The organism is Achromobacter sp. 01N37, from assembly GCF_056399725.1.
In genome coordinates, this window is sequence record NZ_JBFTRX010000017.1 from 1 (window position 1) to 110,342 (window position 110,342).

Below are 110,342 nucleotides of genomic sequence, written 5' to 3' on the forward strand. Positions count from 1 at the left end.
TCTGGTCGTAGCCCTTGGCTTCGCCACCGAACTTGTTCGACAGAACGGTCGTGATAGCTGCCGTCAACGTCGTTTTGCCGTGGTCAACGTGACCAATCGTACCCACGTTCACGTGCGGCTTGGTACGTTCAAACTTGCCTTTTGCCATGGCTGACTCCTGACCTGGATTGCGCTTCAGACTGAAGAAAAGAACTTGGAAATTTGTGGTGCCCATGGCGCGGATCGAACGCGCGACCTCTCCCTTACCAAGGGAGTGCTCTACCACTGAGCCACATGGGCATTTAAAAATCTTGGAGCGGGTGAAGGGAATCGAACCCTCGTCGTAAGCTTGGAAGGCTTCTGCTCTACCATTGAGCTACACCCGCGGCATACCCATCACCTTCTCGCATCCCAGACTCTTCAAAATCAAGGCCTGGGGAACCTTACAGCCTTTTTTTGCAAAGGCCGCCCAGTTCCCTAGGCCTAATTTTAAAATCCAGGCAGACATCGCCTGGATATAGAGTTGGGTCTCTGGTGGAGGAGATTGGATTCGAACCAATGTAGGCGCAAGGCCAACAGATTTACAGTCTGCCCCCTTTAACCACTCGGGCACCCCTCCAGCGGAGAACTTGAGATTATGAACACTTTCGAATCCGGTGTCAAACCCTTCGGATGAAAATATTCAAAACTTTTGTTCAACCACTCGCGTTTCCGCGCAGAGGGGCCGAATCTTACAGGTTTCCGCGAATTGATGCACGCAAAAGCTGCGAATAGTCGTCGGCCGTGAAAATAATGGGGTTGGTTCCGCCTGACGGATCTTCACTCGCCATGCGCCCTACCCGCTCGGCCTGGCCCTCGTCGATGCCGATCTCGGCAAGGGTATGAGGGATGCCCACCGTCTCGCGCAAGCGCAGCACCCAATCCAGCACGGCGCCCGGCCCCGTGGCAGGCAGATCCAGGTAACGCGCCAGCGCTTCCAGTCGCGGCGCGACCGCATGCTGGTTGGCTTTCAACACATAGGGCATGAGGATCGCGTTCAACATGCCGTGATGCGCGTCGTACAGCGCGCCCAGCGGATGCGCCAGCGCGTGCATGGCGCCCAAGCCGCGTTGAAATGCCGTGGCGCCCATGCAGGACGCAACCAGCATCTGCTGCCTGGCCTGCAAATCCGCGCCATCAGCCACCGCTTGCGGCAGGTATTCCTTGATCATCCGCATGGCTTCAATGGCGATGCCGGCCGCCATCGGATGAAAGAACGGCGAACAGTACGCCTCCAGATTGTGGGACAGCGCATCCATGCCGGTTGCCGCGGTGATCTTGGGCGGCAGGCCCACCGTGAGTTCCGGATCAAGGATCACAATTGCGGGCAGCATGCGCGCGTGGAAAATGATGCGCTTGACCTCGGCGGCCTCGTCCGTGATGACCGACGCGCGCCCCACTTCCGACCCCGTACCCGCCGTGGTCGGCACCGCCACGACCGGCGCCATGCCGGCCACATTCACGCGCTGATAGTTGTCGCCAATGTCTTCGAAGTCCCATAAGGGACGCTTTTGTCCCACCATCAATGCAATCGCCTTGGCCGCATCCAGCGCCGACCCGCCCCCAAATGCAATGACGCCATCGTGCCGACCCTGTTGATAAGCCGCCACACCGTCCTCCACGTTGCGTCCGGTGGGGTTGCCCTTGACCTCATGGAACAGCCCGCATTCCAGCCCGGATTGGCGGCAAGCGCGCACGGTGTCGCCCACCATCGGCAAAGCGGCCAAGCCTGGGTCCGTGACAAGCAGCGGCCGCTGCATGCCTAGCTCGCGGCACCAATCAGGCAGTTCTTTAACGCGGCCGGGGCCGGCCTTGATGGCAGTGGGATAGTTCCAATTGACGCTGGGCACAGTCATGATTCGGTTCCTGAATGCGTCGTGTCAGACGCTGCGCAGATGGAAGGATTTCGCTTGCGTAAGTTGCTCGTAGCCGACGACGGACAGAGACACGCCCCGCCCCGTGTTCTTCACGCCAGTCCAGGCCAGCGCCGGGTCCAGGTAATCGCAGCGGTTCATGAAGAAGGTGCCGGTCTGCACTTGGCGGCCTAGCGCCAGCGCGGCGCTTTCGTCCTGCGTGAACACCGCCGCCGTCAAACCATAGGGGCTGTCGTTCATTAACGCCACGGCTTCATCATCGGTCTCTACCGGCATGATGCCAACCACCGGACCAAAGCACTCATCACTCATGATGCGCATGCGATGGTTTACTCGCGTAAGCAAAGCGGGTGCAACGTAAGGCGAGCTTTCACTCGCATTCTTGAAATGTGAGGGATCAATCAGGTTTTGCGCGCCGGCCGAAACGGCTTCGGCAATAACCTCGCGAATCTCAGCCGCCGCGCGGGCGCGAACCACCGGCCCCAAGGTCGTATCGGCATGCAGCGGATTGCCCAGCACGTAATCGTTCGTCAACGCCACGGCGCGTTCAATAAACTCGTCAAACACCGGCCGCGCGACGTAAATGCGCTGAATACCGCAGCAAGACTGGCCCGAGTTGAAAAATGCGCCATCCACCAAGGTCTCGACGGCGTGTTCCAGTTTGGCGTCCGCCCGCACATACGCCGGATCGTTGCCGCCCAGCTCGAGCCCCACGCCGATAAATCGCCCCGCCGCGCTTTCTTCGATGATGCGGCCGCCGCGCACGGAACCCGTGAAGGACACGTAGCCGATCTCGGGCGCGCGGATCAGGCGCTGCACCGTGTCGTGATTCGCATGCAGGTACTGGAACACGCCCTTGGGCGCACCAGCGTCTCGAAACGCCCGTTCGATCAGCTCGGCGCATAACGGCGTCTGATCAGAGTGCTTCAGGATTACGGTGTTGCCGGCCATCAGAGCCGGCACGATGCTGTTCACCGCCGTCAGCAAGGGATAGTTCCACGGCGCGATCGTCAGCGCCACGCCGATCGGTTCGCGGCTGATGAAACGGGTAAAGCCGGCTTGTTCAGGCACACGAATGGGGGCCAGGGCCTCCTCGGCAATCGCGATCATGTGGCGCGCGCGCGATTCGAAGCCGCTGACCTCGCCCGGCGTATAGCGCAACGGCCGGCCCATCTGGATGGTGATGGCCCGCGCAATGTCATCGCGTGCGGCCACAAAGCGGTCGACCGCCGCCGACACGATGCGCCCCCGTTCCGCAATGCCCAACGCCTGCCACGCGGGCTGCGCAGCCTTAGCCTGCGCCAGCGCCTGCGCAATCTGCGCTTCACTGGCATAGGCGCGCCGCACAACCTCGCGCCCGTCGATGGGACTGATGGTGATGAGTTCCTGGGTCATATCGGCCCTATGCAAACAGGTGGACGGGGATCAGATGATTTCGAAATAGCGCGCCAGCTCCCAGTCGGTCACGTGGCGGCGGAACTGGCGTTCTTCCCATTCACGGGTCGCAACATAGTGCTCGACGAACGGCGCGCCAAACAGATGATTTGCGGCTTCGGACTCGCGCAAGCGCTGCGCAGCCTCCCACAACGTCGTGGGCAAACGCAGATGGGCGGGAAACTGCTGTGTGTACGCGTTGCCTTGCACCATGGGTTCGGGTTTCAGGCCTTGTTCGATGCCATACAGTCCCGAGGCCAACGCGGCGGACAGCGCCAAATAGGGGTTGGCGTCCGCCGAGCCGATGCGCACTTCGACGCGCTGGGATTTGTCGCTGCCTGGAATCAGCCGCAACGCAGTGGTGCGGTTCTCCATGCCCCAGGTCGCGTCCAGCGGCGCCCAGTAGCCAGGCACCAGGCGCGAATAGCTGTTGATCGTCTGCGCATACAGCGCCATGAACTCCGGCAGATAGCGCTGCACGCCCGCCATGAACGAGACCTGCGCCGCGCTCATCCCATGCGGTTGGGATTCGTCATAGAACGCCGAGCGTCCGCTCTTCTTGTCACGCAGCGAAAGATGGATGTGGCCGCTTTGCCCGGGATGGTCGTGCGACCACTTGGCCATGAACGTCGCCATCAAGCCGTTTTGCTGCGCCAGTGCTTTGGTAAAGGTCTTGAACAGAAAGGCCTTGTCGGCAGCATCCGCCGCCTGATCCACGGCGAGGGCCGCTTCCAGCACGCCCGGGCCGGTCTCGGTGTGCAGCCCTTCGATGGGCATGTCCATGCGTTCGCACATATCCAGCAGCTTGCGGTAGAAGTCCCCTTCGACCGTGCTGCGCAACATGGAATAGCCGAAATTGCCGGGCGTCCAGTTTTCCATGTTGCGGTAGTGCTTGGCGCGCACCGAGTGGGGCGTTTCGCGGAACATGAAGAACTCGTATTCCAGCGCAGCGTAGACGTCAAAACCCATACCTGCCGCGCGATCCAGCGTGCGATGCAGCAGCCGGCGGGGGCAGATGTTGCCCGCATCGCCTTCGAACTCGGCCAGGAACAGCAGCATGTCTTCGCCGCCGGGGCCTTGCTCAAGCGGCAACCGGCGTGCGCTTTGCGGCACGATGCGCAGCTTCGCATCGGGATAGGCGGTGTGCCATCCGGTGTATTTGGTGTTGTCGTAGAGCTGGTCATCGAGATCCCAGCCAAACACCACATCGCAGAACGCCAGGCCAGAACGCAACGCGCCCAGGAACTTGTCGCGCCGCAAATACTTGCCCAGCATGACGCCGTCGACGTCGGACAGGCCCACCTTGATATGCGAGAGCGGGCTGGTTTGCACCAGCCGCTCCGCGTCTTCCACCGTTGCTACCCCAAGTGCATGCATGCTTGTTCACCTTGTGGCTGAAGCGTTGCGTTGAACTGCGGGCGGGCGGCGCGGCGTTCAGGTCATGGCCGCCCCCAGCACCCGCATCGCCTGGCGATGCAGCTGCGGCGTGGCGGCCGCGACGACGCGGCCCTGCGATTCGAGGCTGAGCGGCTGCCCCGACCAATCGGTAATGACGCCGCCCGCGCCTTCAATCACGGGCATCAGCGCCAGATAGTCATACGGTTGCAAGCCGGCTTCGACCACCAGGTCGACATGGCCGCTGGCCAGCAAACCATAGCTGTAGCAGTCGCCCCCGTAGCGGCGCATGCGCGCGGCGCCGGTCAGGGCGTCAAACGCCGCCAGTTCGGCGCCTTCGAAGATATCGGGCGAGGTGGCGTACAGGATGGCGTTGCGCAATTCGGTGCAGCCACTGACCTGACAGGTCTCGCCGTTCAGACGGGCGGGCGAATCGGACGCGCCGATCCAGCGTTCTTCCAGCATCGGGATGTCGATCAGGCCCAACACCGGGCGGCCGCGATGCAGCAGCGCCAGCAGCGTGCCCCACAAGGGGTTGCCCGAGATGAAGGCACGGGTGCCGTCGATGGGGTCGAGCGACCACACAAAATCGGCTTCGGCATGCTCGGCGCCGAACTCTTCACCGAAGATGCCATGTTGGGGATAGTGCTGCGCGATGGCCTCGCGCAAGGCGGACTCGACTTCGCGGTCAGCTTGCGTGACCGGGCTTTCGTCAGCTTTGGTGTCGATGGACAGCGGGTGGCGGAACCACTTGCGGGACAACGGCCGAACCTGATCCGCGAGGGTTTGCGCGAACGAGGAATATTCGGCCAATTGCTGCGCCGACAGGGCGGCGGACGTTTGCATCAGTGAGCTCCCAGGGGGTTTTTCCAGTCTAGACACGTTGCCCCAAATTTGCAAATATACCTAAAACTGCAACTTCACCGTTGTCATATGAAGTCGCCGTACGCATTCGTAGCTCGCCACCGTTGCCGTGTATTCCCTACCGGAGTTCCATCATGCAATGTATGAAGAAGCTTAGCGTTGTGGTTGCAGTAATTTCCCTAAGTTGTGCACAGGCGGTCCATGCCGGCGCCATCACCGTCTACACCGCGCTGGAAGAAGACGAGATTGCCGCCTACCTGAAGGCGGCCAACGCGGCCATGCCGGACGTGAAGGTCAACGTGCTGCGCCTGTCCACCGGCGACCTGGGCGCGCGCCTCATCGCCGAGGCGGCCAACCCCCAGCAGGATCTGATCTGGGGCTTTGCCGTCAGCAACATGCTGGACCCGCGCTTGCAGAATCTGCTGGAGCCCTACGCGGCCAAGGGCATCGACGCCCTGCCCGCCCAGTACAAAGGCGCAGACAACAAGTGGTTCGCCGCGACCGGCTACGTCGCCGCATTCTGTGTGAACACTGATCGGCTGAAATCCAAGAACCTGCCGATGCCGACGTCTTGGGAGGATCTGGCCAAGCCGGTCTACAAGGGCGAAATCGTTATCCCCAGCCCCGCGGCGTCCGGCACGGGCTACTTGCAGATCGTCGCCCTGTTGCAAGGACTGGGCCAGGAGAAAGGCTGGGCATTGTTGAAGGACCTGGACAAGAACGTGGCGCAATACACGCCATCCGGGTCCCGCCCCTGCAAGATGGCGCGCGCCGGTGAATATGCCATCGGCGTGTCGTTCGCCTTCCCCGCCATGCAATCCATCGATGAGGGCTACCCCGTCAAGATGGTGATTCCCAAACAGTGGGTCGGATACGAGCTTGAGGCATCCGGGCTGATGAAGGCGGCGAAGAATCCCGCCGACGCCAAGCGCTTCCTGGACTGGACGTTATCGCCGCAAGCGGGCGCCCTGTACAGCCAGTACAAGGAGCTCGTCACCCTGCCCGGCGCCGCCCCCAACAAAGCGGCCGAGGCCGCGGGCTTGCCGAAAGATCTGACGACGGTGCTGTATCCGGTGAACTTCCAGACGTCTGCCGCCGAGCGCGACGCCACCATCAAGACCTGGCAAAACACCATCAAGCGCTGACGCCTTAGCGGCGGGCGCCGCCCGCCGCCATCCGTCCGGGAGACCCCATGTATCTGGAATTGCGCGGGATACGGAAAACCTTCGACGCGTCCGTGGCGCTGGAAGATATCGACCTGTCCGTTGGCGAGCACGAATTCGTCTGCCTGCTGGGGCCCAGCGGTTGCGGCAAGACGACCTTGCTGCGCATCGTGGCCGGGCTGCTTCCCTTTGACAGCGGCGCCATCACGCTGGGCGGACGCGACCTGAGCGGGCTGCCTGCCCGCAAGCGCGGCTTTGGCATCGTGTTCCAGTCGTACTCGCTATTTCCCAACATGACGGTGGCCGAAAACGTGGGCTACGGGCTGCGCATCCGAGGCGAGCCGCGCGACCGCATCGCGGCGCGTGTGGACGAATTGCTGACGCTCATCAAGCTGCCCGACTATGCGGCGCGTTATCCACACCAGTTGTCGGGCGGCCAGCAGCAGCGTGTGGCACTGGCGCGCGCGCTGGCAGTGGACCCGGCGCTGATCTTGTTGGACGAACCGCTGTCGGCGCTGGACGCCCGCGTGCGTACGGACATGCGCGCGGAAATACACGAGGTGCAACGCCGCCTGAAAATTCCCACAATCATGGTGACGCATGACCAGGAGGAAGCCCTGACGCTTGCCGACAAGATTGTCTGCATGAACGATGGGCGCATCGAGCAGGTGGGGTCGCCGTCCGATCTGTATCTGCGGCCCCGCACCCGTTTCGTGGCCAACTTCGTGGGGCTGAGCAATCTGCTGCCCACCGACTGGGTGCGCGACGCCATGCCGCAACTGCTGGCAACGCGGCCCGACGGCGCCAGCGAACGCTACGAGGCCTGCCTGCGGCCCGAGAACCTGCGCATCGCCGCCGATGCGCACGGCCCCGGACGCGTGCAGGACATGACGTTCATGGGCAATCTGACCCGCTTGCGCGTCGCCTGGCTGGGACGTGAGCTGGTGGTGGAACAACATGGTGCGGCCGGCCTGTCGCGCGGCGCAGCGGTGCGGCTGGACATGGAGCCCGGCCACTGCGCCTGGGTGGCGGTATGACCGCGCCAAGCGGAATGTCCGCATGAGCACGCTACAAGCCGGCGCCGCCATCGCCACGCCCGCCGGACGCGCGCCCTGGTCCGCCGACCGGCTGTTGCTATGGACCTGCGTCGCCATTCCGCTAGCCGGGCTGGCGCTCTTCTTCCTGTATCCGCTGGCCACCGTCGCGTGGCGCAGCCTGGTCGAAAAAGACGGCTCAATCGGCCTGGGCAACTACGCCGAGGTCTTCGCCACCCGCGGCATCCTGACCGCCACGGTAAACAGCCTTGTGATGAGCGCGGCGACGACGCTTATCAGCATCACCGCGGGCTTCGCCATCGCGTATGGGCTGGACCGCAGCTGCATGCGCGGCAAGGGCATCGTGCGGCTTGCGCTCGTATTGCCGTTACTGGCGCCGTCGCTCGTGCAAGGGCTGGGCCTGATCTTCATCCTGGGACGCAACGGGCTGGTACACCGGTGGACCGGCTGGGAAATCGATATCTACGGGTTCTGGGGCCTGCTGATATCGAACGTGTTCTATGCCCTGCCCCAGGCCGTGCTGATCCTGCAGGCGGCGCTGCGCAACATGGACGCCCGCTACTACGATGCGGCCGAAGTCATGGGCGCATCCAGCACGCGCCAGTTCTTCGACATCACCTTGCCCAACTGCAAGTTCGGCTTGCTGAGCGCAGGCTTCGTGGTGTTCGTCATCACCATCACCGACTTCGGGAACGCCGCGGTGATCGGCGGCAACTACCGGGTTCTTGCCACCGAGATCTACAGCCAGGTATCGGGGCAAATGAATTTCGGCATGGGCTCGGTAGTGGGCATCTTGCTGTTGCTGCCTTCGCTGATTTCAGTGCAGATCGAACGCGTGGCGTCGCAGCGCCAATTCGGCTCGGCGTCGCCCAGCGGCATACGGGTGGCGCCGCAACCGGCACGCGCGCGAGACCTGGCGTTTGGCATCGGCGTGCTGCTGGCTTGCAGCACGATCATCCTGACAGTGGCCACCGTTGTCTTCGCCAGCTTCATGCGGCTATGGCCGTACCGGATGGAGTGGACGCTCAAGCACTACGACATCACCGTCAGCGGCGGCTATGCGCCGTTGTGGACGTCGCTGTATCTCTCGCTGGCGGCCGCAGGCGGCGGGGTGCTGCTGTTGTTCTTCTTGAGCTTCGGCGTCTGCCGCATTGGCCGCGGCTGGGCGAAGGTGATCTATCTGCTGTCGGTGTTGCCGGTGGGGGTGCCGGGCCTGGTGCTGGGGCTGTCGTACATCTTCGCGTTCAACGCGCCTGGCACGCCGCTGTATGCGCTGTATGGCAGCGCGGCGCTGATTGCGCTATGCAACTTCTACCACTATCACACGCAAGGATTCCTGACGATGATGACGGGCATGCGCGCCGTGCCGCAAGCCCTGGAGGAAGCGGTCAGCTGCCTGGGGGGCGGCACCATGCAAGTGCTGCGCGACGCCGTGCTGCCGCTTATCGCCCCCACGGTATTGGGCGTGTTCTTCTTCCTGTTCATGCGGTCGATGGTGACGCTGTCGGCGGTGATTTTCCTGGTGACCCCATCGGTCAGCGTGGCGCCCGTATCGGTGCTGCGGCTGGACGAAGCTGGATTCGTTTCGCAGGCGGCGGCGTATTCCACGCTTATCATGCTGGTCGTTGGAGGTTCTCTGCTGGCCATGCGCGCGTTGATCGCCGGCGCGGCGCGGCGGCGGAGATAGATTAGGAAGCATCGGATATGTGGCAAGAAGAGCGGTATCAAAGAATCCGCGCCCTGCTGTCTTCATTGCAGCAGGTGTCGACGGACCGCATCGTCGGCGAGCTTGGCGTGTCGCGCGAAACCGTCAGGCGTGATCTGCTCGAATTGGAAGCCATGGGCGAATTGCGCCGCGTGCATGGCGGCGCGGTGCCGGTGCACAGCGAGCCGCCCATCGCAGAACGCGTACACACGCGCGTCAAATACAAGCGCGCCATTGCCCGCGCGGCGGCGGGGCTGGTGGCAAGCGGCCAGACCTTGTTCCTGGATGCGGGCAGCACAACCAGCGTGCTGGCCGACGAATTGGCGAAGTTGTCGGGGCTCACCATCATCACCAATTCGTTCGATGTGGCGTTGAAGGTGGGCGCGGCGGGCAACGGCGCGAATCAGCTGTTGATGCTGGGCGGGTCGGTCGGCGGGCCGGTATGCGCCACCGCGGGCGACATCACCATTGCCGAAATCCACCGCTACCGCGCTGACTTCGCGTTGCTGTCGCCCGTGGGCGTGGATGCTGAATGCGGCGCCACCAACTATGACTTGCGCGAAGCCGAGGTGGCGCGCGCGATGACGGCCAACGCCAAGCAACTGGTCCTGCTGGCTGACTTCAGCAAGATCGGCCTGTGCAGCCGCGTGTCATTCTGCGGCGCTGACCGCATTGATCATCTGGTGACGAACACCAGTGCACAGAAATCGGCGGCCTACACGGCGCTGGAGTCAGCGGTGGGCAACGTGCTGGCGGTGTAAGCCCGTTGCCCTGCGCCCGATTAGACCTTGGCCTTGGCCTTGGCCTTGACCGTGAGCTTGGCCTTGGCCTTCTCGGTCGCCTTCGCATTAGTCCAGCGATACCCCTGCCGTCTTCACCATGTCGGCCCAGTACACCGTGTCTTCCTGCAAGCGCGTCTTGAACGCATCCGGCTGGCTGCCCACCGGCCAGCTGCCGCCGCTGTTGATCTTGGCGATCACGTTGGGCGACTTCATGGCTTGCCCGACCGCTTGCGCCAGGTAGGCGACGCGCTCGGGCGGCGTGCCGGCAGGGGCAAACAGGCCATACCAATCATCGGCGGTGATGCCGTCCAGACCGCTTTGCTTCAACGTCGGCGCCCCCTTGAAAATGCCGATGCTGTTCTCGTGGCTCAAGGCCAGGATGCGCAGCTTGCCTGCGGCCACCATGGGTTCGGCCGACGCGGGTGACGTGATCAGCATATCGACGGTACCGCCCATCAAATCGGTGATGGCGGGCGCCGCGCCACGATACGGCACGTGCACCAGATTCACACCCGCTTTTTTCGAGACCAGCGCGCCCATCAGATGGCTCATCGTGCCGTTGCCGGGCGTCGCATACGTGATGATGCCCGGCTGCTTGCGCGCGGCGTCCAGATAGTCGGCCAAGGTCTTGTACGGGCTTTCGGTGCGCGCCACCAACACCAGCGGCGCAGACGTGATCTGCGAGATCGGCGTGAAGTCCTTCACCGGATCAAAGCCCACGTTCTTGTACAAACGCGGGTTGACGGCCATGACGCTCGTCTGCGACATCACCAGCGTGTAGCCATCGGGCTTGGCGCGCGACACTTGCGCCGTGCCGACGTTGCCGCCCGCGCCAGAACGGTTTTCCACCACGACGCTCTGGCCCGTAATGGCGCCCAGCTCCTGCGCAATCAGCCGCGCCACGTTGTCATTGCCGCCCCCGGGCGGGAATGGCGAGACGACGGTGATGGCCTGCTTGGGATAGTCGGCGGGCGCTTTGAGCGAAGGCTTTTGCGCTTGGACGCCTGCCCCCCACGTCAAGCCGGCAATGGCCAACGCGGCCGCGCCGCAAGTGTGCAATGCATGGTGCTTCATCTGGATTTCCCCTTGTGTCTGCGGCCGGATACTCGGCCGTCCCTGCATTCCGGTTCGCCATGAACCGTCCGCACCCCGCCGGCACCTGCCGCCGGGGCGTATTGATTGCGTTGATGCATTGGGTATGCCGCGCGGCCTCTGCGGGCCGTTGCGGCATGCGCCCTATCGGACGCGGCGTGAATGGGCGGCGTCAGCGCGCCGGAAAGCGATAGCCCGCCAATTCACGTTCATCGATCTGCTTGACCAGGTTGGTCTCCCACGCCAGATACTGGCGCGCCGCGGCTTTGTTGCCATCGTGGCGGTCGTGCACGAAGAACAGATAGTCGATGCATTCGTCGTCGGCCGGCACGGCGGGCGTGGCCGCTTGCGCAATGCCCGCTGCCTGCCAGCTGGCCGGCGTGCCGGTGTTCACCTTGATGTCTTGCACGCCCAACGCGCGCAAATCTTCGGCGGCCCACGCCGCCACCGCAACGTCCTCGGCCAGCAGCACGACAGCGCGCGCAGAGTCCAGCGCCAGCCGATCCAGACGCGGCCGAATCGACCACTGCGCACCCGCGATATGGCCCGCGCGATAACGCATTCCCGGGCGAACATCGACGGCTTGCGCGCCTTGCGCCAAGGCGCTGGCCAGGCCGGAATCGGACAGCATGGAAACCACGGGTGTTTGCACCTCGGGCGTCTGATGCGTCAAGGCGGCGTTGATGCCTTCTTGCAGCACGCAGGCGTCCCAGCCCATCTGCCGCAACCAGCTGGCCACGACCGGCGCGCGCACGCCTTCGGCGTCGAACACCACGATGCGCGCACCGCGCACGGCCAAGTACTGATCGGTGGCCTGCACCAGCTGCCCACCCGGCGTATGCTGCGCCCCCGGCAACGAGCCTTCTGCAAATTCTTCCGCGCTGCGCACATCGCACAGGAAGGTGCTGCGCGTTGAATCGTGCAGCCATTCCTGCACCGTAGCGGCGCTGACGAATGGCACGCCATGGCGTTCGGCCAGCTGCGCCGAGCGGCCGGCCAACGCGGGCAGGTCTTCGGCCGCGACGCCATCGTCATAACGGCGGCGCGCACCATGTTCCAGTTGCAGGTCTTCCAGATACCAGCCCTGTGTGCCGTTCTCCAGCGCGTAGACGGGGTTGGGCACACCCAGATTGATCAGCGTCTGAGCACCGATGATGCTGCGCGTGCGGCCGGCGCAGTTGATCACGATGGTGGTCTCGGGGCGCTTGGCCAGCGTATGCGCGCGCAGCGCGAGTTCGCCATTCGGGCAGCAGATGCCGCCGGGAATGCTCATCTTCTGGTATTCAGAGTAAGGCCGGCCATCCAGCACGATCAGGTCATCACCGCGTTGCTGGCGTTCGGCCAATTCACGCGCACCAATACGGGGGGTGTGGAAAACTTCTTCGGCCAATTCGCCGAAGGTTTTGCTGGGCACATTCACGCCAGCGAAGGCGGCGTAGCCATCTTGCTGCCATTGCGCGATGCCGCCTGCCAGGCGATGCACCTGTCCATAGCCCAGCTTGACCAGCGCCCGGGCGGCACGAGCCGCGGTGTCGTCATCGCCGCCGTTGTCGTACACCACCACGCGCACGTCGCGCCGCGGAGCCAATCGCACGATGTCGATTTCAAGCCGGCTGTACGGCACGGGCGCGGCGTAGAACAGATGCGATTCGCCGTACTGGCCGTGTTCGCGCACATCCAGCAAGGCGATCTCGTGGCCGTCGTGCAACCACTGCTTCAGCGTGTGGGCGTCGATGTCTGCAAAGGAAGAAGCGGAGGTCGGGTGCATCATGAGATTCGAAGGGAACGAGAGGATTGGGTCATGGCGGACAGGCCTTGTTCAAGGTCGCCGATCAGGTCTTCGGGCGCTTCCAGGCCGATATGCAGGCGCAGCATGGCGCCGCGAGGGGTCGCGTCAGGCAACGCGCGCGAGGCCAGTTGCACGGGGATCACCAGGCTTTCAAAGCCGCCCCACGAGGCGCCGATACCAAACAAGCGCAGGCTGTCGATCAGCCGCTCGGCGTCTGTCGCGGTGAAGCCGTCGTTCAGTTCGACGGTCAGCAGGCCATTGGCGCCGGAGCAATCGCGCTGCCAGATGGCGTGCGACGGATCGCCGGGCAAGGCGGGGCACAGCACGCGGGCCACTTCAGAGCGTTCCAACAGGAACTGCGCGACCTGCATTGCGTTCTTGGCGTGTTGCGCCATGCGCAGCGGCAACGAACGCATGCCGCGCAGCACCAGAAACGCATCGTCGGCGCCGACGGTCTGGCCGAAGTCGATGCTGGCGCGTTCCAGCGGACGCCAGGCGCGTGCGTTGACCACCACGGCGCCCATCATCACATCGGCATGTCCGCCCAGATATTTGGTGGCCGCCAAGATGGAAATATCGGCACCCAGCGTGAGCGGTTTGTATATCAAACCCGACGCCCACGTGTTATCCACAGCTAGCCAGCAACCGTGTTTTTTGGCAGCTGTGGATAAGTCGCACAGGTCCGGAAATTCGTACGTCAGCGAGCCCGGGGCTTCGGCGTAGATCATCTTGGTGTTCGGCCGGATCAGCGCCTCGATGCCCACGCCATCCGGCCGGTAGAACGTGTGCTCAATGCCCAGACGCGTCAGATGCTCGGCGCAGAAGCGGCGCACCGGCTCATACACGGCGTCGGTGATCAGCACGTGATCGCCCGCGCGCAGATAGGCCAGCAACACGGTGGCGATCGCCGCCTGCCCCGTGGGATACAGCGCCGCACGAAAGCCCTGCTCCAGCTCCACCAGCGCGTCTTCCAGCGCATGCGTGCTGTCAGTGCCGCGCGCGCCATAGGACGGCAGGCGCTCTTCTTCGCGGCGTGCGCGCGTATCGCGCCAGGCTTCGACGCTATCGAAGACGTAGGTGCTGGCGCGCGTCACCGGCGTGTTGACCCATCCTTGATGGGGACGCCCGGCGCGCAGCAATCGCGTAGTGGACTGGTAGGGCTTGCTCATGATCAACGGCGCGTCTTCACGCCGATCGGCATGACTTTGCAGGTGCCGGCGTCCAGGTCGAAGCCCAGGCGTTCGTTCAGCGTTTCCAGGGCGCGGCCGTACATATGCAGGTGGCGGATGACGCTGTCGCCCTGGATTTCAACGGCGTGGATGTCGTCGGGCATCAAGGCGATGCCGGCGCCCGGGCCCACGACGACGGTGCCCGTCTTTGCAAGCTTGCCCACGCCCGGCACCGAGCCATCATCCAGGCGGTCGTACACGTAGTTGTATTCCACGCCTTCCACGGCAGCGATACAGGCCCAGGTGGTGTGGTTGTGCGGCACGATCTTGTTGCCGGGGCGCATGACGTTCAGGTACAGCGCGTAGCTCTTGTCGGGGTCTTCCGCGATCAGGTAGCGCGCCTGGCGCTCACCGTCTTCCGGCGGGGCGTAGCGGTCTCCCGTCCACCAGTCCGTGTGCGCGGCCAAGCCCACCAGCTCTTGCAGAACGTCGTTCAGGCTGTCGCGGTTCAACCCCTTATTTCCTACAGTTTTTTTAATATTTCCGATGGCGCTATCGATGCCGGCCTGATGAGGATGTGCAGTGCTCACTTTGGTTTTCCCTCTTGTCTCATGAGTTATTGCACTTAATGTATCGCTCGGACCCTGCGCCAACAATTTAAATTGCCTTAACATCCCATTAGCATTGCTAATACTTTTAGGGCATGACATGCGCAATCTGGATCTAGACCTGCTTCGCACGCTAACGGCCATCGCCCAGCACGAGACGTTCTCGGAAGCCGCCAATCGGCTGCATAAAACGCAGTCGGCGATTACGCAGCAGATGCAGCGGCTGGAATCCACCATCGGCCTGCCACTGTTCGAAAAGCAGGGGCGCAACAAAGTGCTGTCATCGCATGGACGCCGGCTGGTGGAATATGCGCGCCACATGCTCGCCATCAACGATGAAGCGTTGCGCGCCTTGCAGGACGGTCCGCTGGAAGGGGATTTGCGGCTGGGCGCGCCGCTGGACGTGGCGGACACCATCCTGCCCACGTTGCTGACGCACATCGCTCGGTCAGCGCCACGTGTGAAGCTCGAGATTCGCGTGGATCGCAGCCCCTTCCTGATGGATGCCCTGCGTGCGGGCGAAATCGACCTCACCATCTCCACGCGTTTTGATCAGGACTTCGAAGGCGTGGCGCTACGCACGTCACCCACGGTGTGGTTGGCGTCTGCCGACTATGTGCATGACGTGCACGCGCCCGTGCCGCTGGTGCTGGCCGATGAGCCCAGCATCTTTCGCCGGCTGGCCTTGAATGCGCTGGAGCAGGCGCGGGTGCGCTGGCACACCAACTATGTGGCGCCGAACCTGGTGGGGATCAAAGCGGCGTTGCGCGCCGGTCTGGGCGTGACGGCCCGCAGCGTGGAACTACTGGGGCCCGAGATGCGCGTGCTGGGAGAAAAGGAAGGGCTGCCGCCCTTGCCGGACGTCACCTACTTCCTGTGGATAAGACGTGATCTGATCAATCCGCTGACGCGGCAGGTCTATGACATGCTGCGGACCAACCTGGGGCTGGCGCAACAAGGCGACGCTCAGTAGCGGTCGAACACCGCTTGCATGGCGGCCGCGTCGCGCGTGACGGACAGGGCCAGCATCAGCAGTATGCGCGCCTTTTGCGGATTCAGGTCACGCGCCGCGATAAAGCCCAGGCTGCCGTCGTCCAGCTCAACATCGCGCGCCACGAAACCGCTGCCGGTGCGGCTGGACCGCACCACGGCCACGCCGCGATCTGCCGCACGGCTCAATGCGTCAATGGCCAGATCGGTGGCGTTGCCATCGCCCACGCCGGCCAGCACGATGCCATCCACGCTATCGGTCAGGAATTCGATCAAATCGGCTTGCAGGTTGGCATGGGCGTAGACGATGTCTACGCGCGGCCAGCCCGCCCTTTCCAGCAATGCGAGTGAAAACTCGCTTTGTGTCGAGTGCGTAGTGGTGTTGCGCGAATAGAAGCACGGCGCGCCGCCATGCATGACGCCTGCGCGGCCACGATTGGGCGACGCAAACGCGCACAGGCCTGCGCTGGCGATCTTCTGGATTTCGCGGGCGTAGTGCACGTCTTCATTCATGACGACAAGCGGCCCACGGCCGCGCGCGTCGGGGTGACGGGCAAGCGCCACCGCGTTATACAAGTTGGCCGGGCCTTCCGCGCCCAACGCCGTGGCGGGACGCATGGCGCCCACCAGCACAACAGGCTTGTCGTGCTGGATGACCAGGCTCAGGAAGTACGCGGTCTCTTCAAGCGTATCGGTGCCGTGCGTGATGACAATGCCGGCCACCGAAGCGTCCTGGCACAGGGTGTTCACGCGTTCGGCCAGCGCACGCCACACGGCGTGCGTCATGTTCTGGCTGCCCACATTCGCGACCTGTTCAGCGCGAATCTCGGCAATGCCGGACAACTGCGGCACAGCGGCCAGCAAGTCGTTAACCGAGAACGATCCTGCCTTGTAGCCGGCAGACGTGGCGTCGGCCTGGGCGCCCGCAATGGTGCCGCCCGTGGCCAGCACGGCGATCACCGGCAAGGCTTGCTCAAGCATCCACGACTCCGGACAAGCCTTGGCGTTCCAGCAGCGAGTTCAGGTGTTCCCAGCCATGGAAGTCGATGACGATCTGCCCTTTCTCTTTAGCGCCCACCTTCAGGGCGACACGCGTGCCCAGGTGATCGGACAAGGCTTCTTCCAGACGCGTCAGATCACGCGATACGCCATTGGTCTTTTTGCGCGGGGATGCCGCGGACTCCGTGTCCTTGGCGGTCTTCGCAACCAGCTTTTCCGCTTCCCGCACCGACAGACGGCGCGCGATGATCTGGTTGGCCAGCTGGATCTGCGTGGCCGCGTCCACGGCCAACAGCGCGCGGGCATGGCCCATGTCGACGTCGCCCGCCAGCAGCATCGTTTGCACGGGCGCGGCCAGGTTCAACAGACGCAACAGATTGCTGGTGGCAGAACGCGAACGGCCGATCGCTTGCGCGGCCTGCTCGTGTGTCAGGCCGAATTCGTCCAGCAGGCGGCGCACGCCGTGCGCCTCTTCCAGCGGATTCAAATCTTCGCGCTGGATGTTTTCAATCAGCGCCATGACGGCCGCGTTCTCGTCGGCCACTTCACGCACAAGCACCGGCACTTCCTTCAAGCCGGCAATCTGCGCGGCGCGGTAGCGGCGTTCGCCTGCGATGATCTCGTAATGGCCGGGCGCGGTCTCGCCCAGTGCGCGCACAAGAATGGGTTGCATGATGCCTTGTGTGCGGATCGATTCGGCCAGCTCACCCAGGGCGCCCTCGTCCATGCGCGTGCGCGGCTGATACTTGCCGGCGCGCATCTTCGAGATGGGCAAGGTGGATGGCGGACCCTCGGGCTTGGCCGCGACGGCCTTGCCGATGTTGTCGATCGCAGGCGCGTCCGCGCCAAGCAAGGCGTCCAGTCCGCGACCCAATCCCTTGGGTTTCTTGGTGGCCATAGTTAAATCCTCTTTCCTTCTGTTTTTGTATCCCGAGCCAGGCTCAGGCGTCCGTCTGCTCGGCGGGCAGACGGTACCAATACGCGTAACAGTCTTTGAAACCGTAGCGGCCATACAAGGCCCGCGCGGCGGTATTCTCCGGCTCGACCTGCAGGTACGCGGTCGTGGCGCCGCCGGCGGCGCCTTCGGTCAATAGATGATCTACCAGGGCGTCGGCGTAGCCTTTACGCCGTTGCCCCGGATCGGTGACGATGTCGAACAGACCGAGCAAGTCGCCATCGCGGACGGCCAAGCCCGCGGCAACGCACTGCTCGTGCGCGTCAAAAACCAGCACCGGCTGCTTATCCACAGCCAGCCCTTGCAGACGCGCTTGATGTTCACCGATATGTTCGGGCGCCGAGCCGCGCATTGCCCCGACCACTTGCGCGAAGCGGCCGGTGTCGACATTCCTGAAAAACAGGCCGCCCCGGACGCCAGGCCTGGGGGCGAGCGACATGCTCATGACTCGGGTCTCACCGGTGAAGGTATAGCCGCGGGACTCCAGCTCGGCGTCCAGGGAAAAATCGGGGCCGATGGAGGTAATGCGCAGCACCATGGGCAAGCCATGGCGCGCATACAACGAAGAACAATACGCCAGCCGCTCGTCCAGCGGACGTGTGGATAACCCCAGCACGTTCACGCTGCGCACACGCTTGGCTTCCGCACGCGAGAAGCGCACCAGCCAGCCATCATAGAGCAGCTGCGCGCCGACCGCCGTGGCGTTCAGTGCGGCCTCTTCAAGACGCACGCGCAAGCTGTCGCGCACGTCGGCGGGCGGCGTGTTTGAGGCTTGCGATGCAGTCGGAGAAAAGAGCGCGGCAACGGACATGGGTACGGCTTACTTCAAGTCCTTTCTGACGCGTTCGATCATTTCAGCGCCGAACGAGATGTAGGCTTGCGCGCCGCGTGACGCGCGGTCATACACCACACCCGGCATGCCGTAACTGGGTGCTTCAGCCAGACGCACGTTGCGCGGCACGACGGTCTTGAAGACCTTGTCGCCAAAGTGCGCTTCAAGCTGCGCCGACACTTGCTGTTGCAGCGTCATGCGCGGATCGAACATCACACGCAACAATCCGATGACACGCAGGTCGTCGTTGATGTTGCGGTGAACCCGCTTGATGGTGTTGACCAGGTCAGACAAGCCTTCCAGCGCGAAGTACTCGCACTGCATCGGGATGATGACGCCGTGGGCGGCGGCCAGACCATTCAGGGTCAGCAGGGACAAAGTCGGCGGGCAATCGATCAGCACGAAATCGTATTGGGTGGCGACGGTGTCCAGCGCGGACTTCAATTGGCGCTCGCGCTCTTCCATCTGCACCAGGTCAATCTCGGCGCCGGACAGCTCGCGGTTGGCGGGCAGCACGTCGTAGCCGCCGGATTCCGACTTCACGCGGGCCTGCTCAATCGTGGCCTCGCCGATCAGCACCTGGTACAGGTTCGACTCCAGCGCATTCTTGTCGATGCCGCTGCCCATCGTGGCGTTGCCTTGTGGGTCCAGGTCCACCAGCAGCACGCGCTGATTGTGCGTGGCAAGGCCCGCCGCCAAATTGATGGCGGTCGTCGTCTTGCCCACACCGCCCTTCTGGTTGGCAATGCAGAAGACGCGGGCGGTTGTGCTGGGGGGTAAGTTCTTCATAGGGTTCCTTGACTGCGTCCTTCGCTGCGTTCTTCGTTGCGGCGCATCCAGATCAGACAGCGCTCAGCTTGCAGCTCCGGCACCTGGAGCGGCTGAATATGGTCGACTTGCCATTCCCCGCGCGCATGCAATGCCTGAATTTCTTCTTCGGGGACCTTGCCCTTCATGGCGACGAGGGTACCATCGTTGCGCACGTGGCGACCCGCAAGCTGCGCAAAATCATCCAGGGATGCGAAGGCCCGCGAGGTCACGATGTCGCACTCGGCCGGGTCCAGCGTTTCAATGCGTGCATGGCGCGCTTGCAGGTTAGGCAGCGTCAGTGCGCCGCTCATCTGGCGCACGAATGCGGTTTTCTTTTCAACGGCGTCGATGCAGGCCACGGACCACATGGGCCGCATGATGGCGAGAACGACGCCAGGCAGTCCACCACCCGATCCCACGTCGTAGACCTTGGCCGCGTCGAGATCGGCGCCCAGCGCGTCGCTGAACGGCCCGACGGCGGCCAGGCTGTCGAACAAGTGCTGAATCAGCATCTGCTGCGGATCGCGGATGGCGGTGAGGTTGTACGTGCGGTTCCAGCGCTGCATCTGCGACAGATAGTTCAGCAGCTTGGCTTGTGCGGCGGCATCAGCGCGCAGCCCCAGCTGCTCGCATGCACGAGATAGGCGGCCGGCCATGTCAGCGCCGGCCTGATCGGTATAGGCGGTCATGCGGCTTGCTTGCGCGAGCCGTAATGCAGGCGCTTCAGGTGGATGAGCAACAACGAGATTGCAGCGGGGGTCACGCCGGATATGCGAGCGGCTTGGCCCACCGTTTCCGGACGATGCGTCTTCAGCTTCTGGCGCACTTCGAACGACAGGCTCGTCACGGCGTCGTAATCCACGTCGGCCGGGATGGGCTGCTGTTCGTGCGAAATCTGCTTCTGGACTTCATCCTGCTGGCGCGCGATGTAGCCGGCGTACTTCAGCTGGATCTCGACCTGCTCGGCCAAGACGTCATCCGCAACCACACCGGGGCCGGCCAGCAGCGAACCGTCGGCGTTCTGCACCGCCATCAACGCTTCATATGAAACATTCGGGCGTTTCAGCAGATCAGCTAGTGAGTACTCACGTTCAATCGACTTGCCCAGCAAGGGTTCCGCGATCTCAGGCGGCATCACGCGCGGATTCACCCACGAGGATTTCAACCGTTCAACTTCCGCAGCCACCGCGTCGCGCTTGCGATTGAAAGCATCCCAGCGCGCGTCGTCGACGATGCCCAGCTGGCGGCCGATTTCGGTCAAGCGCAGATCGGCGTTGTCTTCACGCAGGCTCAGGCGGTATTCGGCACGCGAGGTAAACATGCGGTACGGCTCGGTCACGCCACGCGTCACCAGGTCGTCCACCAGTACGCCCAAATAGGCTTCATCGCGGCGCGGCGTCCATTGGTCGCGGCCCAGCGACAACAGCGCGGCGTTGATGCCCGCCAGCAGCCCTTGGGCCGCCGCTTCTTCGTAACCGGTGGTGCCGTTGATCTGGCCGGCGAAGAACAGCCCGCTGATCGCCTTGGTTTCCAGCGTGCTCTTCAATCCACGTGGATCAAAGTAGTCATATTCGATGGCGTAGCCGGGGCGCATGATGTGCGCATTTTCCAGGCCACGCAGGGAATGGATCAAATCCAGCTGCACATCGAACGGCAAGCTCGTCGACACGCCGTTTGGATACACCTCGTGCGTATCCAAACCTTCGGGCTCCAGGAAGACCTGGTGCGATTCCTTGTCGGCAAAGCGATGGATCTTGTCTTCGATGGACGGGCAGTAACGCGGGCCCACTCCTTCGATCACGCCGCTGTACATCGGCGAGCGGTCCAGGCCGCCGCGGATGATGTCGTGCGTGCGGGCGTTGGTGTGGGTGATCCAGCACGGCAGCTGTCGCGGATGCATAGCCACATTGCCCATGTACGAGAACACGGGGATCGGGTCCAGGTCACCCGGCTGCTCTTCCAGAATGCTGTAGTTGATCGAGCGGCCGTCGATGCGCGGGGGCGTGCCCGTCTTCAGGCGGCCTTGCGGAAGCTTCAGTTCCTTCAGGCGCTGGCCCAGCGAAATCGCCGGGGGGTCGCCCGCGCGGCCGCCGGAATAATTCTGCAGGCCCACGTGAATCAACCCGTTCAGGAATGTGCCGGCGGTCAGCACCACCGTCTTGGCCCGAAACTTCAGGCCCACCTGGGTCACGGCACCGACAACGCGGTCGCCCTCCACCATCAAGTCTTCAACCGCCTGCTGGAACAACCACAGATTGGGCTGATTCTCGAGACGGCCACGGATCGCCTGACGGTACAGCACTCGGTCGGCCTGGGCGCGAGTCGCGCGGACGGCCGGGCCTTTCGATCCGTTAAGAATGCGGAATTGAATCCCCGCTTCGTCCGTTGCCAAAGCCATCGCGCCACCCAGGGCGTCGACTTCTTTGACAAGGTGGCCCTTGCCGATCCCGCCGATGGAGGGATTGCAAGACATTTGGCCTAGGGTTTCGATGTTGTGCGTCAACAGCAGCGTCTGGGCGCCAGCGCGGGCAGCAGCCAGGGCGGCTTCAGTGCCGGCGTGGCCGCCACCGACGACGATGACATCGAATTCGCGGGGATAGTCCATGATGGGGAGGAAAGATAAGAAGGCGTTCGGTGCTCATTATAGAGGCAGGGGTTGCATGTTTCACGTGAAACATCGCCGGGCTTGATATTGGGCGGGATGGGTACAACCCTGCCGTAGGCAATTGGCAACGAATCAGCCCGGCCGGCCAGTAAATATGTCGGCATCTGCCTCTGTTTCTAAATGGATGTTCCACGTGAAACATGTGGCTGGGCGTCGCTCCGCGCACCGGTTCAACTAGCGGGGTAGGTCCAACGATGTTTCACGTGGAACATTGGACAGGTGAAAGAACGCCGCAGGATGTACACATACTCGGCTTCACTCAAGCTTCTCCTCGATGTTCCACGTGAAACATCGAGGAGAAACAACCACGCTGACCCCACTCCTAGTATTCGCGTTGCGTCATGTTCCACGTGGAACATGAAGATCCACCCTGCCCCGATGCCAAACCAGCGACGCGAAACAGTCCGTGCGGTAACCAGCATGGCATGAGGTGCTGCCAACGGTCATAGGACTTGCCGATCTTTGGGGAATGTTCCACGTGAAACATCAGGGACGGCGAGCACCACACACTTGAACTGCCCCGATCGTTTTTGATCACGTAATGTTCCACGTGAAACATCACCCGCGCATGACCCGTCCAAGGCGTGTTCCACGTGAAACATCCACTCTTGCTTTCAGAGGTCCACGACCCACCGAGTTTTTCGAAAACCCTCGGATGTGTTTCACGTGGAACCAGCCGGCGACCACCTAACCATGAAATTTCACGATCATTTAGTCGGCGTTGTTCCACGTGAAACAGACTAAATTTGGGGACGGCAACGATTTCGCCTAAGCGCGCATTCTTCCCAAGATGGGCCTGGGAGAGAGAAAAAAAGAGATATTTTTGACCCTACCCTACCCCTTGCCAAAAATATCGCTCTTTTGCGTTTCACGTGAAACACATCACGCAATCAAAAACGCGATTCAAGAAATACAAACCCGGACCATCGCAGAAACCGCATCCGGAAAATTTCTAAGAATGCTGGGAGGGTTGGACGAAGCCGGTTTGAATTCGCTCTGGCTGACGACTCAGAGTTAATTCACAACCTGCGGTGGATATCTCTTTGCAGCCGAAAATTCAAAAACTTCGCCCCATCATCGGCTGTGGAGTTATCAACAGAACGCGTTCGCGCATGGGTCAACCAAAGTTCATTTTCACGATGAACAACTTTGGGGATAACTCGAAAATGCGCGCGCCGAAAGGCACTGGGAAATGAGAGATCGGCGCATGCAAAGCTGATTCCCCAAAATCTAAAATTCGCACAAAACGCCAACGCGTTTCATAGGGACATTGCGATTTTCATGCCTATTGAGGAACGACGAATAACCCATCAAAAGTAGCCTCTTACGGCCCCGGTTCGCGAACAAAATAGCCGTGGAAAACTTTGTGGATAAGATTCGGCTATCGACCCAATTGCCGGGTTCAACGGCGCAACCGGCTCGCCAATAAACCATCGAAAATCAGGTGGGAACTCTTGGGATATGCCTCAGTCAAATTGCGGCTAAATTTCACACTCGCGGATTATCCACACGCGTACTACGCGAAATCTGCGGCCATTATCCCCATCCCGCTTTTCCCCAAGCAACACAACTATCTTGCTTGAGGCGTTGCCGGTCCGCCATCATCCATTTGGCGGAGGCGCAGGGTTTCATGTGAATCCCTGTGGAAAACCTGCTTGTCTATTTTCACAGCGCATTTTCCAAGTCTCGATCGCGACGTCCGTTCGGAAGTCTCAAAGCGGTAATCCCGCAGTCATCATCGACAGCTTATCGGTAAGAAGCCCGAAGTTTTGACCGGGAAACGTAGCGCTATCCCCATTTCTATCCACAGGCTGCGCACCTTCATTTCAGTCTCAAATCGGCAAATTCTGTGCATAACCGGGATGGGGATATCTTTGTGAACAACCGTCCCCGCAAACTCAAAAACGGGCTGTGGCGTGATCCAGAAAGTCATCTCTTAATGCGCCTGGCGCGACTGATAACAATGTGGAAAACCCCGCTAAACACCCGTTTTCCCTAGGGAAAGGCCATGTTTCACGTTGAGCAAGACGCGTAAGGCAGGGAGCGCCGGCGCCATTGCGGCGCGTTGAAAAGCACGTTTGGAAAAACTGTTTTTCTGTGCAAAACCCAAGGCCAGGGAATGCCTTTGCTTCATTTATGAGCACAAAAATCTTGATGCCCAAAAATAATTATCCACAGACTTATCCAAGGGTCGAGGATAAGTTAGTGAACACTAACTACGGTTGGGATTCAGAGATGGATGGCGCGCGCAAAGTGGCGTCTTAAATGAAACAACGCCCCAGACTCGGAAGTCTTGGGGCGTTGTAGCCAGGTCGGACCTGGCGGACGGGAAATTGGGATTTCCCGATTTAGAGCGGGCGAATTTCGGCCGCTTGAGGTCCTTTCGGACCATCCTTAACTTCGAATTCGACTTCCTGGCCTTCGTTCAGGCTGCGATAGCCGCGGCCCTGGATGGCGGAAAAGTGTGCGAAAACGTCGGTCCCGCCCACATCCGGAGTAATGAAACCGAAACCCTTGTCAGCGTTGAACCACTTAACTTTGCCCTTCTGAGCCATTTTCTCTAGCGTCCTGTAATTAAGTCGAAATGCAATGAATCAAGGACGCCGTGAGAACTGAACGATCGGTAGAAGTACCTTGCGTTGCTGCTGCGTTCCCGCTCGTCGCCGAGCAACAGAACGAGTCCGCGCGCTGCTTGAATCAACTGCGGAATCAGCATACTCATCCGGCATTACCGGCTCATATTGTTGTTTACCCCAATGTCTCTTTTTTCAGACTCGCACTGAAGTACCGCTAGGCGGAATTCATCTGCCGGCGCGCCAAAAACGCATAAATCGGACCCGTCACAATCACCACGAAAACCATGCGCGTCACGTGGAATGCGGTGACCACCGGGACGCCCAATTGCAGCACTTTGGCGGTGATTGCCATCTCGGCGATGCCGCCCGGTGTGGTGCCTAAAATCAGCGTCGGAACAGGCGCTGCCGACCAATACGACAGCAACGCCCCTAGCCCGAATGCCAAGGCCAGCGCACTGATCGTGAACGCCGCAACCACCGCAATAAATCGCGGCGCAGCGCGGAAGAAATCGGGGCGGTAACGATCGCCCAGCGACCAGCCGATGAAGAGCTGCCCCACCTTCGGCACGACGTCCGGCAAGGCCGACAGCTCGATGGCCGACACCGTCAGAATCATCGCCACGAGCATCGGCCCCAGCACCCACGGATTCGGCAACCGCAGCTTCATGAAGATCAGGCCGCCCATGCACGTCAGCGCCACCAGCGCGGCAAGGCCTGCGCTATCCACCGTCTTCGGCCCTGGCACCGTCGGGTCCAGCCCCGCCACGCCCCACCATTGAAAAATGAACGGCACCGTCACCACCACCAGCAACACGCGCACGCTGTGCGCCGTCGCCACACGATCAATGCGCGCACCGTGCCGTTCCGCCAGGCTGGCCATTTCACTGGCGCCGCCAATCGCAGACGAGAACCATGCGGTCTTGAAGTCCGCATCCGTATAACGGCGCAGCATAGCCGTGCCCAAGAACGCCAGCGCCAATGCGAACAGCATGCCCACAACGATGGGCCCGGCATTGGTGCCGATATGCCCGACTACCTGCGGCGTGAAATACAGCCCCAGCGACGTCCCGATGACCCATTGCCCGCCGTTGCGCGCCGGGCGCGGGCAGACCGTCCCCAAGCCCGCAATACGCGTCGCTGCAGTCACCAGCAAGGCCCCCAGCATCCAGGGCAAGGGCAGATGCGCCCATACCGCGAACCCCGCCCCGGCCAGCGCAATCGTCAAACCGCCCAGCACCCTTAACAACATGTTCTGACCCACGATTCCTTCCACGTGCATAGCTAATACGAAAAACGAATTATGAGTTAGTGGGATACTTACGAAAAATTTCTCTGCCTACCAGCGTTCACCTTCGCATCCACCATGATCCGATCCAAACTTCCCGACGTCGGCACCACCATCTTCACCGTGATGAGCCGCCTGGCCATCGAACACAAGGCCATCAACCTGGGCCAGGGCTTTCCGGACTTCGACCCCGACCCCGCGTTGTGCGCACTCGTGACCCAGGCCATGGCCAACGGCCATAACCAGTACCCGTACATGCCCGGCGTTGCGCCCTTGCGCGAAGCCATCGCCGCCAAGACGCGCGAACTCTATGGCCACGCCTACGACCCGGAAACCGAGATCACCGTCACCAGCGGCGCTACCGAAGCGCTGATGGCCACCGTGCTGGCCGCGGTGAACAGCGGCGACGAAGTGGTCGTCATCGAACCCTGCTACGACTCTTACCTGCCGGCCATCCGCCTGGCGGGCGGCACAGCGGTGCCGGTGCCGTTGCGCGCCCCCACCGAGGCCGACCCCTACTACCGCATCGATTGGCAGCGTGTGCGCGACGCCATCACGTCCAAGACGCGCCTCTTGATGCTGAACTTCCCGCACAACCCCACCGGGGCCGTGCTGGACGACAGCGATCTGGATGCGCTGGAAGCCATCGTGCGTGATACCGGCGTGCTGCTGGTGTCGGACGAGGTCTATGAGCACATCGTGTTCGACGGCAAGCCGCATGCCAGCGTTGCGCGCCGTCCGCTGTTGGCCGAACACGCGTTTGTCATTTCGTCATTCGGCAAGACGTACCACACGACCGGCTGGAAGATCGGCTATTGCTGCGCACCGCGACAACTGAGCGCCGAGCTGCGCAAGGTGCACCAGTTCATGGTGTTCACGGTGCCCTCGCCGATGCAATTCGCCTTGGCGGAATTCATGCGCGATCCCAAGCCCTACCTGGACTTGCCCGCCTTCTACCAAGCCAAACGCGACCGCCTGTCGCAAGGCCTGGCCAAGACGCGCTTCCGCCCGCTGCCCAGCCCCGGCACCTTCTTCCTGCTGGCCGACTACAGCCAGATTTCCAAACAGAACGAAGCCGACTTTGCACGCGACCTGACGGTGAATCATGGCGTGACGGTAATTCCCGTTTCTGCCTTTTATCGTCATCCTGACGCTGCAGAATCCAACCATCGGATCGTGCGCTTCTGCTTCGCAAAGAAGGATGCAACGCTGGACGCGGCGCTGGAGCGATTGGCGCAGGTGTAAGCCAAAAATATGAATATGAGTAAATACTCATATTCATAACTGAAAAGCGCAAATGAAAACCGAAAATAAAAAGCGCAAATGAACAGAACAAATTTAATGAATAAATGAACAAGGGGCGCCGCAAGCGCCCCTTGTCTTTTTTCCGCCTATCTATACGCGATCACACCGCGCCAGCCGCAAGCTTCCTGGACTTGCGAATCCTGCGCATCACCTGCGGCACCACGACTACCGCCGCTGCCGCCGCCCACAAGCCCATCGACACAGGGCTAGCAAACAGCACGCCCACGTCGCCATCCGTCATCGACAAGGCGCGGCGCAGGTTCTGCTCCATCATGTTGCCCAGCACCACGCCCAGCACCAGCGGCGCCATCGGCACGCCGAACTTGCGCAGGAAGTAGCCCAACGCGCCGATGCCCGCCACCAGCAACAGATCAAACGTGCCGGCGTTGATGGCATACACGCCGATATAGCTGATGCACAGAATGCCTGGCACCATCAGCCAGCCCGGCACCGACAGCACCTTCGAGAAGAAGCGCACCAGCGGCACGTTCATGATGAACAGCAACACGTTGGCGACAAACAGCGACGCGATCAAGCCCCACACCAGTTCGGGCTTGGTTTCAAACAGCACCGGACCCGGCGTGATGTTGTAGAGCGTCAGCGCGCCCATCATGACGGCCGTCGTGCCCGAACCCGGCACGCCCAGCGTCAGCATGGGAACGAACGAGCCAATCGCCGATGCCGTAGCCGCAGCCTCGGGCGCCACCAGGCCGCGCATATCGCCCTTGCCGAATTTGGCCTCGGGGTCTTTCGCTTCGATGATGCGCTTTTCCTGCGAGTACGCGACGGCGGCCGCCACGCTTGCGCCCGCCCCCGGCAACACGCCAACGCCAAAGCCCACCAAGGCGCTGCGCACCACGCTCCACCACGTGAACGCCAACTCTTTCAAATTGAAGAGTTTTCGGCCACTGGGTTTGACCTCGACGCTATGGCCGGCCATCACTTTTTCCAGCATCTCCAGCATCTCGCTGACCGCAAACAGCGCAATCACGACAACGACAAAATCGATGCCGTCGGCCAGGTGTACAGACTCGAAGGTATAGCGGTATACGCCGGAATTCGCGTCCACGCCAACCACTGAAATCGACAACCCGATCATGGCCGCCAACACGCCTTTTACCGGCTGCTTGCCCAGCAAACTCGTCAGGCAGCAGAACGCGAAAATCATCAGCACGAAGTACTCGGCAGGGCCAAACGCCAACGCCCATTTCGCCAACATCGGCGCAAGCAGAATGATGCCAACCACGGAAACGATGGCACCAAAAAAGGCTGACCATGCCGACAGCGACAACGCCACATTGGCCAAGCCTTGGCGCGCCAGCGGATAGCCATCCAGCGTGGTCATGATGGCGCTGGCCTCGCCCGGCACGTTCAGCAAAATGGCCGTGATGCGGCCGCCATACTCGGCGCCCACATACACCGCCGCCAGCAGGATCAGCGCGGTTTCGGGCGGCAGGTTCATCGCGAACGCGATCGGAATCAGCATCGCCACGCCGTTCACCGGCCCCAGGCCCGGCAACACGCCGACCATGGTGCCGATGAACGAACCGATCATGGCCACCAGAATGTTGGTCAGCGAAAAGGCGACGCCAAATCCAATCGCCAGATGATCAAGAATGCCGCTCATATCAGGGTCTCCAGCAGTCCGCCGGGCAGGACCACGTCCAGCACCTTGTCGAACAACACGAAAAAGAAAAGGCTCATGACGACGCCGCCGATGGCGCACTTGACCCAGCCGCCCCCGAACAAACGGCCGACAAACACCGTCATCAACGAGGTCGCAACAACAAAGCCCAGCCACTGGAACAAGAAGGCATAGCCCACGGTGAACGCCATCATCAGCGCAATGCGGCCGTTGGCACCGGGCGGATTGGCTTCGACCGAATGGCCGCCCTTGTAGACCAGCCACAAGCCGCACAGGCCGATGATGCCGGCCAGCAGCAAGGGGAAGGCGCGCGGGCCTACCGGTTCGTACGCGAAGGGCGCTTCAATGCCCCACCCCGCTGCTGTCATGAAGGCCGCCAGCGCCAACGCGCCGATGCCCAGGATTCGATCGTTCATGATCCACTTTCCGTAGTTGTGGGGATCGCGCGGCGCAGCCGCCCCCAACGCCGCCCAAGACGTGGGCGGCGCGGATGCGCGATTGGATGGGGGTGAAGCGGCCTTTCGGCCAGCCTCTTCTGGCTTACTTCTTGATCAAGCCAAACGAGTCAGCCAATTCGGCGTAGACCTTGACCTGGTTCTTCACGTAGGCGTCCAGGTCAGGCCCCGTCTTGTTGAACGGGAACAGACCCTGTTGCTGGCGCAGCTTGTCGAATTCGGGCGATGCCGTGGCCTGGTTGAAGGCCTTGACCCAGAACTGGTAGTCGTTGTCCGACACCTTCGGCCCCACGTAGAAGCCGCGGATGATGGGCCAGACGATGTCGTAGCCCTGCTCCTTGGCCGTGGGTACCGTGTTCAGCTTGCCCGGCAGGCGCTGGTCATTGAAGACGGCCAGCACGCGGATGGGGGCGCCGCCTTCCAGCATGGTGAACGCTTCGGCCGCATCCCCCATGTAGGCCTGGATGTGGCCGCCGCGCAGGGCAGTCACGGCTTCGCCGCCGCCTTCAAACGCCACGAAGCGCATTTTCTTGAAATCCACCCCCGCGGCCTTGGCGGTCAGCGCGGCCTTCATCCAGTCCTGGCTGCCTACGGTGCCGCCCGCGCCCAGCACGATCTTGGTGGGGTCCTGCTTGAAGGCGTCCATCAGGCTCTTCAAATCAGTGTACGGGGAATCATTGCGCACGACCGCCACGCCGTAGTCGGTGCCAATCGCGGCCAGCCAGCGCACGTCGTCAACGTTGTACTTGCCGAACTTGCCCTGGGCCAGATTCAGCAGCGAACCGCCCGAGAACGCGACGATGGTGCCGGGTTCGTTGGGGTGCTGCGCCACGATGTTGTTGTAGGCCACGGCGCCGATGCCGCCCGGCATGTAGACGATGCGCATCGTGCTCTTGAGCGCCCCGCTCTGCTTCAAGCCTTCAGTGGCCAGACGGCAGGTCAGGTCGAAACCGCCGCCCGGCTGCGCGGGGGCGATGCACTCGGGGCGGCGCGGCTCGTCGGCGGCCTGGGCGGCGCCCAGGGACAAGGTCATCGCGCCAAGCGCCGCCAAGGCGGCCAGGCGCAGCTTCAGGCTGGTCTGCATTCTTGCGTCTCCGTGTTTTATAGGTCTTGGTATGGCTGGATGCGCCGAACTGCGGTGATGCCAGATCGGACCCAGCGGACGCTACCGTACAAAACCGAAGCTTTCCAAATCCTTTCAAAAACGGCCGTTTTCGTGACGCGGCGCAGCATCCGGGGCCGGTTCCAGGGAAAACACCAACGCCGCTCGCAATCCCGGCTGCGGGGCCCGGTTCTCCAGGACCAGCCTGGCGCCCAGAATCCCGGCGATGGTGCCCACAATGGCCAGGCCGAGCCCAGCCCCCGCCTTGTTCTTGCCGGCTGCCCCCCGGCGAAACCGCACACAGGCGCGGGCGATGTCTTCGGCGGACATGCCGGGGCCGTCGTCTTCGACGATCAGGCGGGCAAATCCCTGTTCGGCCTGTACGGTCACCGTGACCTCGCCGCCCGGCGAGGCGTAGCGGATGGCGTTGTCGACCAGGTTAGTGACCGCTTCGCGCAGCAGCCATTCGGCGCCGCTGACCCGAATGGGGCGCAGACGGGCCTCCAGGCCGATGTCCAGTTGCCGGGCGCGAGCCGCCGGAAGCAGGCTGCGGATCACGGCATCGGCCAGCTCGACCAGGTCCACCGGTTCCGGGGTGAAACCACCTTCGGCCACGGAAGCGTCCTTAGCGCGCGCCAGAGCGAGCATTTGGTTGGTGGTGCGTACAGCCCTGTCCAACCCCTCTTGCATCGCCAGAAGGGCTGTACGGACCTCCTGGGGGTCTGTTTCGCGCAAGGCGTAGGCGGTTTGGGTCCGCAACACGGATAACGGCGTGCGCAATTGGTGCGAGGCGTCATCCAGGAACTGACTCTGCACCCTCGCCTGAGCCGCAAAACGGGCCATGTGGAGGTTTACGGCCGCAACCAGGGGCAGGACCTCCCCAGGCATCTCGGACGCGCTCACGGGGCTTAAATCGTCTCCAGAACGCCCTTCTACCTCCTGCCGGAGCCTGACAAGGGGGCGCAAGGCCATGAAAACCCCCAGGACGATCACCAGAACGCTGATCAGGATCACGGCCAGGTCCCGCTCAACCGAGCGCAGCAGCACCTGATGCAAGAACGCCTGGCGGCTTTCCAGCCCCTCTGCGACCTGCACGATTACCCGTCCCCCTTTGTTCGCGTACAGCGGCGGGTCCATCGGCCGCGCCAGCGCCGCAACCCTGACGGGCGTCCCCTGATACGTCGCGTAAAAAAAACGCGGTTCGCCAGATACCAGGGGTTGGTCGGGCATGGGCAGGTCCGGATGCCCGATTTCTGCCAGCCCGTCCTCGGTGGCGACGCGGTAGAACACGCTGCCATTGGCCGTCAGCTCGAAAAATTCCAGCATCAGGTAAGGCTGTTCCATGGCTAATCCACCGCTGGCTGTGGATATGTTGTGGTCGATCGCGCGAAGCGCTCCGGAGAGGGAACGGTCGTAGGCAATGTCGACCTGGTTGCGCAGTTGATGGTTCGACAGCCACAAGGCGCCCATCATCACAAAGACCAGCGTTGGAATCAGCCACCAGAGCAACTGCGTTTTCAGCGTGCGATTGCGTTTTTTTGGCGCGAAAAAACCGGTTTTTTCCGGATTTCTAGTTGTCAACAAGGGTCTCCAGGCAGTAGCCCATGCCTCGCATGGTCACGATCTGCACATCGGAATCGGCCAATTTTTTTCGCAAACGGTGCACCAGCACCTCGATGGCTTCCAGGTTGATGTCTGCATCGTCCGTGAGGATGCGGTCAAGAATCTGCTGCTTGTTGATCGGTTCGCCACTTTTTTGAATCAGCACGCGAAGCACCGCGTGTTCACGTGGGGATAACTGCAAAGTCTGTCCCGAGACCGTGAATTTTTGCGCTGACGTCTCAAAAACCAGGTTTCCCAGAGCCAAACGCGGATGTTCGCGTCCACGGCTGCGCCGAATCAGTGCCATCAAACGCGCTTCCAACTCTTCCACAACAAAAGGTTTTGGCAGGAAATCGTCTGCACCCAGGTGCAGGGTTCCAATTTTTTCGGCCAAGGAATCGCGCGCAGTCAAGACCAACACCGGCGTACGGTCGTCTCGCGCGCGAATTTTTGCCAGCAAAGCATGGCCATCCATGCCCGGAAGTCCCAAATCGAGGATGACCGCATCGAATTCTTCAATTGCCAACCTTCTTTCGGCGACCAATCCGTCGTCAGCCCATTCGACAACAAAGCCCGCATGTCTGGCCAGGCTTCTGGAAAGCCAGCGAGCAAGTTCGGCTTCGTCTTCTATCAGGAGGATGCGCATGGACGGAGTCCGGGGGGGAGTGGCTGGGCGGAATGGGAAAGCATGTTTGGCTTTTCCTTTATTTCTCTTTATATAAAGACTAATGATTAATAAGGCCTGTGGATAACTACCTTAACCTTGAAAACCTTATTCTTTTCATCAACTTGCAGCCGTTTTTGCCTGTGCAAGAACTCTGTGTGGGAAAAAAGTTGAAGTTGGACAACATTTCGGACCCCCTCAAAAACCCCGGCTTGTTCAACTTGCCTCCACACAATGTGCACAACCTGGCTACTTAGGAGTTATCCACAGGGTCGGCCATGGGAAATGGGGTGGAAAGCGGCACTTTTACCCCGAAAAAGCGCCCTTTGCCTACCCGGTTTTTCGCCCTTGCAGGGGGTCAAAAACGGCCCCAGAGGCATTGCGGAAATCGGCCATTCGAGGGGGTACCCAGGCGCTTTCTTGACAGGGGACTGAACAAAAAGTGAGCAGCTTCCGCCGTAAAATCCGGCCATGGCTACAGAAAAAAAATTCAGGAAATTCAGGGCGAAATTCGGCGTGGCGCACGGGTTAAGAGCCCGTTTGGTGGCTGATAATCTGCCCGCCACTCTGTGCGCGGCGGCGCTGATGGGGCTGTTCGGCGCCCTGGCTACTGTGGTGTTTCGCGAACTGCTGGGATGGGCGCAAATGTTGCTGGGCGGGGAAGATGTCCCGCACGGCATGGTCTCGCTGGCGCGCGGGCTGGACGCCTGGCAACGGTTCCTGATGCCCGCTGCCGGGGGCGCAATTGCCGGCCTCATCCTGCAAATGGCCGCCCGATGGCTGCCAAAGCGGGGCGCGGCCGACTATATGGAAGCCATTTCCATTGGCCGCGGCGTCATTGGCCTGCGCCAGACGCTTGCGCGCAGCCTGTCGTCCATTTTTTCGATCGGCTCCGGCGCGTCGATCGGCCGCGAAGGGCCGATGGTCCAGCTGGCCGCCATGTTTTCATCGTTGACGGGCCGATTTCTGCTGCTTCCGCCCCGTCACCTGCGCTTATTGGTCGCCTGTGGGGCCACGGCGGGCATCACATCCGCCTATAACGCGCCGATTGCGGGCGCCTTGTTTATTTCCGAAATCGTTTTTGGCGTGATTTCGTCCGCCACGCTGGTGCCGCTGGTAGTGTCGTCGGTGGTGGCCAATATCGTCACGCGCCAGATCCTGCATTACGACGCGGTGTTCCATATGCCGCACTTTGAGTTTGTGTCGGGATGGGAAGTGATCAATTACCTGGGGCTGGGCGTGGCCGCTGGCTTGGTCGCGCCCCAATTCCTGCGGTTCCTGGACCTGTCGCGCGCCACGTTTTCGCGGATGCCCTTCCCGCTTTGGCTGCGGATGGCGTTGGGCGGCCTGGTGGTCGGCGCCTTGTCGGTCATTAACCCCGAGGTCTGGGGCAATGGGTACAGCGTGGTCAATAGCATGCTGCATACGCAATGGGCGTGGCAGGCAGTGGCGGCCATCTTGCTGATGAAGATAGTGGCCACGGGCGCAAGTGTGGGGTCCGGCGCGGTGGGCGGCGTGTTCACGCCGACGCTGTTTGTGGGGGCGGCCTTGGGTGCGCTGTATGCGAGCGGCTTGCAAGCGGTGTTGCCGGCGGGGGATGTGTCGGCAATTTCCAGCTATGCCGTCGTGGGCATGGGCGCGCTACTGGCCGCAACCACGTATGCGCCGCTGATGTCGATATTGATGATTTTTGAGATGACGCTGAGCTATGAAGTGATGCTGCCGCTGATGCTGGCCTGCATTACCGGATACGTCATCGCCCATCGCATACGGCCGGAATCGGTGTACGCGAAATCACTGGCGAACAACGAGCGCACGCAGCTCGCAGTGGAGAAATCTGCGCAAGATAAGCGTGAAAATAGAGCTGACCCGGGAAAAAATAGAATGTGAGCAAAGGCTCATATTATTCAGATAGAGGATCGAAGTGCCGGGCCTGAATGCCGACCTGAATTCAGGCCACGAATGATCGTCACGCATCGAGCACTATCGCGTGACTCATGTGTTTCAACCCTTATTTCCCAATACAAAAGCTCGAGAAAATCTCGCCCAGCAGATCGTCGCTGGTGAATTTGCCCGTGATGCTCGACAAGCTGTCGTGCGCCAGGCGCAGTTCTTCCGCAAACAGATCCAGCACGCGGTCGTCTTGCCCCGCATGTTCGCCCGCCAGTTCCAGATGTTCTGCCGCCTGTTGCAAAGCATGCAGATGGCGTTCGCGCGCAAGCCAGGGCGATTCTGCGCCGGGGTTCCAACCGGCAATATTCAGCAGTTCGGCGCGCAAGGCGTCCAGGCCTACGCCGCGCTTGGCGGAAATGCCCAATTCACCCGCGCTTGCGGTGAAGCCTGTGGATAACAGGTCCACCTTGTTGAAAACCTTAAGCACCGGAGTGCGGGGCGGCAGACGCGCGGTGATCTGGGCGTCCAGTTCATCGCCGGGCTGGGTGGCGTCTTGCAGATGCAAAATAACGTCAGCGCGTTCGATTTCCTGCCAGGTGCGGGCAATGCCGATGCTCTCGACGGTGTCTTCGGTTTCGCGCAATCCGGCCGTGTCCACAATGTGCAATGGCACGCCGTCGATATGAATTTCTTGCACCACTTTGTCGCGCGTTGTGCCCGCAATGGGCGTGACGATGGCGATATCGTCGCCCGCCAATGCGTTAAGCAAGCTGGACTTTCCCACGTTGGGCTGGCCGGCCAGCACCACATGCAGGCCTTCGCGCAAGATCACACCTTGGCGCGCTTGCGCTATCAGTTTGGACAAGTCCGACGTCAGCGCATCCAGCGTCGGGCGGGCCTGATACTTCTCAAGAAAATCGATCTCTTCTTCGGGGAAATCCAGCGTCGCTTCCACCAGCATGCGCAGGTGGATGATGCGGTCCGACAAGTCATTCACGCGGGCAGAGAATTCGCCCGATAACGACGCCATGGCGCCGCGCGCCGCCGCCACGGACGACGCATCGATCAGGTCTGCCACGGCTTCGGCCTGCGCCAGATCCATGCGGTCATTAAGAAAGGCGCGGCGCGTGAATTCGCCGGGTTCGGCCAGGCGCACGCCCAAGTCGCGGCCAGCGGCCAAACAGCTTTCCAGCACGCGGCGCAGCACAGCCGGGCCGCCGTGGCCTTGCAGTTCCAGCACGTCTTCACCGGTATAGGAATGCGGCGCGCGAAAGTAGAGCGCGATGCCTTCGTCGAGCAGTTCGCCGTCCACGGATTTGAACGGCAAATAGTGCGCGTGGCGCGGCGTGAGTTCGCGCTGAAAGATGCGCCGCACCAATTCGGACAGGTCCGCACCAGAAACGCGCACGACGCCGATGCCGCCTCTTCCGGGGGCGGTGGCAATAGCGGCAATGGGGGCGTAAGCGGACATATCTGAGCGTGGGGGATGCGAGAACAATAGGGGAATATAACTGTTGCGCGGCCCCTTGTTTGCTGGTTAATGTGGCCCCGAGGTTCAAAACCCGAAACAACTCAGGGAGATCACGATGGCATCTCGGTTTTCGCGTGTCTTGGCCTGCGGCTCCGCCGCGGTGATGTTGGCCTTTGGCACATTCAGTTCCGCAATGGCTCGCGATCTGGTGATCGCCTTGAAGACCGAGCCCTCATCGATGGACCCGCAGTACCACGCGTTGACGCCGAATACGCAGATCTCCCAAACCATATTCGACACGCTCGTTGCCACCGACGCCCAATTGAAGCCGCAAGCTGCGCTGGCGGAATCTTGGACGGTGGACGGCAAAGTCTGGACGTTCAAGCTGCGTCCGAACGTGAAGTTCTCGGACGGTACGCCGTTCACGGCGGAAGACGTGGTGTTTACGTACGACCGCGTGCCCAAGGTGCCCAACAGCCCCTCGCCCTTCACGCTATATCTCGGCTCGGTGGCGAAGACCGAAGCGGTCGATCCCATGACCGTGCGTATCACCACCAAGGAAGTCGCGCCGAACCTGCTGGTGAATCTGGCGCAACTTCCCATCATGTCGAAAAAGGCCGCTTCCGGCCCCGCGGCCGAAGGCAAGACCACCACAGAATTGAATAGCGGCGACGGCTTAATCGGAACGGGCCCGTACAAATTCGTGTCATGGAAGCGCGGCGCCGAATTCGTGCTGGCGCGCAATGACAACTACTGGGGCAAGAAGCCCGAGTGGGATCGCGTCGTCTATCGCCCGATCAGCAACGCCGCCGCGCGCGTGGCCGCGCTGTTGGCCGGTGACGTCGACATGATCGAAGATCCCCCCACCGATGACCTGCCCAAGCTGAAGGGCGACAAGAAGCTCTTCGTTGAAGAAACGCCGTCGGTACGTGTCGTGTATGTGGCGCTGGATCAGTACGCGGAACCGTCGCCGGGCATTCAAGGCACCGACAAGAATCCGATGAAGGACAAGCGCGTGCGTGAGGCGCTGTCCCTGGCCATCAACCGCGATGCGCTGGTGGAACGCGTGATGGGGGGCGTGGCGCTGCCGGCCGGCAACCTGCTGCCCTACCCCATGTTCGGTTCCAGCAAAGAGCATTCCAAGGCGCCCAAGGCCGATGTGGAAAAGGCGAAGGCGCTGTTGAAGGAAGCCGGTTACCCCAATGGCTTCTCGATCACGCTGGGTTCGCCGTCGGGACGCTACGTGAACGATTCGAAGGTGGCGCAGGCCATCGCATCGATGTGGACGCGCATCGGCGTGAAGACCAGCGTGGACGCGATGGCGCCCCCGGTGTTCTTCAAGAATCGCGATAGCTACGCGTTCTCGGCCTATCTGGCGGGCTGGTCCGTGACCAGCGGCGAGATGTCCAACGCGCTGACGTCCTTGCTGGTGACGCGTAATCCGGAAGCCGGCTTGGGCACCACCAACCGCAGCCGTTACTCCAACCCGAAGATGGACGAGCTGGTGAAGGAAGCGTCGTCCACGATGGATGACACCAAGCGCGCCGAGCTGCTGTCCAAGGCCAGCAACATCGCCATGGATGACTACGCCATGCTGCCGGTGCACTTCGAACTGTCGGTTTGGGCCATGAAGGGCGACATCCGCTACCAGGGCCGCCCCGATCAGGTCACGCTTGCGCAGTTTGCAACGCTGAAGAAGTAATGCGCGACACAGGCGGTCTCCAGTGCTGGCAACAATCGTAAGAAGACTGCTGCAAACCATCGTCGTCATGCTCGTCATGTCGGCGTTGGTTTTTGCAGGGATTTACATGGTGGGCGACCCGGTCTCGATGCTGGCCAGCCCCGAAGCCACCGAAGCGCAACGTGCCGCGATCAGCGCGTCGTTGGGTCTGGACTTGCCGCTGTGGCGGCAATACCTGATCTTCATGGGCCAGGCGGTGCGAGGCGATTTCGGCAACAGCTTCCTGACGGGCGAGCCCGCCATGCACCTGATCCTGGAGCGCATGCCGGCCACCGTCGAGCTGGCCTGTGTGGCCATGCTGCTGTCGGTGCTGATCGGCGTGCCGCTCGGCATCCTGGCAGGTTTGAAGCCGCAAGCGTCCGGTTCGCGCGCCATCATGACGGGTTCCGTGCTGGGGTTTTCGCTGCCCAACTTCTGGGTCGGCCTGATGCTGATCATGGTGTTCGCCGTGATGCTTGGCTGGGTGCCGGCAGGCGGGCGCGGCAAGACCGTGCACATCGGTTCGCTGGAGCTCAGCGTGCTGACGCTTAACGGCTGGTTGAGCCTGGCATTGCCGGCGGCCACGATCGCGTTCGCCAAGTGCGCGATGATCATCCGCGTGACGCGCGCCGCCACGCGCGAAGCGCTGCCCATGGACTACATCAAGTTCGCGCGCGCCAAGGGGCTGTCGGAAAAGCGCGTGCTGGGCGTGCATCTGTTGAAGAACATCTTGATCCCCGTCGTCACGGTTGCCGGGCTGGAATTTGGTCAGGTGATGGCGTTTGCCGTTGTGACCGAGACGGTGTTTTCGTGGCCGGGCATGGGCAAGCTGCTGATCGATTCCATCATCAACCTGGATCGTCCGGTGGTGGTGGCGTATCTGCTCTTGATCGTGTTCTTCCTGGTCATGTTGAATCTGGTGGTGGACATCATCTACACGGTGCTGGACCCCCGCGTACGTTTGGATAGCCGCCGATGACGAGCCCCGCCACCACCGCCGCGCCCGTCGCCGCAAAAAAAGAACAGACGCCCTGGCGGCGCTTTGTGTCGGACTTCTTCGCCAGCAAGCTCGCCACACTCGGCCTGGTGATGCTGGTGGTGATTGTGGGCGCCGCACTGCTGGCGCCGTGGATCGCGCCGCAGAATCCGTACGACCTGGCTGCGCTGGACATCATGGATTCCAAGCTCAAACCGGGCAGCGAAAGCGGTGATGGGTCCATGCATTACTGGCTGGGCACCGACGGGCAGGCGCGTGACCTGCTGTCGGCCATTCTGTATGGCATGCGCACCAGCCTGCTGGTCGCCACCGTGTCGGTGCTGGCGGCGTTTGGCATTGGCGCCACCGTCGGGTTGATTGCCGCTTATTTTGGTGGCCGCATCGACGCGCTGCTGATGCGGGTTGTGGATATCCAGTTGTCTTTCCCCGCCATTCTCGTTGCGCTGATGCTGCTGGCGATTTTGGGCAAGGGTGTGGATAAGGTGATCATCGCGCTCATCGTCGTGCAATGGGCGTACTTTGCCCGTGCCGCGCGCGGCGCGGCGCTGGTTGAGCGCGGCAAGGAATATGTGGAGGCCGCGCGCTGTATGTCCCTGTCGTGGGGGCGCGTGCTGTTTCGCCACGTGCTGCCCAACTGTATGCCGCCTCTCATCGTGATCGCCACGATCGATCTGGCGCATGCCATCGCATTGGAAGCCACGCTGTCGTTCCTGGGGGTGGGCGTGCCGGTCACCGAGCCATCGCTGGGCATGCTGATCTATAACGGCTTCGAATACCTGCTGTCGGGCCAATACTGGATTTCGTTCTTCCCCGGCATTGCGTTGGCGCTTGCCATCATCGCCATCAACCTGGTGGGCGACCACCTGCGCGATGTGCTCAACCCGCGCCACGCGAATTGAAGGCGGACGCGATGCAGACAAGCGCGCTTGAAAAACCCTTGGCCACGCCCCCGGCCATTCTTGAGGTACAGGGCCTGAAGACGCATTTCTTCACGCGCAATGGTGTCGTGAAAGCGGTGGATGGTGTGGACCTGACCCTTGCTGAAGGCGAGATCCTGGGGCTGGTGGGCGAGTCCGGCTCGGGCAAGAGCATTACCGGATTTTCGCTGATGGGCTTGCTGGACGAGCCGGGCCGCATCGTAGAGGGGCATCTGCGCCTGAATGGTGAAGACCTGCGTGGCGCCACGCCCGCCCGTTGGCGCCAGCTGCGGGGGCAAGAGATCGCGATGATTTTCCAAGACCCGATGATGACGCTGAACCCCGTGCTGCGTGTGGATACGCAGATGATCGAGGCGGTGCAGGCGCATCACAAGGTGTCGCGTGAACAGGCGCGCGCGCGGGCCTTGCAGACTCTGACGATGGTGGGCATTCCGTCGCCCGCGGAACGCTTGCGCACGTATCCGCATCAGTTGTCGGGCGGCATGCGGCAGCGTGTGGCGATTGCTATCGCGCTCTTGAATTCGCCGCGATTGATTATTGCGGACGAACCCACTACCGCGCTGGACGTGACGATTCAGGGGCAGATTCTTTTCGAAGTGCAGAAGCTGTGCCGCGAGACCGGCACGGGCCTGATCTGGATCACGCACGATCTGGCGGTGGTGGCCGGCCTGGCGGACCGCGTGTCGGTGATGTATGCGGGACGCGTCGTGGAAACGGGCAGCACGCAAGACGTGATCAGCCATCCGATGCATCCGTATACGCATGGGCTGATTGCATCCATTCCCACGCCGGAGTCGCGTGGCAGGCCGTTGGTGCCGATTCCCGGCATGACGCCGTCGCTGTTGAACCTGCCGCAAGGCTGTGCGTTTCGCGGGCGCTGCCCGCGCGCGACGGACGCCTGTCTGGTCGAGCCGCAGCCCGTTGAAGTTCGCCCGGCGCAATGGGTGCGCTGCTGGCATGCCGGAGACCCAGACCTCAAATGAGCGCAGCAGAAAGCAACGCCCCCATTCTGTCCCTGCGTGGTGTGGAACTGCGCTTCGTGCAGCCCGTGGATATTGCCGGGCGCATTGCGAACCTGTTGGGCGCGGGCTTGAAGACGCAAGTGGTGCACGCCGTGGCGGGTGTCGACCTGGAAGTGCAGCCGGGCGAAGTGATTGGTATCGTCGGCGAATCCGGCTGTGGGAAATCCACGCTGGGCCGCATTGTGTCGGGCATTTTGCCGCCGTCGTCAGGCGATGTGCACTTCCAGGGCAAGGCCGTGCGCGCCATGACAGGCACCGAGCGGCGTGCGTACGAGCTGGGCGTGCAGATGATCTTCCAGGACCCGTACGCGTCGCTCAACCCGCGCATGCGCGTGCGCGAAATTATCGGCGAAGCGCCGGTGGCGCACGGCTTGATCCGCGCGCGCGACAAAGCGGAATATGTGGCGGGGCTGATGCGGCAGGTGGGGCTGGACCCGACCTTTGCACAGCGCTATCCGCATCAGTTTTCAGGGGGCCAGAGGCAGCGCATTGGTATCGCACGGGCGTTGGCGCTCAAGCCTTCCGTGATTGTTTGCGACGAGGCCGTGGCGGCGCTGGACGTGTCCATTCAGGCGCAGGTGCTGAACCTGTTCGAACAGCTGCGCGATGATCTGGACTTGACGTATCTATTCATCAGCCACAACCTGAGCGTGGTCAGCCATATCTCGGACCGCGTGGCCATCATGTACCTGGGCCGCGTGGTCGAGCTTGCTCCCACCGATACGGTTTTTCAACGCGCCAATCATCCGTACACGCAGGCGTTGTTGAAGGAATTGCCGACGTTGACGCCGGGGCGGCGGACGTACCAGCCGATCAAGGGCGAATTGCCGTCACCGCTGGACCCGCCCACGGGCTGCGCCTTTCACCCGCGTTGCCCGCAGGCGATGGCGCGATGTAAGGTGGAACGGCCGTTGCTGCGCGAGATATCGCCGGGGCAGTTCAGCGCTTGTCATTTGAACGATATGACTTAGGGCTCGGTCCTAAAAACTCACCTCTTTTGAATTATCTCCATCACCATGAAAACCATTGCCGAAATCGAACGCGCGCATCCTGAGCTGACCGCGCTGCGCCGGGATATCCACGCGCATCCCGAACTTGCCTTCCAAGAGACGCGTACGTCGAACCTGGTGGCCGAACGCCTGCGCGAATGGGGCCTGGAAGTGCATACCGGGCTGGGCAAAACGGGCGTCGTGGGCGTGCTGCGCGCGGGCAGCGGCGGCAAGACCATCGGCCTGCGTGCCGACATGGATGCGCTGCCCATGCCAGAGCACAACCGCTTTGCGCACAAGTCCACCATCAGCGGCCGCATGCACGGCTGTGGCCATGACGGCCATACCGCGATGTTGTTGGGGGCGGCGCAGTATCTGTCCACGCATCGCAATTTCGACGGCACGGTGGTGTTCATTTTCCAGCCGGCCGAAGAAGGCGGCAACGCCGGCGCGCGCGCCATGATGCAGGATGGCCTGTTCGACAAATTCCCGTGTGACGCCGTGTTTGGCATTCACAACATGCCTGGTATGCCGGTCAACCAGTTCGGCTTTCGCGCAGGCCCCACGATGGCCTCCAGCAACCGCTGGGATATCGTCATCAAGGGCGTGGGCGGCCACGCGGCGCAGCCGCATGCCTCGGTGGACCCGATCATCGTGGCGGCCGATATGGTGCACGCGCTGCAAACCGTCATTTCGCGCAGCAAGAACCCGCTTGAGCAAGCGGTGCTGTCGATCACGCAGATTCATGCGGGCGACGCGTACAACGTGATTCCCGGCGAGGCCGTGCTGCGCGGCACGGTGCGCACGTACTCGGTCGAGACGCTGGACAAGATCGAAGCAGACATGCGCCGCATCGCCACCACCTTGCCGCAGGTGTATGGCGGTACGGGCGAGCTGGACTTCGTGCGCGCGTATCCGCCGCTGGTGAACTGGGAAAACGAAACGGCCTTCGCGGCCAAGGTTGCTGAGGACGCATTTGGCGCCGAGAACGTGCTGCGCGACATGCCGCCCTTCATGGGCGCGGAAGACTTTTCCTTCTTCCTGGAAGCGATTCCGGGCGCCTATCTGTTCCTGGGCAACGGCGATGGCGATCACCGCATGGAAAGCTATCACGGCATGGGTCCGTGCCAGCTGCACAACCCGAACTACGACTTCAACGACGCATTGCTGCCGGTGGGCGCGACCTATTGGGTGAAGCTCGTCGAGGCCTATTTACCGGCGGCATAAGCACCGTCTAATAACCGATACGCTATTAGCTAATAGTGTTTGGTGCATGAAGCCGCGGGCCTGCGCCCCGCGGCTTTTTCTATATGACGGGAAGCTTTGATCAAACGCCGATAACTTCGTTTGAGATACAAGGCGCCGTTTCCATAATCGGTCGTTCCAGACATGCCGCAAGGCGAAACGGAGCGATCGATGTCCCAGAGCAACGCCCTGCGGCGCGAAGTAGACGCCGCCCCCGCCCGACAGGCGCAGCAGTTCGATGTGCAGCCGTCCGATGTGCACCAGTCCGATGTGCAACAGTCCGACGTGCAGCAATTTGAGGTCCGCCCCCTGCCCGGCCCGGTTGGCGCCGAAATCATCGGTTTGGACTTGACCCGCGAACTCGCGCCGGCTGATTTCTCGCGCGTGCATCAGGCGCATTTGGATCATCACCTGCTGGTGTTCCGTGACCAGCGCATCACGCCGCAACAGCACATCGATTTCAGCCGCCGCTTCGGCCCGCTGATGATTCACGTGCTGCACCAGTTTCATCTGGCCGGCCACCCCGAAATCCTGACCGTGTCCAACATTGTGGAAGACGGCAAGCCGATTGGCCTGGGGGATGCGGGCAAATACTGGCATTCGGATATTTCGTACAAGGAACTGCCCAGCCTGGGCTCGCTCTTGCACGCGCAGGAACTGCCGTCGGAAGGCGGCGACACCTTGTTCGCCAACATGCATCTGGCCTACGACACGCTGCCCGCAGCGTTGCGCAATGCCATCGTTGGCAAGCGCGCCGTGCATTCGTATCTGGCGCAGTACGGCCAGTTGCAGAAGGAAGGGAACTGGCGTCCGAACTTGAGCGCGCAGCAGATCGCGCAAGTGCAGGAAGTGGTGCATCCGGTGGTGCGCACGCATCCCGAGAACGGCCGCCGCGCGCTGTTCGTGAGCGAGGGCTTCACGACGCGCATCGTGGGCCTGCCGGAAGACGAAAGCCGCGCCCTGCTGGCCGAGTTGTTTGCGCATAGCGTGCGCGCTGAACACATCTATCGCCATCGCTGGCAGCCGCATGACCTGGTGTTCTGGGACAACCGTTCGCTGATCCATCTGGCGGGCGGCACTCCAGATCATCTGCGCCGCAAGTTGTACCGCACCACCATCGAAGGCGATGTGCCGTTTTAAGAAATGCACCGCGAAAAACGCACCGCGTTTGGCGCAAAGCACTTATCCACAAGGAACACCATGCAACTGTCATCTGCACTTCGGGATCGCCTGATCCAAACCGCTACCGGCGCCGGGCTGGCGCTGATTCTGGCGGTGCTGGCGCTGGCCTCGCCGACGCCCGCCATGGCGGAAGGACGCATCCGCATCGCGGAGCAGTACGGCATCGTGTACCTGCTGCTGAATGTGGCGCGAGACCAGCAACTGATCGAAAAGCACGGCAAGGCCCAGGGTGTGGATATCTCGGTCGAGTGGGCAAAGTTATCCGGCGGCTCGGCGGTGAATGATGCGTTGCTGTCGGGGGCTGTGGATATCGCGGGAGCCGGCGTGGGGCCGCTCTTGACGATCTGGGACCGCACGCATGGCAAGCAGAATGTGAAGGGCGTGGCGTCGCTGGGCAACTTCCCCTATTACCTGGTCAGCAACAACCCCAATGTGAAGACCATTGCCGACTTCACGGACAAGGACCGCATTGCGGTGCCGGCGGTGGGCGTGTCGGTGCAGTCGCGCGTATTGCAGCTGGCCTCTGCCAAGCTGTGGGGCGACGCGCAATTCAACAAGCTGGACAAGATTTCCGTGGCGTTGCCGCATCCGGATGCGGCGGCGGCCATCATCGCTGGCGGCACGGAAATCACCGGCCACTTCGGCAACCCGCCGTTCCAGGAACAGGAGCTGGCCGAGAATCCCAAGGCGCGCATCGTGCTGAATTCCTATGACGTGTTGGGCGGCCCCAGTTCGTCCACCGTGTTGTTCGCCACCGAGAAATTCCGCAAGGAAAATCCCAAGACGTATAAGGCGTTCCAGGAAGCGCTGAAAGAAGCCGCGGCGTTTGCCACGGCAAATCCTGAGAAGGCGGCCGACACGTATTTGCGCGTGACCGGCGCCAAGCAAGACCGCGACTTCTTGATCAAGGTGATCAAGAACCCCGACGTGCAATTCAAGCTGGAACCGCAGAATACCTACGCGCTGGCCGAATTCATGCACAAGGTGGGCGCCATCAAGCATGCGCCGGCCAGCTGGCGCGACTACTTCTTCGATGATGCGCTGACGGCGCAAGGCAGCTGAGATGCCGGTCGCCGCCGCAAGCCCTGTGGATAACGTTCAAAAGACGTCACCGCTGCTAGCTGTGGATAAGGTGACAATCGAATATAAGACGCGCGAACGGCGGGTTCGCGCGACGCATCAGGTCAGTTTCGAGGTGCACGGTGGCGACCGTTTCATCTTGTTGGGGCCATCGGGCTGCGGCAAGTCGACGTTGCTGAAAGCCGTGGCCGGATTCATCCCGCCCACCGAAGGACGCATCGCCATTGATGGCCAGACGGTGGCTGGGCCTGGCCCGGATCGCATCGTCGTGTTCCAGGAATTCGACCAGTTGCCGCCGTGGAAAACCTTGCGGCAGAACGTGGCCTTTCCGCTGGTGGCCTCGCGCAAATTGAACCGGCGCGAAGCGGATGAACGCGCCATGCATTATCTGGATAAGGTGGGCCTGGCTGCGTTTGCCGATGCGTACCCGCACACGTTGTCCGGCGGTATGAAGCAGCGCGTGGCGATTGCGCGGGCGCTTGCCATGCAGCCGCGCGTGCTGCTCATGGATGAACCCTTCGCAGCGCTCGACGCGCTGACACGGCGGCGCATGCAGGAAGAGCTGATGGCCTTGTGGGAAGACGTGCGCTTCACCTTGCTGTTCGTCACGCATTCGATTGAAGAGGCCCTGGTGCTGGGCAGCCGTGTGCTGCTGTTGTCGCCGCATCCGGGGCGGGTGCGCGCAGAGTTGAATGCGCACGCGTATGGCTTGCACAGCCAGGGTTCTGCCGGTTTTCAGTCGGCGGCGCGGCGCATCCATGACTTGCTGTTCGAATCGCCCGCCCCCGATGCCGCGCCCCTGCCGGTTGAGCGCGCTGCGGCTTGAGCGCGCGTTCCTTATGAGCCTTCTTCCATGACTCACGCGCACGCTGCTGCTCCGCCGATCCGCCCCGAAGTGGAATATGAGCTGCCGCCCCTGCCCCCGCAGGCGGCCGAGGTGCCGCTGCCGTGGCACGAAAAGCTGTGGCAACACGCCAGCCTGCGCAAGCTGTTCATTCTGACCTTGCTGGCGGGCTTGTGGGAGTTGGCGGCGCGCTATACCGACAATGACTTGTTGCTGCCGGGAGCGTGGCAGACGGCGCAAGCCTTCGTGCAGGGCATCACCAATGGTGAGCTGCCGGCGCGCGCCTGGCAGTCGTTGCGGGTGTTGGTGCAGGGTTATCTGGCGGGGGTGGCGCTGGCGTTCGTGTTGACTACGCTGGCCGTGTCCACGCGCTTCGGGCGTGATCTGCTGTCCACGCTGACGGCGATGTTCAACCCGCTGCCAGCCATCGCACTGCTGCCGTTGGCGTTGCTGTGGTTTGGTCTGGGTGAAGGCAGCCTGGTGTTCGTGCTGATCCATTCGGTGCTGTGGGCGCTGGCGCTGAACATGTATGCGGGGTTTCTGGGCGTGTCGGAAACGCTGCGCATGGCGGGCCGCAACTATGGGCTGACCGGGCTGCGGTACGTATTGCAGATTCTGGTGCCTGCGGCGTTGCCCGCGATTCTGGCCGGCCTGAAGATAGGCTGGGCGTTTGCGTGGCGCACGTTGATTGCCGCCGAGCTGGTATTTGGCGCGTCGAGCGGCAAAGGGGGACTCGGCTGGTACATCTTTCAGAACCGCAACGAGTTATACACAGATCGCGTGTTCGCAGGGTTAGCGGCCGTGGTCATCATCGGCCTGCTTGTGGAAAACCTGGGATTCGATACGTTGGAGCGTTTGACGGTACGGCGGTGGGGCATGCAGCGCTAGCCGGCGCGTTGTCCACAGGTAAAAAAAGGGGGGCGGCTTTCTTGCGAAGCCGCCCCCTTTTATTCACCGCCAGACGTCGCCTGGCGATTCATGCAGCCAACCTAAGCGTTCAGAGCTTCAGCCCCAGCGCCTTGGCCACGCCGGCTGCATACGCCGGGTCAGCCTTCCTGAAGTGCTCCAGCTGACGGCGTTGGATCTCTTCCGGCACGCCCGCCATGTGGCGGCCGATGTTGCCGAACAGCAGCTCCTGCTTTTCGGGCGTCATCAGGCGGAACAGGTTGCCCGGCTGCGAATAGTAGTCATCATCCACGCGGTGATTCCAGCGCGCGGCGGCCTGGCCATCCAGCGCCAGCGGCGGTTCGCCGGCCGACGGGGTTTCCTTCCATTCGCCTGCGCTGTTGGGCTCGTAGTTCAGCGTGCCGCCCACGTTGCCGTCGACCCGGCTCGCGCCATCGCGGTGATAGCTGTGGAACGGGCAGCGCGGCGCGTTCACGGGGATCTGATGGTGATTGATCCCTAAGCGATAGCGGTGCGTGTCGCCGTAAGAGAACAAGCGTCCTTGCAGCATCTTGTCCGGCGAAAAATCGATGCCCGGCACGACGTTCGCCGGCGTGAAGGCGGCCTGCTCGACTTCGGCAAAGTAGTTTTCGGGGTTCTTGTTCAGTTCCAGCACACCCACTTCAATCAGCGGATAGTCGCCGTGCGGCCACACCTTGGTCAGGTCGAACGGGTTGATGTGGTAGGTGGCGGCTTCGGCCTCGGGCATGATCTGCACCTTCAGCGTCCACTTCGGGAAGTTCTTCTTTTCGATGTTTTCGAACAGATCACGCTGCGAGCTTTCGCGGTCATGCGCCACGACTTGCGCCGCTTCTTCGTCGCTCATACAGACCACGCCCTGCTGCGACTTGAAGTGGAACTTCACGTAGAAGCGTTCGCCGTCTTTGTTGACGAAGCTGAACGTATGCGAGCCAAAGCCGTGCTGCTGGCGCAGGTTGGCGGGAATGCCGCGGTCGCTCATCAGGATGGTGACCTGGTGCAGCGATTCGGGGCTGAGCGACCAGAAGTCCCAGGCGGCGGTGGCGCTGCGCAGGTTGGTCTTGGGGTCGCGTTTCTGGGTGTGGATGAAGTCCGGAAACTTCAGCGGGTCGCGGATGAAGAACACGGGGGTGTTGTTGCCCACCAGATCCCAGTTGCCTTCGTCGGTGTAGAACTTGATGGCGAAGCCGCGCACGTCGCGTTCGGCGTCTGCCGCGCCGCGTTCGCCGGCCACAGTGGAAAAGCGCAGGAACAGCGGGGTTTGCTTGCCGACCTGGGAAAAGATGCTGGCGCGTGTGTAGCGCGAGATGTCGTGGGTGACGGTGAAGGTGCCGTAGGCGCCGGAGCCTTTGGCGTGGACGACGCGTTCGGGGATGCGTTCGCGGTCGAAGTGGGCAAGCTTTTCAATCAGCCAGAAGTCCTGCAACAGCGCCGGACCGCGCGGGCCCGCGGTCAGCGTGTTGGTATTGTCCGCCACCGGCGCGCCTGAGGCGGTGGTCAGTTGCTTCTTGTCGGTCATAGCACACTCCCTACGTGATCTGGAGGGCGCGTGGCCTTTGCCGGCCCGCGCCGTGTTGTGAATATTCCCCGGCGATGCCGCCCGGGGAATATGTCCGACACATCATAGGGGTCATCGTTTCACTTGTGAAGTTGATTGAAGCACCAAATTCAATTGATTAAAGCTATTAAGAAATGCCTCAGATGGCGTGCTGCGGTCATCGCTGCAAACGGCGCGCGCATAAAAAAACCGGCCCCTTGGGGCCGGTTCTTCATGCTTGCAAGGAAGAGGCTTAGCGGTTTGCCGCGGCTTCCATCTTGCGTTGCATGGCGCGGGTGATGGACCACTGCTGCGCGATCGACAAGGTGTTGTTGACGCACCAGTACAGCACCAGACCGGCCGGGAAGAAGAACATCATCCCACCGAACACCAGCGGCATGATCATCATGACCTTGGCCTGGATGGGGTCCGGCGGCGTCGGGTTCAGTTTGATCTGCAGGAACATGGTGGCCATCATGATGGCGGGCAGAATGAAGTACGGGTCGCGGATCGACAGGTCATGGACCCACAGAATCCACGGCGCGCCGCGCATTTCCACGCTGGCCAGCAGCACCCAGTACAGCGAGATGAACACCGGAATCTGCACCACCATCGGCAAGCAGCCGCCCAGCGGGTTGATCTTTTCGGTGCGGTACATCTCCATCATGGCGGCGTTGAGCTTCTGCTTGTCGTCGCCGTACTTTTCCTTCAGCGCTTGCAGACGCGGGGCCACTTGCTTCATGCGGGCCATCGAGCGGTAGCTTGCGGCGGCCAGCGGGTAGAAGATGGCCTTGATCAGCACGGTCAGTGCGACGATGGTCCAGCCCCAGTTGCCCAGCAGCGAATGCAGCCACGTCATCAGCGTGAACAGCGGCTTGGCGATGATGGTCAGCCAGCCATAGTCCACCACCAGTTCCAGGCCGGGGGCGAGCGCTGCCATGGCCTTCTGGTCTTGCGGGCCAACCCACAGGTGAGAGTCGACGCGCGACGCGGAACCCGGGGCAATTTCACCCACGGCTTCGATGCTGCGGGCGGCGTACAGGTTCTTCTGCACTTCCAGCAGTTCGTTCGTGCGCGGCTTGCCTTGCGGCGGCACCCAGGCGGTGGCGAAGTAGTGCTGCACCACGGCGATCCAGCCGTTGTCCGCCTGCTTGATGTAGTTGGCCTTCTTCTTTTCGATGTCGCTGAAGGTGCTCTTCTGGAACTTGTCCTGTTCAGAGTAGACGGCGAAACCGGTGAAGGTGTGATAGAAGCTCGACGTGTCGGCCGGGTCGTTGCCGTCGCGCTCAAGCTGCAGGTACAGCGCGGGCGTGACGGGGGCGGAGCCGACGTTGGCCAGGTCATGGCGCACGTCGATGTCGTAGCGGCCCTTGTGCAGGGTGAACGTCTTGGTGACCTTCACGCCGCCCGATTCGCCTTCGAAGGCAACGACCAGGCTGTCGCCGGTCAGTTGGCGTTCGGTGGACACGACGCGGAAAGGCGTCTGGTGCGTGGGGAAGCTCTGGCCATTGGGGGCGCCAACCACACCGGATTGCACGACGTAGGTCAGGCCGGCCGAACGGTCCAGCAGCACGGTGGGCTTGTCGGGCTGGCCGGTTGCCGGGTATTTCAGCAGCTCGGCGCGCACCAGTTGGGCGCCCATCGTGTCGAACGTCAGACGCAGAACGTCCGTCGTGATGACGACTTCTTCCGAGCGTGCGGTAGCGGGTGCAGTGGCGCCAGGAACCGCCGACGGCGTAGCTGCCGTGGAGGTCGGCGCGCTGGGCACCGATGGCGTGGCGTTATTGGCGCCGGCCTGCGGTTCAGCCGTGCTGGCCGCGGGCGTCGGGCCCCCGAACAGCGACGGCTTGCCGTTATGGATTTGCCAGTTGTTCCATAGGAGCAACAGCGAAAAGGAAAAAATCATCCAGAGGACGGTTCGTCGGATATCCATGGTGCCTACTGAAGTGAATACGGGCCAGCAAAGCCCGCCAGTTTAGCGTCAATCGTGCTCGGTGCGGTGGCTGTGGGAACAGCACGGGGGCGCTTTGGTTCCCCGTGTTGGCGGAACCGGGTCCCATCCGCCGGGCGACCACGGATGGCAGCGGCCAATGCGCCGAACCGCCATCCAGAAACCGCGCCAGGCGCCGTGGCGTTCGATTGCTTCAATCGCGTACGCCGAGCAAGTAGGGGTAAAGCGGCACTGCCGGCCGATCCAGGGACTCAGGAAAAACCTGTAGAACCGGATGGGGGCGATGAGCAGTGCTTTGAAAATCATCGCGCGATCCGTTCAAAGTGAGCGTCCACTTCGGCTCTGACCAAGCGTTTTAGCGAGGTGAGCGTGGTGGGAGCGACTTTGCTATGCAATCGCACGACGTAATCCTTGGGCGGCAACGCCAGACGCCGGTGGCGGAACGCTTCGCGGATGACCCGCTTGATGGCGTTGCGCGTACTGGCGTGGGCGGCGAAGCGCTTGGCGATGATCAGCCCCAAGCGGGCACAGGCATCCTGGCCGGGAGGCAGATCATTGGGAGCCGAAGTCACAATGAATAACGCCCCTCGAGCAAGACGCCGGCCTTTTAGGGCAGCGGCGAACTCGGAGGGGCGATGCAACCGCGCCTCCGGGGGAAGCGTGGAGCGCGGCATGGACTGCGGGTCAGGCGTTTGCGCGGAACCAGAACGAGATTGCGAGAGGTCTTGCAATATGGCCGGTCCGTGCAAAGAGTCACGGTCTTCCGGAAAAACCGGAAAACCAGAACTTAGACAGCCAGACGCTTACGGCCCTTGGCGCGACGGGCGTTCAGGATGGCGCGGCCAGCGCGGGTTTTCATGCGCACGCGAAAGCCATGGGTGCGCTTGCGGCGGGTAACGGAAGGTTGGTAGGTACGTTTCATGGACGATCCACAAAAAGAACAAAAGTCAGAAGGGACCTGCCCGGAGGGTTCCAGGTCGCGGATTCAGCAGCGGGTATCTAGTGAGCATTTTTGCAACATGTGCAAAAAACAACTCGTAGACGGGGCTCTGGACAAGGGATTTCTCCCCAGGCGACCTATTCAGCAAAGCTAAAAACCGGACAGTGCAGTAAGCGCCCCAACCAATGAAAGGAGGGGTCTTGCCACAACTCCGGCTAAGCTCTCTGTGAAACCTTCTGACAGACAGAATTCGGAAAAGCCCACCATTTCAGCAAGTTTTCCCTGTCTTGTCAAACAGTTAAGCCTGAGCAGTGTAGACGCTTATGTCCTACCCTGTGGATAACCCCAGCCCAGGCAAGGTAGAATCGAGGTTTGAATAAGAGCGACATGAAAGAATTCTGGCAGACCTGCGTCAGTCGTCTTGAGCAGGAACTCCCCCCCCAACAAATCAGCGCGTGGATACGACCGCTGGTCCCGCTTGCGTACGACGAAACGCAGGCGGTGCTGCGCGTTGCCGCGCCCAACCGCTTCAAGCTGGATTGGGTGCGTAAGAATTTTTCCCACCAGATTGAAGCGTTGGCCGCGGAGTGGTTCAAGCGACCAGTACAGGTGTTGTTCGAGTTGCCTTCTCATGGAGCCGCCCCGCGTATGCCGGTCGCGCCCGTGCGTGCGCCGCAGCCCGATCAGTCCCACCTGTCCGCTGCACAGCCCTCAGGCGGCGCGCCGCCCATGCAGGCCCCGGCTCCGGCCGCCCCACCCCCGCCCGCGACCACGGCGGCTGCCCAGGCGGTCAACGCCGACGCGGCCAACATCGTGTACGAGCGTTCGCGCCTGAATACGGATCTCACCTTCGAGAACTTCGTGACGGGTAAGGCGAACCAGCTCGCGCGCGCCGCGGCGCTGCAAGTGGCCGAGAACCCGGGCACGTCCTACAACCCGCTGTTCCTGTATGGCGGCGTGGGCCTGGGCAAGACTCACTTGATCCACGCCATCGGCAACGCCATGGTGGCGGCCGGCACGGGCGTACGCGTGCGCTATGTGCACGCCGACCAATACGTGTCCGATGTGGTGAAGGCGTACCAGCGCAAGGCGTTCGATGATTTCAAGCGCTACTACCATTCGCTGGACTTGCTGCTGATCGATGACATTCAGTTCTTCTCCGGCAAGAACCGCACGCAGGAAGAATTCTTCTACGCGTTCGAAGCGATGGTGGCCCAGCGCAAGCAGATCATCATCACCAGCGATACGTATCCGAAGGAACTGTCGGGCATCGACAGCCGCCTGATCTCGCGCTTTGACTCCGGCCTGACGGTGGCGATTGAGCCGCCCGAGCTGGAAATGCGCGTGGCGATTCTGCTGCGTAAAGCGGAATCCGAAGGCGTGCCCATGCCCGAGGAAGTGGCCTTCTTCATTGCCAAGCATCTGCGCAGCAACGTGCGCGAGCTGGAAGGCGCGTTGCGCAAGGTGCTTGCCTACGCCCGCTTCCACGGCCGCGATGTGCTGACGGTGGATGTCTGCAAGGAAGCCCTGAAGGACTTGCTGTCCGTGTCCAACGGCCAGATCACTGTGGAAAATATCCAGAAGACGGTTGCGGATTTCTACAAGATCAAGGTCGCCGACATGTACTCGAAACGCCGGCCCGCCAATATCGCATTGCCGCGCCAGGTCGCGATGTACCTGGCGAAGGAGCTGACGCAGAAAAGCCTGCCGGAAATCGGCGATTTGTTCGGGGGTCGTGATCACACCACCGTACTTCACGCCGTACGCAAGATTTCCGACGCCCGCGCAAAGCAAGCGGAGCTCAACCATACCCTGCACGTGTTGGAACAAACTCTAAAAGGATGAACATGCAACTCGTACAAACCACACGCGATGCATTGCTGAAACCGCTGTCGACTGTGGCGGGCATCGTCGAAAGACGCCATACCCTGCCCATTCTTGCGAACATCCTGATGCGCAAGGAAGGCAACAAGGTTGCCTTTATTGCGACCGACCTGGAAGTACAGATCACCACGCACGCCGACTTCGGCGTGGGCCAGGACAACGAGTCCACCACGGTTGCCGCGCGCAAGTTGCTCGACATCCTGAAAGCGCTGCCGGATACCGGCGACGTGCGTCTGGCGCTGGCCAGCAACAAGCTGTCGGTGCAATCGGCCAAGAGCCGCTTTGCGTTGCAGACGCTGGCTGCCAGCGAGTTCCCCACCGTGGCTCAGCCCGAGCAGTGGGACGTCTCGCTCACCATGCCGCAACGCACGCTGCGCCATCTGTTCAACATGGTGCACTTCGCCATGGCGCAACAAGACATCCGTTACTACCTGAACGGCATGTTGCTGGTGTTTGAACCGGGCCGTGTGCGCGCCGTCGCCACCGATGGTCACCGCCTGGCGCATTGCTCGACGGAAGCTGACGGCATTGCCGAACGTCACGAAGTGATCGTGCCGCGCAAGACTGTGCTGGAAATGCAGCGCCTGCTGGAAGACTCCGATGAAGTGGTCTCCATTGATGTGGCGCCGGGCCAGATCCGTTTCCGTTTCGGCGACGTCGAGCTGGTGTCCAAGCTGGTCGAAGGCAAGTTCCCCGATTTCACGCGTGTGATTCCCACGAACTACACGCGCCACTTCATGGTGGGCCGCGAAGCGCTTCAAGGCAGCTTGCAGCGCGCCGCCATTTTGACGACCGACAAGTTCAAGGGTGTGCGCCTGCAACTGGCGCAGAACCAGATGAAGATTTCGTCTTCCAACGCCGAGCAAGAAGAGGCGCAGGAAGAAATCGACATCGACTACGGCCATGAAGCCCTGGACGTGGGCTTTAACGTGGGCTACCTGCTCGACGTGCTGGCCAACGTGAAGGTCGACAACATCCAGTGGTCGGTCATGCCCGACGCCAACGCGTCGGCGCTCATCACCCTGCCCGAAGACGACCAGTTCAAGTACGTCGTCATGCCCATGCGGATTTGATCCGCGCCCCACGCGTTTGTGGGTTTGTGCCGCTTGCGGGCCTGAGGGCTCGCGGGCGGTCCGGCCGCCAGGCCGTTCTTTAAAGCGTTATCGAACCAGACATGTCAGATCAGCAGAACACCACTCCCGAGACCAGCGGCTACGGCGCTGACTCGATCAAGATGCTCAAGGGGCTGGAGGCCGTGCGCAAGCGCCCCGGCATGTACATCGGCGACACGTCCGACGGCACAGGCTTGCACCACATGGTGTTTGAAGTCGTGGATAACGCCATCGACGAAGCCCTGGCCGGCCATTGCGACGACATCGTCGTCACCATCCATACCGACAACTCGATCTCGGTCACCGACAACGGCCGCGGTATCCCCACGGATATCCACAAGGACGACGAATTCCACCGCAGCGCGGCGGAAATCGTGATGACCGAACTGCACGCCGGCGGCAAGTTCGACCAGAACTCGTACAAGGTGTCTGGCGGCCTGCACGGCGTGGGCGTGTCTTGCGTGAACGCCCTGTCGGAATGGCTGCGCCTGACGATCCGCCGCAACGGCCAGGTCCACCAGATGGAATTCCGCCAAGGCGCGCGCGTGGCGCCCCTGGCTGTGACGGGCACGACGGACATGCGGGGCACGGAAGTGCGCTTCCTGGCCGACCCGGTCATCTTCAACAACATCGAATACCACTACGAGATTCTCTCCAAGCGCTTGCGCGAGCTCTCGTTCCTGAACAACGGCGTGAAGATCCGCCTGGTGGATCAGCGCCAGGGCAAGGAAGAGAATTTTGCGTTCTCGGGCGGCGTGAAGGGCTTTGTTGAATACATCAACCGCGCCAAGACCGTGCTGCACCCGAACGTGTTCTCGGTCAGCACCGAGTCGGCCGCAGGCGGCGTGTCGGTGGGCGTGGAAGTGGCGATGCAGTGGAACGACAGCTACAGCGAAAGCGTGCTGTGCTTCACCAACAACATCCCGCAGCGCGACGGCGGCTCGCACTTGACCGGCCTGCGCGCGGCGATGACCCGCATCATCAACAAGTACATTGCCGACAACGAATTGGCCAAGAAGGCCAAGGTTGAAACGTCTGGCGACGACATGCGCGAAGGCCTGGCCTGCGTGCTGTCGGTGAAGGTGCCCGAACCCAAGTTCAGCAGCCAGACCAAAGACAAGCTGGTGTCCAGCGAAGTGCGTCCGGCCGTTGAAGAAGCCGTGGCCCGCACGCTGGAATCCTGGCTGCTTGAAAACCCGAACGACGCCAAGGCGTTGTGCAACAAGATCGTCGAAGCCGCCCGCGCCCGCGAAGCCGCGCGCAAGGCCCGCGAAATGACGCGGCGCAAGAGCGTGCTGGAAGGCGCTGGCCTGCCCGGCAAGCTGGCCGACTGCCAGGAAAAAGACCCCGCGCTTTGCGAGCTGTACATCGTCGAGGGTGACTCCGCAGGCGGCTCGGCCAAGCAAGGCCGCGACCGCAAGTTTCAGGCCATCCTGCCGCTGCGCGGCAAGGTGCTGAACGTTGAGAAGGCGCGCTTTGACCGCCTGATCGCCAGCGAACAGATCGCCACGCTGATCACGGCGCTGGGCACCAGCATCGGCCCCGATTTCAACGTGGAAAAGCTGCGTTACCACCGCCTGATCATCATGACTGACGCGGACGTTGACGGCGCGCACATCCGCACCCTGCTGCTGACGCTGCTGTACCGCCAGATGCCCGAGCTGGTTCAGCGCGGCTATGTGTATATCGCCCAGCCGCCGCTGTACAAGGTGAAGGTTGGCCGCGAAGAACGCTATCTGAAGGACGACCAGGAAGAAGCGCAGTTCATGCTGCAACTGGCGCTGAAGGATGCCGAGATCATCTCGGGCGGCAACATCATCCGCGGCGAAGAACTTACCGATCTGGCCAGCCAGTACGTGGCGGCTGACGGCGTCATCGCGCGTTTGGCGAAGGTGTTCGACGTGGGCGCGTTGTCGGCCATGGCCGAAGGCGTTGAGATCAACCTGGAATCGGCAGAATCCACCGCCGACTCCGCCAAGCGCCTGGCTGATGCCATGCGTGACCCGGTCAGCGGCAACGGCGTGGAAGTGGTGCCGCAGTTTGATGAAGCCACCGAACGTCATCGCTTGTCCGTGCAGCGCATGCACCACGGCAACGTGCGCGTCAGCATCATCGACGCCGACTTCGTCAACGGTTCCGACTACGCCATTCTGTCCAAGGCCGCCAAGAGCTTCCTGGGCAAGGTGAGTTCGCGTTCGCTCGCCGCGCGTGGCGAAGGCGACAAGCGCAAGGAACAGACGGTGTCCGACTTCCGCGAAGCCATGCAATGGCTGCGCAGCGAAGCCGACCGCAGCATCTCGAAGCAGCGCTACAAGGGTCTGGGCGAAATGAACCCGGAACAGCTGTGGGAAACCACGATGGACCCGAAGGTGCGCCGTCTGCTGCGCGTGCAGATCGAAGACGCCATTGCGGCGGACGAAGTCTTCACGACGCTGATGGGCGACGACGTCGAACCGCGCCGCGCGTTCATCGAACGCAATGCGCTGTCGGCGGGCAACATCGACGCGTGATCAAGCCCATACGTGATCTCGTCAGAACGTAGATCGTTCTCGGGGATCTGATGGGTTGACAGGGCTGCTTCGGCAGCCCTTATTTTTTGTGGTTGCGTTTCCAAACGGCAAGGATGGGGTGATGGGTAATCGGGCGTGGCTCTATTTGCAGTCAGAAGACAAAGGGCATAGCCCTTCAGTGGAAATCGCCAGCGCCAATGGCAATTTTCCGACCCTGTGGCAGGTCTTGCTGGCCGGCGCAGCGGACGTAGAGGCGGATGTGTCGCAGCGTGTGTTCGGCGATGCGGAAACCGCAGGGCTGGCCGCGCGCGCGAACGACGCGCATGACCGCTTATGCGAGCTGGCGGCCTTCTTGCTGTCGCATGCGGCACACGACGATGCGCCCTATTTCTTGCAGCTGGATGCCGCCGCCACGTACCTGGCAGAAATGATCGACGCGCAAGCCGATGACGCCGTCTTGTGGATCACGGCGAATCTGGACGAATTGGCGTGGCTGCATGAGGACGGCGCGGCGGCGTATGCCGCCCACGCACGCGCGCAGTGCAATCTGCGTTGGCAGCAGCTGCATGCCTGCATGGCAGCCGAAGACAGCGCGGGCGTTTTGCGCTTGCTGGGCGTGCACGGCGTGGACGACGCGTCGGGCTGGGCGTGGCGCTTTGGTCTGGGTGGCTTGAGCCACCCTTACTTTGCCGAGCAGGAGCCGGTGCGCACCGTGCGCTACGAAGACTTCGTGACGCAGGACGGGGGCGAAGACGGCAGCGAAGACGGCAGCGAAGAAGACAACGAAGACGACAGCGAAGACGCCAGCGAAGACGCCAGCGAAGACGCCAGCGAAGAAGACAACGAAGGCGAAACAGAACGCCCCGACAGCACGCACCTTGGCGCCGGCCTGCACCGCTTTCTTGTGGACAAGTTGTGGGGCGTGCGGGTGGGCGCGGCCGACGATGGACGGATCGTGCTGGCGCCGCAGTTCGACACCATCTGGGCATTTGAAGACGGCGTTGCAACGGTGTTGAAAGGCGACAAGATCGGCTTGATCGACACGGATGGCCGCGAACTGATGCCGTGTGTGTTGGATGAAGCGTGGAGTTATGCACAGGGCCTGGTGATGGCGCGGGTCGGCGATCGGATCGGCTTTGTGGATAAGCAGGGAGCGTGGGCGATTGCCCCCCGATTTGAATCTGCGGGCGATTTTTCGCCGGGCGATCTGGCGCCCGCTTTTGATTCGGGCCAATGGGGGCTGATCGACCGGACAGGCGCGTGGGCCGTGCCGCCGTGTTGGGACGACATCAATTGGGATGACGCGTTGCACGCCTATGTGACCGAGCGCGACGCTTTGTGCGGATTGATCGACAAACATGGCCGTCAGGTGCTGGACGCGCAGTACGCAGCGTTTGCGCCGGTGGATACGGAAACCGACGCCGCGGATTTATGGGCGCAGGCACGCATGCACGTGCGTGTCCTGACCGACGACGACAAACGCGGCGTCGTCGACAGCCAGGGCAATGTGATCGTGCCTGTGGTCTATACCGATTTGGCAGACGTCATCTGGCTGCCGTCGGACGACCCCGCCGAGATTCCGCCGCCGCCTGCCGGTCAGGCGGGCCGCTACGTGCGCGTGCTGCGGTGCGTGGATCACGGCGAATGGGACGAATGGTTACAAGGCGTCTACGACATGCAAGCAGGCCGTGAGGCGTTGCCCTGCACGCAGCACATGCTGTTCGGTTTGAAGTGGGGCGCGGACTACGGCTGGCTGTGCGCGGTAGCGCCTGACGCACCCAGCGAGCACAGCGCGGACGGCCTGCATATCGGTATCGCAGATGCGCACGGCGTCTGGTTGCATGAGCCGGTCTATGCGTGGATCGGCGCGCCGGCGTCGTTGCGTACTGCGGATGGGGTGCATGGCGGGCCGCCGGCGATTGCTCAATGCTGGGCAGCAGGCTTGCCGGTCCAAGCATTGCGGGCAGACACGGGCGCCGTCTGGTGGCTGTATGCGGATGGCCGGACCCGCGACGGCGGCTCAGGCCTCCCCGCCACACACCTGCTTGATCGTCTGCCTTAACCAGCGGTGCGCCGGGTCGCTGTCCAGCCGGGGCGGCCACGCCTGCACGACTCTGACCGATGCCATCGGGATTGGCACGGCGAAGCCGCGCAGGGCCAGCCCCAAGCGCTCGATGCCCGGCATCAGGTGTTGCGGCATGGACGGCAGGATCATGTCGGAATCGGCCAGCGCGAAGATGGCGGCGTGGAAGGTGGGCGTGATCAAGGCGACGCGCCGGGACAGGCCCAAGTCGCTCAGCGCCAGGTCCAGGGGGCCTTGCGCGCGGCCGCGCCGCGAGACACTGATGTGCTCGTAGGCGACGAAACGTTCGGGCGTGATGTCGTCCTGGAAGATGGCGTGGCCGGCGCGTGCCAGACCGCAGAAGGACGTTGTGAATAACGTCTGCACCTTGATGTCGGCGCCGAATTTCTGCGACGAGCCGATGTACAGGTCGGCATCGCCCGCGAGCGCGTCGCTGTCATCTTTCGCTTCCGACAGAAAGCGCAACACGGCGTGAGGCGCGTCGCGGCGCAGCCGTTCGCGCAGGCGGCCGCCGTAGGCGCTGACGAACACGTCGTTGGACCGTAGCGTGAACACCCGCGTCAAGGAACCCAGGTCCACATCCTGGCTAAATGCAGAGATCACTGTCTGCGCCTGTTCCACCACGCTGCGCACCTGATCTCGCAGCGCCAGGGCGCGCGGCGTGGGCGCCAACCCGCGGCCCGAACGCACCAGTACGGGATCGCCCACGGCCTCGCGGATGCGGGCCAGGGCGCGGCTCATGGCGGGTGTGCTCAGGTTGAGGCGGCGCGCTGCACCGGCGACGCTGCCTTCCTGGATCAGGACATCCAGTGTCAGCAGCATGTTGAGGTCTGGCGTAGTCATGCCGCCAAGCATAGCGCGGCTCTCCGGCCGAATCGGGCTGCCGGAGTTGCACGCCGTGCAATCGTGAGTTGCGCTGAACGGCATTCCCCACCGGGTCCGACGCCGCCAACAATGCCCCCTTGGCAGCGCTTGGGCGCCAGCCGGACAACAAAGGAGACACACATGGCATTAGACGTTCTGGAACTGCATCATCACGCGGTGCGCATGCCGCTTGCGAAGGTGGCGGCGATGGGTGCGTTCTATGGAGACGTGCTGGGCTTGGACACCGACAAGGGCCGCTGGGAAATCCCGGGCATTGCCGGGTACTTCCTGGACATGGGCAATGACTGTCAGATCCATCTGCTGGGCAGCGACGGCCCCTCGCCCTATTCCCAAGGGCCGGGCCGCGACCCTGTGGAAAACCATGTGGCGCTGGCGGTGCGGGACATTGCAGCGGCCGAAGCCGAACTCCAGCGTCAAGCGGTGGACTACTGGAAGTTGGACAATGTGGCGGCGCCCGAACTGATGCAGCTGTTCCTGCGCGATCCGGTGGGCAACTTGATCGAGCTGCATCAGATTGGCCGGTGCCGCTGCAAGCGCAGTGACCGCCTGTTTGCCGATGCGAAGGCCGCCGAGGGCGCGGCGCCGGCCCACACCGCCCCGCAAGACTGATGGCCCTGGGGATCAGTCATGTTCATTGATCTGAATGCGCTGGCGGGCCCTGCCCGCTACAAGCTGCTGACCGCAGCGATCGTGCCGCGTCCCATCGCGTGGATCGTGTCGCGCGACGCGCGGGGGGCGACGAACGTGGCGCCCTTCTCGTTCTTCAACCTGATGTCGGGTGACCCGCCGCTGATCTGCGTGGGTATCGGGATGCGTGACGGCGCACCCAAGGACACCGCCCGCAATATCGCCGAGCGTGGCGAGTTCACCGTCAATCTGGTGTCGACCCGGCTGGCGGCCAGAATGAATGTGACGGCGGTGGATTTCCCGGCAGGCGTTGACGAATCGGCCGAGGCCGGTCTGGTGTTGTCCCCTTCCGAGCGTATCGGCGTGCCACGGGTAATGCAGTCGCCTGTTGCGTTCGAGTGCCGGGTGCATGAACTGCTGCGCATCGACGGCCGCAGCCTGGTGGTGGCCGACGTGGTGGCCATGCATGTGCAGGATGAGCTGGTGGCAGACCGCGACCATCTGTACCTGGATGGCCCGAAGATGGACCTGCTGGCCCGTCTGCATAACCCCGGCTGGTACAGCCGCCCGCAGCCCGCCTTTCAGATGCCGCAGCTGAACCTGGCGCAGTGGGAAGCCCTGAAGCAGTCTGGCGAAGCGGCGGGCTATCTTGAGCAGTCTTTCATATAGCAGGCGGGGACGCGGCGCCGTTCATCGCGCATGCCGCCTTTCTGGCCGGGCGCTTGTGTGTTACCGCGGCGCCCGCGCCTTCAGATCCGCCATCTCTTCATTCATCAGCTGATGCGCGTAGCGTGAGAACACGCTGACCAGCCGGGTGCGCGTGTGATACGGCGGGTACAGCAGCGCCACCGTCACCGGCACCGACGGGCTGAAGGGGCGGACTTCGACGCCGTTGGCCTCGTACTCCTCGCGCGCCGCCAGCGGGTTGATCAGCGCCACGCCCAGCCCGGCGCCCACCAGCGCGCACACCGATGAGCCCAGCCCGGCTTCGGCCACTGTCTGACGTTCGACCTTTGCCGCCTTGAAGACGGCGTCGATCTTTTCGCGCAGCGGCGTGGCGCTGGGAAAGGCGATGAACGGTTCGCCGGCGAAGTCAGCGGGCTTCAGCTTTTTCAGTTTGGTCAGGCGGTGCCCTTTGGGCAGCACCGCCACGCAGCTCATCGTCAACACCGGCTCGACCTGAATGCCGGGGCTGTCGCCCGACAGCATGGCCAGCCCCGTGTCGCAGAAGCCCGAGCTGATCCAGTTGTGCACCGCGCTGGCGTTGCCCGAGTGGATGGAGACCATCACGTCCGGGTACTCAGTCTTGAAGGCCGCGACGATGCGCGCCAGGATGCCGCCTGCCAACCGGGGCATGGCGGCCACGCTCAGGCGGCTGGCGCTGAACGAGCGGATGCTGGCTGCGGCCGACTCCAGGCCGGCCAGGCCGATGAAGGTCTTTTCAACCTCTTGGAAGAAGCGCGAGCCGTCCTGTGTGGGGCTCAGGCGGCTGCCATTGCGGTCGAACAAGGGAAACTGGGTGATGGCTTCCAATTGCGCAATTAAGCGGCTAACGTGCGGCTGCGAGGTATGCACGCGCCGCGCGGCGGCCGTCATCGAGCCGGTCATCATGACGGCTCGGAAGGCCTCGATGTGTCTTAAGCCCATCCGTGGAATGGCCATATCAAATCCGTATAGAGGAATACCTGATTGGAACTGGATAAAACCATACTGCTAGTTGATACTTTTTGCCAGCCGCGGGGCTCATCGCGGGACGCGGCGGCCGCCAAAAAATCTGGCGCCGCTGATCGACATTGCAAACACGCGCCGCACGCACGGCGCCAAGGGATTCAGATGAAAGCATTTGCCGCGATCTCGGTTGCCGCCACCTTGCTGGGCAGCGCCGCCACCGCCCACGCCGAAGGCCCCAGCCGCCTGGACAAGATCCGCGAAACGGGCGTGATCACCATCGGCCACCCCGAGACGTCCGTCCCCTTCGCCTACCTTGACGGCAACCAGAAGCCGGTCGGGTACACGGTCGAGATCTGCCAGGAAGTCGCCCAGTACGTGAAGGCCGCGCTGAAGCTGCCCAAGCTGGAAGTGCGCTACAACCCGACGACCTCGGCCACGCGCATCCCGCTGCTGGCCAACGGCACGATCGACCTGGAATGCGGCAACACCACCAATAACCTGGACCGCCACAAGCTGGTGTCGTTCGCGCCCACGACCTTCGTGGCGCAAGTGGTGCTGGTGGCGCGCAAGGACGGCGGCGTTGATCCCAACAACCTGGAATCGTTTCGCGGCAAGACCATCGCCGCCCAAGCCGGTGGCCAGACGTTCCGCCTGATCTCGGGCCTGAACGCCAAGGGCAACCTGGGCATCACGATGGCGCCGACGAAGGATACCGCCGAGACCATCCTGATGGTGGAATCGGGCCGTGCCGCCGGTTCGGCCAACGATGACGGCATCGCCTACGGCGCCGTGGCCTCGTCGAAGAACCCGGACGCATTCGTGATCGGCAAGAAGGGCCTGGAAATGGCTCCCTACGGCATCATGGAACCCAAGGACGACCCCGCCTTCAAGAAGGTGGTGGACGACGCCGTGGTGGACCTGATCAAGACCGGCAAGGTCGCTGCCATCTACGACAAGTACTTCAATTCGCCGATTCCCCCGAAGCAGATCAACCTGAAGTATCCGATGAGCGACGCGCTCAAGCGCGCGCTGGCGAACCCGACCGATTCGGGTGACCCCAAGGTATACGAGTAAGCAGGTAGTCCGCGGGACGCCCAGTGCGTCCCGCGGCGGTTTTGGGGCAAGGCGCCGGGGCCGGCGCCGCCATCTAAGGCACAGGCATGAATTACAACTGGAGTTGGGGCGTCTTCCTGGAGATGTCGCCAGACGGCGTGCACACCTTCCTGCAGACGCTCCTGATCGGCGTGGGCTGGACGCTGGCGCTGGCGCTGACCGCGTGGGTCTTCTCTTTGCTGCTGGGGTCCTGGCTGGGCGTGATGCGCACGGCGCAGTCCCGGCTGATGAACGTCGTTGGTGCGACCTACGTCGAGATCTTCCGCAACATCCCGCTGCTGGTGCAGATGTTCCTGTGGTACTTCGTGCTGCCCGAGCTGCTGCCGCATGCCTGGGGTCTGGCGATGAAGCAGATGCCGCAGCCGTGGGGGCAGTTCGTGCCTGCGGTGCTGTGCCTGGGGTTTTATGGATCGGCCCGCGTGGCCGAACAATTGCGCGCCGGCATCCAGTCCTTGCCGCGCGGCCAGTTCCAGGCGGGCACCGCGCTGGGGCTGACCGAGGTGCAGGTGTATCGCTACATCATCCTGCCCGAAGCGTTTCGCATCGTGCTGCCGCCGTTGACTTCCGAATTCATGGGCACCATCAAGTATTCCTCGGTGGCGCTGACGATCGGCCTGCTGGAACTGACCGGCCAGGCGCGCTCCATGCAGGAATTCAGTTTCCACATCTTCGAGGCGTTCTCCGCCGCGACGGTGATTTACCTGATCCTCAACGGCATCGTCGTGCTGGGTATGCGCCTGCTTGAACGCCATGTCGCTGTTCCCGGGCTGATCGGTTCAGCCGGCAAGAGCCGCTAGGGGAACGCCGTGGGTAAATTCGATTTCGATGTGATCTGGACCGCCCTGCCCTATCTGTTCCAGACGGGCATGACGTTCACGCTGACGCTGACGGTGCTGGCCGCTGTAATGGGCCTGGCGCTGGGCACGCTGCTTGCGATGATGCGCTTGTCGCGCTTCAAGATCCTGTCGGTGCCGGCGGGCATTTATGTGAACGTGATGCGGTCGATTCCGCTGTTGCTGGTGATCTTCTGGTTCTACTTCCTGGTGCCGTACATTGCGGCCTGGGTGGTGGGGTCGCCCACGCCCTTGCGCGTGGGGGCGTTCAATTCGGCGGTCATCACCTTCACGATGTTCGAGGCCGCGTACTTCTGCGAAATCATGCGCGCCGGCATCCAGTCGATTGCGCGCGGGCAGGTGTCGGCCAGCATGGCGATTGGCCTGAGCCCGTGGCAAGGCATGCGCTACGTGATCTTGCCGCAGGCGTTTCGCAACATGGTGCCCGCGCTGCTGACGCGCGTGATCATCCTGTTCCAGGACACCTCGTTGGTCTACGTGCTGTCACTGACGGACTTCCTGGGCGCGGCCTCCAAGATCGGCCAGCGCGATGGCCGGCTGGTGGAGCTCTACCTCTTTGTGGCGGTGGTGTATTTCGTGATCTGCTTCACGGCGTCCCGCCTGGTCAAACTGCTGGAAAAGCGCACCCGTGTGCTGCGATAGGGTTTAACGATGCAATTTTCTTCGACGCCTCCGATGATCGAGATCAAGCAGGTCAGCAAGTGGTACGGCTCCTTTCAGGTGCTGGATGAATGCACGACGACCGTCGGCAAAGGCGAGGTCGTGGTGGTGTGCGGGCCGTCCGGGTCCGGCAAGTCCACGCTGATCAAGACCGTGAACGCGCTGGAACCCTTTCAACAGGGCGACATCGTGGTCAACGGCATTTCGGTGGGCGACCCCCGCACCAATCTGCCCAAGCTGCGTGCGGTGGCCGGCATGGTGTTCCAGCACTTCGAGCTATTCCCGCATCTGTCCGTGACCGAGAACCTGTGCCTGGGTCAGGTCAAGGTGCTGCGCCGCAGCAAGGACGAAGCGCGCACGCGCGCGCTGGCGCTGCTGGAACGCGTGGGCCTGTCGGCGCACAAGGACAAGCATCCCGGCGAATTGTCGGGCGGCCAACAGCAGCGCGTGGCCATTGCGCGCGCGCTGTCGATGGACCCGGTGGTGATGCTGTTTGACGAACCGACGTCTGCGCTGGACCCCGAGATGGTCAACGAGGTGCTGGACGTCATGACCGACCTTGCCCGCGAGGGCATGACGATGATGGTGGTGACCCATGAAATGGGATTCGCCCGCCGCGTCGCCGACCGTGTGATCTTCATGGACGGCGGCAAGATTGTTGAAGACTGCGACAAAGACGCGTTCTTCGGCAATGTAGAGGAACGTGCTCCGCGCACGCGCCAATTTCTTTCCAAAATTTTGCAGCATTGAACGCCATGACCCAGCGGATTCCCGCCGACCACCCGACCAGCCCTGTCGACCTGCGCAGCGACACGGTCACCCATCCCACCGCGGCCATGTACGAGCGCATGCGCACCGCGCCCATTGGCGACGACGGGCTGGATGGCGACCCTTCCGTACGCGCGCTGGAAGCCCATGTGGCGGCCCGCCTGGGCAAGGAAGCGGGGCTGTTCGTGCCCAGCTGCACCATGGCCAACCTGCTGGCCGTGCTGGCGCAAACGCAGCGCAACGAACAGGTGGTGCTGGAATCGTCCGCCCATATGTACACGTCGGAACGCGGCGCCGCGACCTTTACGGGCCTGTTCTACCAGGGCGTGTCCGGCACCGATGGCGCGATGGACCTGAACCGGCTGGACGAAGCGCTCTTGTCCGGGGGCCACCGTTTGAAGACGTCGCTGGTGGCGATGGAAACGTCGCACAACAACGCCGGGGGCGCGGTCTTGCCGCTGGATCATATGCAGGCCGTGTACGGCATGGCGAACGCCGCGGGCATCCCCGTGCACCTGGACGGCGCGCGCCTGTTCAACGCCGCGGTGGCGCTGGGCGTGCCGGCCGTTGAGATCACGCAGTACGCCGACACCGTGTCGCTGTGCCTGTCCAAGGGCCTGAGCGCGCCGGTGGGTGCGGTGCTGGCGGGCAGCAAGACGGTAATCGCCCGCACGCGCACCTTGCGCCGCATGCTGGGCGGCACGCAGCGCCAGTCCGGCATCATGGCGGCGGCCGGCTTGGAAGGCGTGCAGACGATGACCGACCGGCTCGTCGAAGACCACGTGCGCGCGCGCCGCTTGAGCGACGGCATCAATGGCTTGGCGCCTGCGCTGTCGGCAACTGTGCCGCAGACCAACATCGTGCAGGTCGAGACCGCTAACACCGGCATGACGAACGCGCAGTGGGTGGCGGCGCTGCAAGCGGAAGGCTTGTTGACCCGTCCGTGGGGGCGCACGCGGCTGCGTTGCGTGACCCATCGGCACATCGACGATGACGACATCGATACCGCGGTGCAAGCGTTCGCCACGGTACTGAAAAAGCGTTGAGTTATCGCCGCCGGCAGGGGCCGGCGATGCGATAATGCCGGATGTCCACGACTACCCCTCTCACCCGTAAAGACTATTTCTGCGCCTTGGCGGTGGTGGTCATCTGGGGCCTGAATTTTGTTGTCATGAAGGTCGGCATGCGGGGCTTGTCCCCCATGATGCTGGGCGCACTCCGGTTCGCGCTGGCGGCCTTCCCCCTGATCCTGTTTGTGCGACGGCCACAGCTGCCGTGGCACTGGATCGCCGCCTACGGGCTGGTGCAGGGGTTGGGCCAATTCGGCCTGCTGTTCACCGCGTTGAAGTTCGGCATGCCGGCTGGCATGGCCTCGCTGGTGATCCAGACGCAGGCGTTCTTCACGTTGCTATTGGCTGCGCCTGTGCTGGGCGAGCGGGCGCGCCGCCATCATTGGATCGGGCTGGGCGTGGCCGCGTTGGGGCTGGCGGTGATTGCCGGCGGACGCGGCGAAGGCCCTGGCCAGATGACGATGCTGGGCTTTGTGCTGACACTTGGCGGCGCGTTCATGTGGGCGGTGTCCAACCTGATCGTCCGGCTGGCCAGCCGCAAGGCGCCCGGCTACGACCCCTTCGCCTTCATCGCCTGGAGCAGCGCCGCGCCGGTTCTGCCGTTCCTGCTGCTGGCCGTGCTGATCGACGGCTGGGAGCCGGTGGTAGGCATGGTGACGGGTATGGGCTGGGGCGAGGCGCTGTCGGTGCTGTACCTGGCGGTGCTGGCGACGCTCTTGGCCTACACCTTGTGGACCCAGTTACTGACCCGCCACCCCGCGGCGAAGATCGCGCCGTTCTCGTTGCTGGTGCCCGTCGTGGGCCTGTGGGCGGCGTCGGCGGCGTTTGGCGAAAGCTTGCAGCCCTTGCAATGGGTGGGCGCTGCCTGCGTGTTGGCGGGCCTGGTCGTCAATCAGGTGGGCGGGCGCTGGCTGCGCAGCCGCTGACCGTTGCCGTAGCGGCAGCTTTGCTGCCGCGCCCTGCTCTCGGCTGATGGGATTACACCGTCCTGCCGAGGGCGGCCTATCCGCCTACACCTGCTCGAAGCGAATGTAACGCTTGTCGGTGTACTCCCGGCGCGTCGTGATTTCCGTGACCGATGCGCCCGGCGGGCCGCGCCGCAACCATTCCAGCATGTGATCCACCTGGTCGGGCGTGCCCTGCACCAGGGCCTCGACCGTGCCGTCCAGCAGATTCTGCACCCAACCCGTCACCCCCAGCATGTGAGCGCGCCTGACCGTGGCGTGGCGATATCCCACGCCTTGCACGGTGCCGCTGATGCTGACGAGGACAGTTTCGAAATGGGTGTCGGATTGCGGAGCTTGCTGATGGTCTTGCATGAATTTTCCTTCGGATGATGCGCCGCCCGGCGCGATGTGCGTAGGCGGTAATGGCTACGGCGGATGGTCTATAGGCCCGGATGGCACCGAAGCGATACGTTAGAGCTCATGTCAAAACGTGCCAACGGGAACACCCGCTACTAGAGCTTGGAGAAGCCATTATGGAAGAGACCAGTTTGTTGTCGGAAGCTGAGACAGCGCGCTACAGGGATCAGGGGTACCTGGCCCTGAAGGACATGTGCCCGCAGGATGAAGTGGGATACATCCGGCGGACGTTGCTGGACCTGTTTGCGAACAAGACCGGCTACAACGAGGGCGCACAGTACGACTTTGTCAGCCGGGACGATCCGTCCAAGCCGGCCAAGTTTCCCAGCCTGCACGATCCGCGTCATTATGCCCCCGGTCTGTTGAAGACGGCCTATCACGAGCGCACGCTGGACCTGGCCCGCCAACTGTTGGGCGAAGAGGCGGCGCTGTATGGCGAACACGCCCTGCTCAAGCCCGGCCCGTTCGGCCCCGAGACGCCGTGGCACCAGGACGAGGCGTTCCGTTCGCCCGACTTTGTCTACAACGAGCTGAGCATCTGGCTGGCGCTGCAACCGGCAACCGTTGAAAACGGCTGCATGCAGTTCATTCCCGGGTCCAACAAGTGGGACGTGCTGGAGCATCGTTCGCCTGGCGGCGACAAGACCCTGCATCCGCTGGAATGCTGCGGCGATTTCGCGCGCGACCAGGCGGTGGCCGAACCGCTGGACCCGGGCGGCATCACCGTGCACGACGCCCGCACGCTGCACTTCACGGGGCCGAACACGTCGCCGTCGCCGCGGCTGGCGTACATCCTGATCTACAACACGCCGCCGGTCTACAAGCCGGGACGCCGCGAATTCCCGTGGCTGGAGGGCCGTTGGACCGATAGCCAGACCCGCAAAAAGCAATGGCACAAGCGCGGCGGCCTGGCGGTGGATGTGATGCGCCGTTTGCCGGGCGCGCGGCTGACCAGCCCGCGCTGGGTGGCGTGGGCGACGATCCGCGCGGTCAGCAAGGTCTGGCCGCGATAGCTTGGGTGGACCGGGGCCGCAGAGCCCCGGTCAGAGAGGGGGGGGCGAACGGGGCCGGCAAGCAGCGCTTGCCGGCCTCGGCGCGTATACTGGGCGGCGCCGCAGGGTCTGTCACCCAGGCGTTGCGGCACAGCCGCCCGCAGCCGGCGGCTCCAGATTCTAAAAATACGAAACGCAGCTGGCGCACCTCTATCACTCCTCAGACCTCCCATGACCGCTAACCTTTCTACGATCACCTGCATCGAAGATTTGCGCGCCGTTGCGCAAAAGCGCGTGCCGCGCATGTTCTACGACTACGCCGATTCCGGCGCCTGGACGGAAGGCACGTACCGCGCCAATGAAAGCGATTTCCAGAAGATCAAGCTGCGTCAGCGCGTGGCGGTGAACATGGAAGGCCGGTCGTTGCGCACCACGATGGTGGGGCATGACGTGGTGATGCCGCTGGCGATTTCGCCCACGGGTCTGACCGGCATGCAGCATGCGGATGGCGAGATCCTGGCGGCCAAGGCTGCGGCGGATTTCGGCGTGCCGTTCACGCTGTCGACGATGAGCATCTGCTCGCTGGAAGACGTGGCCGAAGCCACGAAGAAGCCGTTCTGGTTCCAGCTCTACGTGATGCGCGACCGCGAATTCGTGGCCAACCTGATCGACCGCGCCAAGGCTGCTGGCTGCACCGCGCTGGTGTTGACGCTGGACTTGCAGATCCTGGGCCAACGCCACAAAGACATCAAGAACGGCCTGTCGACCCCGCCCAAGCCCACCATCCGCAACCTGATCAACCTGGCGACCAAGCCGCGCTGGTGCATGGGCATGCTGGGCACCAAGCGCCGCACCTTCGGCAACATCGTCGGCCACGCCAAGGGCGTGAGCGACCTGTCGTCGCTGTCGGCCTGGACGGCCGAACAATTCGACCCGCGCTTGAGCTGGGACGACGTGGAATGGATCAAGCAGCGCTGGGGCGGCAAGCTCATCATCAAGGGCATCCTGGATGTGGAAGACGCACAGCTGGCCGCCAATAGCGGCGCGGATGCGCTGATCGTCAGCAATCACGGCGGGCGTCAGCTGGACGGCGCCATGTCCTCGATTGCCGCGCTGCCGTCGATTGCCGACGCGGTGGGCTCGAAGATCGAAGTCTGGATGGACGGCGGCATCCGTTCCGGCCAAGACATCCTGAAGGCCGTGGCGCTGGGCGCACGCGGCACGATGATCGGCCGCGCTTTCCTGTACGGCCTGGGCGCCTACGGCCAGGCGGGCGTAACCCGCGCGCTGGAGCTGCTCTACAAGGAAATGGACACGACGATGGCCCTGTGCGGCCGCCGCTCGATCGAGCCGGGCGACCGCAGCATTTTGCTGCCGGGCACGTATCCGAACTGATCGGTCAGGGCGGCGAACGTGACACGTTGCCGCCCCTCAACCGCCATCCCCCCAATTACCCCCCGTTGCCCGCGCCCAAATACTGACTGGGCCGCCGCAATGCCGGATCAAACGGATTGATCTGCGCACCAACCGCATCGGCCTCACGGCGCAGCATTTCCACGATCAGCGGCAGGCGTTCGTCGTTGATGCGTTCGATGGGGGCGGCGACGCTTAGCGCCGCCACTGTCACGCCGTTGGGGTCATAGACCGGTACCGCCAGCCCCGCGATATTCGGGAACACGCCCTGCCCCTGGCTGCGCGCGTATTGCAGTTCCTGGCATTCCTTGATGCGCACGCGCATCGAGATCTCGTCCACAAAACCCAGATGATGCAGCCGCGGAATGTTGAAGCGGATCACTTCTTCGCGCTCGGCTTCCGGCAGGCTCGCCAACAGCACCAGGCCGCCCTGGCCCATGCCCAGCGGCACCCGCCCGCCAATGTCGCCCGTATGCGAACGCACGGGAAACGCGCCGTCTACGCGGTCCACGCAGACAGCATCGAAACCGCTGCGCACCAGCAGAAAAATCGTGTCGTTCAACATGCCTGACAAACGCAGCATGGCCGGCCGGTACAACGAACGCAGGCTCGACTGGTGGGTGCCGGCCGCCGCCGCCAGCGAGAAGAACGCCACGCTCAACTGGTAGCCCTTGCTTTGCGCGGGCTGCTCGACCACGCCTTCCTGCATCAGCCCTTGCAGCACGCGGTGCACCGTGGCTTGCGCCTGGCCGGTGCGCGCAGCGATATCGGTCAGGCGCAGCTTTTCTCCTTTCGCGTCAGCCAGCACGCGCAGCACGGCAAAGGCCCGCTGCAACACGCCCTGGCCACCGGAATCTTCTGCTGTTTCTGATTTCTTCATTCTTTGTTTCCGATAATCAAAATTACTTGGTGTATTTTTATCAGGAAATTCAGCTAGATGAAATTAATAGTTAAAAAATTCGATTCTTCGGAAAACCCTAATTGACCCCGGCTTTTGGCAAATCCTAGACTGCCCCATCAATAAGCCGCTACGCGCGGCGCAACGCCCGCACCGGGCGACGGGGTTTGGAAAATGTCATTTCTGCGGCTGGACAACGTCTCCAAGAACTACGGCGACCTGCGCGTCGTTTCCGATCTGAGCCTGACAGTGGAACAAGGGGAGTTTGTCTCGCTGCTGGGGCCATCCGGTTGCGGCAAGACCACCACCTTGCAGATGATTGCCGGCTTTGCCGACGTCACCCGCGGCACCATCACGCTGGATGGGCGCGACATCACCCACGCCAAGCCCAACACGCGCGGGCTGGGCATCGTGTTCCAGAGCTATGCGCTGTTTCCGCACCTGACGGTTGCCGACAACGTGGCCTTCGGGCTGAAGATGCGCAAGGTGGACCGCGCGGAACGCCAGGAGCGCGTACGGGAAGCGCTGGCGCTGGTGAAGCTGGACAAGCACGCCGACCGCTTTCCGCGTGAACTCTCCGGCGGTCAGCGCCAACGCGTGGCGCTGTCGCGCGCGCTGGTCATCCGCCCGCCCGTGCTGCTGCTGGACGAGCCGCTGTCCAACCTGGACGCCAAGCTGCGCGAAGACATGCAGTTCGAGCTGCGCAGCATCCAGAAGAAGATCGGCACCACCACCGTCATGGTCACGCATGACCAGGCCGAAGCGCTGTCCATCAGCGACCGCGTCGTGGTCATGCAGGATGGCCGCGCCACTCAGGTCGATGCGCCGTTTCGCATGTACGAACATCCGCAAACCGAATTCATCTCGCGCTTTGTGGGCAAGACCAATCTGCTGCCGGGCCGCGTGACGCGTTGCGGTGCGCAGGCCGAAATCGAAACCGGCGCGCTGCGTGTCGTGGTGGATGGCGAAGGCCTGCGCCATGGCGACACCGTGCAGCTGTCGCTGCGCCCCGAAAAGCTCGTGCCCGTGCCGGCTGGCCAGGGCAAGCTGGCCTGTGTGGTCAACACGCGCTACTTCCTGGGCAGCCAGTGGATGTACGACCTGGATTCGCCTGTGGGGGCGCTGACCATCCTGACGCCCAACGACGGCCGCCGCCCGCACGACGATGGCGAAACCATCGGCCTGGACTGGGCAGAAGGCGTGTTGCGCGTGCTGCGCGCGCCGGGCGCGCCAGACGTCAGCCCTGCGCAAAACGTCCATGGCGCACATGGCGCCCATGCCGCGCAAGACGTTCACGGGGCCTGACATGGCGACACTGACTCAAGCCGCCGCCGGCCCCAAGCCGCGCAACGACGGCACGCTCGCCATCCTGGGTTCGCTGCCGCTGGCCATTGTTTTTTTGACGCTGGTGCTGACGCCGCTGGCGTTGACCTTCGTGCTGTCGTTCCGCCCCTTCGACTACAGTGCGGGCATCTTGCCGGGCCATACGTTCGAACACTATCTGGCGGTGGTCACCGACAGCTACTTCCTGGAAATCTTCTGGCGCACGTTCTGGATCGCGGGCGTCACCACGCTGATCTGCGTGCTGGTCGGCGCACCCGAAGCCTACATCCTGTCGCGCATGGGCAAGCCCTGGCGCTCCATCTTCCTGCTGGTCGTGCTGTCGCCGTTGTTGATCTCGCTGGTGGTGCGCGCCTTTGGCTGGAGCATGCTGCTGGGCCCGGGCGGCGCCATTGGCAAAGCTGCTGCGGCGTTGGGGATGGGGCCGCTGCTTTACACGCCCACCGCCGTCATCATCGGCCTGGTGCACGTGATGCTGCCCTTCATGGTGATTCCGGTTTGGACCTCGCTGCAAAAGCTCGACCCCACTGTTGAACACGCCGCGCTGTCGCTGAATGCCTCGCGCTTTCAGACGCTGACGCGCATCGTGCTGCCGCAGGCGATGCCGGGCATCTTGTCGGGCAGCCTGATCGTGTTCGGCTTGTCGGCCAGCTCGTTCGCCATTCCCGCGCTGTTGGGCGGACGCCGTCTGAAGATGGTGGCCACCGTCGTGTACGACGAATTCCTGACCGAGCTCAACTGGCCGCTGGGCGCGGCCATCGCGATCGTGCTGCTGGTGGTCAACGTGATCATCATGATGGCGTACAACCGCGTTGTTGAACGCTCTTACCGCCGCAGCCTCGGCTAGCCCGCAAAGGAATTCAACATGCAGAAGAACGGTCCTTTCGCGCTGGCGTTCAACTTCCTGGTGGTGGCGTTCGTGCTGGCGCCGCTGGTCATCGTGTGCCTCGTGGCGTTCACGCCCGACACCACATTGACGGTGCCGACAACGAGCTTTTCGCTGCGCTGGTTCCGCGCCGTGTTCGACCACCCCAACTTCATGCAGGCCTTTCAGAACAGCCTGTGGCTGGCGTTTCTGTCGGCCACCATCGCAGTGTGCCTGGCGGTGCCAGCGGCCATCGCCATCACGCGTTACCGCTTTCCGGGCCGCGACGTGTTGAACGGTTTGTTCCTGTCGCCGCTGATGATCCCGCATCTGGTGCTGGGCGTAGCGCTGCTGCGCTTCTTTGCGCTGATGGGCATGGCGGGCAGTTTCCCGTGGCTGGTCGCCGCGCACGTGGTCGTCATCACGCCGTATGTGATGCGGCTGGTGATAGGCGCGCTGGTTGGCTTTGACCGCTCCATCGAACACGCCGCGCTGTCGCTCGGCGCCAGCCGCGCCACCGTATTCTTTCAGGTGACGCTGCCGCTGATCATTCCCGGCGTGTCGGGCGGCTGGCTGCTGGCGTTCATCAACAGCTTTGACGAGCTGACGATGTCGGTGTTCATCACCGCGCCGTCCACCATCACGCTGCCCGTGCGCATGTACATGTACGCCACCGAATCCATCGACCCGATGATGGCCGCCGTGTCCGCCCTGGTCATCGGCCTGACCGCCGTCACCATGCTCCTGCTGGACCGTGTCTACGGACTGGACCGCGTTCTGGTGGGCCAGAAATGATCACCCCGCCATTTGCAAAAAGAGAGGCGCCGGCATCATGGCAATTCTGAAACGCCTGGCCGAAACGGGCCGGCCTGCGGTGACCTTCACGCTTGACGGGCAAGCCTGCCGCGCCTTGGCTGGCGACACCGTGCTGACCGCCGTGCTGACCCAAGCCGACCGCGTGCGCCAGTCTGAATTCGGCGGCGGCCCGCGCGCGGGCTTCTGCATGATGGGCGCCTGCCAAGACTGCTGGATGCAGCTGGAAGACGGCTCGCGCGTGCGCGCCTGTTCCACCTTCATCGAACCGGGCATGCGCCTGCAAAGCACGCCGCTTGCGCCTGCCGTCGTGCCGGGTTCGCTATCGGCCGCAGCATGGTCAGAGGACGACGCAGCATGAGCATGATGATGCCTGTGATCGTGGGCGCCGGCCCCGCTGGCGTGCGCGCCGCGCAAGCGCTGGTGGCGCAAGGCCTGCGCCCCGTCATTCTGGACGAAGCCCCACGCGCCGGTGGCCAGATCTACCGCCAGCCGCCACCCGGATTCCAACGCGCGAAATCCGAGCTCTACGGGTTTGAACACCGCAAGGCCGATGCCGTGCACCGCACCATGGCCGACATACTGCCGCACGTGGATTACCGCCCCGGCAGCCTGGTGTGGAACGTGGAAGGCAAGACGCTGGACGTCTTGCAGGATGGCGTCAGCACGGCCGTGCCGTACACGCACCTGATCCTGGCCACGGGCGCGACGGATCGCGTGCTGCCCTTTCCCGGCTGGCTGACCCCCGGCGTCTACACCTTGGGCGGGTCGCAGGTGGCGCTGAAGTTCCAGGGCTGCGCCATCGGTTCGCGCGTGGTCTTCATGGGCACGGGGCCGTTGCTGTATCTGGTGGCGTATCAATACGCCAAGGCCGGCGCACAGGTGGCGGCGGTGCTGGATACCTCGCGCTTCACGGATCGGCTGGCGGCCTTGCCGGGCCTCATGCGCGCACCCGGTCTGCTGGCCAAGGGCCTGTACTACATGGCGTGGCTGCGCGCGCACGGCGTGCCGCTGCGTTCGGGCGTGCGCCCGGTGGCCGTGCAGGGCGACGCGCGCGTGATGGGGCTGAGCTATCGCCAGGGCGCGCGCCTGCACACCATTGATTGCGACGCCGTGGCCTATGGCCTGGCCTTGCGATCCGAAACGCAGCTGGCCAGCCTGGTCGGCTGCGCGTTCGAATTCAATGCCCGCGACCGCAACTGGACGCCACGGCGCGATGCCGCCGGACGCAGCAGCGTGCCGGGCGTTTACGTGGCGGGCGACGGCGCGGCCATCGGCGGCGCGGATGCCGCCGAACTGGCCGGCGAACGCGCCGCGCTGGCCTTGCTGGAAGACACAGGCCATTCGCACGACGCCGCGCGTGCGCGGGTGCTCGAAGCACGGCTCGCCGCCAACAGCCGTGTGCGCACCGCGCTGGAACTCGCGTTCCCCTTCCCTGAAGATTGGGCGGCCAGCATTGCGGACGACACCGTCCTGTGCCGCTGCGAAGAAGTCACCGCCGGCACGCTGCGCCAAGCCGTGCGCGACACGGATGCGCAGGAACTGAATCGCGTCAAAGCATTGACGCGCGTCGGCATGGGACGCTGCCAGGGCCGCATGTGCGGCGCAGCGGCAGCGGAAGTGCTGGCGCACGCTTGCGGCCGATCCCCCGCCGACGTTGGCCGCTTGCGCAACCAGCCGCCCGTCAAACCCGTGCCGGTGCGCGTGGTGTGCCTGGAACGGCAAGAGAAGGTGTCGGCATGACGCAGCGCATTGATACCGAAGTGGCCATCATCGGCGGCGGCATTGTCGGCGGCAGCGCCGCCTTGTTCCTGCGCCGGCTAGGCGTACCCGTGGTGCTGCTGGAAGCCGCGCTGTGCGGCGCGCGCGCAAGCGGCGTGAACTACGGCGGCGTGCGCCGCCAGGGCCGCGGGCTGGAACAGATGCCGCTGACTCGCCGCGCGCATGAGCTATGGGGCCACCTGCCATCGCTGATCGGCATCGATGGCGAATACGTGCGTTCCGGCCATCTGAAACTGGCCGCCTCGGAAGCCGACATGGCGCTGCTGGAGGCATACCGTGAACGCACACGCGGCTTTGGCATGCACCTGGAAATGCTGGACCGCCGTGCGCTTGCGCAACGCTTCGGCTGGCTGGGCCAGGACGTCGCTGGCGGTTCGTTCTGCCCCGAAGACGGCCACGCCAACCCGCGCCTGGTGTCCCCTGCGTTCGGCCGGGCAGCGCGCGCATTGGGCGCTGACGTGCGCGAAGGCGCGCGCGTTACCTCCGCCGAACACGACGGCTCGCACTTCATCGTGCGCGCCGGCGATATCGAAGTGCGTTCGCGCTTCCTGCTCAATTGCGCGGGCGCCTGGGCGGGACGATTCGCAGAAAGCTTCGGCGAGCCGGTACCCGAGACCTCCATCCACCCGCTGATGATGGTGACCGAACCGCTGCCCGTGTTCATGAGCGTCAGCTTGGGCATACAAGGCGGCGGCATCTATGCCCGCCAGGTTGCGCGCGGCAACTGCGTCATCGGCGGCGGACGCGGCGTGTCGTCAGACCCCGACTTCGCACGGCCCGGCCGCGCCGGCCTGGGCACGCTGATGGCCAACGCCACGAAGCTGCTGCCTGTGCTGCGCGGCGCCCAGGTCATCCGTTTCTGGACCGGCGTGGAAGGCAATATGCCCGACCACAATCCGGTGCTGGGCCCCAGCTCCACCGTGCCAGGCCTGTTCCACGCCTTCGGCCTGTCGGGCGCGGGCTTTCAGATCGGCCCCGCCGTGGGCGAAGTGCTGTCCGAATTGGTCGTGCGCGGCCAGTCCTCCATTCCTATCGATGCCTTCCGCATTGAACGATACGCGGTGGCCGCTCACGGCGCCGCGGCTCGGCCTGAGAGTGTTCGTGAGCAAACGCTGGAGTCACCATGATGGATAAGAAACAGGGCGCATCGCGCCTGAGCAAGGGGAAGTGGCTGCTGGGCGCGGCGATGATGACGTTGCTGTCCGCGGGCGCCATGGCGCAGCAAAAGACGTTGTACGTCGGCATGAACGGCGGCGACATGGAACGCGCCTTCACGCAGTACGTGTTCCCGGACTTCGAAAAGGCCAACAACGTGAAAATCGTTGTGGTGCCCGGCACGTCCACCGACGTGCTGGCCAAGGCGCAAGCCTACAAAGACAAGCCGCAGATGCACGTCATGTTCCTGGACGACGGCATCATGGCGCGCGCGATTTCGATGGGCCTGTGCGAACAGTTGAACGACGACCCCGTCCTGAAAGAGCTCTACCCCACTGCCGTGATGAAGGACCGCATGGCCGCCGGTATCGACATCGGCATGACGGGCCTGGGCTACAACACCAAGATGTTCGCCGACAAAGGCTGGGCGCCGCCCACGTCGTGGATGGATCTGGCCGACCCCAAGTACAAGGGCAAAGTCGTATTCCAGTCGGCATCAGGCAGCACCTTCGGCCTGCACGGCTTCCTGATGTTCAATCGCATCCAGGGCGGCGACGACAAGAACTACGAACCCGGCTTCAAGAAATGGCCCGACACCATCGGCCCCAACGTACTGGAATACATCCCCAACTCGGCCAAGCTGGCCGAGATGATCCAGTCCAACGAAGCCGCCATCTTCCCGCTGACCCCCACCGCCATCGCCCGCTTGAAAAAGCGCGACATTCCCGTGGAATACGCACAGCCTAAAGAAGGCTCGGTGATCCTGATGGTGGGTGAATGCGTCATCGCCAAAAACAGCGAACCTGAGCTGTCGCAGAAACTGGCGCTGTACCTGCTGTCGGCCAGCGCGCAAGCCAAGGCGCTGGAAATGGGCGGCCACTTCCCGTCGAACAAAAACGTAAAGGCCCCCGCCGACAACGCCGAATCCCTCAAGCGCTTCCAGGGCTACATGGAAAACGCCAAGATCCTGGACTGGGACCAGATCAACACCGCACGCCCCGCCTTCAACGCCCGCTGGAACCGCACGGTGGAACGTTAAACAACGGGTCAAGATCTGGCACGGTGACAACGAAAACGTTGCTAAGATCTTGCGGCGCGCCGCCTGTGGACAAGCCGCAGGCGCGCACCGCACACCGCACACCACGCAACACGCACCACGCAACACCCACCACGCTCCGGGCCTGCCCACGCCCGCACACAGGGAAGAACCAGCATGCGGCTCATCATCAACTCCGGCGGCCCCCAAGCCATAGACGAATGGCGCGCACAATTCCGCACATTCGCCCCGGCGCTGGACGTGGTGGGCTGGCATGAAAACGTCGACCCGGCCAGCATCGACTACGCCCTGGTCTGGGCCCCCGACGCCGGCCGGCTGGCCACCTTCCCCAACCTGAAACTCATCATCAGCGCAGGCGCCGGCGTCGACCACATCCTGGCCGACCCGCAACTGCCGGGCCACCTGTCCATCGCCCGCATGGTCACCAGCCGCACCCAGACCGAAATGGCCGAGTTCGTGCTGACCTCTGCGCTGATGCTCACCCGCGACATCAAACGCGTTGTCGACAACCAGGCGCGCCGCCACTGGGAAGTGTTCGACTCCCTGCGCGTTGCCGCCGACGTGCGCGTCGGCATCATGGGCCTGGGCCACCTGGGCGTCGCCAGCGCGCAATTGCTGTCACGCGTTGGCTTCCCCGTCAGCGGCTGGTCACGCGGCGCCAGCAAACTCGACGGCCTGCCGTCCTACGCCGGCCAAGACCAGTTCGGCGAATTCCTGTCCAACACCGACCTGCTCGTCTGCCTGCTCCCCGCCACGGACGCCACCAAAGGCATCCTGAACGCCGCCACGCTATCGCAACTACCCCGCGGCGCCAGCCTCATCAACGCCGGCCGCGGCTCGCACATGGTGACGCAAGACGTCATCAACGCCTTGGACAGCGGCCAGTTGAACCAGGCGATTCTCGACGTATTCGAGCAAGAGCCGCTGCCCGAAGATTCCCCATTGTGGACGCACCCCGGCATCATCATCACGCCCCATTGCGCGGCGATCCCCGATCGCAAAGAACGCGCGCGCCACACCGCGTTGTTGATCGAAGCGAATGAGCGCGGCGAAGCGCTACCGAACATCTTCGACCCGGTGCGTGGATATTGAGCCACCCCGACGCTGGGCCGCGCGTCCTACATCTCGAACGCAACGCGACAACACCCCAAACTCGTCCAACCATCACAACGCGTAAGCCCCCCCAAACTCGTCCAACCATCACAACGCGTAAGCCCCCCCAAACTCGTCCAATCATCACAACGCGTAAGCCCCAAAAGGCCGCCCGCGCGGCCGGCCTGGGGCGGGCCCTGCAAGATCTTCCATCACACCCCGCCGTTGGCAAGTACCCCAAGCAAACCACTCGCCCCAGCTGACGTGAAATTTCCATTGACGGAGCATGGGGTGACGGGGGCCGGTGGGGTGCGGGGAGTCGATAAGCCCGAGGGAATCTGAAGGAAGCGCCGCAGGCGCTGACGAAGATGACGACGGGGCAGTCCGGAGCGAAGGCTCCGGACCGCAATCGTTGACCCGCACCCCACCGGCCCCCGTCACCCCATGCGTCAAAAGAACTCATCAGCATCAGCAAGAGCATCAGCAACAGCATCAGCACCAGAGTCAGCAACAACACCAAAAAAACCGCAAAATCTGCAAACCGCCCAAAGCTACATTGCCCTCCAAGGAGCCAGCATGAAGCCCGAAACCCGAACCCAATACGCCCAGCGCCTAACCCCCGTCCTGCACTGGCTAGCCGCCCACCCTGACGCCGACCCCGACCTGCACCAACTCGCCGACTTGGCCTGCCTGTCGCCGTATCACTTTCACCGGGTCTACCGCGCCATGATGGGCGAAACCGTCAACGCCACTGTCCAGCGCCTTCGCATGCATTGCGCCGCGATCGCACTGGCTGGCACGCAGGACCCACTACGCAACGTTGCGCAACGCGCCGGCTACGACTCCGACGCCGCGTTCAACCGCGCGTTTGGGAACGTATTTGGCATCTCTCCGGGCCGGTATCGGGCCGCCCGCTCCCAACCCTTCACCCCCAAGGAGCAAGCCATGTACCCCATCGACATCGAAACCTTCCCCGGCGCCACCCTCGCCGTCCTGCCCCATCGCGGCAGCTACCAAAACATCGGCACCACCTTCACCCGCGCCTTCATGCTGGCCGCAAGCCGAGGCATCGCCGCGCCTGAATCCATTGGCTTCGGCGTCTACTTCGATGACCCCGAACAAGTCCCGGAAAGCCAGCTTCGATCCCTTGCCGGCATGTCCGTGGCCCCCGACGCCGACCTGGGCAGCGAACTCGAACGCTTTGAAATTCCCGCCGGCCGCTGCGCCATCCTGACCTACACCGGCCCCTACAACGAAATGAGCAAACCCTACAACTGGATGTTCTCGGAATGGCTGCCCGCAAGCGGCATGACACCCGCCGACTTCCCCATGTTCGAGCAATACCTGAACGACCCCCGCACCACCCCGCCCGCGCAACTGCAAACCCGCATCTGCCTGCCCCTGAAATAGCGCTCCGCAAAAAGGCTACCCCAGCACGCCCGCCAGATACTGCCTGAGCCAGGCGTGCGCGGGGTCGTCCTGATAGCGCTCGTGCCAATACAGCGACACCGCAATCGGCGGCAACGTCAGCGGCACCTTCTGCGTCACAATCCGCGCCGCACCCGTCATCGCCTTCGCAATGCTGACCGGCATCGTCGCAATCAAATCTGAACCCTCAACAATGAACGGGCACACCAGATAACTCGACAGCGTCGCCACGATCTTGCGGCTGCGGTTCTGCCCCATCAGGATGCGGTCAATCGCCGTACTGAAGTACCGCGTATGCGCCGCCAGATCCAAATGGCCATAGCTCAGGTACGCATCCAGATTCCAACGCTTGCGCAAACAGGGATGGCCCTCGCGCACGATGCACACGGCAGGCTCCTGATACAGAAACCGCGTACGCAAATCCGGCGCCGGGTCTGGAAAATAGCCCGCAATCAACTCCACATGATTCGTGTCCAGCATGCTCAAGCCATGCTGCGGCCGCGCCGGCACGATCTGCAGCTGAAAGTGCGGCGCATCCACCGCCAGCCGGGGAATCAGCTTGGGCAGCAACGTGTACTGCACATAGTCCGTTGCATACAACGACAGCGTGCGTGATGAGTGCGCCGGGTCGAACGCCTCTCGCGTGCGCGTTGCGCGATGCCACCCTTCCAACAGCGGCTTGAAATTCTGATGCAGCTCCAGCGCCCGCACCGTCGGCTGCCACGCCCCGCTTTCACGCACCAGCAAAGGGTCGCCAAACAACTGCCGCAGCCGGTTCATCGCCGCGCTCATCGCCGGCTGGCTGATGTTCAGCTGCTCGGCCGCGCGCGACACATTGCGGCACGCCATCAAGGCATCGAAATGCAGAAGCAGATTCAGGTCCGGATTCTTCACGGCCGCGCACCTATAAATGGCAGTTATACAAATATAAACCTGTAGGACTGCTGTCATTCAATGCGCAGGCCTAGGATGGACCCGTTGTTGCAGCGAACCAAGGTCGGACACGCATGATCCGGCCACAAGGAAGTTCTATCAACAAGGGGAAACCAAGCCATGAACTCAGGGCTGATACGCAGTTGCTGTCGCATTGCCGCCGGGGTCGCGCTTTTTGCGGCCGCGGGTTCCGCCAGCGCCGCCTGGCCGGATAAAGTGATCCGCATCGTCGTGCCGTTTGCGGCAGGCGGGTCCACCGACCTGATTGCGCGCAAGGTGGCCGAAGGATTGGGCCAGCGCCTGTCCGCCAACGTCATCGTCGAAAACCGCCCCGGCGCAGGCGGCACTGTCGGCACCGAATACGTCGCCCGCCAGCCGGCCGACGGCTACACCATTCTGATGGGCTCGGTCAGCACGCACGGAAGCGCCCCATGCGTGTATTCCAAACTGCCCTACGACGCCATCAAAGACTTCACCCCGCTGACGGTGGTGGCGACGATTCCCAACGTGATGTCGGTGAATCAATCGGTGCCCGCCAACACCCTGCAAGAGTTCGTGGCGCTGTTGAAGAAAGACCCCGAGAAGTACTCCTTCGCCTCCAACGGCCAAGGCACGTCGAACCACCTGGCGGCCGAACTCTTCAAGACCACCGCTGGCGTGTCGATGGTGCACGTGCCGTATCGCGGTTCCGGTCCCGCGCTGATCGACCTGGTGGGCGGCCAGATCAACATGATGATGGACGTGGTGATGACGTCCTACCCCTACATCAAGGACGGCAAGCTCAAAGCCTTGGCGGTGACCTCGCCGCAGCGGTCGACGATGTTGCCCGACGTGCCCACCGTGTCGGAATCCGGTTACCCCGGCTACGAGGCCATGGTGTGGTTCGGCATGCTGGCGCCCGCCAACTTGCCCGAGCCGCTGCGCCAAAAGCTCACTGACGGCCTGGTGCAAACCTTGCACGCGCCCGCCATGAAAACCTATCTGGAGCAGCAAGGCGCGCAGGTGTCAGACGTAGCCGGCCCCGCGTTCGGCACGATGATCAAAGACGAAATCAGCAAGTGGTGCCAGGTGGTCAAGAAGGCCGACATCCGTCTGGATTGATCGTCCCGCTCCACAACATTCTTTATTGGAAAGAACGATATGTATCGCATAGGGATAGACGTCGGAGGCACGTTTACCGATTTCACGATGATCGACGAGGACGCCGGCGTGGTGCACTTTCACAAAGTGCCTTCCACGCCGCACGACCCCTCGGAAGCCATCGCCACCGGTATCGGCCAGATGCTCACGGACCACGGCGTAGCGCCCTCGCAGGTGTCGCACGTGGGGCATGGCACCACAGTCGCCACCAACCTCATCATTGAACGCAAGGGCGCGCGTGTTGGGCTGATCACCACGCGCGGCTTTCGCGACGTGCTCGAAATTGGCCGGCAGACGCGCCCGCATCTGTATGACTACAGCGTGGGCAAGCCGCCCGTTGCCGTGCCGCGCGAGTTTCGCGTGGAAGTCGACGAACGTGTGACTGCCGCCGGTGACGTGCTGACGCCGCTGAATGATGAGCAGGTGCTGGCGGCGGCGAAGCAGTTCGCCGCCGCCGGTATCGAAGCCGTCACGATCTGCTTTCTGCATGCCTACCGCAACCCTGAACATGAGCGACGCGCGGCGCGCATCGTGGCGGAAGTCATGCCGGATGCCTACATCAGCCAGTCGTCGGACGTGCTGCCGGAATTCCGCGAATACGAACGCCTGTCCACCACCGTGCTGAACGCGGCTGTAGGCCCGAAGATGGCGCGCTATCTGGAACGCTTCCTGCAACGGGTGCGCGATCTGGATATCAGCCACGAACCGCACACCATCCATTCCAACGGCGGCCTGATGTCGATTGCCACCGTGCGCCAATATCCGGTGCGGACGTGTTTGTCCGGGCCGGCGGCGGGCGTGGTGGGCGCGGCGGCCGTGGGGCGCGCTATCGGCAGCCTGAATCTTGTCACCTTCGACGTGGGCGGCACCAGCACCGACGTGTCCTTGGTGTGCGACGGCCGCCCGCTGTTCACCTCGCATCGTCATGTGGCGGGCTACCCGGTGAAGACGCCGATGGTGGATATCCATGTGATTGGCGCGGGCGGCGGCAGCATTGCGTGGCTGGATGACGCCGGCGCATTGAAGGTAGGGCCGCACAGCGCGGGCGCGGTGCCGGGGCCGGTGGGCTATGGCCGCGGCGGCCAGGAGCCAACCATCACCGATGCCGAGATCGCGCTGCAACGGCTGAACCCGGTTGCGTTGTTGAACGGCCGCATGCCCGTGCATGCAGAAGCGGCGCGCCGTGTGATTGAACAACGCGTGGCCGAACCATTGGGCCTGGACCGCGAAGCCGCAGCCGAAGGCATTCTGCGCATTGCCGCAGCGAACATGAGCCGCGCCATCCGCGCCGTGTCCACCGAGCGCGGCTATGACTTGTCGCGCTTCGCGCTCTACGCCTACGGCGGCGCGGGGCCATTGCACGCCGTCGAAGTGGCCGAGGAATGCGGCATTCCTGTCGTCATCGTGCCGCAGGAGCCCGGCACGATGTGCGCACGCGGCATCTTGCTAAGCGACATCTCGTTTGACTTCGTGCAAAGCGAAATCTCGCTGGCAAGCGAAGCGGCCTGGCCCGCGATCTCAACCCTCTTCGACGGGTTGCGCACGCAGGCGCAGAACTGGCTGGACGACGAGCGTGTGGACCCCGCATTGCGCGTCTGCCACAGCGCCATCGACGCGCGCTACGAAGGCCAGAACTTTGAAGTGCAGGTCAGCCTGGACGATACGGGCGCGGGCGGCTACGCCGAGTTTGCGCGCCGCTTCGCTGAAGCACACGAGCGCGAATACGGCTACACCGTCGACGACCGCAACGTGCAGATCATCAACTGCCGTATGCAGGCCGTGGGCCAGGTGGTCAAGGCGCCGCTTGCGCCGCGCCATATCGGCGGGGTGCTGGAAGACGCCAGGCTGGGCGTACGCAAAGCGTACTTCGGCGCCGAACACGGCTGGCGTGAAACGCCGGTATACGACCGCGACCGCGTGCCAACCGGCGCCCGCTTCACCGGCCCCGCGCTGCTGGAAGAAATGAGCTCGACCACCGTGGTGGGCGTGGGCCAGCACGTCAGCGTGGACGAATACGGCAACCTGATCATCCGTTTGCAAGGAGGCTTGAATGACTAAGCCCAACCCTCACGACGCCGGCGCGGCACTGGCCGACCCCATCGGCATGGAAGTGTTCTGCAACCGCCTGCTGTCCATCACCGAAGACATGAACAACACGCTGGTGCGCGCGTCGTTCTCCACCAACATCAAGGAACGCAAGGACTGCTCCGTCGCACTGTTTGATGCGGCTGGCAGGCTGGTGGCGCAAGGCACGCAGATTCCGTTGCACCTGGGGTCGCTGGATGGCGCAATGGGCGCGATTCTTCGCACGTTCAAGGCCGACGACATCCGCGAAGGCGATGTCTTTATCTGCAATGACCCGTACCTGGCGGACGGCAGCCATCTGCCCGACATCAACATCGTCACGCCCGTGTTCTGGGACGGCGTGCTGCGCTTTTTCGCCGCCAATATTGCGCACCATTCGGATGTGGGTGGCGCGGTGCCGGGGTCGATCGCGGGCGGCTTGAAATCCATTTTTGAGGAAGGCATACGCATTCCCGCGTGCCGCATCGCCAAGCACGGCGAGACCGACGAAGACATGCTGCGCCTGATCTGCGCCAACACCCGCGACCCCGAAGAACGCGTGCTGGACTTGCGCGTGCAGATGGCCACCAACCGCCGGGGCGCGGCCGCTGTGCAAGGCCTGATCCGCCAGATGGGGCTGGATGCGGTGCTGCGTTCGGTTGACGATGTCATCGCGTATACGCGCCGACGCCTGCTCAATCGCATCGCTGAATTGCGTCAGGGCAGCTACACGTTCCGCAGCGATCTGGACGACGACGGCATGGGTGGCGACCCGGTGCCGATACAAGTCACGCTGACCGTGAACCCCGACAATCTGCACTTCGATTTCGAAGGCTCGGGCAAGCAGGCGCGTGGCGCGATGAACCTGCCCTTCAACGCCTTGCGCGCTTGCGTGTACTACGCCGTGAAAGCGCTGCTTGACCCGGATCTTGCGCCGAATGCGGGCCTGTTCGATCCCATCTCGGTGTCGGCGCCGGTGGGCACGATTACCAACCCGGAACATCCGGCGGCAGTGGGCGCGCGGTCGATTACGGCGCAGAAAGTGGCGGGCGCCATCTTCGGTGCGTTTCGTGGCTTGCTGCCGCCGGAAAAGACCATGGCGTCCAGCAACGACTGCTGCCCTGCCATTGTGTTTTCAGGCCGCTGGCGCGAACGCGCCGGGCACTTCGTGTATCTGGAAACGTTGGGCGGCGGCGCGGGTGCGCGCTTTGATGCCGATGGCATGGACGCGGTGCATGTGCACATGACCAACACGTCGAACCTGCCGGTGGAAGCGCTGGAAAACGAATACCCGCTGATGATGGACGAGTACGCAATGATTCCGGATTCAGGCGGCGCGGGCCGCACGCGCGGCGGGCTGGCGATTGCCAAGCAGATTCGCGCGGTGGGGCCGGGCATCGTGTTCTCGGCGCGCTCGGACAGCCATACGGTAGGCGTCGCAGCCGGGGTGGACGGCGGTGGTGACGGACGCCGTGCGCGCCTGATCCGCAACTTCGGCACGCCCCAGGCGGAAGAACTGTTTTCGAAGACGGCGAACATCGCGTTGGCGCTGGGTGACAGCGTGCGGATTGAAACCCCGGGCGGTGGCGGTTACGGCGCGCCTGCCGAGCGGTTGCGCACCCGTATCGAGCAAGATCTGGCGGATGGAAAGATCAGCGCCGAGGCCGCTAGAAAGGACTATGGCGCTGTGCAGGGCGCTGTCTAGGGCTCGGCAAGCCCAGTTACCCCACGTTGAGCGTCATCGAGTACTTCATCTTGTCGTGCGGGAACGTGGTGATGGTGGCAAGCAGCAGCAGGCCGCCTTCGCCGTAGTAGCGGCGGGTAATGACAAAGCCCGCCGTCTTGGGTTCAACCTTGAGTTGCTTGGCGATCGTCGCGTTGATGGGCGTGGCCGAGAACTCCTGGTTGACCTCGGTGATGCGGTCGCCAAAGTGGTCTTCGATCAGGCGCAAGAGCGAGATGCGCGACTTGACCTCGACGCGCACATCCGAGTGTTCGGGGTCGGCGTAGATCAGCGTGCTGGCGGCGGCGGTGTCCGGGTCGTCAAGGGTCTTGATGGAGTTGATGTGCAGCCAGGATTTATCGGCCGAGCAGCCCAGCGCTTCGGCCAGCCGCTTGGGCAGCTTGATGGTGCGTACGTCTTGCACCAGCAACGCGGCGTTGCGCGCGTATTGCAGCAGGTCAGGAAACTGCGAAATACGCTGCGTGAAGCGGGTGCTGGCACGGGCGGTTTCCACGCGAGTGCCGACGCCGGGGCGGCGCGACACCATGCCCGCCACGGTCAGCATGCGGATGGCTTCGCGAATGGTGTGGCGGCTGGCGTTGAACTGATCGCAAAGCTCGTGTTCGGTCGGCAGCAGCGTCATGACGGGGTAGCGGCCGGCGCTGATGTCTTGGGACAGCGTCTGGAAAATGCTCTTGTAACGGGGGCCGCTGGCGTCGGCATCCGGCGCGTGCGATTCCGGTTTGCCGCGCGCCTGCCGTGCTCCGCCAGGGCCCGCCGCGCGCTCGGAGGATCGGGTCATCGGGAGGCTCCTTGAATTGTTATATGGGGTTTGTACGGACAATAACCGATTGACAGCGGTGTCTTGTGGGATTCATTATTTGTCCGGACATTCATGTACGGACAAAGTGTACCAACAATTCGGGGGTTCTCATGGGCAAGGTACTTGCAGTGATCGTGGCGGCGACGGTGGCAGCCGGACTCAGCGCCAATGCAGCAGCGCAGCAGAAGTTGGTGGTGGCCGGTTACGGCGGCTCGTTCGAAGACATCATGCGTAAAGACATCTTCCCGCCCTTCGCCAAGCAGCACGGCGTCGAGCTGGACTATGTGGCGGGCAACTCCACCAACACGGTGGCGCGCCTGCAAGCGCAGAAAAGCAATCAGCAGATCGACGTCGCCATCATTGATGACGGCCCCATGTACCAGGCCATTGCGCTGGGCTTCTGCGCCCCGATCACGGGCCTGCCCGCCGACGACATCTACAGCACCGCACGCTACAAAGATGACAAGGCCGTCGCCATCGGCATCGTGGCCACCGGCATCATGTACAACAAGAAAGTCTTCGATGAAAAGAAATGGGCCCCGCCCACGTCGTGGAAAGATTTGAAGGACCCCAAATACAAGAAGCAGCTGGTCGTGCCGCCGCTGAACAACACCTACGGTTTGCACGCGCTGGTGGAATACGCCCGCGAAGGCGGCGGCAGCGAAAAGAAGATCGACGCGGGTTTCACGACGTTCAAGAACGAGGTCGGCCCTAACGTGCTGGTCTATGAACCGTCGCCCGGCAAGATGACCGAGCTGTTCTCCAGTGGCCAGGCCGTGATTTCCGTGTGGGGCAGCGGCCGCGCGAAGGCATTCGCCGACACCGGCTTCCCGGTGGGCTTCGTCTATCCGCAGGAAGGCGCTTACGCCCTGCTGTCGTCGGTGTGCCCGATCGCCAAGGCCAGCCCCAACCCCGTTGCGCAAGCCTTCGTGCAGTACCTGGTGACGCCCGAGGTGCAACAGAAACTGGCGTCGGCCTACGGCTATGGCCCGGTCAACAAGAAAGCCAAGATCGAGGATGACCCGCGCGTGCCGCTGCCGATTGGCAAGCGTGCTGCGGACCTCATCGTGATTGATTGGGACACTGTGAACCAGAACCGCGACGATTGGAACAAGCGCTGGACGCGGGAAATCGAGCGCTGACGCGCAGCCGGCAGTGAAAACGGGGCGGCGCGGCGCGCCGCCCACGGGAGCTTTCATGACCTATCTAGTGTTGAACCGCCTGAGCAAGCGCTATGGCGACACGACTGCCGTCGAAGAGCTGAGCTTGTCGGTGAACCGGGGCGAATTCATTTCGCTGCTGGGGCCTTCCGGCTGCGGCAAGACCACCACCCTGCAAATGATTGCGGGCTTTGTCGAACCCACGGGCGGCAGCATCGTGCTGGATGGCCGCGACGTCAGCCGCGTGCCGGCCAACAAGCGCGGCCTGGGCCTGGTGTTTCAGAACTACGCCTTGTTCCCGCATATGACCGCTTCTGAAAACGTGTCGTTCGGCCTGGAGATGCAGCGGGTGAAGAAGGACGAGCGCGAGGCACGCGTGGCGGAAGCGTTGAAGCTGGTGGGCTTGTCGCATCTGGCTGACCGCCATCCGGCGCGCATGTCGGGCGGGCAGCAGCAGCGCGTGGCGTTGGCGCGCGCGCTGGTCATCCGCCCCAGCGTGCTGTTGCTGGATGAGCCGCTGTCGAACCTGGACGCCAAGCTGCGCGAGGAAATGCAGCTGGAGCTGCGCAGCATTCAACGCACCATCGGCACCACCACGATTCTGGTGACGCACGATCAGTCCGAAGCGCTGGCCTTGTCGGACCGCATCGTGGTGATGAACCAGGGCCGGGTGGAACAGGTGGCGGAACCGTTCCAGGCCTATGAAGGGCCGGCCAGTCATTTTGTGGGCGGCTTTTTGGGCAAGGCGAATGTGTTCACGCCGCAGTCCGAGCAGTACAACGATGAAACGCGCGCCCGTGTGGGCGAGGCGCACATCTCGATGGACGGCGCGCCCGTGCCGCAAGGCGCGGTGATTGTGCGGCCCGAGAAGATCCTGTTTTCTGAGCCCGCCGCCTGTGCCCTGCCCGGCCGCATGAAGACGCGCGTGTTCCAGGGCAACCACTGGTTGTGCCAGGTGGAAACATCCGTGGGCGAAGTCATGGTGATCCGGCAGAACGACGGCGTGCCGGTGCCGGCCGAAGGGGAAACCGTGCACCTGCGCTGGCGCGCGCAGGACATGTGTGTGGTGGCGGCCGCGCCGCAAGGCCGCGCGTCATGAGCGCGCGCGCCAACCCCTGGGTGCTGAGCGCGCCAGCGCTGGTGGTGTACGCCACCTTTCTGGTGGTGCCGATGGCGCTGGTGTTCCTGATCAGTTTCTTTGACTTCCAGTTCTATGGCGGCATGCAGGCCACGTTTACGTGGAAGAACTACATCGAGATCCTGACTGACGGCTACTACTACGAGATCTACGCCCGCACGTTCGGCGTCGCCGCCGCCGTGACGCTAGCCTGCCTGGTGCTGGGCACGGCCGAGGCCTACGTGCTGTCGCGCATGGCCAATCCGTGGAAAGGCTTGTTCCTGATGGTGGTGCTGGGCCCGCTGCTGATTTCGGTGGTGGTGCGCACCTTGGGCTGGGCGCTGCTGTTTGGTTCGACGGGCTTGATCAACAAGGCGTTGATGGGGATCGGCATCATCTCAACGCCGGTGGACCTGATGTACAGCAATCTGGGCGTGGCCATTGCGCTCACGCACGTGCTGGTGCCATTCATGGTGATCTCGGTATGGGCGTCGTTGCAGCGGATCAACCCGTCAACGGAAGCCGCGGCCCTGTCATTGGGCGCATCGCAATTCACGGTGATCCGCCGCGTGATCGTGCCGCAAGTCATGCCGGGCATTTTATCGGGCGCGATCATGGTGTTTGCGATGGCGGCAAGCTCGTTCGCCACGCCGGCCATCATCGGCGGACGCCGCCTGAAGAACGTGGCCACGGCGGCCTACGACGAATTCCTGAACACGCTGAACTGGCCGCTGGGCGCGGCGCTGGCGGTCGTGCTGCTGCTGGCGACCGTGGTGGTGCTGCTGTCGGCCAACCGGATCATCGAGCGCAAGTACGGTGCCGTCTTCAACCAGGCCGGAGGCTGAGATGCAATTCCGAAACGGCCCCATCGGCCTGCTGTTCCACACGCTGTTCATTCTTTTCATCCTGGCGCCCATCGTGATGGTGTGCGCGGTGGCGTTCACGTCAGAAGGCTTTATCTCGTTGCCGACGAGCGGGCTGTCGCTGCGCTGGTTCCGCGCCATTTTGGACAACCCGCGCTTTGTGGAAGCCTTCTGGTTCAGCCTGGGACTGGGCACGCTGTCGGCAACATTGGCCATTGCGCTGGCGGTGCCAAGCGCGCTGGCGCTGGCCCGCAACCGCTTCCGTGGCCGCGAGGCGTTGGTGGCGTTCTTTCTGTCGCCGCTGATGATTCCGCATGTGGTGCTGGGCTTGGCGTTCCTGAAGTTTTTCACCACTGTGGACCTGGCCGGCACCTATGTGGGGCTGGTGGTCGCGCACGTGATTCTGGTGATGCCCTACGCGTTGCGTCTGGTGCTGGCTTCCGCCACCGGGATCGATCCGGCGCTGGAGCGCGCTGCGCAATCATTGGGCGCGTCCAACTGGACGGCATTCCGGCGCGTGGTGTTGCCGTTGCTGCTGCCGGGGGTGGTCAGCGGCTGGGTCATCGCCTTCATCACAAGCTTCGATGAATTGACCATGTCGATCTTCATTGCCTCGCCGTCCACGACGACGCTGCCGGTGCGTATCTTCCTGCATATCGAAGACACCATCGACCCGCTCGTGACGGCCGTGTCGGCCGTGCTGATCTACGTAACGATCATCGCCATCTTCATTCTGGACCGCGTGGTCGGCCTGGAAAAGCTGTTTGTAGGAAAGGGACGCTAATGACGGACGAGAAAGAACTGGCGCCCCGCGCGCCCGTGCATCGCGGCATTTATGACGCTGCGGTGATCGGCGGCGGGCTGGTGGGGTCGGCCATTGCCTATGGCTTGCGGCGCGAGCTGGACCATGTGGCCGTGCTGGACGAAGGCGACGTGGCGTACCGGGCGTCGCGTGGCAACTTCGGGCTGGTGTGGGTGCAGAGCAAGGGCATGGGGCTGCCGCGCTACGGCGTGTGGACGATGACGTCCGCACACGGCTGGCCCCGGCTGGCTGCGCAACTGCTGGACGAGACCGGTGTGGACGTGCACCTGGAGCAGCGCGGCGGACTGCACGCGCTGTTGAGTGACGAAGAGGTGGAAGCGCGCGGCAAGTTCATGCAGACCTTGCTGGCGCAACCGGGCATGGCGCAGTACGACTGGAAACTGCTGGACCGCGCCGAGGTTGCGGACTTGGTGCCGGGCATTGGCCCCGAGGTGCGCGGCGCCACGTGGACGCCGGTGGACGGCATTGCCAACCCGCTGAAGCTGCTGCGCGCGCTGCACATGAGTTTTGCACAGCGGGTGGTGGATTACTTGCCGCGCCGGCCGGCACAAAGCATCAAGCAGCGCGACGGTGTGTTCGAGATCGCCACGCCATCAGGCACGGTGCGTGCGCGCAAGGTCGTGCTGGCATCGGGCTTGTCGAACAAAGACCTGGGTGCGCAAGTTGGCCTGGACGTGCCGGTGCGCCCGCAGCGTGGGCAGATCGTGGTGCTGGAACGCACGCGCCGCATGCTGGAAACGCCGCTCTCCACCTTGCGCCAAACCGATGAAGGCACGTGGCTGATCGGCGATTCGCAAGAAGAGGCCGGCTATGTGGACAACCTGGTGGGCCTGCCGATTCTGGGCACGCTGGCCGACCGCGCGGTGCGCACGCTGCCTGCCTTGCGCGACGTGCGCGTGGTGCGCAGCTGGGCTGCGCTGCGCGTGATGTCCAAGGATGGCTTTCCGATTTATCAGCAATCTGAAACGTGCCCGGGCGCTTTCGTCGCCACCTGTCACAGCGGCGTGACGCTGGCCGCCGCGCATGCTCTCAATCTGGCGCCCATGATCGTGGCCGGCAAGCTGGCCGACGACATGGCGCCCTTCTCGACCCGGAGGTTCCATGTTCAAGAGGCTTGACGAGGCGCAGCGCCAGGCGCAAGGCGCGCCCGTGCGCGTGACGGTCAACGGGGCCGAGCTGCAATGCCGCCAAGGCGACAGCGTGGCGGCGGCGCTGTTTGCAGGCGGCGTGTCGGCCTGTCGCGACACAGCGGTGAACGAAGTGCCGCGCGGGCCTTATTGCATGATGGGCGTGTGCTACGACTGCCTGGTCACCATTGACGGCCAGGCGAATCAGCAAGGCTGCATGACGGCCGTGCGCGAAGGCATGAAGATCGAGCGCCAGCTGGGCGCGCGCAAGGTGCAGGCATGATCGATACGACGCAATGTGATTTGCTGGTGGTGGGCGCAGGCCCCGCAGGATTGGCGGCGGCGACGCTGGCGGCCAAGCTGGGCGTGGACACGGTGCTGCTGGATGAGCAGGCGGCGCCGGGCGGACAGATCTATCGCGCCATCACGACCACGCCCGTCACCGACCGCAGCATTCTGGGCGAAGACTATTGGCATGGCGCCTCGCTTGTCGGCCCGTTCAAGCAGTCGGGCGCGCGCTATGTGCCGGGCGCCACCGTCTGGGCCGTTGCCGAGCACACCGCGCCGCATCCCGACAAGGGCTTCGAGGTGGCGTACTCGGTGGCGGGCGAAGCGCGCATCGTGCATGCGCGCCGGCTGCTGTTGGCAACCGGTGCGCAAGAGCGCCCCTTCCCCATTCCGGGCTGGACGCTGCCGGGCGTCATCACCGCCGGCGCGGCGCAGATTCTGCTGAAGTCGTCGGGCGTGGTGCCGGCCGACCGCACGGTGCTGGCCGGCAGCGGCCCGCTGCTGTATCTGGTGGCGTGGCAATACCTGAACGCGGGCGTGAAGATTGACGCGCTGCTGGAAACCACGCCGCCCGGCCGCATGAGCCAGGCGCTGCCCAAGGTGTGGGGCTTTCTGCGTTCGCCGTATCTGGGCAAGGGTTTGAAGCTGCTGCGTGCGGTGAAGGCCGCGGTGCCGATCACGCGCGGCGTCACCGCGCTGGAAGCGCTGGGCGATGGCAAGCTGCAAAGCGTGCGCTACACGGCAGGCGGCGTCACCAAGACCTTGCCCGCCGAACAGCTGATGCTGCATCAAGGCGTGGTGCCCAACGTGAACTTGTCGCGCGCGGTGGGTGCGGAACACCGCTGGAATGATGCGCTGGACTGTTGGGAGCCGCAGGTTGACGCATGGGGGCTGACGTCGGTGGACGGCATCGGCATGGCGGGTGATGGCGCAGGAATCGCGGGCGCGTTGGCGGCGGAACACCGTGGGCGGCTGGCCGCGCTGCAAGCCGCGCATCTGTTGGGCCGCATTGATGCCGCCAAACGCGATAGCGAGGCCGTGGCGCCGCGCGTTGCGCTTGCCCGTGCCGTAAGAGGCCGCGAGTTCTTCGACGCGCTCTACAAGGCGCCTGACGCGTTCAGACGCCCGACCGGCGACACCATCGTGTGCCGCTGCGAGGAAGTCACCGCCGCGCAGGTGCGCGACACGGTCAAGCTGGGCTGCACCGGCCCGAACCAGATGAAGGCGTTTCTGCGTTGCGGCATGGGGCCGTGCCAAGGGCGCTTCTGTGGGCTGACCGTGGCCGAGATCATCGCCGAGGAGCGGGGCGTGCCGACGCAGGAAGTGGGCTATTACCGGCTGCGTTTTCCGACCAAGCCGCTGACCCTGGGAGAACTCGCGTCGCTGCCGCAGACGGACGATTCCCGCCAGGCCGTGGTCCGGTTAAAAAAGTAATGCCATGACCGGTGCAACGCGGTCGGCAGCAGTCATCATCATCGGGGGAGGCCTGCACGGCAGCTCGGCGGCGCTGCACTTGGCGCGTGCGGGCGTGTCTGCCCTGGTGATCGAAAAGAACTACGTGGGCCGCCACGCGTCGGGCGTGAATGCGGGCGGCGTGCGCACCTTGTCGCGGCATCTGGCCGAGGTGCCGCTGGCGCTGGCCTCGCGCGAGCTCTGGTATCGCATTGGCGATCTGGTGGATGACGATTGCGGTTTCGAGCAGCACGGCCAGGTGCGCGTGGCCGAAAACGCCGCCGACGTATCCGCGTTGCACACGCGCTTGCAGACGATGACCGCGCACGGCTACACGCACGAGCAATGGATCAGCGCCGAGGATTTGCGGGACATGATTCCGGCGCTTGCGCCCACCATCCAGGGCGGCCTGATTGCACGCGAGGACGCGGCGGCCGATCCGTATCGCACGACGCTGGCGTTCCGCACCAAGGCGGCGAGCATGGGCGCGCGCTTTCTGGAAGGCGTGCGCGTGCAGGGCGTTGCACGCGTGGACGGCCAATGGCGGGTGGACACCGATGCGGGCGTCTACACCGCGCCGCAAGTGTTGAACTGCGCGGGCGCGTGGGCCGACCGCATCGCGGCGCAATGGGGCGAGCCGGTGCCGCTTTTGGCCATTAGCCCGATGATGCTGGTGACGCTGCGCATGGATCACTTTCTGGACCCCGTCGTGCTGGGAACGGGCCGCGCGTTGTCGTTCAAGCAGCGCTCAAATGGCACCGTGCTGATTGGCGGCGGCCGGCGCGCCTGGGTGGATCGCGACGCGGAATGGACAGAGCTGGATTTCCGCTCGCTGGCCGAAGGCGCGCGCACGGTCTGCGATCTGTTTCCGCACATGCGCGATGCGATCGTGAACCGGGGCTGGGCGGGTATCGAGGCGGCCATGCCGGATGAGATTCCCGTCATTGGCCCAAGCCGCCGTCACGAGACCGCGTTTCACGCGTTCGGCTTTTCGGCGCACGGCTTTGAGCTGGGCCCGATTGTGGGCCGCATCATGGCTGACCTGATCACGACTGGCGCGACGGACATGCCGATTGCGCCATTCCGGATTGACCGTTTTTCGGACGCGGCTATCGCGTCCTCCCCATCAAACAAGGAGCAAGACGAATGAATGACGATATCGTGCGCAAGGAAACCAACCAGCGCCTGAGCCGCATCGTGATCCATGGCGATACGGTGTACGTGGCGGGCGTGACGTCTGCGGCTGAAGGCGGCATCGCGGCGCAAACGCGTGACGCGTTGGCGAAGATCGACGGCTATCTGGCGCAGGCTGGCACCGATAAGTCGCGGCTGTTGTCGGTGCAGATCTGGCTGAAGGACATCGACCGCGACTTCGCCGGCATGAATAGCGTGTGGGCCGAGTGGGCGCTGCCGGACGCGATGCCCACCCGCGCCACCTGCGAGGCCAAGCTGGCCGCGCCGGAGCTGCTGGTGGAGATCATCGTGACGGCCGCCAAGCGGCCGGCATACGTCAGCGGGCCGGTGTCTGAAAGCTGACCTGGCCAGGGCGGCCCGGCAGGTTCAAGGTGGCGGTGGCGGGCGGCGTGGTGGCAATCACCTGGCCCGCGCGCAGCACCATCAGACGGGTCGCACGCAAGCGTAGCGCTTCGACGGGGTCGCGCGCTTGCAGCAGCACGAGGTCGGCGCGCTTGCCGACCGCGATGCCGGTTTCGTCCAGCCCAAGAATTTTCGCGGGCGTGGTCGTCACGGCTTCGAAACAGGCGCGCATGGCGTCCTGGCCCGTCATCTGGGCCACGTGCAGGCCCATGTGCGCCACTTCCAGCATGTCACCCGAACCCAGGCTGTACCAGGGGTCCATCACGCAATCGTGGCCGAAGGCCACCGGCACGCCAGCGGCCAGCAGTTCCGGCACGCGCGTCATGCCGCGGCGCTTCGGATAGGTATCGTGGCGGCCTTGCAGCGTGATGTTGATCAGCGGGTTGGCGATGGCGGCGACACCCGCTTCGCGCATCAGCGGAATCAGCTTGGACACGTAGTAGTTGTCCATCGAATGCATGGACGTCAGGTGCGAACCGGTGACGCGGCCATGCAGGCCCAGGCGTTGCGTGTGGTAGGCCAGCGTTTCGATGTGGCGCGACAAGGGGTCGTCGCTTTCATCGCAATGCATGTCTACGCGCAGGCCGCGTTCGGCGGCCAGTTCGCACAGGATGCGCACGGACTCGGCGCCGTCCTGCATGGTGCGTTCAAAGTGCGGAATGCCGCCCACCACATCCACGCCCATGTCGAGCGCGCGCTTCAGGTTGTCCATCGCGCCCGGCGCGCGCAGCACGCCGTCTTGCGGGAAGGCGACCAGTTGCAGGTCCAGATAGGGTTTGACCTTCTCGCGCACGTGCAGCAGCGCTTCGGTTGCCAACAGACGCGGGTCGCAGACGTCAACGTGCGAGCGGATGGCGAGCAAGCCACGCGCCACGGCCCAGTCGCAATACGCAAGCGCCCGTTCGACCAGCGCTTCTTGCGTCAGCAGCGGCTTCAGTTCGCCCCACAGCGCAATGCCTTCCAGCAAGGTGCCGGACTGGTTCACGCGCGGCAGACCAAAGGACAAGGTCGAGTCCATGTGGAAGTGCGCGTCCACGAAGGGCGAGCTCACCAGCTGGCCAGCGGCATCAATCACCTGGCCGGCTTCGGCCTTCAGCGCAGGTTCCACCGCCGTGATGCGGCCCTGAGCCACGCCGATGTCGATGTTCGTGCGGCCATCGGGCAGCGTGCAATTCTTGATGATGAGATCGAGCATTGGGGGATCCTAGTGGAAGTTCAGTATTTCACAGTGCTGCAAAAGTACCCCAGCATCGGGGTCGCACGGAGCCGGCTCCGCCGGTCCGTCGCGACGCCCCCTTGAGGGGGAAGCGCGCAGCGCTTCGGGGGTGGGTCACACCCTTAGCGTTCGCCCTTGCGGTAGGGCTTCATCAGGGCTTGTGGGTAGGCGGCGCGGCGCGCCATCACCACCAGGGCCAGGATGGACAGGATGTACGGCAGCATCAGGTACACCTGATACGGTAGCTCGGGCAGGCCGGGCAAGGCGGCCCCGCCCTGTTGCAGCCGCAGTTGCAGCGCGTCGAAGAAGGCGAAGATCAGCGCGCCCAGCAGTGCCTTGCCGGGCCGCCAGGAGGCGAACACGACCAGCGCCACGCAGACCCAGCCACGGCCGTTGACCATATTGAAGAAGAACGCGTTGAACGCGGCCAGCGTCAGGAAGCTGCCGGCAACCCCCATCAGCGCCGAGCCCGCCACGATCGCGCCGATGCGCAGGCGCGTGACCGACAGGCCCTGCCCTTCGGCGGCGGCGGGGTTTTCGCCCACCATGCGGATCGCCAGGCCGACCGGCGTGCGGTTCAGCACCCAGGCCAGAATGGGCACGGCGGCCAGCGCAATCAGCGTCATGGGCGTCTGCCCGGCCAGCACCGGGCCAATCAGCGGAATGCCGTCCAGGAATTTCATTTCGGCAAACGGCGTGATCGTAGGCGGCGTGTTCACGCTGGGGAACGTGACGCGGTACGCGAAGTACGACAGGCTGGTCGCCAGCAGCGTCACCCCCAGCCCCGACACGTGTTGCGACAATCCCAGCGGCACCGTCAACACCGCGTGCAGCAGGCCGAACACGGCGCCGGCAAAGGCCGCCGCCAGCACGCCCACATACAGCGGCGCGCCCAGATACACGACGAGCCAGCCGGTGAATGCACCGGCCGCCATGATGCCTTCTATGCCCAGGTTCAAGACGCCCGCGCGTTCGCACAGCAGCACGCCCAAGGTGCCCAGAATCAGCGGCGTCGCCAGACGCAGCACGGCGACCCAGAAGGCCGAGGAACTCAACAGATCCATCCATTCCATGGCGTGCTCCTCAAGCCCGGTTGCGGCGCAGGCGGTACTGCGCAAATAGCGTCGCGACCAGCATGGCAAGCAACGAGGTGGCGACGATGACGTCGGCGATGTAGTTCGGCACGGCGATAGCGCGGCTCATGCTGTCGGCGCCCACCAGCATGCCGGCGACAAAGATGCTGGCCAGAATCACGCCCAGCGGATGCAGGCCGGCCAGCATGGCGACGACGACGCCCGTGTAGCCGTAGCCCGGCGACATATCCAGCGTGACGTAACCGGTGCGGCCCGCCACTTCGATGGCGCCTGCCAGGCCCGCGAGCGCGCCGGACAGCATCGCGGTGCCGAGCATGACGCGGTTGACCGGCAGCCCCAGGAAGCGCGAGGCGCGCGCGTTGGCGCCCACGGCGCGCATCTGAAAGCCGAACACGGTGTAGCGGTTCAAGAGCCACAAGCCCAGGGCCAATCCGGCCGCCCACAAGAGGCCGGTATGGGCGCGCGTGCGTTCAATCAGCTTGCCCAGTTCCAGGTCGCCATTGAGCGCCACGGATTGCGGCCAGCCCATCGCCATCGGGTCTTTCATGGGGCCGTCCAGCATCATGGACACGAACAGCAGCACGATGAAGTTGCCCAGCAAGGTGGTCACGACTTCGTCCACGCCCAGACGGGTTTTCAACAGCGCGGGAATCAGCAGCAGCAAGGCGCCGGCAAGCGCCGCCGCCAGCATCATGCCGCCGAACAGCACCGGCACCGGCAGGTCAAAGCCCGTGCCGTCATGCAGGCCGCCGATGGCCACGGCCGCCAGCGCGCCCAGATACAGCTGGCCTTCGGCGCCGATGTTGTAGAAGCGCGCGCGAAACGCCACGGCACAGGCCAGGCCGGTCAGCATCAAGGGTGTGGCGCGGGTCAGCGTTTCAGACAAGGCGAAGCGCGAGCCGAATGCGCCTTCGAACAGCAGCGCGTAGGTGCGGCCAACCGGCGCGCCGGCCCAGGCGACCAGCAAGGTGCAGACCGCCAGGGTGAAGAGGATGGCCGCAATCGGGGCCAAGGCCAGCGCCATGCGGCTGGGCTCGGGGCGGCGTTCCAGGATCAGTTTCATGCGAGTGATGCTCAATAGAGGGGGAAGCAGCGTGGGACGGAACGACCCGTCATGCGCGCGTTCCCGTCATGGCCAGGCCCACGGTGGCGGGCGTCCATTCGGCCACCGGCTTGACGGCGACGAGCTTGCCGCCGCACAGCACGGCGATGCGGTCGGCCAAGGCGAAGATTTCTTCCAGGTCTTCGGACACCAGCAGCACGCCGGCGCCGCGTGCGCGGGCGGCCAGCAACTGCTCACGCACATAGGCGACCGCGCCGATGTCCAGGCCCCAGGTTGGCTGGTCGGCCACGATGAAGCGCGGTTCGCGTGCGAGCGTGCGGCCCAGAATCAGCTTCTGCATGTTGCCGCCCGACAGGCTGCGCGTGCGCACATCCAGCGAGGCCGCGCGCACGTCGAATTGCTTGGCCAACGATGCCGCGTAAGCGCGGCCGGCACGTGCGCGGATCAGGCCGTAGCGCGCAAAGCGCTTGTCCTTCAAATCTTCAACGATGGCGTTTTCCCATAGCGGGCTGTCGCCGATCATGCCTTCGCCGTGGCGGTCTTCGGGAATGCGGCCGACGCGGGCCGCAGTCCATCCGGCGGGTGTCGTGGGCGCGGCTGCGTGTTCCGCACCCAGCCGGATCGTGCCGTCGCTGGGTTGGCGCAGGCCGGTCAACACCGACACCAGCGCCTGCTGGCCGTTGCCGGCCACGCCCGCAATCGCCACGATTTCATGTTTGTGGACGGTTAGGTCCAGGCTGTCCAGGCGCGGGGCGCCTTCGCGGCCATCGCGCACCGTCACTTGCGACAAGGTCACCACGGGCGCCGCCTGTTCAGCGGCGGCCACGGCTTCCGCGCGCGGCATGACGACCTTGCGGCCCACCATCAACTCCGCCAGTTCGGCGGGGTTGGTGCCGGCGGTGTCGCGTTCGGCCACCAGCTTGCCCTGGCGCAGCACGGCCACGCGGCGCGACACGGCCATCACTTCGTCCAGCTTGTGCGAGATGAAGATGACGGCCAAGCCTTCGTCAACAAAACCGCGCAGGGTTGCAAACAGGTCCTGCACTTCCTGCGGCGTGAGCACTGCGGTGGGCTCGTCCAGGATCAGGACGCGCGCGCCGCGATACAGCGCCTTCAGGATTTCCACGCGCTGCTTTTCGCCGACGGACAAGCCGCCCACGCGCGCGTCCGGGTCCACGCCCAGACCGAAGCGTTGGCCCAGTTCAACCAGGCGGCGGCGCGCTTTGCTGCGGCCGGACGCCAGCTTCCACAGCGATTCCGTGCCGACCATGATGTTGTCCAGCACGGTCAGGTTGTCGGCCAGGGTGAAGTGCTGATGCACCATGCCCACCCCCGCCGCCAGCGCGGCGTCGGGCCGGCCGGGCGGCAAGGGTTTGCCGAAGACGTCGATACTGCCGGCATCGGCCACATAGTGGCCGAACAGAATCGACACCAAGGTCGATTTGCCGGCGCCGTTCTCGCCCAGCAAGGCCAACACTTCGCCTTGCCGCAGCGTCAGCGAGATATCGTCGTTGGCCGTCAGGCTGCCGAAACGCTTGGTGATCCCTGTCAGTTGCAGGGCGAGAGGCGCTTGATTCATCGTGCCGAGGACTTGGGTTCTTTGTCGTTGACCTTGACGGTGAAGCTGCCGTCCAGAATGGCTTTTTGCTTGGCTTGGACCTGGGCGATCAGCTCGGCGGGGATCTTCTTTTCGAAGGTGCCCAAGGGCGCCAGCGACGAGCCCTTGTGCTTCATCAGCGAGTACTGGCCGTAGTCATCGGCCTTGAACGTGCCCGCCTTGACCTGCTTGAGCGCCTCGTCGATGGTGGGTTCCATACTCCACAGCGCGGAAGCCACCACGGTCTCGGGGTACTGCGGCTGCGTGTCGATGACGTTGCCGATGGCCAGCTTGCCGCGTTCCTTGGCGGCATCCGACACGCCAAAGCGTTCGGCGTACAGCACGTCTGCGCCCTTGTCGATCATGGCGAAGGCGGCTTCCTTGGCCTTCGGGGGATCGAACCACGAACCGATGAAGGTCACGGTGAATTCAGCCTTCGGGTTCACTTCCTTGGCGCCTTCGATGAAGGCTTGCATCAGGCGGTTCACTTCGGGGATGGGGTAGCCGCCCACCAGGCCGATCTTGCCGGACTTGCTCATGCCGCCGGCGATCATGCCGGTCAGGTAGGCGGGTTCCTGGATGTAGTTGTCGAACACCGAGAAGTTGGGCTGCTGCGGCTTGCCCGAAGAGCCCATCAGGAAGGCGGTCTGCGGATAGTCCTTGGCCACCTTGCGGGCGGCGGCTTCCACGGCGAAGGCTTCACCCACCACCAGCTTGTTGCCCTGCTCGGCGTACTGGCGCATGACGCGTTCGTAGTCGGCGTTGGTGACGTTTTCCGAGAAGGTGTATTCGATCTCGCCACGGTCGCGAGCCGCCGTCAGCGCCTTGTGGATGCGCGACACCCATTGCTGCTCGACCGGCACCGTGTAGATGGCGGCAACCTTGGTCTTGGCGGGGGCTTGGGCTTGCACGGCGCCCGAGAACAGCAGCGCGCCGGCAGCGGCGGCGGCCGCCAGCTTGAGCAGGCCGCGGCGGGCGATGCCGCCGGCGGACGGGGTGGACAAGGATTTCATGCGGGTGACTCCTTCGCGGGGGATGGAAACAGAATGGGAATGGCGGCCAGACGTTTGAAAATCGCGGTCGCCGGCAGGCGTGCCGGGGCGAACGGGCGGAAACGTAGGCGAGGGATCGGTCATCGGATGGAGGCGCCGGGAGGCGCGTCCCACCCGAATGGTCGAGTTCGCAGCCAGTCCTGGCGAAGCAAGTTGTATGCCATGGGGCATTCCTGCGACAAGTCGGGGAAACCTGATGGACGGGCAGGATTATAGGCACCCTGGCGGGCATTCGTGGCACCAAGGTGGTGCGGGTTGTCCCAAAGCGTGGACACCCTTGCTGCGAAACGGTGAGTTCCCGCGTCAACGTTGTGCGTATCCCCTGGGGCGCCGCCCGCCGCACTTAAAATCCCGCCATAAGCTGCGCGAGGCGCGGCAAGCTGGAAATTCCATGCAAGACATTCAATTGCTGCTCGAGCAATACGGCGGGTGGCTGGTGTTCGCCAACGTGCTCGTCGAACAGGCGGGCTTGCCCGTGCCTGCGTACCCGATGCTGATTGCGGCGGGCGCGCTGGGCGGCGCGGCGGGGTGGCTTGTGCCCTGGCTGGCAGCCACCGTCGCCTGCTTGCTCGCGGACTCGCTTTGGTATGTGGCCGGCCGGCGCTACGGTTCGCGGCTGTTGGGCGTGATCTGCAAGATGTCGCTGTCGCAGGATTCCTGCATCCGCCAGACGCAACGCCTGTATTTGCGCATCGGCGTGCGGGCCTTGCTGGTGTGCAAGTTCCTGCCCGGCGCGGGCGCGCTGTCCACCGTCATGGCGGGCCTGACCGGCACCGCCTACCGGCGCTTTCTGCTGTACGACCTGGTGGGCGCGATGATCTGGGCCGGCTCCGCGTTGCTGCTGGGCGGGCTGTTCCACAGCGTGGTCAATGATGTGCTGGAGATTCTGGGCACCTACGGCGCGATGGGGCTGGGCGTGCTGGCCGCGGTGTTGGCGCTGTACATCCTGACGCGTTTTTTCCGCCGCCGCATTCTGCTGCGCAGCCTGCGCATCATTCCGCGTGTGTCGGTCGACGAGCTGATGCAGTGGCGGCAAGACGGCCGCAACCCGCTGGTCTTTGACGTGCGCCCCGAAGCGCAGCGCGACGCTGCGCGCATCCCCGGCGCCATCGCCGTGGACTTGAAGGCGCCCTTGCCTGCGCTGGACGCCCACGCGCTGGACTCCGACATCGTGGTTTATTGCGCCTGCCCGAACGAGGTCTCGGCCGCGCTGCTGGCCTCGCGCCTGCGCGCGGCGGGGTATCCCAAGACCTGGGCGCTGCGCGGCGGCTACGAGGCGTGGATGGAACGCAATCACGCGCCACCCGCTGCGCCAAGCGCATAATTTCACATCAGCCCGCAAGACAGGCGGGCGGCAACAGGAGAGACGAATGCGGTTGTTGTTTTTGGGTGCCGGCGGCACGGGTGGTTATTTCGGCGGACGCGCCGCCCAGGCGGGCGCGGACGTGACGTTTCTGGTGCGTGAGCCGCGTGCGGCGCGCATCAGCGAGCAAGGCTTGCGCATTCAAAGCCCGTTGGGCGACGTGACGCTGCACCCGAAGGTGGTCACGCAGCAAACCTTGCAAGGCCACTACGACGTCGTCGTGCTCAGCTGTAAGGCGTATGACCTGGCCAGCGCCATTGACGCCATCCGCCCGGCCGTTGGCCCCGACACGGCCGTGCTGCCCATCATGAATGGTGTGTTGCAGTACGACGTGCTGGACCGCGAGTTCGGACCGCAACGTGTGCTGGGCGGGCTGTGCCAGATCAACGCCACGCTCGGCCCTGAAGGCGAAGTGGTGCATCTGGGCAAGCACGCCAACATCGTCTTTGGCGAACGCGCCGGCGCGCCGCGCAGCGAGCGCTGCGTGGCGCTGGAGCAGGCCTTGGCGGGCGGCGAATACGCCAGCCGTCTTAGCGAAGACATCTACCAGGACATCTGGGAAAAGTACGTCATGCTGACGACGCTGGCCGCCGCCACCTGCATGATGCGTGGCTCGGTCGGGCAGATTGCGTGCACCGATGATGGCATCGGCATCCTGCTCAGCCTGCTGAAAGAAACGCAAGCCGTGGCCGCCGCGTCCGGCTATGCCGTGCGTCCGGAAGCGGATGCCGCCGCACAAAAGCTGATGACCGACCGCACGCAACCGATGACGGCGTCCATGTTCCGCGACCTGCGCCAAGGGCTGCCGGTCGAGGCCGACCACATCGTGGGCGACATGATTCACCGCGCCCGCGCGCTGGGCGTGGACGCGACGTATCTGCGCGTGGCGTATGCGCACTTGCAGGTCTATCAAGCGCAGCGCGCAGCGGCTTGAGTTCGGTCGATTGGTGCATAACTTGCAAAAAACTCTTCCGATTTTCTGGGTTTTTTGTTCGGATTTGACCGAATAGTATGGATTTGCCTGAACCGGGGCGTGTTGTGGCGCATGTTGCGCCGCCCGCCCCGGTTCTTCCTCCCTAGGAGCAAGACCATGAAAATTGCATTGATCGGCATTACCGGCCGCGTCGGTTCCCGCGTTGCAGACGAACTGCTCAAGCGCGGCCATCAAGTGACGGGCATCGCCCGCAATCCGGCCGACGTCAACGTCCAGCCCGGCCTGACCGTCCAGCAAGGCGACGCCACCGACCCCGAAGCCCTGACCCCGCTCTTGACCGGCCACGATGCCGTCATCAGCGCTACGCGTTTTGTGTCAACCGACGCCAAGCCGCTGTTGGCCGCCGTGAAGAACGCGGGCGTGCCGCGTCTGCTGGTGGTGGGCGGCGCGGGCAGCCTCTTGGTGGCGCCCGGCAAGCTGCTGATCGACACGCCTGAATTCCCCGACGCCTACAAGCCCGAAGCCCGCGGGGGCGTTGTGTTCCTGGACACGTTGCGTCAGGAAAAAGTGCTGAACTGGACGTTCATCTCGCCGTCGGCATTGTTCGAACCGGGTGAGCGCACGGGCACGTTCCGCGTGGGCGATGACTATCTGCTGGCCGACGACGAAGGCAAGAGCTGGATCTCGATGGAAGACTACGCCATTGCCCTGGCCGATGAATTGGAAACGCCGAAGCATTCGCGCCGCCGCTTTACCGTCGGGTACTAAGCAGCAGGCTGTGCAAGGAAAAAGGAGCCCAGGAGTCTGCAAAGGGCTCCTTTTTTCATTGTGCGCCGGGGCCGAATCCCGCGCTTTTGTTTGTAAACTGGCAGACCGCCAACCGGCGTCACCCTGAGTTGTTCTGTATGCGTATGAAGTGGAAATCCTTGGCCGCCTGTGTACTGGCCGCGTCCCACTGCCTGGCGGTTGCGCCGGCGCTTGCGGCTGCGCCCCAGTCGAACAAGGAGATCGTTGTCGCGTTCTTTCGCATGATGTTCCAAGACCGCGAGGTCGACGAAGCGGTGCGCCTGTATGTCAGCCCCAACTACGTGCAGCACAACCCGTACATGCGCGATGGCGTCGGCCCGATGGTGGATTTCTTTCCGCCCTATTTCGATCAGCATCCGCAAGCCATCGTCGACATCAAGCGCGTGATCGCCGAGGGCGATCTGGTGGTGATTCACAACCAATGGCGCGATTCGCCGGAAGACCGTGGCCAGGCGGTGGTGGATATCTTCCGCGTTGAAAAAGGCAAGATCGTCGAGCACTGGGACGTCAGCCAGGAAATTCCCGAGAACCCCGCCAACCAGAACGGCATGTTCTAAAGAGCGAATCATGTCCCACATTGAACCGGTCGAACTGGCCCGCGCGTATCTGCTGTTGAACCACGGGCCGACGGTGCTGGTCACCAGCGCTCACGGCGATGCGCAAAACGTGATGGCGGCGGCGTGGGCGATGCCGTTGGATTTCAGCCCACCCAAGATGCTGGTGGTGGTGGACAAGAACACCTACACGCGCGAGCTCATCGAAGCGTCGGGCGAATTCGCGTTGTGCATTCCGTCGCGCGCGCAGGCAGCTGCTACGTTGAAGGTGGGCTCGGAATCCGGCCGCGATGAAGACAAGTTTCAGGCCAGCGGCCTGGCCACGTTTCCGGCCAGCAAGATCGGCGCACCGTTGGTGGCTGACTGCCTGGGCTGGCTGGAATGCAAGGTCGTGCCCGAGCCGCACAACCAGCAGGCTTATGATCTGTTCATCGGCGAAGTCGTGGCCGCCTGGGCGGCGCCGGATGTGTTCTCGCAGAACCGCTGGCACTTCCCGCAAGACGACCGGCGTTCGGTCCACTATCTGGCCGGCGGCTCGTTCTTCGCCACCGGCGAGGCCTTCAACGTTTCAGAACCGGAGTAGCCCTTATGCGCAGCGTGTATCTCGCGGGTTTCGATGTATTCCTGCCCGATGCCGTGGCGCATGGCCAGCGGCTCAAGGCGCTTTGCGCCACGTACGGGTTTGACGGCTTGTTCCCGTTGGACAACCTGGCGCCCAAGGACTTGTCGGGCCAGGCGCTGGCGCAATGGATCTATCGTGAAAACGTGGCGTTGATTCGCCGCGCCGACATGGTGATGGCCAACCTGAATCCGTTTCGCGGCGCCGAGCCCGATTCGGGCACGGCCTTTGAAGTGGGCTACGCCATTGCCTGCGGCAAACCGGTGTGGGGCTACACGAGCCACGCCGGATCGCTGATCGACCAGGTGGCCGTGGGCGCGGCGGCGGACGATGGCGCGTCGCGCATGGTGGATGCCGAAGGCTACACGGTGGAAGACTTCGGCCTGAACCTGAATCTGATGCTGGCGTGCAGCGCCCGCATCGTGGTGGGCAAGGCATCCGATTGTCTGGCCCGCATGGCGCAAGACGCCGCCCGATAGATCAGGCGCGCGTTTTATCAGGCGTCAATCTAATCAGGCGGCAGCTTTGCGGCGCGGTGCTTTCTTCACCGCTGCCGTGGCGCCGCCGGTTTTGGCGGCGGACTTCACGGCTTTCACGGCCCTGACCGCCTTCACCGCTTTCTGCGGCGCGGCGCCGCCCGGCGTCGCCAGATACCCCATCACCGCATCGACCACGGCTTGTTCAAGCTGCTTGGCGTCGAAACCCGCGGGCGGTTCCAGCGCCATCGCATGCACCAGGGATTCCATGATGCGCAGCACGACGTAGGTCGCCAAGTCCCGGTCTTGTTGCGCGATTTCGGCGCGGTGCAATTCCAGCAGGTGCCGCATGCGCCGGTGGATGTCCTGATCCGCCAGGCTGTGTTCGCGCGGCGTATCGAATAACGGGAATTCACGCTCCAGCACGCGGTGCAGCGCGGGCTCCAGCAGGTGCGCGTGCAGCATGGCCTGAACGATGGCGCCCACGCGCTCTTTCAGCGTGGCGGCGGGGTTGCTGTTCAGGACGTCGTCAATGACATCCAGCATCTGGTTGTCGTGGCGCTGATGCAGCGCGGCGATCAATGCGTTCTTGTTCGGAAAGTACTGATACAGGGAGCCGACGCTGACCCCCGCGGTTTCGGCGATCAGGTTGGTGTTGGTGCCCGCATAGCCGTGCGTGGCCAAAACGCGAGCCGTGGCTTGCAGAATCGTGTCGACGGTGTGCTGGGACCGGAGTTGGCGCGGTGATTTCCGGGGCTGGGGGATGGCGGTCATGGATGCGTTGAAAGGCGAGTATCAAACCTGAGCAATGGCTCATAAAATTTGCAGCAGGCAATCCGAGTTGTCACCCGCAAGCGCGGATTATGCCATCGACGAATTCTCCGCGATGGTTTCGGATTGTCATGACCCTTTCAAGGATTTTTCATGTCGAACGTTTCGACGGCCGGGGCTATGCCCACGGCCCGTGGACCCGTGCGCTCTGTTTTTGCGCAATTGCTGCCATTGGTCCTGGCAGTGTTCATCGGATTTTTCATGGTTGGGCTGCCGATGCCGGTGCTGCCTCTGTATGTGGACGGCACGCTGGCGATGGGGGCGGTGGTGGTGGGGGTGGTGGCAGGCTTGCAGTTCGCCGCCGCCTTGTTGTCGCGCGCCTACGCCGGCGCGCTGGCCGACCGTCGCGGCGCCAAGCGCGCGGTGGTGGCCGGCTTCTTGCTGGGTTCGGCGGCGGGGCTGCTGTATGCGTTGGCCAATATGTTGTCGGCCCAGCCGCAGGCGGCGCTGACGGTGTTGCTGGCGGGCCGCGCGGTGATGGGCTGCGCGGAAAGCCTGATCGTCACGGGCGCGCTGAGCTGGGGCGTGGGCCGCGTGGGGCCGCAGAATGCGGGCCGGGTGATGGCGTGGGTGGGCGTGGCGATCTATGCGGCGTATGCGCTGGGCGCACCCGCCGGCATGCGGCTGTATGACGCTGCCGGTTTCGGGGGCATTGCGTGGGCGACGGTGTTGATTCCGCTGGCGGCTTTGGCGCTGGTGTTGCCGCAGACCGGGTCGCCTGCGTTGAACGGGGTGCGCACGCCGTTTTACCGCGTGGTGGGGATGGTGCTGTTGCCGGGTTTGGGCCTGGCGTTGACGAGCGTGGGCTTTGGCGTGATTACCGCGTTTGTCAGCCTGTTCTTTGCGCAACGCGGCTGGGACGGGGCAGCGTGGATGTTCAGCGCGTTTGGCGTGGGCTTCATTCTTGCGCGCGTGTTTTTTGCGGGGCTGCCGGACAAGCTGGGCGGCGCACGTGTGGCGCTGGTGTGCGTGGTGATCGAGGCCGTGGGTCAGTGGCTGATCTGGTCAGGCGCAACGCCGTGGTGGGCGTACGCGGGCGCGTTCTTGACGGGTGCGGGCTATTCGCTGGCGTTCCCGGCATTCGGCGTAGAGGCCGTGCGGCGCGTGCCGGCGGCAAGCCGTGGCGCGGCGATGGGAGCGTATGTGGCGTTTCTGGATGTGGCCTTGGGCATCAGTGGCCCGGCGGCGGGTTGGCTTGCCGCGTTGCAGGGGTATGGCGCGGTGTATGCGATGGGCGGCGCGTGCGCGCTGGCCGCGGTGGGGGTGGCGTGGGTGCTTAAGCGTTCAGCGTAGTCTCGTTGAGTCACTACGCAGCGGGGCGGCGGTTGGGGTGGTTTCCCGATCGCCGCCCCGCTGCGTTTTGGCGCGAAGGTCTCGCTTAGACCGTGGCGGCCATTTCCAGGACTTCGTCGTCGACGGGAGTGGCTTCTCCGTCTTTCAGCTTTTGCAGGTGGTCGGCGAGTTCGGCGATGGTCAGGGCGACCAGGCCGTGTTGGGCGGCGTAACGTTCGAGCGAGGCGCCGCGCATCATGGTGCCGTCGGCGTTCATCAGTTCGCACAGGACGCCGGCGGGACGCAGGCCGGCCAGCACGGCCAGGTCCACGGAGCCTTCGGTGTGGCCGCGGCGGGTCAGCACGCCGCCGGGTTGGGCGCGCAAGGGGAATACGTGGCCGGGGCTGACGATGTCTTCGCTTTGTGCCGACGGCGAGATGGCGGCGCGGATGGTGGTGACGCGGTCAACGGCGGATACGCCGGTGCTGACGCCTTCGCGGGCTTCGATGGAGACGGTGAAGGCGGTGGCGAAGCGGCTTTGGTTGCGCTGGACCATGGGGGGGAGTTCCAGGCGGTCAAGCGTTTCGCCGGGCAGGCACAGGCAGACGATGCCGCTGCCGTCACGAATCAGCTGAGCCATGACGGGCACGGTGAGCTTGTCGGCGGCGACGATGAGGTCGGCTTCGTTTTCGCGATCGAAATCATCCATGAGGATGACGGGGCGGCCCAGGCGCAGGTGATGCAAGGCGCGCTGCAGGCGAGCGGCGAACGGTTGTGAAGCCAGGCTGGGAAGGGACTGCGGGGTATTGAGGTTGGACATTGTTGAAACGCTCTCGCAAATTTAAGGGGGCGAAAAACGTTTCAGGGCTAATCGACAGCCGAACGCAATACGGCTTGCCAGGCGCGTGTGGCGCCCGGGTGACCGGCGTTGTGTCGGCACATCTTCTCTCATCCGGACTATGACCGTCGGCTCTGGCATTTCACCAGATCTGCTGACCCCGATGTCCGAAGACGCCGGGCGCTCGCGGGCTCACCACATTGCATGGCATACCGCCGGTGGGGAATTGCACCCCGCCCTGAAGACGTACTGCATGTCGTGTTAACGACTTTGCGGATTGTACGCCTGTCTGGGGTTGTGGTTGGAATGGGCGTTATGTGGGTGGGGTTTTGTTTTTGGGTGGCTTGGTTTTGGGGACGGGCTATGGGTTCTTTTGACGTCAGGCGTGTGGGCGGGCCGGGGTGCGCGGGGCAACGATTGCGGTCCGGAGCCTTCGCTCCGGACTGCCCCCTTGTCATCTTCGTCACCCGCCGTTGGCGGGTTCCTTCAGATTCCCTCGGGCTTATCGACGCCC

At 63.4% G+C, this 110,342-nt stretch carries 100 protein-coding genes, 3 tRNA genes and 1 riboswitch; of the genes, 59 read left to right on the top strand and 44 right to left on the bottom strand.

The features are described from left to right. The 8 genes from AC1DSJ_RS25875 to hisN form a co-directional block, all read right to left on the bottom strand. Nucleotides 1–148 (bottom strand): GTP-binding protein (locus AC1DSJ_RS25875; protein ID WP_441372500.1); only part of this gene is annotated, 148 nt, incomplete at its 3' end. 56 nt (nt 149–204) lie between these two features. Further along, nucleotides 205–279: transfer RNA gene (locus tag AC1DSJ_RS25880), tRNA-Thr, on the bottom strand. Nucleotides 280–291: 12 nt separating this feature from the next. Beyond that, nucleotides 292–365, bottom strand: a tRNA-Gly gene (locus AC1DSJ_RS25885). 146 nt (nt 366–511) lie between these two features. After that, a tRNA-Tyr gene (locus tag AC1DSJ_RS25890) sits at nt 512–598 on the bottom strand. A 112-nt stretch (nt 599–710) separates the two neighbouring features. Continuing rightward, nucleotides 711–1,874 carry an iron-containing alcohol dehydrogenase gene (locus AC1DSJ_RS25895; protein WP_175170420.1) on the bottom strand — a complete coding sequence of 388 codons (1,164 nt, stop codon included), beginning with the start codon at nt 1,872–1,874 and terminating at the stop codon, nt 711–713. Between the two features lie 24 nt (nt 1,875–1,898). Further along, on the bottom strand, nt 1,899–3,287 hold the full coding sequence (locus tag AC1DSJ_RS25900) for an aldehyde dehydrogenase family protein (RefSeq protein ID WP_441372472.1): 1,389 nt from the start codon (nt 3,285–3,287) through the stop codon (nt 1,899–1,901). A 30-nt stretch (nt 3,288–3,317) separates the two neighbouring features. Next, a complete protein-coding gene (locus AC1DSJ_RS25905) occupies nt 3,318–4,703 on the bottom strand; it encodes a glutamine synthetase family protein (RefSeq protein ID WP_054420862.1) in 1,386 nt (461 codons plus the stop codon). A gap of 57 nt (nt 4,704–4,760) precedes the next feature. Beyond that, nucleotides 4,761–5,567, bottom strand: a complete 807-nt coding sequence (gene hisN, locus AC1DSJ_RS25910; protein ID WP_441372473.1) for a histidinol-phosphatase — start codon at nt 5,565–5,567, stop codon at nt 4,761–4,763. A gap of 152 nt (nt 5,568–5,719) precedes the next feature. Between hisN and AC1DSJ_RS25915 the strand changes: the two genes are divergently transcribed. From AC1DSJ_RS25915 to AC1DSJ_RS25930, 4 genes are read left to right on the top strand one after another with little or no spacing between them, the layout of a single operon-like run. Further along, nucleotides 5,720–6,730, top strand: coding sequence for an ABC transporter substrate-binding protein (locus AC1DSJ_RS25915; protein WP_054420864.1), 1,011 nt, complete (start codon nt 5,720–5,722; stop codon nt 6,728–6,730). Between the two features lie 47 nt (nt 6,731–6,777). After that, a complete protein-coding gene (locus tag AC1DSJ_RS25920; RefSeq protein ID WP_175170422.1) occupies nt 6,778–7,785 on the top strand; it encodes an ABC transporter ATP-binding protein in 1,008 nt (335 codons plus the stop codon). Between the two features lie 22 nt (nt 7,786–7,807). Continuing rightward, entirely contained in the window at nt 7,808–9,490 is a 1,683-nt protein-coding gene (locus AC1DSJ_RS25925; protein WP_054420866.1) for an ABC transporter permease subunit, read from the top strand. A 17-nt stretch (nt 9,491–9,507) separates the two neighbouring features. Then, nucleotides 9,508–10,269, top strand: coding sequence for a DeoR/GlpR family DNA-binding transcription regulator (locus AC1DSJ_RS25930; protein WP_054420867.1), 762 nt, complete (start codon nt 9,508–9,510; stop codon nt 10,267–10,269). An 87-nt stretch (nt 10,270–10,356) separates the two neighbouring features. Here the strand turns inward: AC1DSJ_RS25930 and AC1DSJ_RS25935 are convergent, their stop codons facing one another. From AC1DSJ_RS25935 to AC1DSJ_RS25950, 4 genes are all read right to left on the bottom strand, one after another. Next, on the bottom strand, nt 10,357–11,364 hold the full coding sequence (locus AC1DSJ_RS25935; RefSeq protein ID WP_441372474.1) for a Bug family tripartite tricarboxylate transporter substrate binding protein: 1,008 nt from the start codon (nt 11,362–11,364) through the stop codon (nt 10,357–10,359). Nucleotides 11,365–11,554: 190 nt separating this feature from the next. Further along, complete coding sequence (locus AC1DSJ_RS25940) at nt 11,555–13,153, bottom strand: rhodanese-like domain-containing protein (protein WP_427945232.1); 1,599 nt, start codon at nt 13,151–13,153, stop codon at nt 11,555–11,557. Continuing rightward, nucleotides 13,150–14,340: a cystathionine beta-lyase gene (metC, locus tag AC1DSJ_RS25945; RefSeq protein WP_441372475.1), complete on the bottom strand. Its 1,191-nt coding sequence runs from the start codon at nt 14,338–14,340 to the stop codon at nt 13,150–13,152. The genes AC1DSJ_RS25940 and metC overlap by 4 nt, the downstream gene beginning before the upstream one ends. A gap of 2 nt (nt 14,341–14,342) precedes the next feature. After that, nucleotides 14,343–14,930 carry a cysteine dioxygenase family protein gene (locus AC1DSJ_RS25950; RefSeq protein WP_054420871.1) on the bottom strand — a complete coding sequence of 196 codons (588 nt, stop codon included), beginning with the start codon at nt 14,928–14,930 and terminating at the stop codon, nt 14,343–14,345. A gap of 118 nt (nt 14,931–15,048) precedes the next feature. Here AC1DSJ_RS25950 and AC1DSJ_RS25955 point away from each other — a divergent pair, with 118 nt between their 5' ends. Continuing rightward, nucleotides 15,049–15,921 carry a LysR substrate-binding domain-containing protein gene (locus AC1DSJ_RS25955; RefSeq protein ID WP_054420872.1) on the top strand — a complete coding sequence of 291 codons (873 nt, stop codon included), beginning with the start codon at nt 15,049–15,051 and terminating at the stop codon, nt 15,919–15,921. On the opposite strand, the gene AC1DSJ_RS25960 is transcribed toward AC1DSJ_RS25955, so the two are convergent. From AC1DSJ_RS25960 to AC1DSJ_RS25995, 8 genes are all read right to left on the bottom strand, one after another. After that, nucleotides 15,915–16,919, bottom strand: coding sequence for an asparaginase (locus AC1DSJ_RS25960; protein WP_441372476.1), 1,005 nt, complete (start codon nt 16,917–16,919; stop codon nt 15,915–15,917). The two genes, AC1DSJ_RS25955 and AC1DSJ_RS25960, sit on opposite strands and share 7 nt — an antisense overlap. Beyond that, the gene (locus tag AC1DSJ_RS25965) at nt 16,912–17,835 is read right to left on the bottom strand and encodes a ParB/RepB/Spo0J family partition protein (RefSeq protein ID WP_054420874.1); all 924 of its coding nucleotides are present in this window, start codon (nt 17,833–17,835) and stop codon (nt 16,912–16,914) included. The genes AC1DSJ_RS25960 and AC1DSJ_RS25965 overlap by 8 nt, the downstream gene beginning before the upstream one ends. Before the next feature lie 43 nt (nt 17,836–17,878). Next, nucleotides 17,879–18,703: a GNAT family N-acetyltransferase gene (locus tag AC1DSJ_RS25970; RefSeq protein WP_054420875.1), complete on the bottom strand. Its 825-nt coding sequence runs from the start codon at nt 18,701–18,703 to the stop codon at nt 17,879–17,881. A 9-nt stretch (nt 18,704–18,712) separates the two neighbouring features. After that, nucleotides 18,713–19,513, bottom strand: coding sequence for a ParA family protein (locus tag AC1DSJ_RS25975; RefSeq protein ID WP_054420876.1), 801 nt, complete (start codon nt 19,511–19,513; stop codon nt 18,713–18,715). Then, complete coding sequence (gene rsmG / locus AC1DSJ_RS25980) at nt 19,510–20,223, bottom strand: 16S rRNA (guanine(527)-N(7))-methyltransferase RsmG (RefSeq protein ID WP_346552540.1); 714 nt, start codon at nt 20,221–20,223, stop codon at nt 19,510–19,512. Before rsmG ends, AC1DSJ_RS25975 begins: the two co-directional genes overlap by 4 nt. Then, on the bottom strand, nt 20,220–22,139 hold the full coding sequence (gene mnmG, locus AC1DSJ_RS25985; protein ID WP_441372477.1) for a tRNA uridine-5-carboxymethylaminomethyl(34) synthesis enzyme MnmG: 1,920 nt from the start codon (nt 22,137–22,139) through the stop codon (nt 20,220–20,222). Before mnmG ends, rsmG begins: the two co-directional genes overlap by 4 nt. 2,408 nt (nt 22,140–24,547) lie before the next feature. Further along, on the bottom strand, nt 24,548–24,754 hold the full coding sequence (locus AC1DSJ_RS25990; protein ID WP_008157480.1) for a cold-shock protein: 207 nt from the start codon (nt 24,752–24,754) through the stop codon (nt 24,548–24,550). A gap of 235 nt (nt 24,755–24,989) precedes the next feature. Further along, nucleotides 24,990–26,054: an AbrB family transcriptional regulator gene (locus tag AC1DSJ_RS25995; RefSeq protein WP_441372478.1), complete on the bottom strand. Its 1,065-nt coding sequence runs from the start codon at nt 26,052–26,054 to the stop codon at nt 24,990–24,992. Nucleotides 26,055–26,138: 84 nt separating this feature from the next. Between AC1DSJ_RS25995 and AC1DSJ_RS26000 the strand changes: the two genes are divergently transcribed. Further along, complete coding sequence (locus tag AC1DSJ_RS26000; RefSeq protein ID WP_054420880.1) at nt 26,139–27,305, top strand: pyridoxal phosphate-dependent aminotransferase; 1,167 nt, start codon at nt 26,139–26,141, stop codon at nt 27,303–27,305. A gap of 160 nt (nt 27,306–27,465) precedes the next feature. Here AC1DSJ_RS26000 and AC1DSJ_RS26005 read toward each other — a convergent pair whose 3' ends face one another. From AC1DSJ_RS26005 to AC1DSJ_RS26025, 5 genes are all read right to left on the bottom strand, one after another. Further along, a complete protein-coding gene (locus AC1DSJ_RS26005; protein ID WP_054420881.1) occupies nt 27,466–28,992 on the bottom strand; it encodes a tripartite tricarboxylate transporter permease in 1,527 nt (508 codons plus the stop codon). Next, entirely contained in the window at nt 28,989–29,426 is a 438-nt protein-coding gene (locus AC1DSJ_RS26010) for a tripartite tricarboxylate transporter TctB family protein (protein ID WP_054420882.1), read from the bottom strand. The genes AC1DSJ_RS26005 and AC1DSJ_RS26010 overlap by 4 nt, the downstream gene beginning before the upstream one ends. A gap of 124 nt (nt 29,427–29,550) precedes the next feature. Continuing rightward, the gene (locus AC1DSJ_RS26015; RefSeq protein ID WP_342067514.1) at nt 29,551–30,549 is read right to left on the bottom strand and encodes a Bug family tripartite tricarboxylate transporter substrate binding protein; all 999 of its coding nucleotides are present in this window, start codon (nt 30,547–30,549) and stop codon (nt 29,551–29,553) included. 114 nt (nt 30,550–30,663) lie between these two features. After that, the gene (locus AC1DSJ_RS26020; protein ID WP_420865297.1) at nt 30,664–32,148 is read right to left on the bottom strand and encodes a sensor histidine kinase; all 1,485 of its coding nucleotides are present in this window, start codon (nt 32,146–32,148) and stop codon (nt 30,664–30,666) included. Then, entirely contained in the window at nt 32,138–32,815 is a 678-nt protein-coding gene (locus AC1DSJ_RS26025; RefSeq protein ID WP_054420884.1) for a response regulator, read from the bottom strand. The genes AC1DSJ_RS26020 and AC1DSJ_RS26025 overlap by 11 nt, the downstream gene beginning before the upstream one ends. 489 nt (nt 32,816–33,304) lie before the next feature. On the opposite strand from AC1DSJ_RS26025, the gene AC1DSJ_RS26030 reads away from it, so the two are divergent. Further along, a complete protein-coding gene (locus tag AC1DSJ_RS26030; RefSeq protein ID WP_346552536.1) occupies nt 33,305–34,723 on the top strand; it encodes a ClcB-like voltage-gated chloride channel protein in 1,419 nt (472 codons plus the stop codon). A 121-nt stretch (nt 34,724–34,844) separates the two neighbouring features. On the opposite strand, the gene mnmE is transcribed toward AC1DSJ_RS26030, so the two are convergent. After that, nucleotides 34,845–36,197, bottom strand: coding sequence for a tRNA uridine-5-carboxymethylaminomethyl(34) synthesis GTPase MnmE (gene mnmE / locus AC1DSJ_RS26035; RefSeq protein ID WP_054420886.1), 1,353 nt, complete (start codon nt 36,195–36,197; stop codon nt 34,845–34,847). A 115-nt stretch (nt 36,198–36,312) separates the two neighbouring features. On the opposite strand from mnmE, the gene AC1DSJ_RS26040 reads away from it, so the two are divergent. The 10 genes from AC1DSJ_RS26040 (at nt 36,313) to AC1DSJ_RS26085 (ending at nt 47,102) form a co-directional block, all read left to right on the top strand. Next, a complete protein-coding gene (locus tag AC1DSJ_RS26040) occupies nt 36,313–37,899 on the top strand; it encodes an ABC transporter substrate-binding protein (protein ID WP_054420887.1) in 1,587 nt (528 codons plus the stop codon). Between the two features lie 22 nt (nt 37,900–37,921). Further along, nucleotides 37,922–38,896, top strand: a complete 975-nt coding sequence (locus tag AC1DSJ_RS26045) for an ABC transporter permease (protein WP_346552535.1) — start codon at nt 37,922–37,924, stop codon at nt 38,894–38,896. Further along, entirely contained in the window at nt 38,893–39,813 is a 921-nt protein-coding gene (locus AC1DSJ_RS26050; RefSeq protein ID WP_054420889.1) for an ABC transporter permease, read from the top strand. The genes AC1DSJ_RS26045 and AC1DSJ_RS26050 overlap by 4 nt, the downstream gene beginning before the upstream one ends. Before the next feature lie 11 nt (nt 39,814–39,824). Then, a complete protein-coding gene (locus AC1DSJ_RS26055; protein WP_441372479.1) occupies nt 39,825–40,835 on the top strand; it encodes an ABC transporter ATP-binding protein in 1,011 nt (336 codons plus the stop codon). Next, nucleotides 40,832–41,845 (top strand): ABC transporter ATP-binding protein, encoded by a 1,014-nt coding sequence (locus tag AC1DSJ_RS26060; RefSeq protein ID WP_342067517.1) that lies wholly within the window; start codon nt 40,832–40,834, stop codon nt 41,843–41,845. The genes AC1DSJ_RS26055 and AC1DSJ_RS26060 overlap by 4 nt, the downstream gene beginning before the upstream one ends. Before the next feature lie 45 nt (nt 41,846–41,890). Continuing rightward, the gene (locus AC1DSJ_RS26065; RefSeq protein WP_175170440.1) at nt 41,891–43,090 is read left to right on the top strand and encodes a M20 aminoacylase family protein; all 1,200 of its coding nucleotides are present in this window, start codon (nt 41,891–41,893) and stop codon (nt 43,088–43,090) included. A gap of 189 nt (nt 43,091–43,279) precedes the next feature. Continuing rightward, a complete protein-coding gene (locus tag AC1DSJ_RS26070; RefSeq protein ID WP_346552533.1) occupies nt 43,280–44,248 on the top strand; it encodes a TauD/TfdA dioxygenase family protein in 969 nt (322 codons plus the stop codon). A 60-nt stretch (nt 44,249–44,308) separates the two neighbouring features. After that, complete coding sequence (locus AC1DSJ_RS26075) at nt 44,309–45,352, top strand: ABC transporter substrate-binding protein (protein WP_054420893.1); 1,044 nt, start codon at nt 44,309–44,311, stop codon at nt 45,350–45,352. A 1-nt stretch (nt 45,353) separates the two neighbouring features. After that, complete coding sequence (locus tag AC1DSJ_RS26080) at nt 45,354–46,196, top strand: ABC transporter ATP-binding protein (protein ID WP_346552532.1); 843 nt, start codon at nt 45,354–45,356, stop codon at nt 46,194–46,196. A gap of 27 nt (nt 46,197–46,223) precedes the next feature. Next, nucleotides 46,224–47,102: an ABC transporter permease gene (locus tag AC1DSJ_RS26085; RefSeq protein WP_346552531.1), complete on the top strand. Its 879-nt coding sequence runs from the start codon at nt 46,224–46,226 to the stop codon at nt 47,100–47,102. A gap of 109 nt (nt 47,103–47,211) precedes the next feature. On the opposite strand, the gene AC1DSJ_RS26090 is transcribed toward AC1DSJ_RS26085, so the two are convergent. The 5 genes from AC1DSJ_RS26090 to rpmH form a co-directional block, all read right to left on the bottom strand. Further along, nucleotides 47,212–48,657: a catalase gene (locus AC1DSJ_RS26090; RefSeq protein WP_342067520.1), complete on the bottom strand. Its 1,446-nt coding sequence runs from the start codon at nt 48,655–48,657 to the stop codon at nt 47,212–47,214. A gap of 271 nt (nt 48,658–48,928) precedes the next feature. After that, complete coding sequence (gene yidC / locus AC1DSJ_RS26095) at nt 48,929–50,608, bottom strand: membrane protein insertase YidC (protein ID WP_346552530.1); 1,680 nt, start codon at nt 50,606–50,608, stop codon at nt 48,929–48,931. 48 nt (nt 50,609–50,656) lie between these two features. Next, a complete protein-coding gene (yidD, locus tag AC1DSJ_RS26100) occupies nt 50,657–50,929 on the bottom strand; it encodes a membrane protein insertion efficiency factor YidD (protein WP_082386929.1) in 273 nt (90 codons plus the stop codon). Further along, on the bottom strand, nt 50,929–51,300 hold the full coding sequence (locus AC1DSJ_RS26105) for a ribonuclease P protein component (protein WP_175170445.1): 372 nt from the start codon (nt 51,298–51,300) through the stop codon (nt 50,929–50,931). The genes yidD and AC1DSJ_RS26105 overlap by 1 nt, the downstream gene beginning before the upstream one ends. Nucleotides 51,301–51,413: 113 nt before the next feature. Further along, nucleotides 51,414–51,548, bottom strand: coding sequence for a 50S ribosomal protein L34 (gene rpmH / locus AC1DSJ_RS26110; protein WP_003816025.1), 135 nt, complete (start codon nt 51,546–51,548; stop codon nt 51,414–51,416). Nucleotides 51,549–51,953: 405 nt separating this feature from the next. Between rpmH and dnaA the strand changes: the two genes are divergently transcribed. The 4 genes from dnaA (at nt 51,954) to AC1DSJ_RS26130 (ending at nt 59,134) form a co-directional block, all read left to right on the top strand. Further along, the gene (dnaA, locus tag AC1DSJ_RS26115) at nt 51,954–53,411 is read left to right on the top strand and encodes a chromosomal replication initiator protein DnaA (protein ID WP_054420899.1); all 1,458 of its coding nucleotides are present in this window, start codon (nt 51,954–51,956) and stop codon (nt 53,409–53,411) included. 2 nt (nt 53,412–53,413) lie between these two features. Next, on the top strand, nt 53,414–54,523 hold the full coding sequence (gene dnaN / locus AC1DSJ_RS26120) for a DNA polymerase III subunit beta (protein ID WP_006227714.1): 1,110 nt from the start codon (nt 53,414–53,416) through the stop codon (nt 54,521–54,523). Nucleotides 54,524–54,624: 101 nt separating this feature from the next. Then, entirely contained in the window at nt 54,625–57,072 is a 2,448-nt protein-coding gene (gyrB, locus tag AC1DSJ_RS26125; protein ID WP_054420900.1) for a DNA topoisomerase (ATP-hydrolyzing) subunit B, read from the top strand. Between the two features lie 178 nt (nt 57,073–57,250). Then, nucleotides 57,251–59,134 (top strand): WG repeat-containing protein, encoded by a 1,884-nt coding sequence (locus tag AC1DSJ_RS26130; RefSeq protein ID WP_441372480.1) that lies wholly within the window; start codon nt 57,251–57,253, stop codon nt 59,132–59,134. On the opposite strand, the gene AC1DSJ_RS26135 is transcribed toward AC1DSJ_RS26130, so the two are convergent. Next, the gene (locus AC1DSJ_RS26135) at nt 59,093–59,998 is read right to left on the bottom strand and encodes a LysR family transcriptional regulator (RefSeq protein WP_441372481.1); all 906 of its coding nucleotides are present in this window, start codon (nt 59,996–59,998) and stop codon (nt 59,093–59,095) included. The genes AC1DSJ_RS26130 and AC1DSJ_RS26135 overlap by 42 nt on opposite strands. A gap of 162 nt (nt 59,999–60,160) precedes the next feature. Here AC1DSJ_RS26135 and AC1DSJ_RS26140 point away from each other — a divergent pair, with 162 nt between their 5' ends. Beyond that, complete coding sequence (locus AC1DSJ_RS26140) at nt 60,161–60,649, top strand: VOC family protein (RefSeq protein WP_441372482.1); 489 nt, start codon at nt 60,161–60,163, stop codon at nt 60,647–60,649. 18 nt (nt 60,650–60,667) lie between these two features. Further along, a complete protein-coding gene (locus AC1DSJ_RS26145; protein WP_441372483.1) occupies nt 60,668–61,336 on the top strand; it encodes a flavin reductase family protein in 669 nt (222 codons plus the stop codon). A gap of 60 nt (nt 61,337–61,396) precedes the next feature. On the opposite strand, the gene AC1DSJ_RS26150 is transcribed toward AC1DSJ_RS26145, so the two are convergent. Further along, complete coding sequence (locus AC1DSJ_RS26150) at nt 61,397–62,329, bottom strand: LysR substrate-binding domain-containing protein (protein ID WP_175170450.1); 933 nt, start codon at nt 62,327–62,329, stop codon at nt 61,397–61,399. 171 nt (nt 62,330–62,500) lie between these two features. Here AC1DSJ_RS26150 and AC1DSJ_RS26155 point away from each other — a divergent pair, with 171 nt between their 5' ends. From AC1DSJ_RS26155 to AC1DSJ_RS26180, 6 genes are all read left to right on the top strand, one after another. After that, a complete protein-coding gene (locus tag AC1DSJ_RS26155) occupies nt 62,501–63,412 on the top strand; it encodes an amino acid ABC transporter substrate-binding protein (protein WP_175170451.1) in 912 nt (303 codons plus the stop codon). 86 nt (nt 63,413–63,498) lie between these two features. After that, nucleotides 63,499–64,248: an amino acid ABC transporter permease gene (locus AC1DSJ_RS26160; RefSeq protein ID WP_054420906.1), complete on the top strand. Its 750-nt coding sequence runs from the start codon at nt 63,499–63,501 to the stop codon at nt 64,246–64,248. Nucleotides 64,249–64,257: 9 nt separating this feature from the next. After that, nucleotides 64,258–64,947: an amino acid ABC transporter permease gene (locus tag AC1DSJ_RS26165; protein ID WP_054420907.1), complete on the top strand. Its 690-nt coding sequence runs from the start codon at nt 64,258–64,260 to the stop codon at nt 64,945–64,947. Between the two features lie 33 nt (nt 64,948–64,980). After that, nucleotides 64,981–65,715, top strand: a complete 735-nt coding sequence (locus AC1DSJ_RS26170) for an amino acid ABC transporter ATP-binding protein (RefSeq protein ID WP_054421371.1) — start codon at nt 64,981–64,983, stop codon at nt 65,713–65,715. 5 nt (nt 65,716–65,720) lie between these two features. Beyond that, entirely contained in the window at nt 65,721–66,779 is a 1,059-nt protein-coding gene (locus AC1DSJ_RS26175) for a threonine aldolase family protein (protein ID WP_054420908.1), read from the top strand. Between the two features lie 41 nt (nt 66,780–66,820). Further along, nucleotides 66,821–67,729, top strand: coding sequence for an EamA family transporter (locus AC1DSJ_RS26180; RefSeq protein ID WP_054420909.1), 909 nt, complete (start codon nt 66,821–66,823; stop codon nt 67,727–67,729). 84 nt (nt 67,730–67,813) lie between these two features. Here AC1DSJ_RS26180 and AC1DSJ_RS26185 read toward each other — a convergent pair whose 3' ends face one another. After that, nucleotides 67,814–68,122 carry an acylphosphatase gene (locus AC1DSJ_RS26185; protein ID WP_441372484.1) on the bottom strand — a complete coding sequence of 103 codons (309 nt, stop codon included), beginning with the start codon at nt 68,120–68,122 and terminating at the stop codon, nt 67,814–67,816. Between the two features lie 161 nt (nt 68,123–68,283). Between AC1DSJ_RS26185 and AC1DSJ_RS26190 the strand changes: the two genes are divergently transcribed. Together AC1DSJ_RS26190 and AC1DSJ_RS26195 are read left to right on the top strand one after the other, a co-directional pair. Then, a complete protein-coding gene (locus AC1DSJ_RS26190) occupies nt 68,284–69,180 on the top strand; it encodes a phytanoyl-CoA dioxygenase family protein (RefSeq protein ID WP_054420911.1) in 897 nt (298 codons plus the stop codon). Nucleotides 69,181–69,390: 210 nt separating this feature from the next. Further along, nucleotides 69,391–70,554: an alpha-hydroxy acid oxidase gene (locus AC1DSJ_RS26195; RefSeq protein WP_054420912.1), complete on the top strand. Its 1,164-nt coding sequence runs from the start codon at nt 69,391–69,393 to the stop codon at nt 70,552–70,554. Nucleotides 70,555–70,609: 55 nt separating this feature from the next. Here AC1DSJ_RS26195 and AC1DSJ_RS26200 read toward each other — a convergent pair whose 3' ends face one another. Continuing rightward, nucleotides 70,610–71,452, bottom strand: coding sequence for an IclR family transcriptional regulator (locus tag AC1DSJ_RS26200; protein WP_054420913.1), 843 nt, complete (start codon nt 71,450–71,452; stop codon nt 70,610–70,612). Nucleotides 71,453–71,644: 192 nt separating this feature from the next. Between AC1DSJ_RS26200 and AC1DSJ_RS26205 the strand changes: the two genes are divergently transcribed. The 9 genes from AC1DSJ_RS26205 (at nt 71,645) to AC1DSJ_RS26245 (ending at nt 80,985) form a co-directional block, all read left to right on the top strand. Next, nucleotides 71,645–72,775: an ABC transporter ATP-binding protein gene (locus AC1DSJ_RS26205; protein WP_441372485.1), complete on the top strand. Its 1,131-nt coding sequence runs from the start codon at nt 71,645–71,647 to the stop codon at nt 72,773–72,775. 1 nt (nt 72,776) lies between these two features. Then, entirely contained in the window at nt 72,777–73,658 is an 882-nt protein-coding gene (locus tag AC1DSJ_RS26210) for an ABC transporter permease (RefSeq protein WP_441372486.1), read from the top strand. 18 nt (nt 73,659–73,676) lie between these two features. Next, nucleotides 73,677–74,471: an ABC transporter permease gene (locus AC1DSJ_RS26215; protein WP_054420915.1), complete on the top strand. Its 795-nt coding sequence runs from the start codon at nt 73,677–73,679 to the stop codon at nt 74,469–74,471. Between the two features lie 37 nt (nt 74,472–74,508). Continuing rightward, the gene (locus tag AC1DSJ_RS26220; protein ID WP_441372487.1) at nt 74,509–74,850 is read left to right on the top strand and encodes a (2Fe-2S)-binding protein; all 342 of its coding nucleotides are present in this window, start codon (nt 74,509–74,511) and stop codon (nt 74,848–74,850) included. Then, nucleotides 74,847–76,232, top strand: a complete 1,386-nt coding sequence (locus AC1DSJ_RS26225; RefSeq protein ID WP_441372488.1) for an FAD/NAD(P)-dependent oxidoreductase — start codon at nt 74,847–74,849, stop codon at nt 76,230–76,232. The genes AC1DSJ_RS26220 and AC1DSJ_RS26225 overlap by 4 nt, the downstream gene beginning before the upstream one ends. Next, nucleotides 76,229–77,398: an NAD(P)/FAD-dependent oxidoreductase gene (locus tag AC1DSJ_RS26230; RefSeq protein WP_441372489.1), complete on the top strand. Its 1,170-nt coding sequence runs from the start codon at nt 76,229–76,231 to the stop codon at nt 77,396–77,398. The genes AC1DSJ_RS26225 and AC1DSJ_RS26230 overlap by 4 nt, the downstream gene beginning before the upstream one ends. Beyond that, nucleotides 77,395–78,465 carry an ABC transporter substrate-binding protein gene (locus tag AC1DSJ_RS26235; protein WP_054420919.1) on the top strand — a complete coding sequence of 357 codons (1,071 nt, stop codon included), beginning with the start codon at nt 77,395–77,397 and terminating at the stop codon, nt 78,463–78,465. Before AC1DSJ_RS26230 ends, AC1DSJ_RS26235 begins: the two co-directional genes overlap by 4 nt. A 174-nt stretch (nt 78,466–78,639) precedes the next feature. Continuing rightward, nucleotides 78,640–79,575 carry a 2-hydroxyacid dehydrogenase gene (locus AC1DSJ_RS26240; protein WP_441372490.1) on the top strand — a complete coding sequence of 312 codons (936 nt, stop codon included), beginning with the start codon at nt 78,640–78,642 and terminating at the stop codon, nt 79,573–79,575. A gap of 576 nt (nt 79,576–80,151) precedes the next feature. Beyond that, nucleotides 80,152–80,985 (top strand): AraC family transcriptional regulator, encoded by an 834-nt coding sequence (locus tag AC1DSJ_RS26245; RefSeq protein ID WP_441372491.1) that lies wholly within the window; start codon nt 80,152–80,154, stop codon nt 80,983–80,985. Nucleotides 80,986–81,000: 15 nt separating this feature from the next. Here the strand turns inward: AC1DSJ_RS26245 and AC1DSJ_RS26250 are convergent, their stop codons facing one another. Next, a complete protein-coding gene (locus AC1DSJ_RS26250) occupies nt 81,001–81,897 on the bottom strand; it encodes a LysR family transcriptional regulator (protein ID WP_245636238.1) in 897 nt (298 codons plus the stop codon). 159 nt (nt 81,898–82,056) lie between these two features. Between AC1DSJ_RS26250 and AC1DSJ_RS26255 the strand changes: the two genes are divergently transcribed. The 3 genes from AC1DSJ_RS26255 to AC1DSJ_RS26265 are packed head-to-tail and all read left to right on the top strand — an operon-like array spanning nt 82,057 to nt 86,845. Next, complete coding sequence (locus AC1DSJ_RS26255) at nt 82,057–83,037, top strand: Bug family tripartite tricarboxylate transporter substrate binding protein (RefSeq protein WP_441372492.1); 981 nt, start codon at nt 82,057–82,059, stop codon at nt 83,035–83,037. Between the two features lie 39 nt (nt 83,038–83,076). Then, nucleotides 83,077–85,134 carry a hydantoinase/oxoprolinase family protein gene (locus tag AC1DSJ_RS26260; protein ID WP_441372493.1) on the top strand — a complete coding sequence of 686 codons (2,058 nt, stop codon included), beginning with the start codon at nt 83,077–83,079 and terminating at the stop codon, nt 85,132–85,134. After that, the gene (locus AC1DSJ_RS26265) at nt 85,127–86,845 is read left to right on the top strand and encodes a hydantoinase B/oxoprolinase family protein (RefSeq protein WP_441372494.1); all 1,719 of its coding nucleotides are present in this window, start codon (nt 85,127–85,129) and stop codon (nt 86,843–86,845) included. Before AC1DSJ_RS26260 ends, AC1DSJ_RS26265 begins: the two co-directional genes overlap by 8 nt. A gap of 16 nt (nt 86,846–86,861) precedes the next feature. On the opposite strand, the gene AC1DSJ_RS26270 is transcribed toward AC1DSJ_RS26265, so the two are convergent. Beyond that, nucleotides 86,862–87,665: a GntR family transcriptional regulator gene (locus AC1DSJ_RS26270; protein ID WP_054420925.1), complete on the bottom strand. Its 804-nt coding sequence runs from the start codon at nt 87,663–87,665 to the stop codon at nt 86,862–86,864. Between the two features lie 131 nt (nt 87,666–87,796). On the opposite strand from AC1DSJ_RS26270, the gene AC1DSJ_RS26275 reads away from it, so the two are divergent. Genes AC1DSJ_RS26275 through AC1DSJ_RS26315 form a run of 9 tightly spaced genes read left to right on the top strand, consistent with a single transcriptional unit; the run spans nt 87,797 to nt 96,052 of the window. Continuing rightward, nucleotides 87,797–88,828, top strand: a complete 1,032-nt coding sequence (locus tag AC1DSJ_RS26275) for an ABC transporter substrate-binding protein (protein ID WP_054420926.1) — start codon at nt 87,797–87,799, stop codon at nt 88,826–88,828. Between the two features lie 55 nt (nt 88,829–88,883). Continuing rightward, a complete protein-coding gene (locus AC1DSJ_RS26280) occupies nt 88,884–89,945 on the top strand; it encodes an ABC transporter ATP-binding protein (protein ID WP_054420927.1) in 1,062 nt (353 codons plus the stop codon). Then, a complete protein-coding gene (locus AC1DSJ_RS26285) occupies nt 89,942–90,808 on the top strand; it encodes an ABC transporter permease (RefSeq protein WP_054421374.1) in 867 nt (288 codons plus the stop codon). Before AC1DSJ_RS26280 ends, AC1DSJ_RS26285 begins: the two co-directional genes overlap by 4 nt. A gap of 1 nt (nt 90,809) precedes the next feature. Beyond that, nucleotides 90,810–91,610, top strand: a complete 801-nt coding sequence (locus AC1DSJ_RS26290; protein WP_054420928.1) for an ABC transporter permease — start codon at nt 90,810–90,812, stop codon at nt 91,608–91,610. Next, nucleotides 91,610–92,767: an NAD(P)/FAD-dependent oxidoreductase gene (locus tag AC1DSJ_RS26295; RefSeq protein WP_441372495.1), complete on the top strand. Its 1,158-nt coding sequence runs from the start codon at nt 91,610–91,612 to the stop codon at nt 92,765–92,767. Before AC1DSJ_RS26290 ends, AC1DSJ_RS26295 begins: the two co-directional genes overlap by 1 nt. Further along, nucleotides 92,751–93,059 carry a (2Fe-2S)-binding protein gene (locus tag AC1DSJ_RS26300; protein WP_046804012.1) on the top strand — a complete coding sequence of 103 codons (309 nt, stop codon included), beginning with the start codon at nt 92,751–92,753 and terminating at the stop codon, nt 93,057–93,059. The genes AC1DSJ_RS26295 and AC1DSJ_RS26300 overlap by 17 nt, the downstream gene beginning before the upstream one ends. Beyond that, a complete protein-coding gene (locus AC1DSJ_RS26305) occupies nt 93,056–94,498 on the top strand; it encodes an FAD/NAD(P)-dependent oxidoreductase (protein ID WP_175170465.1) in 1,443 nt (480 codons plus the stop codon). Before AC1DSJ_RS26300 ends, AC1DSJ_RS26305 begins: the two co-directional genes overlap by 4 nt. Nucleotides 94,499–94,502: 4 nt before the next feature. Continuing rightward, entirely contained in the window at nt 94,503–95,666 is a 1,164-nt protein-coding gene (locus AC1DSJ_RS26310; protein WP_441372496.1) for an NAD(P)/FAD-dependent oxidoreductase, read from the top strand. Beyond that, a complete protein-coding gene (locus AC1DSJ_RS26315) occupies nt 95,663–96,052 on the top strand; it encodes a RidA family protein (RefSeq protein ID WP_054420932.1) in 390 nt (129 codons plus the stop codon). The genes AC1DSJ_RS26310 and AC1DSJ_RS26315 overlap by 4 nt, the downstream gene beginning before the upstream one ends. On the opposite strand, the gene AC1DSJ_RS26320 is transcribed toward AC1DSJ_RS26315, so the two are convergent. From AC1DSJ_RS26320 to AC1DSJ_RS26340, 5 genes are all read right to left on the bottom strand, one after another. After that, nucleotides 96,027–97,307 (bottom strand): amidohydrolase family protein, encoded by a 1,281-nt coding sequence (locus tag AC1DSJ_RS26320; protein ID WP_054420933.1) that lies wholly within the window; start codon nt 97,305–97,307, stop codon nt 96,027–96,029. The genes AC1DSJ_RS26315 and AC1DSJ_RS26320 overlap by 26 nt on opposite strands. Before the next feature lie 143 nt (nt 97,308–97,450). After that, nucleotides 97,451–98,401, bottom strand: a complete 951-nt coding sequence (locus AC1DSJ_RS26325; RefSeq protein ID WP_046804007.1) for an ABC transporter permease — start codon at nt 98,399–98,401, stop codon at nt 97,451–97,453. A gap of 10 nt (nt 98,402–98,411) precedes the next feature. Then, entirely contained in the window at nt 98,412–99,485 is a 1,074-nt protein-coding gene (locus AC1DSJ_RS26330) for an ABC transporter permease (protein ID WP_441372497.1), read from the bottom strand. A gap of 49 nt (nt 99,486–99,534) precedes the next feature. Then, the gene (locus AC1DSJ_RS26335) at nt 99,535–101,064 is read right to left on the bottom strand and encodes an ABC transporter ATP-binding protein (protein WP_441372498.1); all 1,530 of its coding nucleotides are present in this window, start codon (nt 101,062–101,064) and stop codon (nt 99,535–99,537) included. Beyond that, nucleotides 101,061–102,095: a BMP family protein gene (locus AC1DSJ_RS26340; protein WP_054420935.1), complete on the bottom strand. Its 1,035-nt coding sequence runs from the start codon at nt 102,093–102,095 to the stop codon at nt 101,061–101,063. Before AC1DSJ_RS26340 ends, AC1DSJ_RS26335 begins: the two co-directional genes overlap by 4 nt. A 430-nt stretch (nt 102,096–102,525) precedes the next feature. Between AC1DSJ_RS26340 and AC1DSJ_RS26345 the strand changes: the two genes are divergently transcribed. The 6 genes from AC1DSJ_RS26345 to AC1DSJ_RS26370 all read left to right on the top strand — a co-directional run bounded on the left by AC1DSJ_RS26345 (nt 102,526) and on the right by AC1DSJ_RS26370 (nt 106,890). Further along, nucleotides 102,526–103,458, top strand: coding sequence for a DedA family protein/thiosulfate sulfurtransferase GlpE (locus AC1DSJ_RS26345; protein ID WP_054420936.1), 933 nt, complete (start codon nt 102,526–102,528; stop codon nt 103,456–103,458). Between the two features lie 46 nt (nt 103,459–103,504). Continuing rightward, nucleotides 103,505–104,431, top strand: a complete 927-nt coding sequence (gene panE, locus AC1DSJ_RS26350; RefSeq protein ID WP_441372499.1) for a 2-dehydropantoate 2-reductase — start codon at nt 103,505–103,507, stop codon at nt 104,429–104,431. 156 nt (nt 104,432–104,587) lie between these two features. Continuing rightward, on the top strand, nt 104,588–105,199 hold the full coding sequence (locus AC1DSJ_RS26355; protein ID WP_054420938.1) for an NAD(P)-dependent oxidoreductase: 612 nt from the start codon (nt 104,588–104,590) through the stop codon (nt 105,197–105,199). A gap of 137 nt (nt 105,200–105,336) precedes the next feature. Next, a complete protein-coding gene (locus AC1DSJ_RS26360; RefSeq protein ID WP_054420939.1) occupies nt 105,337–105,795 on the top strand; it encodes a nuclear transport factor 2 family protein in 459 nt (152 codons plus the stop codon). A gap of 10 nt (nt 105,796–105,805) precedes the next feature. Beyond that, entirely contained in the window at nt 105,806–106,375 is a 570-nt protein-coding gene (locus AC1DSJ_RS26365; protein WP_054420940.1) for a flavin reductase family protein, read from the top strand. 5 nt (nt 106,376–106,380) lie between these two features. After that, nucleotides 106,381–106,890, top strand: coding sequence for a nucleoside 2-deoxyribosyltransferase (locus AC1DSJ_RS26370; protein WP_175170471.1), 510 nt, complete (start codon nt 106,381–106,383; stop codon nt 106,888–106,890). A 33-nt stretch (nt 106,891–106,923) separates the two neighbouring features. On the opposite strand, the gene AC1DSJ_RS26375 is transcribed toward AC1DSJ_RS26370, so the two are convergent. Continuing rightward, nucleotides 106,924–107,661 (bottom strand): TetR/AcrR family transcriptional regulator, encoded by a 738-nt coding sequence (locus tag AC1DSJ_RS26375; RefSeq protein WP_342067951.1) that lies wholly within the window; start codon nt 107,659–107,661, stop codon nt 106,924–106,926. A 150-nt stretch (nt 107,662–107,811) separates the two neighbouring features. Between AC1DSJ_RS26375 and AC1DSJ_RS26380 the strand changes: the two genes are divergently transcribed. After that, nucleotides 107,812–109,011, top strand: a complete 1,200-nt coding sequence (locus AC1DSJ_RS26380; protein WP_054420943.1) for an MFS transporter — start codon at nt 107,812–107,814, stop codon at nt 109,009–109,011. An 85-nt stretch (nt 109,012–109,096) separates the two neighbouring features. On the opposite strand, the gene ribB is transcribed toward AC1DSJ_RS26380, so the two are convergent. Continuing rightward, on the bottom strand, nt 109,097–109,810 hold the full coding sequence (gene ribB, locus AC1DSJ_RS26385) for a 3,4-dihydroxy-2-butanone-4-phosphate synthase (RefSeq protein WP_175170472.1): 714 nt from the start codon (nt 109,808–109,810) through the stop codon (nt 109,097–109,099). A gap of 116 nt (nt 109,811–109,926) precedes the next feature. After that, nucleotides 109,927–110,078, bottom strand: a riboswitch (FMN riboswitch). Nucleotides 110,079–110,342: the final 264 nt, after the last annotated feature.

What these genes read in the sequence shown, in the direction of transcription:
- AC1DSJ_RS26070 (WP_346552533.1), top strand. Translation starts at nt 43,280, where the DNA reads ATGTCCCAGAGCAACGCCCTGCGGCGCGAAGTAGACGCCGCCCCCGCC.
- AC1DSJ_RS26330 (WP_441372497.1), bottom strand. Translation starts at nt 99,485, where the DNA reads ATGAAACTGATCCTGGAACGCCGCCCCGAGCCCAGCCGCATGGCGCTG.
- AC1DSJ_RS25900 (WP_441372472.1), bottom strand. Translation starts at nt 3,287, where the DNA reads ATGACCCAGGAACTCATCACCATCAGTCCCATCGACGGGCGCGAGGTT.
- AC1DSJ_RS26200 (WP_054420913.1), bottom strand. Translation starts at nt 71,452, where the DNA reads ATGAAGAAATCAGAAACAGCAGAAGATTCCGGTGGCCAGGGCGTGTTG.
- AC1DSJ_RS26270 (WP_054420925.1), bottom strand. Translation starts at nt 87,665, where the DNA reads ATGACCCGATCCTCCGAGCGCGCGGCGGGCCCTGGCGGAGCACGGCAG.
- AC1DSJ_RS26265 (WP_441372494.1), top strand. Translation starts at nt 85,127, where the DNA reads ATGACTAAGCCCAACCCTCACGACGCCGGCGCGGCACTGGCCGACCCC.
- AC1DSJ_RS26090 (WP_342067520.1), bottom strand. Translation starts at nt 48,657, where the DNA reads ATGACCGACAAGAAGCAACTGACCACCGCCTCAGGCGCGCCGGTGGCG.
- AC1DSJ_RS26290 (WP_054420928.1), top strand. Translation starts at nt 90,810, where the DNA reads ATGCAATTCCGAAACGGCCCCATCGGCCTGCTGTTCCACACGCTGTTC.
- AC1DSJ_RS26355 (WP_054420938.1), top strand. Translation starts at nt 104,588, where the DNA reads ATGAAAATTGCATTGATCGGCATTACCGGCCGCGTCGGTTCCCGCGTT.
- AC1DSJ_RS26230 (WP_441372489.1), top strand. Translation starts at nt 76,229, where the DNA reads ATGACGCAGCGCATTGATACCGAAGTGGCCATCATCGGCGGCGGCATT.
- AC1DSJ_RS26255 (WP_441372492.1), top strand. Translation starts at nt 82,057, where the DNA reads ATGAACTCAGGGCTGATACGCAGTTGCTGTCGCATTGCCGCCGGGGTC.
- AC1DSJ_RS26180 (WP_054420909.1), top strand. Translation starts at nt 66,821, where the DNA reads ATGTCCACGACTACCCCTCTCACCCGTAAAGACTATTTCTGCGCCTTG.
- AC1DSJ_RS26160 (WP_054420906.1), top strand. Translation starts at nt 63,499, where the DNA reads ATGAATTACAACTGGAGTTGGGGCGTCTTCCTGGAGATGTCGCCAGAC.
- AC1DSJ_RS26335 (WP_441372498.1), bottom strand. Translation starts at nt 101,064, where the DNA reads ATGAATCAAGCGCCTCTCGCCCTGCAACTGACAGGGATCACCAAGCGT.
- AC1DSJ_RS26195 (WP_054420912.1), top strand. Translation starts at nt 69,391, where the DNA reads ATGACCGCTAACCTTTCTACGATCACCTGCATCGAAGATTTGCGCGCC.
- AC1DSJ_RS26155 (WP_175170451.1), top strand. Translation starts at nt 62,501, where the DNA reads ATGAAAGCATTTGCCGCGATCTCGGTTGCCGCCACCTTGCTGGGCAGC.
- AC1DSJ_RS25905 (WP_054420862.1), bottom strand. Translation starts at nt 4,703, where the DNA reads ATGCATGCACTTGGGGTAGCAACGGTGGAAGACGCGGAGCGGCTGGTG.
- AC1DSJ_RS25995 (WP_441372478.1), bottom strand. Translation starts at nt 26,054, where the DNA reads ATGCACGTGGAAGGAATCGTGGGTCAGAACATGTTGTTAAGGGTGCTG.
- AC1DSJ_RS26235 (WP_054420919.1), top strand. Translation starts at nt 77,395, where the DNA reads ATGATGGATAAGAAACAGGGCGCATCGCGCCTGAGCAAGGGGAAGTGG.
- AC1DSJ_RS26240 (WP_441372490.1), top strand. Translation starts at nt 78,640, where the DNA reads ATGCGGCTCATCATCAACTCCGGCGGCCCCCAAGCCATAGACGAATGG.
- AC1DSJ_RS26140 (WP_441372482.1), top strand. Translation starts at nt 60,161, where the DNA reads ATGGCATTAGACGTTCTGGAACTGCATCATCACGCGGTGCGCATGCCG.
- AC1DSJ_RS26205 (WP_441372485.1), top strand. Translation starts at nt 71,645, where the DNA reads ATGTCATTTCTGCGGCTGGACAACGTCTCCAAGAACTACGGCGACCTG.
- AC1DSJ_RS26365 (WP_054420940.1), top strand. Translation starts at nt 105,806, where the DNA reads ATGTCCCACATTGAACCGGTCGAACTGGCCCGCGCGTATCTGCTGTTG.
- AC1DSJ_RS25895 (WP_175170420.1), bottom strand. Translation starts at nt 1,874, where the DNA reads ATGACTGTGCCCAGCGTCAATTGGAACTATCCCACTGCCATCAAGGCC.
- dnaN (WP_006227714.1), top strand. Translation starts at nt 53,414, where the DNA reads ATGCAACTCGTACAAACCACACGCGATGCATTGCTGAAACCGCTGTCG.
- AC1DSJ_RS26085 (WP_346552531.1), top strand. Translation starts at nt 46,224, where the DNA reads ATGACTCACGCGCACGCTGCTGCTCCGCCGATCCGCCCCGAAGTGGAA.
- AC1DSJ_RS26375 (WP_342067951.1), bottom strand. Translation starts at nt 107,661, where the DNA reads ATGACCGCCATCCCCCAGCCCCGGAAATCACCGCGCCAACTCCGGTCC.
- AC1DSJ_RS25925 (WP_054420866.1), top strand. Translation starts at nt 7,808, where the DNA reads ATGAGCACGCTACAAGCCGGCGCCGCCATCGCCACGCCCGCCGGACGC.
- AC1DSJ_RS25960 (WP_441372476.1), bottom strand. Translation starts at nt 16,919, where the DNA reads ATGCTTGAGCAAGCCTTGCCGGTGATCGCCGTGCTGGCCACGGGCGGC.
- AC1DSJ_RS26185 (WP_441372484.1), bottom strand. Translation starts at nt 68,122, where the DNA reads ATGCAAGACCATCAGCAAGCTCCGCAATCCGACACCCATTTCGAAACT.
- AC1DSJ_RS25975 (WP_054420876.1), bottom strand. Translation starts at nt 19,513, where the DNA reads ATGAAGAACTTACCCCCCAGCACAACCGCCCGCGTCTTCTGCATTGCC.
- AC1DSJ_RS26310 (WP_441372496.1), top strand. Translation starts at nt 94,503, where the DNA reads ATGACCGGTGCAACGCGGTCGGCAGCAGTCATCATCATCGGGGGAGGC.
- AC1DSJ_RS26360 (WP_054420939.1), top strand. Translation starts at nt 105,337, where the DNA reads ATGCGTATGAAGTGGAAATCCTTGGCCGCCTGTGTACTGGCCGCGTCC.
- AC1DSJ_RS26060 (WP_342067517.1), top strand. Translation starts at nt 40,832, where the DNA reads ATGAGCGCAGCAGAAAGCAACGCCCCCATTCTGTCCCTGCGTGGTGTG.
- AC1DSJ_RS26260 (WP_441372493.1), top strand. Translation starts at nt 83,077, where the DNA reads ATGTATCGCATAGGGATAGACGTCGGAGGCACGTTTACCGATTTCACG.
- AC1DSJ_RS26135 (WP_441372481.1), bottom strand. Translation starts at nt 59,998, where the DNA reads ATGACTACGCCAGACCTCAACATGCTGCTGACACTGGATGTCCTGATC.
- hisN (WP_441372473.1), bottom strand. Translation starts at nt 5,567, where the DNA reads ATGCAAACGTCCGCCGCCCTGTCGGCGCAGCAATTGGCCGAATATTCC.
- AC1DSJ_RS25930 (WP_054420867.1), top strand. Translation starts at nt 9,508, where the DNA reads ATGTGGCAAGAAGAGCGGTATCAAAGAATCCGCGCCCTGCTGTCTTCA.
- AC1DSJ_RS26325 (WP_046804007.1), bottom strand. Translation starts at nt 98,401, where the DNA reads ATGGAATGGATGGATCTGTTGAGTTCCTCGGCCTTCTGGGTCGCCGTG.
- AC1DSJ_RS26225 (WP_441372488.1), top strand. Translation starts at nt 74,847, where the DNA reads ATGAGCATGATGATGCCTGTGATCGTGGGCGCCGGCCCCGCTGGCGTG.
- AC1DSJ_RS26055 (WP_441372479.1), top strand. Translation starts at nt 39,825, where the DNA reads ATGCAGACAAGCGCGCTTGAAAAACCCTTGGCCACGCCCCCGGCCATT.
- ribB (WP_175170472.1), bottom strand. Translation starts at nt 109,810, where the DNA reads ATGTCCAACCTCAATACCCCGCAGTCCCTTCCCAGCCTGGCTTCACAA.
- AC1DSJ_RS26275 (WP_054420926.1), top strand. Translation starts at nt 87,797, where the DNA reads ATGGGCAAGGTACTTGCAGTGATCGTGGCGGCGACGGTGGCAGCCGGA.
- AC1DSJ_RS25955 (WP_054420872.1), top strand. Translation starts at nt 15,049, where the DNA reads ATGCGCAATCTGGATCTAGACCTGCTTCGCACGCTAACGGCCATCGCC.
- AC1DSJ_RS26315 (WP_054420932.1), top strand. Translation starts at nt 95,663, where the DNA reads ATGAATGACGATATCGTGCGCAAGGAAACCAACCAGCGCCTGAGCCGC.
- rsmG (WP_346552540.1), bottom strand. Translation starts at nt 20,223, where the DNA reads ATGACCGCCTATACCGATCAGGCCGGCGCTGACATGGCCGGCCGCCTA.
- AC1DSJ_RS26215 (WP_054420915.1), top strand. Translation starts at nt 73,677, where the DNA reads ATGCAGAAGAACGGTCCTTTCGCGCTGGCGTTCAACTTCCTGGTGGTG.
- AC1DSJ_RS26000 (WP_054420880.1), top strand. Translation starts at nt 26,139, where the DNA reads ATGATCCGATCCAAACTTCCCGACGTCGGCACCACCATCTTCACCGTG.
- AC1DSJ_RS26075 (WP_054420893.1), top strand. Translation starts at nt 44,309, where the DNA reads ATGCAACTGTCATCTGCACTTCGGGATCGCCTGATCCAAACCGCTACC.
- AC1DSJ_RS26340 (WP_054420935.1), bottom strand. Translation starts at nt 102,095, where the DNA reads ATGAAATCCTTGTCCACCCCGTCCGCCGGCGGCATCGCCCGCCGCGGC.
- AC1DSJ_RS26305 (WP_175170465.1), top strand. Translation starts at nt 93,056, where the DNA reads ATGATCGATACGACGCAATGTGATTTGCTGGTGGTGGGCGCAGGCCCC.
- AC1DSJ_RS25940 (WP_427945232.1), bottom strand. Translation starts at nt 13,153, where the DNA reads ATGATGCACCCGACCTCCGCTTCTTCCTTTGCAGACATCGACGCCCAC.
- mnmG (WP_441372477.1), bottom strand. Translation starts at nt 22,139, where the DNA reads ATGGACTATCCCCGCGAATTCGATGTCATCGTCGTCGGTGGCGGCCAC.
- AC1DSJ_RS26040 (WP_054420887.1), top strand. Translation starts at nt 36,313, where the DNA reads ATGGCATCTCGGTTTTCGCGTGTCTTGGCCTGCGGCTCCGCCGCGGTG.
- AC1DSJ_RS26380 (WP_054420943.1), top strand. Translation starts at nt 107,812, where the DNA reads ATGTCGAACGTTTCGACGGCCGGGGCTATGCCCACGGCCCGTGGACCC.
- AC1DSJ_RS26080 (WP_346552532.1), top strand. Translation starts at nt 45,354, where the DNA reads ATGCCGGTCGCCGCCGCAAGCCCTGTGGATAACGTTCAAAAGACGTCA.
- AC1DSJ_RS26170 (WP_054421371.1), top strand. Translation starts at nt 64,981, where the DNA reads ATGATCGAGATCAAGCAGGTCAGCAAGTGGTACGGCTCCTTTCAGGTG.
- gyrB (WP_054420900.1), top strand. Translation starts at nt 54,625, where the DNA reads ATGTCAGATCAGCAGAACACCACTCCCGAGACCAGCGGCTACGGCGCT.
- AC1DSJ_RS26175 (WP_054420908.1), top strand. Translation starts at nt 65,721, where the DNA reads ATGACCCAGCGGATTCCCGCCGACCACCCGACCAGCCCTGTCGACCTG.
- AC1DSJ_RS25915 (WP_054420864.1), top strand. Translation starts at nt 5,720, where the DNA reads ATGCAATGTATGAAGAAGCTTAGCGTTGTGGTTGCAGTAATTTCCCTA.
- AC1DSJ_RS26010 (WP_054420882.1), bottom strand. Translation starts at nt 29,426, where the DNA reads ATGAACGATCGAATCCTGGGCATCGGCGCGTTGGCGCTGGCGGCCTTC.
- AC1DSJ_RS26030 (WP_346552536.1), top strand. Translation starts at nt 33,305, where the DNA reads ATGGCTACAGAAAAAAAATTCAGGAAATTCAGGGCGAAATTCGGCGTG.
- AC1DSJ_RS26300 (WP_046804012.1), top strand. Translation starts at nt 92,751, where the DNA reads ATGTTCAAGAGGCTTGACGAGGCGCAGCGCCAGGCGCAAGGCGCGCCC.
- AC1DSJ_RS25935 (WP_441372474.1), bottom strand. Translation starts at nt 11,364, where the DNA reads ATGAAGCACCATGCATTGCACACTTGCGGCGCGGCCGCGTTGGCCATT.
- AC1DSJ_RS26015 (WP_342067514.1), bottom strand. Translation starts at nt 30,549, where the DNA reads ATGCAGACCAGCCTGAAGCTGCGCCTGGCCGCCTTGGCGGCGCTTGGC.
- panE (WP_441372499.1), top strand. Translation starts at nt 103,505, where the DNA reads ATGCGGTTGTTGTTTTTGGGTGCCGGCGGCACGGGTGGTTATTTCGGC.
- metC (WP_441372475.1), bottom strand. Translation starts at nt 14,340, where the DNA reads ATGAGCAAGCCCTACCAGTCCACTACGCGATTGCTGCGCGCCGGGCGT.
- AC1DSJ_RS26050 (WP_054420889.1), top strand. Translation starts at nt 38,893, where the DNA reads ATGACGAGCCCCGCCACCACCGCCGCGCCCGTCGCCGCAAAAAAAGAA.
- AC1DSJ_RS26150 (WP_175170450.1), bottom strand. Translation starts at nt 62,329, where the DNA reads ATGGCCATTCCACGGATGGGCTTAAGACACATCGAGGCCTTCCGAGCC.
- rpmH (WP_003816025.1), bottom strand. Translation starts at nt 51,548, where the DNA reads ATGAAACGTACCTACCAACCTTCCGTTACCCGCCGCAAGCGCACCCAT.
- AC1DSJ_RS26025 (WP_054420884.1), bottom strand. Translation starts at nt 32,815, where the DNA reads ATGCGCATCCTCCTGATAGAAGACGAAGCCGAACTTGCTCGCTGGCTT.
- AC1DSJ_RS26005 (WP_054420881.1), bottom strand. Translation starts at nt 28,992, where the DNA reads ATGAGCGGCATTCTTGATCATCTGGCGATTGGATTTGGCGTCGCCTTT.
- AC1DSJ_RS26285 (WP_054421374.1), top strand. Translation starts at nt 89,942, where the DNA reads ATGAGCGCGCGCGCCAACCCCTGGGTGCTGAGCGCGCCAGCGCTGGTG.
- AC1DSJ_RS26320 (WP_054420933.1), bottom strand. Translation starts at nt 97,307, where the DNA reads ATGCTCGATCTCATCATCAAGAATTGCACGCTGCCCGATGGCCGCACG.
- AC1DSJ_RS26145 (WP_441372483.1), top strand. Translation starts at nt 60,668, where the DNA reads ATGTTCATTGATCTGAATGCGCTGGCGGGCCCTGCCCGCTACAAGCTG.
- AC1DSJ_RS25990 (WP_008157480.1), bottom strand. Translation starts at nt 24,754, where the DNA reads ATGGCTCAGAAGGGCAAAGTTAAGTGGTTCAACGCTGACAAGGGTTTC.
- AC1DSJ_RS26210 (WP_441372486.1), top strand. Translation starts at nt 72,777, where the DNA reads ATGGCGACACTGACTCAAGCCGCCGCCGGCCCCAAGCCGCGCAACGAC.
- dnaA (WP_054420899.1), top strand. Translation starts at nt 51,954, where the DNA reads ATGAAAGAATTCTGGCAGACCTGCGTCAGTCGTCTTGAGCAGGAACTC.
- AC1DSJ_RS26295 (WP_441372495.1), top strand. Translation starts at nt 91,610, where the DNA reads ATGACGGACGAGAAAGAACTGGCGCCCCGCGCGCCCGTGCATCGCGGC.
- AC1DSJ_RS25920 (WP_175170422.1), top strand. Translation starts at nt 6,778, where the DNA reads ATGTATCTGGAATTGCGCGGGATACGGAAAACCTTCGACGCGTCCGTG.
- AC1DSJ_RS26370 (WP_175170471.1), top strand. Translation starts at nt 106,381, where the DNA reads ATGCGCAGCGTGTATCTCGCGGGTTTCGATGTATTCCTGCCCGATGCC.
- AC1DSJ_RS26345 (WP_054420936.1), top strand. Translation starts at nt 102,526, where the DNA reads ATGCAAGACATTCAATTGCTGCTCGAGCAATACGGCGGGTGGCTGGTG.
- AC1DSJ_RS25970 (WP_054420875.1), bottom strand. Translation starts at nt 18,703, where the DNA reads ATGTCCGTTGCCGCGCTCTTTTCTCCGACTGCATCGCAAGCCTCAAAC.
- AC1DSJ_RS26220 (WP_441372487.1), top strand. Translation starts at nt 74,509, where the DNA reads ATGGCAATTCTGAAACGCCTGGCCGAAACGGGCCGGCCTGCGGTGACC.
- yidC (WP_346552530.1), bottom strand. Translation starts at nt 50,608, where the DNA reads ATGGATATCCGACGAACCGTCCTCTGGATGATTTTTTCCTTTTCGCTG.
- AC1DSJ_RS26190 (WP_054420911.1), top strand. Translation starts at nt 68,284, where the DNA reads ATGGAAGAGACCAGTTTGTTGTCGGAAGCTGAGACAGCGCGCTACAGG.
- AC1DSJ_RS26245 (WP_441372491.1), top strand. Translation starts at nt 80,152, where the DNA reads ATGAAGCCCGAAACCCGAACCCAATACGCCCAGCGCCTAACCCCCGTC.
- mnmE (WP_054420886.1), bottom strand. Translation starts at nt 36,197, where the DNA reads ATGTCCGCTTACGCCCCCATTGCCGCTATTGCCACCGCCCCCGGAAGA.
- AC1DSJ_RS26065 (WP_175170440.1), top strand. Translation starts at nt 41,891, where the DNA reads ATGAAAACCATTGCCGAAATCGAACGCGCGCATCCTGAGCTGACCGCG.
- AC1DSJ_RS26105 (WP_175170445.1), bottom strand. Translation starts at nt 51,300, where the DNA reads ATGCCGCGCTCCACGCTTCCCCCGGAGGCGCGGTTGCATCGCCCCTCC.
- AC1DSJ_RS26280 (WP_054420927.1), top strand. Translation starts at nt 88,884, where the DNA reads ATGACCTATCTAGTGTTGAACCGCCTGAGCAAGCGCTATGGCGACACG.
- AC1DSJ_RS25965 (WP_054420874.1), bottom strand. Translation starts at nt 17,835, where the DNA reads ATGGCCACCAAGAAACCCAAGGGATTGGGTCGCGGACTGGACGCCTTG.